The sequence below is a fragment of the Paraburkholderia sp. IW21 genome (assembly GCF_041321145.1).
Taxonomy (GTDB): domain Bacteria; phylum Pseudomonadota; class Gammaproteobacteria; order Burkholderiales; family Burkholderiaceae; genus Paraburkholderia.
On sequence record NZ_JBGGWA010000004.1, the window covers coordinates 286,311 to 401,653 of the forward strand.

At 62.5% G+C, this 115,343-nt stretch carries 100 protein-coding genes (2 of these 100 cut by a window edge); 44 read left to right on the forward strand and 56 right to left on the reverse strand.

From position 1 onward, the window contains the following. The 3 genes from yajC to secF form a co-directional block, all read left to right on the forward strand. Positions 1-311: the 3' portion of a preprotein translocase subunit YajC gene (gene yajC, locus ACAX43_RS11725; RefSeq protein WP_007179286.1), read on the forward strand. Its footprint begins 19 nt before the window's first position; only the last 311 of its 330 coding nucleotides appear in the window; its start codon lies off the left edge, out of view; its stop codon occupies positions 309-311. Positions 312-429: 118 nt separating this feature from the next. Further along, positions 430-2,472: a protein translocase subunit SecD gene (gene secD, locus ACAX43_RS11730; protein WP_370708559.1), complete on the forward strand. Its 2,043-nt coding sequence runs from the start codon at positions 430-432 to the stop codon at positions 2,470-2,472. Positions 2,473-2,490: 18 nt separating this feature from the next. Further along, complete coding sequence (secF, locus tag ACAX43_RS11735) at positions 2,491-3,441, forward strand: protein translocase subunit SecF (protein WP_370708560.1); 951 nt, start codon at positions 2,491-2,493, stop codon at positions 3,439-3,441. Between the two features lie 106 nt (positions 3,442-3,547). On the opposite strand, the gene ACAX43_RS11740 is transcribed toward secF, so the two are convergent. Further along, on the reverse strand, positions 3,548-4,825 hold the full coding sequence (locus tag ACAX43_RS11740; protein ID WP_370708561.1) for an MFS transporter: 1,278 nt from the start codon (positions 4,823-4,825) through the stop codon (positions 3,548-3,550). Between ACAX43_RS11740 and ACAX43_RS11745 the strand changes: the two genes are divergently transcribed. Continuing rightward, positions 4,824-5,141, forward strand: a complete 318-nt coding sequence (locus ACAX43_RS11745) for a hypothetical protein (protein ID WP_370708562.1) — start codon at positions 4,824-4,826, stop codon at positions 5,139-5,141. The two genes, ACAX43_RS11740 and ACAX43_RS11745, sit on opposite strands and share 2 nt — an antisense overlap. On the opposite strand, the gene ACAX43_RS11750 is transcribed toward ACAX43_RS11745, so the two are convergent. Genes ACAX43_RS11750 through ACAX43_RS11760 form a run of 3 tightly spaced genes read right to left on the reverse strand, consistent with a single transcriptional unit; the run spans position 5,117 to position 6,891 of the window. Continuing rightward, on the reverse strand, positions 5,117-5,698 hold the full coding sequence (locus ACAX43_RS11750) for a YceI family protein (RefSeq protein ID WP_370708563.1): 582 nt from the start codon (positions 5,696-5,698) through the stop codon (positions 5,117-5,119). The two genes, ACAX43_RS11745 and ACAX43_RS11750, sit on opposite strands and share 25 nt — an antisense overlap. 60 nt (positions 5,699-5,758) lie before the next feature. Then, on the reverse strand, positions 5,759-6,322 hold the full coding sequence (locus ACAX43_RS11755; protein ID WP_370708564.1) for a YceI family protein: 564 nt from the start codon (positions 6,320-6,322) through the stop codon (positions 5,759-5,761). An 8-nt stretch (positions 6,323-6,330) separates the two neighbouring features. Then, positions 6,331-6,891, reverse strand: coding sequence for a cytochrome b (locus tag ACAX43_RS11760; protein ID WP_370708565.1), 561 nt, complete (start codon positions 6,889-6,891; stop codon positions 6,331-6,333). Positions 6,892-7,299: 408 nt separating this feature from the next. Here ACAX43_RS11760 and ACAX43_RS11765 point away from each other — a divergent pair, with 408 nt between their 5' ends. The 7 genes from ACAX43_RS11765 (at position 7,300) to ACAX43_RS11795 (ending at position 13,946) form a co-directional block, all read left to right on the forward strand. Beyond that, positions 7,300-8,043, forward strand: coding sequence for a paraquat-inducible protein A (locus ACAX43_RS11765; RefSeq protein WP_370708566.1), 744 nt, complete (start codon positions 7,300-7,302; stop codon positions 8,041-8,043). A gap of 7 nt (positions 8,044-8,050) precedes the next feature. Continuing rightward, positions 8,051-8,701 (forward strand): paraquat-inducible protein A, encoded by a 651-nt coding sequence (locus tag ACAX43_RS11770; RefSeq protein WP_370708567.1) that lies wholly within the window; start codon positions 8,051-8,053, stop codon positions 8,699-8,701. After that, the gene (locus tag ACAX43_RS11775) at positions 8,694-10,352 is read left to right on the forward strand and encodes an intermembrane transport protein PqiB (RefSeq protein WP_370708568.1); all 1,659 of its coding nucleotides are present in this window, start codon (positions 8,694-8,696) and stop codon (positions 10,350-10,352) included. Before ACAX43_RS11770 ends, ACAX43_RS11775 begins: the two co-directional genes overlap by 8 nt. Next, the gene (locus tag ACAX43_RS11780) at positions 10,349-11,083 is read left to right on the forward strand and encodes a membrane integrity-associated transporter subunit PqiC (protein ID WP_370708569.1); all 735 of its coding nucleotides are present in this window, start codon (positions 10,349-10,351) and stop codon (positions 11,081-11,083) included. Before ACAX43_RS11775 ends, ACAX43_RS11780 begins: the two co-directional genes overlap by 4 nt. A 183-nt stretch (positions 11,084-11,266) precedes the next feature. Beyond that, entirely contained in the window at positions 11,267-12,562 is a 1,296-nt protein-coding gene (locus ACAX43_RS11785) for a class I SAM-dependent RNA methyltransferase (protein ID WP_370708570.1), read from the forward strand. A gap of 195 nt (positions 12,563-12,757) precedes the next feature. Then, positions 12,758-13,141: a VOC family protein gene (locus ACAX43_RS11790; RefSeq protein ID WP_370708571.1), complete on the forward strand. Its 384-nt coding sequence runs from the start codon at positions 12,758-12,760 to the stop codon at positions 13,139-13,141. Between the two features lie 64 nt (positions 13,142-13,205). Continuing rightward, entirely contained in the window at positions 13,206-13,946 is a 741-nt protein-coding gene (locus tag ACAX43_RS11795) for a helix-turn-helix transcriptional regulator (RefSeq protein WP_370708572.1), read from the forward strand. A 45-nt stretch (positions 13,947-13,991) separates the two neighbouring features. On the opposite strand, the gene ACAX43_RS11800 is transcribed toward ACAX43_RS11795, so the two are convergent. Genes ACAX43_RS11800 through ACAX43_RS11810 form a run of 3 tightly spaced genes read right to left on the reverse strand, consistent with a single transcriptional unit; the run spans position 13,992 to position 16,942 of the window. After that, on the reverse strand, positions 13,992-15,446 hold the full coding sequence (locus ACAX43_RS11800) for an NAD(P)(+) transhydrogenase (Re/Si-specific) subunit beta (protein WP_370708573.1): 1,455 nt from the start codon (positions 15,444-15,446) through the stop codon (positions 13,992-13,994). Further along, entirely contained in the window at positions 15,446-15,772 is a 327-nt protein-coding gene (locus tag ACAX43_RS11805; RefSeq protein ID WP_370708574.1) for an NAD(P) transhydrogenase subunit alpha, read from the reverse strand. The genes ACAX43_RS11800 and ACAX43_RS11805 overlap by 1 nt, the downstream gene beginning before the upstream one ends. A gap of 27 nt (positions 15,773-15,799) precedes the next feature. After that, entirely contained in the window at positions 15,800-16,942 is a 1,143-nt protein-coding gene (locus ACAX43_RS11810; RefSeq protein WP_370708575.1) for a Re/Si-specific NAD(P)(+) transhydrogenase subunit alpha, read from the reverse strand. Positions 16,943-17,128: 186 nt separating this feature from the next. Here ACAX43_RS11810 and ACAX43_RS11815 point away from each other — a divergent pair, with 186 nt between their 5' ends. From ACAX43_RS11815 to ACAX43_RS11830, 4 genes are all read left to right on the forward strand, one after another. After that, positions 17,129-17,611, forward strand: a complete 483-nt coding sequence (locus tag ACAX43_RS11815) for an NUDIX hydrolase (protein ID WP_370708576.1) — start codon at positions 17,129-17,131, stop codon at positions 17,609-17,611. Between the two features lie 113 nt (positions 17,612-17,724). Next, entirely contained in the window at positions 17,725-18,870 is a 1,146-nt protein-coding gene (mnmA, locus tag ACAX43_RS11820; protein WP_370708577.1) for a tRNA 2-thiouridine(34) synthase MnmA, read from the forward strand. 221 nt (positions 18,871-19,091) lie between these two features. Beyond that, entirely contained in the window at positions 19,092-20,702 is a 1,611-nt protein-coding gene (locus ACAX43_RS11825; RefSeq protein WP_370708578.1) for an FMN-binding glutamate synthase family protein, read from the forward strand. A gap of 159 nt (positions 20,703-20,861) precedes the next feature. Continuing rightward, positions 20,862-21,719 carry an FkbM family methyltransferase gene (locus tag ACAX43_RS11830; protein WP_370708579.1) on the forward strand — a complete coding sequence of 286 codons (858 nt, stop codon included), beginning with the start codon at positions 20,862-20,864 and terminating at the stop codon, positions 21,717-21,719. 112 nt (positions 21,720-21,831) lie between these two features. Here the strand turns inward: ACAX43_RS11830 and ACAX43_RS11835 are convergent, their stop codons facing one another. Beyond that, a complete protein-coding gene (locus ACAX43_RS11835) occupies positions 21,832-21,960 on the reverse strand; it encodes a hypothetical protein (RefSeq protein WP_370708580.1) in 129 nt (42 codons plus the stop codon). 232 nt (positions 21,961-22,192) lie between these two features. On the opposite strand from ACAX43_RS11835, the gene ACAX43_RS11840 reads away from it, so the two are divergent. From ACAX43_RS11840 to ACAX43_RS11880, 9 genes are all read left to right on the forward strand, one after another. Beyond that, on the forward strand, positions 22,193-22,510 hold the full coding sequence (locus ACAX43_RS11840; protein WP_370708581.1) for a hypothetical protein: 318 nt from the start codon (positions 22,193-22,195) through the stop codon (positions 22,508-22,510). Positions 22,511-22,532: 22 nt separating this feature from the next. After that, positions 22,533-22,895, forward strand: coding sequence for an Imm8 family immunity protein (locus ACAX43_RS11845; RefSeq protein WP_370708582.1), 363 nt, complete (start codon positions 22,533-22,535; stop codon positions 22,893-22,895). 270 nt (positions 22,896-23,165) lie between these two features. Further along, a complete protein-coding gene (locus ACAX43_RS11850) occupies positions 23,166-23,519 on the forward strand; it encodes an immunity 8 family protein (protein ID WP_370708583.1) in 354 nt (117 codons plus the stop codon). 91 nt (positions 23,520-23,610) lie between these two features. Beyond that, entirely contained in the window at positions 23,611-23,976 is a 366-nt protein-coding gene (locus tag ACAX43_RS11855; RefSeq protein ID WP_370708584.1) for an immunity 8 family protein, read from the forward strand. Positions 23,977-24,241: 265 nt separating this feature from the next. Continuing rightward, on the forward strand, positions 24,242-25,249 hold the full coding sequence (glyQ, locus tag ACAX43_RS11860) for a glycine--tRNA ligase subunit alpha (RefSeq protein ID WP_370708849.1): 1,008 nt from the start codon (positions 24,242-24,244) through the stop codon (positions 25,247-25,249). A 15-nt stretch (positions 25,250-25,264) separates the two neighbouring features. Continuing rightward, a complete protein-coding gene (gene glyS / locus ACAX43_RS11865; protein ID WP_370708585.1) occupies positions 25,265-27,364 on the forward strand; it encodes a glycine--tRNA ligase subunit beta in 2,100 nt (699 codons plus the stop codon). A 10-nt stretch (positions 27,365-27,374) separates the two neighbouring features. Then, entirely contained in the window at positions 27,375-27,929 is a 555-nt protein-coding gene (gmhB, locus tag ACAX43_RS11870) for a D-glycero-beta-D-manno-heptose 1,7-bisphosphate 7-phosphatase (RefSeq protein WP_370708586.1), read from the forward strand. Between the two features lie 40 nt (positions 27,930-27,969). Then, on the forward strand, positions 27,970-28,728 hold the full coding sequence (locus ACAX43_RS11875) for a lysophospholipid acyltransferase family protein (protein WP_370708587.1): 759 nt from the start codon (positions 27,970-27,972) through the stop codon (positions 28,726-28,728). A 44-nt stretch (positions 28,729-28,772) separates the two neighbouring features. After that, positions 28,773-29,660, forward strand: a complete 888-nt coding sequence (locus ACAX43_RS11880; RefSeq protein ID WP_370708588.1) for a M48 family metallopeptidase — start codon at positions 28,773-28,775, stop codon at positions 29,658-29,660. A gap of 103 nt (positions 29,661-29,763) precedes the next feature. Here the strand turns inward: ACAX43_RS11880 and ACAX43_RS11885 are convergent, their stop codons facing one another. The 6 genes from ACAX43_RS11885 to ACAX43_RS11910 all read right to left on the reverse strand — a co-directional run bounded on the left by ACAX43_RS11885 (position 29,764) and on the right by ACAX43_RS11910 (position 36,162). Next, complete coding sequence (locus tag ACAX43_RS11885; protein WP_370708589.1) at positions 29,764-30,162, reverse strand: hypothetical protein; 399 nt, start codon at positions 30,160-30,162, stop codon at positions 29,764-29,766. Positions 30,163-30,188: 26 nt separating this feature from the next. Then, positions 30,189-30,575, reverse strand: coding sequence for a lactoylglutathione lyase (gene gloA, locus ACAX43_RS11890; protein ID WP_370708590.1), 387 nt, complete (start codon positions 30,573-30,575; stop codon positions 30,189-30,191). Between the two features lie 103 nt (positions 30,576-30,678). Then, the gene (locus tag ACAX43_RS11895; RefSeq protein WP_370708591.1) at positions 30,679-32,331 is read right to left on the reverse strand and encodes a long-chain-fatty-acid--CoA ligase; all 1,653 of its coding nucleotides are present in this window, start codon (positions 32,329-32,331) and stop codon (positions 30,679-30,681) included. An 83-nt stretch (positions 32,332-32,414) separates the two neighbouring features. Next, a complete protein-coding gene (locus ACAX43_RS11900) occupies positions 32,415-34,235 on the reverse strand; it encodes an alkyl sulfatase dimerization domain-containing protein (protein ID WP_370708592.1) in 1,821 nt (606 codons plus the stop codon). 111 nt (positions 34,236-34,346) lie between these two features. Continuing rightward, positions 34,347-35,036 carry a TetR/AcrR family transcriptional regulator gene (locus tag ACAX43_RS11905; protein ID WP_370708593.1) on the reverse strand — a complete coding sequence of 230 codons (690 nt, stop codon included), beginning with the start codon at positions 35,034-35,036 and terminating at the stop codon, positions 34,347-34,349. Positions 35,037-35,205: 169 nt separating this feature from the next. Then, a complete protein-coding gene (locus tag ACAX43_RS11910) occupies positions 35,206-36,162 on the reverse strand; it encodes a LysR family transcriptional regulator (RefSeq protein WP_370708594.1) in 957 nt (318 codons plus the stop codon). Positions 36,163-36,265: 103 nt separating this feature from the next. Here ACAX43_RS11910 and ACAX43_RS11915 point away from each other — a divergent pair, with 103 nt between their 5' ends. Together ACAX43_RS11915 and ACAX43_RS11920 are read left to right on the forward strand one after the other, a co-directional pair. Then, positions 36,266-37,615 carry an MFS transporter gene (locus ACAX43_RS11915; protein WP_370708595.1) on the forward strand — a complete coding sequence of 450 codons (1,350 nt, stop codon included), beginning with the start codon at positions 36,266-36,268 and terminating at the stop codon, positions 37,613-37,615. A 279-nt stretch (positions 37,616-37,894) separates the two neighbouring features. Further along, entirely contained in the window at positions 37,895-40,909 is a 3,015-nt protein-coding gene (locus ACAX43_RS11920; protein WP_370708596.1) for an autotransporter outer membrane beta-barrel domain-containing protein, read from the forward strand. 4 nt (positions 40,910-40,913) lie between these two features. On the opposite strand, the gene ACAX43_RS11925 is transcribed toward ACAX43_RS11920, so the two are convergent. Beyond that, positions 40,914-42,026, reverse strand: coding sequence for a porin (locus ACAX43_RS11925; protein WP_370708597.1), 1,113 nt, complete (start codon positions 42,024-42,026; stop codon positions 40,914-40,916). 461 nt (positions 42,027-42,487) lie between these two features. Between ACAX43_RS11925 and ACAX43_RS11930 the strand changes: the two genes are divergently transcribed. Beyond that, positions 42,488-43,423, forward strand: a complete 936-nt coding sequence (locus tag ACAX43_RS11930) for a DMT family transporter (protein ID WP_370708598.1) — start codon at positions 42,488-42,490, stop codon at positions 43,421-43,423. On the opposite strand, the gene rsmA is transcribed toward ACAX43_RS11930, so the two are convergent. From rsmA to ACAX43_RS11950, 4 genes are all read right to left on the reverse strand, one after another. Beyond that, positions 43,420-44,256: a 16S rRNA (adenine(1518)-N(6)/adenine(1519)-N(6))-dimethyltransferase RsmA gene (gene rsmA, locus ACAX43_RS11935; RefSeq protein WP_370708599.1), complete on the reverse strand. Its 837-nt coding sequence runs from the start codon at positions 44,254-44,256 to the stop codon at positions 43,420-43,422. The genes ACAX43_RS11930 and rsmA overlap by 4 nt on opposite strands. 133 nt (positions 44,257-44,389) lie before the next feature. Continuing rightward, on the reverse strand, positions 44,390-45,400 hold the full coding sequence (gene pdxA / locus ACAX43_RS11940; protein ID WP_370708600.1) for a 4-hydroxythreonine-4-phosphate dehydrogenase PdxA: 1,011 nt from the start codon (positions 45,398-45,400) through the stop codon (positions 44,390-44,392). Positions 45,401-45,405: 5 nt separating this feature from the next. Beyond that, complete coding sequence (locus ACAX43_RS11945) at positions 45,406-46,767, reverse strand: peptidylprolyl isomerase (protein ID WP_370708601.1); 1,362 nt, start codon at positions 46,765-46,767, stop codon at positions 45,406-45,408. Positions 46,768-46,840: 73 nt separating this feature from the next. Next, the gene (locus ACAX43_RS11950) at positions 46,841-49,207 is read right to left on the reverse strand and encodes an LPS-assembly protein LptD (protein WP_370708603.1); all 2,367 of its coding nucleotides are present in this window, start codon (positions 49,205-49,207) and stop codon (positions 46,841-46,843) included. Positions 49,208-49,429: 222 nt separating this feature from the next. On the opposite strand from ACAX43_RS11950, the gene ACAX43_RS11955 reads away from it, so the two are divergent. Next, positions 49,430-50,521 (forward strand): aminoglycoside phosphotransferase family protein, encoded by a 1,092-nt coding sequence (locus tag ACAX43_RS11955; RefSeq protein WP_370708604.1) that lies wholly within the window; start codon positions 49,430-49,432, stop codon positions 50,519-50,521. A gap of 3 nt (positions 50,522-50,524) precedes the next feature. Continuing rightward, positions 50,525-51,238, forward strand: a complete 714-nt coding sequence (murU, locus tag ACAX43_RS11960) for an N-acetylmuramate alpha-1-phosphate uridylyltransferase MurU (RefSeq protein ID WP_370708605.1) — start codon at positions 50,525-50,527, stop codon at positions 51,236-51,238. 72 nt (positions 51,239-51,310) lie between these two features. Here the strand turns inward: murU and ACAX43_RS11965 are convergent, their stop codons facing one another. Continuing rightward, a complete protein-coding gene (locus ACAX43_RS11965; RefSeq protein ID WP_370708606.1) occupies positions 51,311-53,200 on the reverse strand; it encodes an ABC transporter ATP-binding protein/permease in 1,890 nt (629 codons plus the stop codon). 294 nt (positions 53,201-53,494) lie between these two features. Between ACAX43_RS11965 and ACAX43_RS11970 the strand changes: the two genes are divergently transcribed. Continuing rightward, positions 53,495-53,890, forward strand: coding sequence for an acyl-CoA thioesterase (locus ACAX43_RS11970; RefSeq protein ID WP_370708607.1), 396 nt, complete (start codon positions 53,495-53,497; stop codon positions 53,888-53,890). A gap of 41 nt (positions 53,891-53,931) precedes the next feature. On the opposite strand, the gene ACAX43_RS11975 is transcribed toward ACAX43_RS11970, so the two are convergent. From ACAX43_RS11975 to ACAX43_RS11985, 3 genes are all read right to left on the reverse strand, one after another. Then, entirely contained in the window at positions 53,932-54,264 is a 333-nt protein-coding gene (locus ACAX43_RS11975) for a DUF4148 domain-containing protein (protein WP_370708608.1), read from the reverse strand. Positions 54,265-54,444: 180 nt separating this feature from the next. Continuing rightward, positions 54,445-57,555 carry an EAL domain-containing protein gene (locus ACAX43_RS11980; RefSeq protein ID WP_370708609.1) on the reverse strand — a complete coding sequence of 1,037 codons (3,111 nt, stop codon included), beginning with the start codon at positions 57,553-57,555 and terminating at the stop codon, positions 54,445-54,447. 216 nt (positions 57,556-57,771) lie between these two features. After that, positions 57,772-58,248 (reverse strand): nitrate reductase associated protein, encoded by a 477-nt coding sequence (locus tag ACAX43_RS11985; RefSeq protein ID WP_370708610.1) that lies wholly within the window; start codon positions 58,246-58,248, stop codon positions 57,772-57,774. Positions 58,249-58,418: 170 nt separating this feature from the next. Between ACAX43_RS11985 and fdhD the strand changes: the two genes are divergently transcribed. Continuing rightward, complete coding sequence (fdhD, locus tag ACAX43_RS11990) at positions 58,419-59,258, forward strand: formate dehydrogenase accessory sulfurtransferase FdhD (RefSeq protein ID WP_370708611.1); 840 nt, start codon at positions 58,419-58,421, stop codon at positions 59,256-59,258. Positions 59,259-59,302: 44 nt separating this feature from the next. Here the strand turns inward: fdhD and ACAX43_RS11995 are convergent, their stop codons facing one another. From ACAX43_RS11995 to ACAX43_RS12080, 18 genes are all read right to left on the reverse strand, one after another. Continuing rightward, entirely contained in the window at positions 59,303-60,073 is a 771-nt protein-coding gene (locus ACAX43_RS11995) for an enoyl-CoA hydratase (protein ID WP_370708612.1), read from the reverse strand. 132 nt (positions 60,074-60,205) lie between these two features. After that, positions 60,206-61,405 (reverse strand): acetyl-CoA C-acyltransferase, encoded by a 1,200-nt coding sequence (locus ACAX43_RS12000; RefSeq protein WP_370708613.1) that lies wholly within the window; start codon positions 61,403-61,405, stop codon positions 60,206-60,208. 25 nt (positions 61,406-61,430) lie between these two features. After that, entirely contained in the window at positions 61,431-63,866 is a 2,436-nt protein-coding gene (locus ACAX43_RS12005) for a 3-hydroxyacyl-CoA dehydrogenase/enoyl-CoA hydratase family protein (protein WP_370708614.1), read from the reverse strand. A gap of 114 nt (positions 63,867-63,980) precedes the next feature. Continuing rightward, a complete protein-coding gene (locus ACAX43_RS12010) occupies positions 63,981-65,768 on the reverse strand; it encodes an acyl-CoA dehydrogenase C-terminal domain-containing protein (protein WP_370708616.1) in 1,788 nt (595 codons plus the stop codon). Between the two features lie 96 nt (positions 65,769-65,864). Beyond that, positions 65,865-66,464 carry a TetR/AcrR family transcriptional regulator gene (locus ACAX43_RS12015; RefSeq protein ID WP_370708618.1) on the reverse strand — a complete coding sequence of 200 codons (600 nt, stop codon included), beginning with the start codon at positions 66,462-66,464 and terminating at the stop codon, positions 65,865-65,867. A gap of 226 nt (positions 66,465-66,690) precedes the next feature. Continuing rightward, entirely contained in the window at positions 66,691-67,950 is a 1,260-nt protein-coding gene (clsB, locus tag ACAX43_RS12020; RefSeq protein WP_370708620.1) for a cardiolipin synthase ClsB, read from the reverse strand. Then, positions 67,947-68,450, reverse strand: coding sequence for a dihydroneopterin triphosphate diphosphatase (gene nudB / locus ACAX43_RS12025; protein ID WP_370708621.1), 504 nt, complete (start codon positions 68,448-68,450; stop codon positions 67,947-67,949). The genes clsB and nudB overlap by 4 nt, the downstream gene beginning before the upstream one ends. Before the next feature lie 176 nt (positions 68,451-68,626). Next, on the reverse strand, positions 68,627-70,426 hold the full coding sequence (gene aspS, locus ACAX43_RS12030) for an aspartate--tRNA ligase (protein ID WP_370708622.1): 1,800 nt from the start codon (positions 70,424-70,426) through the stop codon (positions 68,627-68,629). Positions 70,427-70,490: 64 nt separating this feature from the next. Further along, on the reverse strand, positions 70,491-71,144 hold the full coding sequence (locus tag ACAX43_RS12035; RefSeq protein WP_370708623.1) for a DUF502 domain-containing protein: 654 nt from the start codon (positions 71,142-71,144) through the stop codon (positions 70,491-70,493). 75 nt (positions 71,145-71,219) lie between these two features. Next, complete coding sequence (locus ACAX43_RS12040) at positions 71,220-71,624, reverse strand: FmdB family zinc ribbon protein (RefSeq protein ID WP_370708624.1); 405 nt, start codon at positions 71,622-71,624, stop codon at positions 71,220-71,222. Between the two features lie 178 nt (positions 71,625-71,802). Then, positions 71,803-72,426, reverse strand: a complete 624-nt coding sequence (locus ACAX43_RS12045) for a methyltransferase domain-containing protein (protein WP_370708625.1) — start codon at positions 72,424-72,426, stop codon at positions 71,803-71,805. Positions 72,427-72,455: 29 nt separating this feature from the next. Further along, entirely contained in the window at positions 72,456-74,033 is a 1,578-nt protein-coding gene (ubiB, locus tag ACAX43_RS12050) for a ubiquinone biosynthesis regulatory protein kinase UbiB (protein ID WP_370708626.1), read from the reverse strand. A gap of 15 nt (positions 74,034-74,048) precedes the next feature. Next, a complete protein-coding gene (locus ACAX43_RS12055; RefSeq protein ID WP_370708627.1) occupies positions 74,049-74,693 on the reverse strand; it encodes an SCP2 domain-containing protein in 645 nt (214 codons plus the stop codon). A gap of 134 nt (positions 74,694-74,827) precedes the next feature. Continuing rightward, complete coding sequence (locus ACAX43_RS12060; RefSeq protein ID WP_370708628.1) at positions 74,828-75,817, reverse strand: Tim44 domain-containing protein; 990 nt, start codon at positions 75,815-75,817, stop codon at positions 74,828-74,830. 38 nt (positions 75,818-75,855) lie between these two features. Then, positions 75,856-76,587: a bifunctional demethylmenaquinone methyltransferase/2-methoxy-6-polyprenyl-1,4-benzoquinol methylase UbiE gene (gene ubiE / locus ACAX43_RS12065; RefSeq protein WP_370708629.1), complete on the reverse strand. Its 732-nt coding sequence runs from the start codon at positions 76,585-76,587 to the stop codon at positions 75,856-75,858. A 67-nt stretch (positions 76,588-76,654) separates the two neighbouring features. Continuing rightward, on the reverse strand, positions 76,655-77,068 hold the full coding sequence (locus ACAX43_RS12070; RefSeq protein WP_370708630.1) for a gamma-butyrobetaine hydroxylase-like domain-containing protein: 414 nt from the start codon (positions 77,066-77,068) through the stop codon (positions 76,655-76,657). 239 nt (positions 77,069-77,307) lie between these two features. Beyond that, positions 77,308-77,736 carry an HIT family protein gene (locus tag ACAX43_RS12075; protein WP_370708631.1) on the reverse strand — a complete coding sequence of 143 codons (429 nt, stop codon included), beginning with the start codon at positions 77,734-77,736 and terminating at the stop codon, positions 77,308-77,310. Positions 77,737-77,770: 34 nt separating this feature from the next. After that, complete coding sequence (locus ACAX43_RS12080; protein WP_370708632.1) at positions 77,771-81,862, reverse strand: DUF3683 domain-containing protein; 4,092 nt, start codon at positions 81,860-81,862, stop codon at positions 77,771-77,773. A 501-nt stretch (positions 81,863-82,363) separates the two neighbouring features. Here ACAX43_RS12080 and ilvA point away from each other — a divergent pair. Genes ilvA through queF form a run of 3 tightly spaced genes read left to right on the forward strand, consistent with a single transcriptional unit; the run spans position 82,364 to position 85,634 of the window. Then, positions 82,364-83,887 (forward strand): threonine ammonia-lyase, biosynthetic, encoded by a 1,524-nt coding sequence (gene ilvA, locus ACAX43_RS12085; protein ID WP_370708633.1) that lies wholly within the window; start codon positions 82,364-82,366, stop codon positions 83,885-83,887. A gap of 23 nt (positions 83,888-83,910) precedes the next feature. Next, positions 83,911-84,813: a 5'-nucleotidase gene (locus ACAX43_RS12090; protein WP_370708634.1), complete on the forward strand. Its 903-nt coding sequence runs from the start codon at positions 83,911-83,913 to the stop codon at positions 84,811-84,813. Then, positions 84,810-85,634: an NADPH-dependent 7-cyano-7-deazaguanine reductase QueF gene (gene queF / locus ACAX43_RS12095; RefSeq protein ID WP_370708850.1), complete on the forward strand. Its 825-nt coding sequence runs from the start codon at positions 84,810-84,812 to the stop codon at positions 85,632-85,634. Before ACAX43_RS12090 ends, queF begins: the two co-directional genes overlap by 4 nt. A gap of 185 nt (positions 85,635-85,819) precedes the next feature. On the opposite strand, the gene ACAX43_RS12100 is transcribed toward queF, so the two are convergent. The 3 genes from ACAX43_RS12100 to ACAX43_RS12110 form a co-directional block, all read right to left on the reverse strand. Continuing rightward, positions 85,820-86,206, reverse strand: coding sequence for a RidA family protein (locus ACAX43_RS12100; RefSeq protein WP_370708851.1), 387 nt, complete (start codon positions 86,204-86,206; stop codon positions 85,820-85,822). 75 nt (positions 86,207-86,281) lie between these two features. Continuing rightward, a complete protein-coding gene (locus ACAX43_RS12105; protein WP_370708635.1) occupies positions 86,282-87,763 on the reverse strand; it encodes an amidohydrolase family protein in 1,482 nt (493 codons plus the stop codon). 3 nt (positions 87,764-87,766) lie between these two features. Beyond that, positions 87,767-88,657, reverse strand: a complete 891-nt coding sequence (locus tag ACAX43_RS12110; protein WP_370708636.1) for a MurR/RpiR family transcriptional regulator — start codon at positions 88,655-88,657, stop codon at positions 87,767-87,769. Positions 88,658-88,803: 146 nt separating this feature from the next. Between ACAX43_RS12110 and ACAX43_RS12115 the strand changes: the two genes are divergently transcribed. Beyond that, positions 88,804-90,081: an amino acid deaminase gene (locus ACAX43_RS12115; protein ID WP_370708637.1), complete on the forward strand. Its 1,278-nt coding sequence runs from the start codon at positions 88,804-88,806 to the stop codon at positions 90,079-90,081. 93 nt (positions 90,082-90,174) lie between these two features. On the opposite strand, the gene ACAX43_RS12120 is transcribed toward ACAX43_RS12115, so the two are convergent. Further along, complete coding sequence (locus ACAX43_RS12120; RefSeq protein ID WP_370708638.1) at positions 90,175-90,681, reverse strand: MarR family winged helix-turn-helix transcriptional regulator; 507 nt, start codon at positions 90,679-90,681, stop codon at positions 90,175-90,177. 33 nt (positions 90,682-90,714) lie between these two features. Continuing rightward, entirely contained in the window at positions 90,715-92,310 is a 1,596-nt protein-coding gene (locus ACAX43_RS12125; RefSeq protein WP_370708639.1) for an MDR family MFS transporter, read from the reverse strand. Between the two features lie 141 nt (positions 92,311-92,451). On the opposite strand from ACAX43_RS12125, the gene ACAX43_RS12130 reads away from it, so the two are divergent. Continuing rightward, positions 92,452-93,294: an EcsC family protein gene (locus ACAX43_RS12130; RefSeq protein WP_370708640.1), complete on the forward strand. Its 843-nt coding sequence runs from the start codon at positions 92,452-92,454 to the stop codon at positions 93,292-93,294. Here ACAX43_RS12130 and ACAX43_RS12135 read toward each other — a convergent pair. From ACAX43_RS12135 to ACAX43_RS12145, 3 genes are all read right to left on the reverse strand, one after another. Next, positions 93,264-94,229: an alpha/beta hydrolase gene (locus ACAX43_RS12135; protein WP_370708641.1), complete on the reverse strand. Its 966-nt coding sequence runs from the start codon at positions 94,227-94,229 to the stop codon at positions 93,264-93,266. The two genes, ACAX43_RS12130 and ACAX43_RS12135, sit on opposite strands and share 31 nt — an antisense overlap. A 115-nt stretch (positions 94,230-94,344) precedes the next feature. Continuing rightward, positions 94,345-94,779: a CHRD domain-containing protein gene (locus ACAX43_RS12140; protein WP_370708642.1), complete on the reverse strand. Its 435-nt coding sequence runs from the start codon at positions 94,777-94,779 to the stop codon at positions 94,345-94,347. A 186-nt stretch (positions 94,780-94,965) separates the two neighbouring features. Beyond that, positions 94,966-96,093, reverse strand: coding sequence for a porin (locus ACAX43_RS12145; RefSeq protein ID WP_370708643.1), 1,128 nt, complete (start codon positions 96,091-96,093; stop codon positions 94,966-94,968). Between the two features lie 496 nt (positions 96,094-96,589). On the opposite strand from ACAX43_RS12145, the gene ACAX43_RS12150 reads away from it, so the two are divergent. After that, positions 96,590-97,525 (forward strand): LysR family transcriptional regulator, encoded by a 936-nt coding sequence (locus ACAX43_RS12150; protein ID WP_370708644.1) that lies wholly within the window; start codon positions 96,590-96,592, stop codon positions 97,523-97,525. Positions 97,526-97,744: 219 nt separating this feature from the next. Here the strand turns inward: ACAX43_RS12150 and ACAX43_RS12155 are convergent, their stop codons facing one another. From ACAX43_RS12155 to ACAX43_RS12180, 6 genes are all read right to left on the reverse strand, one after another. After that, positions 97,745-102,199 (reverse strand): ATP-binding protein, encoded by a 4,455-nt coding sequence (locus tag ACAX43_RS12155; protein ID WP_370708645.1) that lies wholly within the window; start codon positions 102,197-102,199, stop codon positions 97,745-97,747. A gap of 32 nt (positions 102,200-102,231) precedes the next feature. Then, positions 102,232-102,978 (reverse strand): aquaporin Z, encoded by a 747-nt coding sequence (gene aqpZ / locus ACAX43_RS12160; RefSeq protein ID WP_370708646.1) that lies wholly within the window; start codon positions 102,976-102,978, stop codon positions 102,232-102,234. A 243-nt stretch (positions 102,979-103,221) separates the two neighbouring features. Continuing rightward, positions 103,222-103,866, reverse strand: a complete 645-nt coding sequence (locus ACAX43_RS12165; protein ID WP_370708852.1) for a response regulator — start codon at positions 103,864-103,866, stop codon at positions 103,222-103,224. 111 nt (positions 103,867-103,977) lie between these two features. Next, on the reverse strand, positions 103,978-104,670 hold the full coding sequence (locus ACAX43_RS12170; RefSeq protein WP_370708853.1) for a response regulator: 693 nt from the start codon (positions 104,668-104,670) through the stop codon (positions 103,978-103,980). A gap of 149 nt (positions 104,671-104,819) precedes the next feature. Beyond that, the gene (locus tag ACAX43_RS12175) at positions 104,820-105,503 is read right to left on the reverse strand and encodes a response regulator (protein WP_370708854.1); all 684 of its coding nucleotides are present in this window, start codon (positions 105,501-105,503) and stop codon (positions 104,820-104,822) included. Positions 105,504-105,837: 334 nt separating this feature from the next. Further along, the gene (locus ACAX43_RS12180) at positions 105,838-107,154 is read right to left on the reverse strand and encodes an MFS transporter (protein WP_370708647.1); all 1,317 of its coding nucleotides are present in this window, start codon (positions 107,152-107,154) and stop codon (positions 105,838-105,840) included. Positions 107,155-107,252: 98 nt separating this feature from the next. Between ACAX43_RS12180 and ACAX43_RS12185 the strand changes: the two genes are divergently transcribed. The 7 genes from ACAX43_RS12185 (at position 107,253) to ACAX43_RS12215 (ending at position 113,903) form a co-directional block, all read left to right on the forward strand. Further along, the gene (locus tag ACAX43_RS12185; RefSeq protein WP_370708648.1) at positions 107,253-108,140 is read left to right on the forward strand and encodes a LysR family transcriptional regulator; all 888 of its coding nucleotides are present in this window, start codon (positions 107,253-107,255) and stop codon (positions 108,138-108,140) included. Positions 108,141-108,604: 464 nt separating this feature from the next. After that, positions 108,605-109,321 carry a cytochrome c gene (locus tag ACAX43_RS12190; RefSeq protein ID WP_370708649.1) on the forward strand — a complete coding sequence of 239 codons (717 nt, stop codon included), beginning with the start codon at positions 108,605-108,607 and terminating at the stop codon, positions 109,319-109,321. Then, complete coding sequence (locus tag ACAX43_RS12195) at positions 109,318-110,709, forward strand: cytochrome c (RefSeq protein ID WP_370708650.1); 1,392 nt, start codon at positions 109,318-109,320, stop codon at positions 110,707-110,709. The genes ACAX43_RS12190 and ACAX43_RS12195 overlap by 4 nt, the downstream gene beginning before the upstream one ends. Before the next feature lie 24 nt (positions 110,710-110,733). Continuing rightward, positions 110,734-110,910, forward strand: coding sequence for a hypothetical protein (locus ACAX43_RS12200; RefSeq protein ID WP_370708651.1), 177 nt, complete (start codon positions 110,734-110,736; stop codon positions 110,908-110,910). 2 nt (positions 110,911-110,912) lie between these two features. Further along, positions 110,913-111,485, forward strand: a complete 573-nt coding sequence (locus ACAX43_RS12205) for a cytochrome C oxidase subunit II (protein WP_370708652.1) — start codon at positions 110,913-110,915, stop codon at positions 111,483-111,485. Further along, complete coding sequence (locus tag ACAX43_RS12210) at positions 111,472-113,097, forward strand: b(o/a)3-type cytochrome-c oxidase subunit 1 (RefSeq protein ID WP_370708653.1); 1,626 nt, start codon at positions 111,472-111,474, stop codon at positions 113,095-113,097. The genes ACAX43_RS12205 and ACAX43_RS12210 overlap by 14 nt, the downstream gene beginning before the upstream one ends. Continuing rightward, positions 113,094-113,903 carry a cytochrome c gene (locus ACAX43_RS12215; RefSeq protein WP_370708654.1) on the forward strand — a complete coding sequence of 270 codons (810 nt, stop codon included), beginning with the start codon at positions 113,094-113,096 and terminating at the stop codon, positions 113,901-113,903. Before ACAX43_RS12210 ends, ACAX43_RS12215 begins: the two co-directional genes overlap by 4 nt. Before the next feature lie 168 nt (positions 113,904-114,071). Here the strand turns inward: ACAX43_RS12215 and ACAX43_RS12220 are convergent, their stop codons facing one another. Continuing rightward, on the reverse strand, positions 114,072-115,343 hold the 3' portion of the coding sequence (locus tag ACAX43_RS12220; protein ID WP_370708655.1) for a methyl-accepting chemotaxis protein. It continues 369 nt past the right edge of the window; only the last 1,272 of its 1,641 coding nucleotides appear in the window; the start codon falls outside the window, past its right edge; it ends in the stop codon at positions 114,072-114,074.

Sequence of the window (115,343 nt, forward strand, 5' to 3'; positions counted from 1 at the left end):
CCTTCGCCCAAGGCACAGCAACAGGTGGCATTGAATCGAACCTGATGAGCTTCCTGCCGCTGATCCTGATGTTCGGCGTGCTGTACTTCATCATGATTCGCCCGCAAATGAAGCGCCAGAAGGAACATCGCAACATGCTCGCCGCGATGGCCAAGGGCGATGAAGTGGTGACGAACGGCGGCATCGTCGGCAAGGTGACCAAGGTGGGTGAAGCTTACGTCGGCGTCGAAATCTCGGAAGGCACGGAAATCACCGTGCAAAAAGCGTCGGTCACGACGATTCTCCCGAAGGGCACGATCAAGTCGCTGTAAGGCCTGCTCTCTCGCGTCCGGCGCGGCCTCGCCGGCGGTTCTCGCGGAACAACGCTGAATCGCCCGCGCTCATCGCCGGACGCATCGCTTCCAAGCCAACCTTCCCGTTGGACCACTCATGAATCGTTACCCCCTCTGGAAATACGCCGTGATGCTGGTGGCTCTGGTCATCGGCCTCGTGTACACGCTGCCCAATCTGTTCGGCGAAGCGCCGGCGGTGCAGGTGTCGAGCGGCAAGGCGACGGTCAAGCTCGACTCGACCACGCTGTCGGCAGTCGAAGCGGCCCTCGCTGCCAATCAGATCAAGCCTGACGAAGTCACGTTCGACAACTCGTCGACCAACGCGAACATCCGCGTGCGTCTGCTGGACACCGACACGCAGTTGCGCGTGAAGGACCTGTTGCAGAAGTCGCTGAACAGCGACCCGACCGATCCGCAATTCGTCGTTGCGCTGAACCTGCAAAGCGCGTCGCCGCGCTGGCTGACCGCCTTGCACGCGCTGCCCATGTACCTCGGTCTCGATCTGCGCGGCGGTGTGCACTTCCTGCTGCAAGTCGACATGGCCGGCGCGCTCAACAAGAAGCTCGACTCCGACGCTTCGGACGCACGCACGCTCCTGCGCGACAACAACATCCGCGATGGCGGCGTGAACCGCGTCAACCAGACGGTGGTGATCAATTTCGCCGACCAGGCCACGGCGGACGCAGCGGTCAAGCAACTGGGCCGCAGCATCAGCGAACTCCAGTGGGCCTCGCAAGCAGGGTCTGACGGCGGTGTGCAGCTGGTCGGCACGTTCACGCCGGTGGTGCAGAAAGCCGTTCAGGACGCCGCGCTCAAGCAGAACATCACCACGCTGCACAACCGCGTGAACGAACTCGGCGTGGCCGAACCGGTGATCCAGCAGCAAGGCTCGGACCGCATCGTCGTCGAACTGCCGGGTGTGCAGGACACGGCGAAGGCGAAGGACATCATCGGCCGCACGGCAACGCTCGAAGCGCGCCTCGCCGACCCCGTCAACACGCATCCGAATCCGTCCGATCCGGTGCCCCCGGGCGACGAGCTGTTCACCCAGGGCAACCAGACGCCGGTGCTGCTGCGCAAGCAGATCATCTTCACGGGTGACCGCATCATCGACGCATCGGCGGGCTTTGACGAACATCAGCGCCCGTCGGTCAACATCCGTCTGGATTCGGCGGGTGGCCGCGCGGTGCGCAGCGTCTCGCGCGACAACATCGGCAAGCCGATGGCGATGGTGCTGTTCGAAAAGGGCAAGGGCGAAGTGCTGACGGTAGCGACCATCCAGTCGGAACTGGGCGACCGCTTCCAGATCACCGGCCAGCCGAACCCGCAAGCCGCCGCCGACCTCGCGCTGCTGCTGCGCGCCGGTTCGCTCGCCGCGCCGATGGACATCATCGAAGAACGCACGATCGGCCCGAGCCTCGGCGCGGACAACATCAAGAAGGGCTTCCACTCGGTGGTGTGGGGCTTCGCGGCCATCGCCGTCTTCATGATCGCGTACTACATGCTGTTCGGCGTGATCTCGATGATCGGCCTGTCGGTCAACCTGCTGCTGCTGATCGCGGTGCTGTCGATGCTGCAGGCCACGCTCACCTTGCCGGGTATCGCGGCTATCGCGCTCGCGCTCGGTATGGCGATCGACGCGAACGTGCTGATCAACGAGCGCGTGCGTGAAGAGTTGCGCAACGGCGCGCCGCCGCAGTTGGCTATCCAGAACGGCTACGCACATGCATGGGCGACGATTCTCGACTCGAACGTCACCACGCTGATCGCCGGTCTCGCGCTGCTCGCCTTCGGCTCCGGCCCGGTGCGCGGCTTCGCGATGGTCCACTGTATCGGCATCTTGACGTCGATGTTCTCGGCGGTGTTCTTCTCGCGCGGCGTGGTCAACTTCTGGTACGGCGGCAAGAAGAAGCTCAAGTCGCTGGCGATCGGCCAGGTGTGGCGTCCGCAACCGCAAGGTATCGACGGCGCAGCCGCCTATCTCGGCAATGACGACGCCGCGACCGACACCGCAAAAGCCGTCGCCGCCGTGGCCGCCAAGCCGAAGGCAAAAGCGGCTGCCCAGGCGCGTGCCGGCAAACCGACCGTGCGCCGCCGCGACGCGTCCAATACGCCGCAGAAACCGGGTTCATCCCGCTGAACCCCGGAGAACTAGACCATGGAATTTTTCCGTTTTCGCAAAGACATTCCGTTCATGCAGCGTGCGTTGATCTTCAACGCAATCTCGCTGCTGACGTTCCTTGCCGCTGTGTTCTTTCTGCTGCATCGTGGGCTGCATCTGTCGGTGGAGTTCACCGGCGGTACCGTCATCGAAGTGCAGTATCCGGGTGCCGCGCCGCTCGAACCGGTGCGCGGCACGCTCAACAAGCTCGGCTATGCCGACGCGCAAGTGCAGAACTTCGGCACCTCGCGTGACGTGCTGATCCGCCTGCCGCTCAAGCAAGGCTACACGTCGGCGCAACAGAGCGACCAGGTGATGGGCGCGCTGAAGGGGCAAGAGCCGCAGGTGCAGTTGCAGCGTGTCGAGTTCGTCGGCCCGCAGGTCGGCAAGGAACTCGCTACCGACGGCCTGATGGCGCTGGCCTGTGTGGTGGTCGGCATCGTGATCTACCTGTCGTTCCGCTTCGAATGGAAGTACGCAGTGGCCGGCGTGATCGCGAACTTGCACGACGTGATCATCATTCTCGGCTTCTTCGCGTTCTTCCAGTGGGAGTTCTCCCTGTCGGTGCTGGCTGCGGTGCTCGCGGTGCTCGGCTACTCGGTGAACGAATCCGTCGTTATCTTCGACCGGATTCGTGAAACCTTCCGCCGCGAACGCAAGATGACCGTGATCGAAGTGATCAATCACGCGATTACCAGCACGATGTCGCGCACGATCATCACCCACGGCTGTACGCAGATGATGGTGCTGTCGATGTTCCTGTTCGGCGGCCCGACGTTGCACTACTTCGCCCTGGCGCTGACGGTCGGTATTCTGTTCGGTATCTACTCGTCGGTGTTCGTCGCGGCGGCGCTTGCCATGTGGTTCGGCGTGAAGCGCGAAGACCTGGTGAAGGACAAGAAGGAGCGCGTCGACCCCGACGATCCAAACGCCGGCGCGCAAGTCTGATCCCACTGTAGGCAGACGTCGCAATAGAAAAAGGCCGGTTCACTCGAACCGGCCTTTCACGTTTACTGCCGCCCTTTTTCCCGTCGTGTCGGTACCGCTCAGCGTGTTATCTGAACCCAAGCTTGCGGCGCGCCGCCATCAGCGCCACCAGACTCACGACCGCGGCAAAAATCATGTAATAGCTCGGCGCAGCCTTCGAACCCGTGGCGCGGATCAGCCACGCAATGATGAACGGCCCGAATCCACCGAAGATCGTCACGGCGATGTTATAGGCGAGTGACATGCCAGTGGTACGCGTCTGCACAGGGAACATCTCGGAAAGCAAACCCGGCAGCGCCCCGAAATACCCTGTCATCAGAAAGCCGAACACGATCTGCAGGGCGATCAGCGTGCCGAATGTCGGATGGGCGACCAGATAGACGAAGGCCGGATTGATCAATATGAGAAGCAGCAGCGCCGATATCAGCATGATCGTGGTGCGCCCATGCCGGTCCGACAGATGACCGACTAGCGGCGAGAACACCATCTGGATCACGCCGGTCAGCGCAATCGCCGCAAACGCGACCGAAGGCGCCAGTCCCAACTGCTTCACGCCGTAGGTCGGCATGAACAGCACCAGATAAGTCGACACCGTCCCGAGCACGACCACGCCGATCGCAATCACGAGGCGCAGCTTCTGGCTGGTGAAGGTATCGCGCAGCGGCGTCATCGTCGTTTCCGCCGCGAGGAACTCCGGCGTCTCGTCGAGCTTGGTGCGGATGTACCAGGCGACCGGCCCGATCAGCAGACCGAAGAAGAACGGCACGCGCCAGCCCCACGAGGCCATTTGCTCCGGCGACAGATTGCCGGTCAGCAGTACGCCGAAGACGGCGGCGAGCAGCGTCGTAAGCCCTTGGCTTGCGACCTGCCAGCTCGCGAAGAAGCCGCGCCGCCCCGGCACGTGTTCCGCGAGAAACGCCGTCGCGCTGCCGAACTCGCCACCTGCCGAAAAGCCCTGCATCAGACGCGCCAGGACGAGAATCACGGGCGCCGCAACCCCGATGCTCTGATAGGTCGGCAAAATCGCGATGATCAGCGTGCCGCTCATCATTAGAAGGATCGACAGCGTGAGCGCCGCCTTGCGTCCGGCGCGGTCCGCGTAGGCGCCGATCACCATCGCGCCGAGCGGCCGCATGAAGAACGACACGCCAAAGGTGCCGAGCGTCAGCAGCAACGAGACCGTGTCGTTACCTGCCGGGAAAAACAGTTTCGCGATGGTGACCGCGAAAAAGCCGTATACCACCAGATCGAACCATTCCAGCGCGTTGCCGATCGAGGCGGCGATCACCGCGCGCCACGAATTCTGCCGGCTCTCCGCCAGGCGTGCCGCTGTCGTTGCATTCATGCAGATCTCCAATGCGCGCGAAATATTGTCGATCCAGACTTTTACGCCGGATGTTGCCGGACTGGATGCGCGCACAACCAATACGGTGCCAGCGCTCTATGTACCTGAAAAAATAAAACGACGCGAGCGGCAAATAGCCAGTGGCCGCCGCACAAGGCTTTCGGCGTTTCAAACGGGCAACAAAAAAACCGCTTCGTCGCAAAAGCGAACGAAGCGGCTTTTTGTTGCGACGCAACGGCAACTCCCATCGCTCACATTAAATACGAATAGGCATAGGCTCAAAAGGGCTGCTTATTGCTTGATGCCTTCGGCTTGAATATGCAGCTTGGTATCCATGTTGAAGCCGTACTTGGCGCCGAAATCCATGCCGTAATCGGCACGGTTGAAATGAGCATTCGCGTCCACGCCGCACACTTCGCGCTTGAGCACCGGGTGCTGCATGCACTTGAACGACTCGATCTTCAAATTCAGCGGCCTGGTCACGCCACGGATCGTCAGGCTGCCGACCACTTCGACCGGCTTGTCGCCATCGAACTTGATATCGGTGCCTTTGTAAGTCACCGCCGGAAACTGGGTAACGTCAAAGAATGTGTCGGTCTTCAGGTGCTCGTCGAGCTTGGTGTCGCCGGTTTCGATCGAAGCGGGATCAACCGTGACGTCCACCGTGCCGGTTTTCGCGGCGCGGTCGAGCGTGACCGTGCCGGCGCTCTTCGCGAACTTGCCGCGCCACACCGAGAGACCCCCGAAGTGGTCCGCTTCGAAGCTCGGATACGTGTGAGTTGGGTCGAGCTGATAGGTGTTGGCAGCGGCAAACGTGCCGAGCGAGAAAGTAGAAGCCAGCGCGCCGACGGCGATCAGTAGGGATGTTTTCAATTCATGCTCCTTTGTTCTGGGAAGGAAAGCGGCTGCGCCCGAACGGCGGCACAGCGAACGTCACTTATGTGCTGCAACGATATGAAACTTGATCACCACGTCATCGGCAACCACCGAGGTGTCTTTCCATTCGCCGGTGCCGATGTCGAATTGCGAGCGCCTGATCGGCAACGAGCCGTCGAACGTCTGCGTCGCGCCCTGCTGGGTGACCGTGACCGGTACCACGACGGTCTGCGATTTACCCTTGATGGTCAGCTTGCCGGTGACCTTGAACTGATTGCCGCCGGCCGGCGCAATCGCGCTCGACACGAAGGTTGCAGTCGGATAGGTCTTCGCGTCGAACCAGTCTTTGCCGCGCACCTGGTCGTTGTAGCTTTCGTCCCCGAGGTCGTAACTGCCGACGTCGATGCTGAACTGCGCACTGCCCTCGGCCGGCTTTGCCGGATCGAACTTTACCTGCGCGGTGAATTTACCGAACTTGCCTTCCACCGGCACATTCATCTGCTTCGACGTTGCCGTCACCGAACTCTTTGCGACGTCGACTTGCGCGAGCGCGCTGCCGGCGGCGGTCAGTGAGGCCGCTGCGAACGCGGCGAGCATGTAGCGATAAAACGAAACTTTCATGGTTATCCTTATTTGATGAAAGGGAGCATGCGCGACAGCAGGCCGTCGCGGTCCAGCCATTGATGCTTGAGCGCCGCCACGACGTGCAGCGCGACCAGCACGAGCAACGTGTAATTCAACGCGATATGCACGTTCTTCAGCAGTTCCTTGAGATGCGGGTCGGGTGCGATCAGGCGCGGCAGCGGAATCAGGCCGAGATACACCACCGGCACGTTGGCCGCCGAGCTATACAGATAGCCGGATACAGGAATCACGATCATCAGCACGTACAGCAGCAGATGCGTGAGATGCGCGGCGCCGCGCTGCCAGGCCGGCATGCGGCGCGGCATCGGCGGGGCCGCGTGGGTGGCGCGCCACAGAATGCGCAGCACGGCAAGCGCGAACACCGTCACGCCGATCCATTTGTGCCAGGAGAAATAGCGCAGCTTGGTGGGCGTGAAGCCGGGGATGTCGGTCATCACCCAACCGAGCGCGAAGCCGCATACGATCAGCAACGCGATCAGCCAGTGAAAGGCGATGGCAGTCGGCGTGTACGACTCCCGGTCGCCGAAAGAAGGATTGAGTGCCATGACAGGCCTACGCGAGCTAAGAAAGGTTAACGGCCCAGCCGGCCCTGCTATTCCAATGTCGATGCATGCTGCATCGAGCGATTCAATAGCAAGCATGAGGGCCTCGGCAGACGCCAGGGTCGCCATGCTACCCCAAGCGTAAAAAGTTGGCTGCGGCCACCCCATGTGGCCGCCCGGAAAGTTTCCTTGCGTGTAAACCGGTTTGAAAAATTGGGGACGACACTGTCAGAACTAAGGAAATTTATGTAAGACTGGTCCTGATGCCGACGTCGGCTCGCTCGCCCACTGCACCGGGTGCAATGGCATGCCCAGCGACGAAGCGCGTTTGGTACTATTGCTCCACATTTTCGCCGGCCCTGCCCTGAACCCGGCATTGCACGCCTCTCACGTCGTTAGCCCTTCTGCCGTATGGAACATGACAACCTGATCGCGTGCCATGAGTGCGATACGCTGTTCCGCAAGCCACGGCTTGTCGGGCGGAGGGTCGCGCGCTGTCAGCGTTGCGGTGCGACGCTCTATCGCGGTGTCTCCCGCAAGCTCGACGGCATCTGCGCGATGACGCTGGCCGCCCTGATCACCTTCGTGATCGCCCAGGGCTTCCCGATCGTCGAACTCGAAACCAACGGCATCACCTCGCAGACCACGCTGTTCGGCGCGCTCGTCGCGCTGTGGAACGAGGACATGCAAATCGTCGCGGTCATGGTGTTCTGTTCGACCATTCTGTTCCCGTTGACCGAACTGGTCGCGCTGCTCTATGTCCTGGTCCCGCTGCGCGCCGGCTATGTGCCACCCGCCTTCAACCGCGTGCTGCGCGCCATTCAGTTCGTGCGGCCGTGGGGCATGATTGAAGTGTTCATGCTTGGCGTGCTGGTCACGATCGTGAAGATGGTGAGTCTCGCGCGCGTGATTCCGGAAGCGGCGCTGTTCGCGTTCGGCGTGCTGACGTTGATGTTCGCGGTAGTCGTCACGTTCGATCCGCGCATTCTGTGGGACCTCGCCGACGAAATAGGCGACCACGGCCAACGGCCGCTGCCGCACACTTCCGCGGACAGCGCAGCGGCTGCCGTCAGTTCGGTTGCCGGGCCGCCCGCGCCTCCCGCGGCGCAATCCGCATTGCCGTCAGGCGTGCCGCCGGCGCCGCATCAGGGATGAGCGCACGATGAAATACATCACCGCGAAGCGCGCAGGTCTGGTCTCCTGCCATGCGTGCGGACGCATCGAGCCGCGAATCCGCTCCGTCACGCCGCAGCACTGCGGCCGTTGCGGTTCCATCCTTCACGTGCGCACCCCCGATAGCCTGATGCGCACCTGGGCGCTGCTCATCGCGGCGGCCTTGCTGTATATTCCCGCGAACTTGCTGCCGGTCATGCACACGTCGTCGCTGCTCGGCTCGGAAGACGACACCATCATGAGCGGGGTCGTGTATTTCTGGACCTCGGGCGACTGGCCGCTGGCCGTGATCGTGTTCATTGCCAGCATCATGGTGCCGATGCTCAAACTGAGCGTACTGGTGCTGCTCACCGCCACCGCGCAGCGCCGCTCGCGCTGGCGGCCCGAGCAACGCACCACGCTCTACCGGATGGTCGAACGGATCGGGCGCTGGTCGATGCTCGACGTGTTCGTCGTCACGCTGACCGTCGCGCTCGTGCGCTTCAAATCGCTTGCCGTCATCACGGCCGGCCCAGGTGCCATTGCCTTCGGTTCGGTGGTGATTCTGACCATGATGGCATCCATGCAATTCGATCCACGGCTCATCTGGGACAACGTGGAAGGCAGCACCCCAAAACCTCAGGACCTCGACCATGACTAGTTCGCAAGGACCGACGCCCGCCTCCGATGCGCCGCGCAACGATTCGAACGGACCCAGGCTTCCCCCTGAACTACCCGATCCCGAGATCGAACCGCGCAGCCGCTGGCTGCCTTCGCTCGTCTGGGTGATTCCGCTGATCGCGGCGCTGATCGGCCTCGCGCTCGTGATCAAGTCGGTGACCGAAAAAGGCCCGACCATCACAATTACGTTCGTCAGCGCCGAGGGCCTCGAGCCCGGCAAGACCAAGGTCAAATACAAGGACGTCGACGTCGGCGCGGTGAAGAGCATCAAGCTGTCGAAAGATCTGTCGCACGTGCTGGTGCAGGTGCAGCTCACCAAGGAAGGTGACAACTTCGCAGTCAAGGATTCGCGCTTCTGGGTGGTGCGGCCGCGGATCGGCGCGAGCGGCGTGTCCGGACTGACCACGCTGCTGTCAGGCGCGTACATCGGCGCGGACGCCGGCCACTCGTCGGACTCCGAGAAAAACTTCGTCGGCCTCGAAACGCCGCCGCCGATTACCGGCGACCAGAAGGGCCATCAGTACATCCTGCACGGCGATTCGCTCGGCTCGATCGATATCGGCTCGCCGATTTTCTATCGTCGCGTGCAGGTCGGGCAGGTGGTCGGCTTCTCGCTCGACAAGGACGGCACCGGCGTGACGATGCAGGTCTTCGTGTCCGCACCGTTCGATCAGTACGTCGGCACCAATACGCGCTGGTGGCATGCGAGCGGTGTCGATTTGCGGCTCGACTCGAGCGGCTTCAAGCTGAATACGCAATCGCTCGCGACGGTGATCGTCGGCGGCTTGTCGTTCCAGTCGCCGCCGGCTCAGAGCATGGGCGCTCAGGCGCCGGACAACATGACGTTCCGCCTCGGCTCGGATGAACAGGACGCGATGCGCGAACCGGACGGCGTGCCATTGCGTGTGGTCATGAACTTCAATCAGTCGCTGCGTGGGCTGTCGATTGGCGCGACGGTCGATTTCCGCGGCATCGTGCTGGGCCAGGTGACCAACATCGGCATCGACTACGATCCGAAGAAACGCAGCTTCACGATGCCGGTGACGATGAACCTGTATCCGGACCGCCTCGGCAAGCGCTTCCGCGAGACGGCACCGATACCGGGCAGCCTCGCGGGTCAAACCATGCTGCAACAACTCGTGAAGCACGGTCTGCGCGGCCAGTTGCGCACCGGCAATCTGATTACGAGCCAGTTGTACGTGGCGCTCGATATCTTCCCGAAAGCGCCGCCGGCCACGGTTGACGTAACGGGCGATCCGCTGGAGCTGCCGACCATTCCGAACTCGCTCGACGAACTGCAGCTGCAGGTTGCCGACATTGCGAAGAAGCTCGACAAGGTGCCGTTCGACCAGATCGGCTCCAACCTGAACAGCGCGTTGAAGAATGCCGACCAGCTGTTCACGCGACTCGACAAGGAAGTCGTGCCGGAGGCACGCGACACGCTGGCTGCGGCGAAGCAGACCTTCGGTTCGGCCGAGGCGACATTGCAGCAGGACTCGCCGTTGCAGTCGGATGTTCACCAGGCGTTGCAGGAACTGACGCGCACGTTGCAGTCGCTGAATGCGTTGTCGGATTATCTGGAGCGTCATCCGGAATCGCTGTTGCGCGGTAAAACAGGAGATAAACCATGACGTTTGCCCGGCTCCCCCGCCCGCCGCGCGGGCTCGTGCGCGGCGCTGTGTATGTCGGCGCTCTGGCCGGACTGGTGGCGATGGCGGCGTGTTCGTCGCCGTCGAGCCGCTTTTATACGCTGGGTGCTGATGGCGTTCCCGCTGGCTCCGCGGCGCCGGTTAGCGCTCGGACCTCGGCCGCGCCGGCCTGGCTGATCGAAGTCGCGCCGATCGATGTGCCGCCGCAAGTGGCGAAGAATCAGCTTGTCGTGCAGACCGGACCGACGCAGGTTCAGGTGCTTGAGCAGGAGCGTTGGGCTTCGTTGCCGGGTGATGAGATTCGTCGGGCTTTGTCGACTAGTCTCACGCAGCAGCTCGGCACGATCGATGTGTATGGCACGGCTTATCCGGATGCGACACCTGTGTATCGGGTCAGCATGAATGTGCAGCGGTTCGAGTCATGGCCCGGGTCGCATGCCTTGATCGATGCGGTTTGGAGTGTGAGGGCTGTACGTAGTGCCGCTGTGATGACCTGTCGGAGTGTGGTCAGTGAGCCGGTTGGCGGCGGCTACGACGCTCTTGTTAGCGGGCACCGGCAGGCGTTGCAGCAGATTTCCCTGCAGGTTGCTGCTGCTGTGCGGGCTATGGCTTCTCTTGCTCCGCAGGGTAAGGGTCGGTCTGCTGGTAAGGGGACTGCGTTTGCCGTGCCGGGTTGTCCTTCTGGTGTTGGGTTGGCCGCTGCGGGGAGTTGAAGGCTCGCCTTCTACATGGCCGTAAAATCGCGCGACTTGCGGCGCAATGCCGTAAGTCCGCTGCGCGGCGCGATCTGGCGACGGGTGCTCAAGCATCCGCTCGAACCGGGGTGGCCGATGAAACCGGCCTCCCATTCCGACCGCGTACAATAGCGCCTTATCTAACGCCTTCCGGCAACCTCAATGTCCTTCGATTTCTTCCTCCCCTGTCCGCGCGGCCTTGAAGCCTCGCTCGCCACCGAACTCGCCGAAATTGCCGCGAAGCACCTGAACGGCGCACCGTTCACGGCCGGCGCGCAAGTGCCGGGCGGCGTGCATTTCCGCGGCGGCTGGGCCGCCGGCATGGCCGCCAACCTGCACTCGCGTCTCGCGAGCCGCGTGTTGCTGAAAATCGCGCATCGACCATATCGCAGCGAACAGGACATCTACGCGCTCGCGCTCGAACAGCGTTGGGAGCAGTGGTTCTCGGCGAACGAAACGCTGCGGGTGGACGTCACCGCGATCAAGTCGCCGCTGCGCAGCCTCGAATTCACGACGCTGCGTGTCAAGGACGCGATCTGCGACCGTCTGCGTGAAGTCAGCGGCGCGCGTCCGAACATCGACACCGCCATGCCCGACGTGCGAGTGTTCGCGTTCCTCACCGCCACCGATTGCACGCTCTATCTCGACACCTCCGGCGATCCGCTCTTCAAGCGCGGCTGGCGCCTGGACAAGGGCGCGGCGCCGCTGCGCGAGAATCTGGCGGCGGGCATCCTGCGTCTGACCGGCTGGACCGCCGGCACCCCGCTGTACGACCCGATGTGCGGCAGCGGCACCTTCCTCGCGGAAGCCGCGCAAGTGGCACTGGATATCGCCCCGGGCGCCGAACGCCGCTTCGGCTTCGAAAAGCTCAAGCAATACGAAGCCAAGACCTGGCAAACGCTGAAGGCCGCCGCGCTGGACGCGAAGCACGCCGCCCGCAACTCGCGCGCCGATCTGCAGATTTTCGGCAGCGACATTTCCGGCGACATGCTCGACAAGGCGCGCGCGAACTTCCAGCGCGCCGGCTTGCCGACCATTCCGCTCAAGCAGGTCGATGCGCGCGGCATGACAGCGCCATCAACGGAACCCGGCATCCTCGTCGCCAATCCGCCGTATGGCGAGCGGATCGAAGTGCGCGGCCGCAATGCGCGTGGCGAAATCCGCGAAGGCCGCGCCACTCGCGAAGGCCGCGAAGATGACGGCTTCCACCGCGCCCAGGAAGAAGCACCGGACAGCGAGTTTTTCCAGTCGCTCGGCGATGCGCTGAAGCAGCGCTTCACCGGCTGGCACGCATTCATCCTGACGTCGGATCGCAAGCTGCCTGGTCAACTGCGTCTGCGTGAATCGACCAAGACGCCGCTCTTCAATGGCGCGCTCGAATGCCGGCTGTTCCGCTTCGATCTGATCGCGGGCAGCGTTCGCCAGCGGCCACAGAACAACGATACGCCCGCCGCTTAAGCCGTCGCAGTGCAGCACCGAAAGCCGCGGACGTGTTCCGCGGTTTTTTTTCGCCGTACGCCGGTTGGCCTGCCTCCGCTTTCGCACCTCCTGCCACACCCTACTGACACTACGCTGTCAGTAGCACCCCCGCACACTTCTTCTCACGCCATCCGGCGCTTTGCACGGCTTACCCGCCATCCACAGGAGAGTGTCATGTCCGCATCATCCAAAGTTGTTGCATGGTTCGAGATTCCGTCCGTCGATTTCGATCGCGCCGTTCGTTTTTACGAAACCGCGCTCGACGTCAAACTGGATCGCCAGGAAATCGGCGGCCAGCCGATCGCGATCTTCGGCTACGAGGAACCGGCCACCGGCGGCGCGATCATCCACAGCCCGTCGATGACGCCCTCCGTGGACGGCGTGCTCGTCTACCTGAACGCGCAACCCAATGTCGACGCCGTACTCGCCCGTGTCGAAAAGGCCGGTGGCAGAACCGATGGTCCGGTGATCAAGCTGCCGCAGGACATCGGTTACATCGCATTCTTCACCGACACGGAAGGCAACCGCCTCGGTCTGCATTCGCGGACCAACGGTTAACGCCACGCGGCGCGCCGGCGCGGCGGCCAGCCAGCGCCGCGCAGAAGGCTGACCGGGGCGCGGCATGCGGCGCTATCATCGCGGGACTGTCCCCGTCCTTTTCTACAAGACGCCCACGATGACGCGCCGCGCCGACCGCCTGTTCCAGATCGCCGAACTGCTGCGCGGACGTCGCCTGACCACCGCGCAACAACTCGCCGACTGGCTCAATATCTCGTTGCGCACGGTCTACCGCGACGTGCGCGATCTGCAATTGTCAGGGGTGCCGATCGAAGGTGAAGCCGGCATCGGCTACCGGCTGAGCCGCGCGGCGAGTTTGCCGCCGCTCACCTTCACCGCCGATGAACTGGCCGCACTCGCCGCGGGCGCGCGCATGCTCGAATCGTGGGGGGGCGCCGGCTTTGCAAGCGGCGCACGCGGGGCATTGGCGAAGATCGCCTCGGCAATGCCTGCCGACAAGCGCGCGACGCTTGAACGTCTTCCGATCTTCGCGCCGTCGTTTCACATCAAAGCGGATTTCTCGGCGAAGGTGGACGCGTTGCATCGCGCGATCGACGCACGCCAGGTAGTGAGCTTTGCCTATACCGACGCGAACGGCGCAGCCACCGAACGGCGTGTGTGGCCGCTCGCGCTTGCTTATTGGGGCGCGCGCTGGACGCTCGGCGCATGGTGCGAACTGCGGAGCGATTTCCGCAATTTCGGGCTGGAGAAGATCCAGGATCTTCAGGTGCTCGAACCGTATCCGGATCAGGAAGGACGACGGCTGGCGGATTTGCTGCGGCACGTCAATGCGAAGCCTCGGTGAGGTTCGCGGCCCGCCGCGAGGCAGGCCGCGTAGCACAGTGACCCGCTATTCCACCGCCTTCACCATATCCTCGATCACCTTCTTGGCGTCACCGAACACCATCATCGTCTTGTCCATGTAGAACAGGTCGTTGTCGAGGCCCGCGTAACCTGCCGCCATCGAACGTTTATTCACGATGACCGTGCGCGCCTTATACGCCTCGATGATCGGCATCCCCGCGATCGGCGACTTCGGATCGTTCTTCGCGGCCGGATTCACCACGTCGTTCGCGCCGAGCACCAGCACGACATCGACCTGACCGAACTCGCCGTTGATCTCGTCCATTTCGTAGACCATGTCGTACGGCACTTCGGCTTCGGCGAGCAGCACGTTCATGTGTCCAGGCATCCGTCCGGCCACCGGGTGAATCGCGTACTTCACCTCGATGCCCTTCTCGACCAGCTTGTCGGTCAACTCCTTCAACGCATGCTGCGCGCGCGCCACGGCAAGACCGTAACCCGGCACGATCACCACGGTTTCAGCGTTGCCGAGCATGAACGACGCGTCGTCGGCCGAACCGGATTTCACCGGACGTTGCTCCGCCGACCCGCCCGCCACGGCCGCGCCCGGCTCGTTGCCGAAGCCGCCGAGAATCACATTGAAGAACGAGCGGTTCATCGCGCGGCACATGATGTACGACAGGATCGCACCCGACGAGCCCACCAGCGAACCGGCGATGATCAGCATGGGATTGTTCAGCGAGAAGCCGATACCCGCCGCCGCCCAGCCCGAATACGAGTTGAGCATCGACACCACCACCGGCATGTCCGCACCGCCGATCGGAATGATGATCAGCACGCCGAGCACGAACGCGATCAGCGTCATGATGATGAATGGCAACCACATTTGCGTGAGGAAGAAGATCACGCCGAAGCCGAGCATCGCGAGCGCGAGCAGCAGGTTGATCAGGTGCTGTCCCGCATAGACGACCGGTGCGCCCTGGAACAACCGGAACTTGTACTTGCCCGACAGCTTGCCGAATGCGATCACCGAACCGGAGAACGTAATCGCGCCGACGAACGTGCCGATGAACAGTTCGACGCGATTGCCGTAGGGCAGGAAGCCCGGAAACGTATTCTCGGGGTCGACCAGGCCGAAGGCGGACGGCTCCGACACCACCGCATACGCAATACACACGGCAGCGAGACCGATCAGCGAGTGCATCGCCGCGACCAGTTCCGGCATCTTGGTCATCTCGACGCGCGCCGCGACGAACGCGCCGATCGCGCCGCCGATCACCAGCGCGACCAGCAGCAGGCCAAGCCCGAGCGCGAGATTGGAGCCGAGCGAGGAAGCTTGCCTCGCGATCAGTGCGATGGTCGTGAGGATCGCAATCGCCATCCCGACCATGCCGAAAGTGTTGCCGATGCGCGCCGTCTTCGGATTCGACAGCCCCTTGAGCGCCTGAATGAAACAGACCGACGCGACCAGATAAAGCAGCGTGACGACGTTCAGACTCATTACGCTTTCTCCTTGGCAGCCGCGGGGAGCTTCTTCGGTTCCTTCTTGCGGAACATCTCCAGCATTCGCCTCGTGACGAGAAAGCCGCCGAACACGTTGACCGCCGCGAGCGCGACGGCAAGCGTGCCGAAGAACTTGCCGGGCGTGCCCAAGGTCAGTCCCGCCGCCAGCATCGCGCCGACGATCACGATCGCCGAGATCGCGTTGGTCACGGCCATCAGCGGCGTGTGCAGCGCAGGCGTGACGTTCCAGACGACGTGGTAGCCGACATAAATCGCCAGCACGAAAATGATCAGGTTGATGACGGTGTGGTTGATGACTTCCATCGCCGCTCTCCTAGGTAGTATTTAGCTTCAGACTTTGCGCGCGACTTCGCCGTCACGGGCCAGCAGCGTGGCCGCGACGATGTCGTCCGCGAGATCGATGTTCAGGGCGCCTTCCTTCGTGATGATCAGCTTGAGGAAGTCGAGCAGGTTGCGTGCGTACAGCGATGACGCATCGGCGGGCACCATCGAGGCCAGGTTCGTGTAGCCGACGATCTGCACGCCGTTCCGAGTGACGACCTGGTCTGCTTCGGTCAACGGACAGTTGCCGCCGCGCCGCCCTTCGTACTCGGCGCCGCGTCCTGCCGCCAGGTCCACCAGCACGGAGCCGGGTTTCATCGCTTGCACCGTTTCGACGGAGATCAAGGTCGGCGCGGCGCGGCCCGGGATCAAGGCGGTCGAGATCACCACGTCTGCCTGCTTCGCCCGTTCGTGGACCAATGCGGACTGGCGCGCAAGCCACCCCGGCGGCATCGGCCGCGCATAACCGCCGACGCCCTGCGCGGCTTCGCGCTCCTCATCGGTTTCGTACGGGACATCGAGAAACTTGGCGCCGAGCGATTCGATCTGCTCCTTGACCGCCGGACGCACGTCGGACGCTTCGATCACCGCGCCCAGACGCTTGGCGGTCGCGATCGCCTGCAAACCAGCCACGCCCGCGCCGAGAATCAGCACGCGCGCCGCTTTCACGGTGCCCGCGGCGGTCATCAGCATCGGCATGAAGCGCGGATAAAGCGTCGCCGCCAGCAGCACTGCCTTATACCCGGCGATGTTCGCCTGTGACGACAGCACGTCGAGGCTCTGCGCACGCGTGGTGCGCGGCGCGGCTTCGAGCGCGAACGCGGTGACGCCGGCCGCGGCGAGTTTCAGCGCGTTGTCGGCGTTAAAAGGATCGAGCATGCCGACCAGCGTCGCGCCGCGCTTGAGCAGCGGCAGTTCGGCATCGGTCGGAGACTGGACCTTCAGGACGAGATCGGCGCCGAACGCGGTAGCCGCGTCGACGATTTCAGCGCCGGCGGCCATAAAGGCATCGTCAGGAAAGCTCGCGCCGGTACCGGCGCCGCTCTGGATCGTGACCCGGTGGCCCTGGGTCACGTACTTCCTGACCGTCTCGGGCGTCGCGGCGACGCGGGTTTCGTGCGCGCGCGTCTCGGCTGGCACTCCGATGTGCATCGTGGTTTCTCCTCGACTTCCTGATTTATGACAGACCCGCCGACGAAGCACGCCGGCTTGCTAGCGCAACGGCTAACGCCTCACTTTAACCGAAAGAGGGGGGTGCGCCGAAATCGGGGACAATCCGGGGGGCTTGGCTGCCCGCTTCCCGGCAGCCCACGCCCATAAACGGTAAAATGCGCACCCATGAAACCGGAAACCTGGCTGCCGCACGTCACCGTTGCGGCTATCGTCGAGCGCGACGGGCGCTTTCTCGTGGTCGAGGAACATACCGTCGACGGCCTGCGCCTGAACCAGCCCGCCGGCCATCTGGAAGCAGGCGAAACGCTTCTGGAAGCGGTGATCCGCGAAACGCTCGAAGAAACCGCACATCCGTTCACGCCCGAGGCGCTGGTCGGCATGTACATGACACATTTCGAGCGTCCCGAAAGTGAAGGCGTGACGTATCTGCGCTTCACCTATTGCGGCAAGAGCGGCGAGCAGGACGCGGAGCGCACGCTCGATCCCGATATCGTCCACACGCTGTGGATGAGCGCCGACGAGTTGCGCGCCTGTCCCGAACGGCATCGCACGCCGCTCGTCATGCAATGCCTCGACGATTACCTCGCGGGGCGGCGTTTCCCGCTCGACTTCGTGCACACGCATTCGGTCGGGCATAAACAGGCATAACGGGCCTAGGCCCGTCATAAACGGCCTAAGCGGTTATGAGCGGCCAATCAGGCGACCGGGCAACGCGGTCGGCGCACGATCAATGAAGTCACGCAGTACCCAGTGAGCATCTTATGAGCAAGCAGAAAGTCGTAGTAGGCATGTCGGGCGGCGTCGATTCGTCGGTTACCGCGTGGTTGCTGAAGGAACAGGGCTATGACGTGGTCGGCCTGTTCATGAAAAACTGGGAAGACGATGACGACAGCGAGTACTGCTCGACGCGGCAGGACTGGATCGACGTCGTCTCGGTGGCGGACCTGATCGGCATCGACGTCGAAGCGGTCAACTTCGCCGCCGAATACAAAGACCGCGTGTTCGCCGAATTCCTGCGCGAATACTCGGCCGGCCGCACGCCGAATCCGGACGTGCTGTGCAACGCCGAAATCAAGTTCAAGGCCTTCCTCGATCACGCCATGTCGCTCGGCGCGGAAACCATCGCGACCGGCCACTACGCCCGCGTGCGCGAGAACAACGGCCGCTTCGAACTGCTGAAGGCATTCGATCATACGAAGGATCAGTCGTACTTCCTGCATCGGCTGAATCAGGCGCAATTGTCGAAGACGCTGTTTCCTTTAGGCGAGATGCCGAAAACCAAAGTGCGCGAGATCGCCGAACAGATCGCGCTGCCGAATGCGAAAAAGAAAGACTCGACCGGTATCTGCTTCATCGGCGAGCGGCCGTTCCGCGACTTCCTGAACCGCTATCTGCCGACCCAGCCCGGCCCGATGAAAACCACCGACGGCAAAGTGGTCGGCGAACACATCGGCCTCGCGTTCTACACGTTCGGCCAGCGCAAGGGCATCGGCCTCGGCGGCAGTAAGGACGGCAGCGGCGAGCCGTGGTTCGTCGCCGGCAAGGATATCGAGTCGAATACGCTGTATGTCGCGCAGGGGCACGATCATTCGTGGCTGCAAAGCCATACGCTGAGCGCGGGCAATACGAGCTGGGTGGCGGGCGAAGCGCCGTCGGAAGGTTTCGCGTGCGGCGCGAAAACCCGCTACCGGCAAGCGGATGCAGCCTGCACGTTCAGTGCGGCGGGCGCCGCAGAAGGTCTCTTCGAGCTGAATTTCGACACCGCCCAATGGGCTGTGACACCGGGGCAATCCGCGGTGCTCTACGATGGCGACGTTTGCCTGGGCGGCGGCATCATCGAACACGCGGTGACCGGGCAGCCTGTGGCGCGCCAACCGCAAAAGGCCGCGCTGCTGACCGCCCGCTGAGCCATGAGGTGGTTCACCGTGCGGCTGCGCTCGCTGTCACCGCAGCGCTTCACCTTCATGCCTCATTTTCGAGCGTCACACGTCACCCACGCGTTTCATCTTCAAGCCGTAGCTAGCTGCACCATAAAAAGCAGTTGTTCGTTTCCCTTTGCGGCGGATTCCGTCTACGCCGACAGCGTCGACGATCCCTCCGTGACGATCTTCACTGCACTGGAGTCCTCATGTTTTCTCGACGTTATCTGGCGATGTGGTGCGCAGTCGTTCTGCTCGCCATCTGCGCGGCACTCGCCGCGACGCATCACATTTCAGGGTTCTGGGTCATCGTGCCGGTGGCGCTCGGCGCACTCGGCCTGTTCGATTTGACGCAGGAACGCCACGCGATTCTGCGCAACTATCCGCTGTGGGGCCACTTCCGCTTCCTGTTCGAATTCATCCGGCCGGAAATCCGCCAGTATTTCGTGGAAGACGACACCGACGAGAAACCGTTCTCACGCGCGCAACGCAGCATCGTCTACCAGCGCGCGAAGAACGACGTCGATAGCCGCCCGTACGGCACCGAGCTCGACGTCAAAGCCGTCGCGCACGAATGGATCAGTCACTCGCTCGCGCCGACCACGCTCGATAACCACGATTTCCGTATCGTCGTCGGGCCGGACCGCAAGCAGCCTTACTCGATGTCGATCTTCAACGTCTCCGCGATGAGCTTCGGCTCGCTGTCGGCGAACGCGATCATGGCGCTGAACCTCGGCGCGAAGAAAGGCAACTTCGCGCACGACACCGGCGAAGGCTCGATGTCGAAATACCACCGTGAGCACGGCGGCGACATCATCTGGGAAATCGCCTCGGGCTATTTCGGGTGCCGTAACGACGACGGCACCTTCAGCGCGGAGAAGTTCGCGAGGCAAGCCGCCGAGCCGCAAGTAAAGATGATCGAGGTAAAGCTCTCGCAAGGCGCGAAGCCCGGTCACGGCGGCGTGCTGCCGGCCGCGAAGATCACGCCGGAGATCGCCGAGACGCGCGGCGTGCCGATGGGCCGCGATTGCATCTCGCCCGCTACTCACTCCGAATTCTCGACGCCGCGTGGCCTGCTCGAATTCGTCGAGCGTTTGCGTACGCTGTCTGGTGGCAAGCCGACCGGGTTCAAGCTGTGTATCGGGCATCCGTGGGAATTCTTCGGCATCGCGAAAGCGATGCTGGAGACGGGCATCTTGCCGGACTTCATCGTGGTCGACGGTGCGGAAGGCGGCACGGGCGCGGCTCCCTTGGAATTCACCGATCACGTCGGCGTGCCGTTGCAGGAAGGCCTGCTGCTGGTGCACAACACGCTCATCGGCATCGGCTTGCGTCAGCGCATCCGCATCGGCGCGAGCGGCAAGATGATTACCGCGTTCGACATCACCAGGACGCTGGCAATCGGCGCCGATTGGGTCAACGCGGCGCGCGGCTTCATGTTTGCGGTGGGCTGCATCCAGGCGCAGACCTGCCATACCGGCCGCTGCCCGACCGGCGTCGCGACGCAGGATCCCGTGCGTCAGCGCGCTTTGGTGGTACCGGATAAGGCCGACCGCGTATTCAATTTTCATCACAACACGTTGCACGCGTTGAAGGAAATCATTCAGGCCGCGGGGCTCAAGCATCCGGCGGAACTGCGCGCACATCATATTGTGCGGCGGGTGTCGTCGCATGAGGTGCAGTTGATGTCGGAGCTGTTGAAGTATCTTGAGCCGAACGATCTGCTGACGGGCAACTATCGCTACACGCTGTACGAGAAATATTGGCCCTTGGCGCAAAGCGATTCGTTTGCACCGAAGGTTGAACTGGCTGCGACTTGATTCAGTGGTGAAGGCGATCGGCTAGCGGGTCGATCGTCGCAGAGTCTTAGATTTTGACGGCGAGTTCTTGCTGAAAAATAAGAATTCTTAAGAACTCGTCTTATATACAAGTACTGCAGCGGGCCGTACATTCGCGTGGTCTTCTTTCGCTGCTCATTCATGGTCACACCCTCTTCCCCTGCTGCTCCGCTGCCGCTCGGCACGCACACACAACTCGTCCAGACCCGTCATGGCTGGATGCTCGCCAATCCGAACGACTTCTATCTCGGCCGGGCACTCATCGAATACGGCGAATGCAGCGAGCTGGAATCCGCCGTACTGCGGCAGTTGCTGGTGCAACCGGGCATCGTCGTGGAAGTCGGCGCGAATATCGGCGTACATACCATCGTATTGGCAAGGGAAGCGCAGGCGCGCCGTCAGGTGCTGGTCGCTTTCGAGCCGCAGCCTGTGATCTTTCAGAACCTGTGTGCGAATCTCGCGGCCAACGGCTTACGCAATGTGCTGGCCTGGCCGTATGCGTGTGGGGCGACTGCAGGGACGCTGCATTTTGCGCGACCCGACTATGACGCACCGGGCAATTTCGGCGGCGTGTCGATGCAGGCCGAGGCTGCGGCCGATACGATCCCGGTTCCGTGCGTGCGGCTGGACGATGTACTGCGTTCGCATACCGTGGGACTGCTGAAGCTCGATGTGGAAGGATACGAGTTGAGCGCGCTGCTGGGCGCCGAGGAAACCATCACCCGCTCGCGGCCGGTGATTTACGTGGAGAACGACCGGCTCGATCGTTCGCAGGCGTTGATCGAGTGGCTGTGGTCGAAGCAATACCGGATGTGGTGGCATTTGCCGCCTTTGTTCAATCCGGGGAATTTCTTCGGGCGCGCGGAGAATATTTACGGCAGGCTGCTGTCATGCAATATGCTCGCGCTGCCGCGGGAGTTGGAGATGGAGATTGATGGGTTTGTCGAGGTGACGGATTCGAGTTCGGCGACGCATGCGTTGATGAGTTTGAGCAGTTAGGGGACACCTACGTGCGAACAAAACTACTCCACACACCCGATAACGCGATGTTTTTCTACACAATTATCGCGCTCGGCAAGCTCTTCAAACATTTCGAGCCAGCGCCCGGTCGCTACACGCCGATGATGCCGCCAAGTGCACCCAATTCTACCGTTGCACCCGCATCGCTCTGCGAATCGTTGATCGTGTCCTTGTCCAAAATGACGCGAACCGGATGCTCGCCTTCGTTGTGGATGACCACATTTATGGCCCGCTCCTCATTTTGATATCCGTTCGCCGGGCGTTGTCCAAGCGCACGCGTGATCCCTGCGCTCTCAGATCGCTCGGATTGCGAGTCACACGGTAGTCATGCGTGTGACTCCGCGGAGTGGTAGCGCAATCAGATTTTTCGGAATTGTCGGATTTCAAAATATTTCATTTTCCTTAAAAGTGCTTACGCCTCTAACGGCATAAACAACAACTAAAGGAGCGAAATGAAAGATCGAAATTTACCTGGCGGCTCGGCGGGAATGCTGTACCGCCTGCTGACCGGATTCATGCTGTTACTGGTGGCATTCGGCGCAAACGCGGATGACAGCTGCTGGTCGCTTTACTCAAAGTCGGGAGCGACACCGGGCACGCCAATGTGTCGCCTTGACGTGGCGAGCAATACGCCGAGCGGCATGGGCAGCTACGGCTGTAGAAACGACATACCGGAAAGCCAAACAGTCCTCAGGCTACGACAGGCGTTCAAGCCAATTTCGAGTCGCGGACCGTTCCACGTGGAGAGTGGATTAATAACGGTCATTTAAACATTCTTCCATAGGGCAAAAAATGCGAGCAGAATTAAAATCCATTGAATCAGCAGACATTATTTTCGATAAGTACAGTCCAGAAGACGAATACTGCTTCTCCTTTCCGGTCCAAATGGTGATCGGGTCCGAAGAATGTCAAGGGGGAAATCTCTTCCAAATGACTGTCTGTACGCCCGCCTGGATCGCCACGGAAAATCAAGGGAAAGTAGCAGTCGTAGGGACCGGGTTGCTGGTCGTCTTCAGATATGACTGGCCGGCAATCCTATCGGCGATCCGGGAGATCGTTAGTTCATATACAGCCGATGATTGGGAAGCACTCGCTCAGAAACTGAGCCGAATCGCCCACTGGGAATTCGAGGACTACCGCCCGTACCAGGGTTAAGCGGAAAATAGCCAAGGCGCGAGCAATCGTGCCTTTTTCGTTGCTGCGGCGTGAAGGGCCAGTCGTCTTCCCAGGTCTGGACTACAGAGCGTCTAGTCGTGACGACTCGATACTGATCAGCGAAGACGGTTTGATGCGATATAGACCTCCCAGCTCAAAGGACAGTCCCTACGCTACGACAGAAGTGCAGACAAGATTTTAACCACGGCTTGTTCCTCACGGTGAGTGCAAAAGTAACGCTCATCTAAACATACGCCCATAGGACCAACGATGCGTGCTGAACTGAAGTCGGTCGACTCTCCGGATGTCGACTTTGAAACGTACTGGCCGGAAGACGAAGCCTGTTTTTCTTTCCCGATAGAGCTACGTATCGGGCCGGAAGGGAGTAACGCGTCTGACATTTTTCAGATGACGGTGTGTACTCCAGGCTGGCTGACTAAACAGAATGCCGGAAAGACCGCCGTGCCAGGTGAAAACTTGTTGATAGTTTTCGGCTACAACTGGCCGATGATTCACTCCTACCTCCAGAATCGTATCAATCGAATGATGGCGGACGATTGGCCTGCTCTCGCCCTGAAGTTGAGCCGTTTCGCAAGATGGGAATTTGAGAGTTATCGGGCGTAGGGTTTTTCATGGATTCAGTAGGGCAAAAAATGTGAAATGAAACCTCGCCAAACGGGCCGTCATACGTGAATGGTCATTTGAATATTGCGCCATGAAAGCAGAAGCCAAGACATTCCATTCCGTTGAAATCGAAAGTTTTCTTGACGACTATCGTCCTGCCGATATCAGTAACTTCGGCACATGGATACGTGTAACGATCGGGACATCCGGATCGCCGGCAGCAGACGACTTCCAGATACTGGTTTGCACGCCGACCTGGCTCGACTCATACATTGAAGGCGAGAAAGATGGCGTGGCTTGGGGGCGTCATATGCTCATCGTGTCCCATTACGATGTAGACCCGATAAAGCGCGCCGTTGAGCGTCTCGTGAGCCGGTGCAGTAGCGATGATTGGGTGACCACGGCAAAAAAGATTGCTCGTTTTGCTCAGTGGGAGTTCGAGGATTACGCGGCGTAAGGCCGTCGGTTTAACGAAAAGGCGCGAACGATTCACGCCTTTTTCATTGCCGCCGCGTTGAGGCTACTGGTGCTGATTTCTTCCGGCCGCACCAAATGACAACGGGCCACTCATGGCGACAAGTTGTCGTTTGACGAACCAGCCGCCCCGCCAAAACGGACGCCCCCCTCCCTTTCCGTTAAAATCTCCGGTTTAGCACTTCGCTCCACGGCCAGCTCGCGCGCTTTGGCGTTTGCGGCGCGGCCCTATGCCCGAAAGGCACTTCATGCTCACGTTTCAGCAAATCATCCTGACCCTGCAGTCCTACTGGGACAAGCAGGGTTGCGCATTGCTCCAGCCGATCGACATGGAAGTCGGCGCGGGTACGTCCCACGTCCATACGTTCCTGCGCGCAATCGGTCCGGAACCGTGGCGAGCCGCCTATGTGCAGCCGTCGCGCCGTCCGAAAGACGGCCGCTACGGCGAGAACCCGAACCGTCTGCAGCATTACTATCAGTACCAGGTCGTGCTGAAGCCGGCACCGGAAAACATCCTCGACCTCTACCTCGGCTCGCTTGAAGCACTCGGCTTCGACCTGAAGCAGAACGACGTGCGCTTCGTCGAAGACGACTGGGAAAACCCCACGCTCGGCGCTTGGGGTCTCGGCTGGGAAGTGTGGCTGAACGGCATGGAAGTGACCCAGTTCACCTACTTCCAGCAGGTCGGCGGTCTGGATTGCAAGCCGGTGCTCGGCGAAATCACCTACGGTCTCGAACGTCTCGCGATGTATCTGCAGAAGGTCGAGAACGTCTACGACCTGGTCTGGACCGAGTGGGAAGAGCAAGGCCCGAACGGCCCGGAACTGCGCCGCCTGACGTACGGCGACGTGTACCACCAGAACGAAGTCGAACAGTCGACCTACAACTTCGAGCACGCGAACGTCGATCTGCTGTTCACGTTCTTCAACAGCTACGAAGCGGAAGCGCGGCGCATGATCGAAGCGCAGATCGCGCTGCCCGCTTATGAACTGGTGCTGAAGGCCGGCCACACGTTCAATCTGCTCGACGCCCGCGGTGCGATCTCCGTCACGGAACGTGCAGCGTACATCGGCCGGATTCGCGCGCTGTCGCGTCTGGTTGCACAGGCTTACTACGACTCGCGCGAAAAGCTCGGTTTCCCGATGCTCGGCAATCCGGTGCACGGCGTGCCCGGCCTCACGACCGACGAACAGGATGCAGCCATGCCCGCGTGGGCACCGCCGCTGAAAGTCGAACGCAAGATCGATCCGGACTGACGAGAACACCTAGAAATGACTCAACCCCATCAAGCTACCCTGCTCGTCGAACTGCTGACCGAAGAACTGCCGCCGAAAGCGCTCGCGCGCCTCGGTGACGCTTTCGCCGAAGGCATTGCGCAGCGCCTCGCGGCGCGCGATCTGATCGAAGGTGAACTGTCGTTCGATCGGTATGCGACGCCGCGCCGCCTCGCCGTCACGATCAGGAACGTCCGCGCGGTCGCGCCGGAAAAACACGTACGCGAAAAAGTGCTGCCGGTTTCGGTCGCGCTGGACCAAGACGGTCAACCGAGCGCACCACTCGCCAAGAAACTGGCCGCGCTCGGCTTCCCCGATTTTTCGGTGAACGATCTGGAACGCGCGCAAGACGGTAAGGCCGAAGCCTTCTTCCTGCGCTACGCCGCGCCCGGCGCCACGCTCGCCGAAGGCCTGCAAACCGCGCTGGACGAAACGCTCGCCAAGCTGCCGATCCCGAAGGTGATGACATATCAGCGCCCGGACGGCACGAATGTGCAGTTCGTGCGTCCGGTGCATCGTCTGACCACGTTGCACGGCGAACAGGTCGTGCCGGTCAGCGCACTGGGTGTCGATGCCGACGACACCACGCTCGGCCACCGCTTCCTCTCCGAAGGCTTCGTGCAGATCCAGCACGCTGATTCGTACGCGGACACGCTGATGCACAAGGGCCGTGTGGTCGCGAGCTTTGCCGACCGCAAGGAAACCATCCGCACGCATCTGCTCGCGCAAGCCGAAGGCGATCAGGTCGTGATGCCGGAATCGTTGCTGGACGAAGTGACGTCGCTGGTCGAATGGCCGGTGGTCTACGCCTGCCGTTTCGAGGACGAGTTCCTGCAAGTACCGCAGGAATGCCTGATCCTGACCATGCAGACGAACCAGAAATACTTCGCGCTGACGGATGCGAGCGGCAAGCTGCGCTCGCGCTTTCTGATCGTGTCGAACATCGAAACGGCGACGCCGGGCGACATCGTCGAAGGCAACGAACGCGTGGTGCGTCCGCGTCTGGCCGATGCGAAGTTCTTCTTCGAGCAGGACAAGAAGAAGCCGCTCGCCGACCGCGTGCCGCTGCTCGCGAACGTCGTGTATCACAACAAGCTGGGTTCGGCGTTGCAACGCGTCGAGCGTGTTGAAGGGCTGGCCGGCGCGATCGCCGGACTGATCGGCGCGGACGTCGCGCTCGCCAAGCGCGCCGCACGTCTCGCCAAGGCCGATCTGATCACCGACATGGTCGGCGAATTCCCCGAACTGCAAGGCACGATGGGTACGTATTACGCGCGCCATGACGGCGAGCCGGAAGAAGTCGCGCTCGCGTGCTCGGAACACTATCAGCCGCGTTTCTCCGGTGACGCCTTGCCGGCCACGGCAACCGGCACCGTCGTCGCACTGGCGGACAAGCTCGAAACACTGGTCGGCATCTGGGGCATCGGCCTGCAGCCCACCGGCGAGAAAGATCCGTTCGCGCTGCGCCGTCACGCGCTCGGCGTGCTGCGGATTCTGGTCGAGAAGCAACTGCCGGTCGACTTTGTCGAACTGCTGCGCACCGCTTACGCGCAATTCTCCGCCGTGCCGAACATCGCTGATTCGACGCAAGCGATCTACGAATTCAGCATGGATCGCCTGCGCGGTCTGCTGCGTGAGCGCGGCTACGCACCGGGCGAAATCGACGCGGTGCTCGCACTCAACCCGACTCGCCTCGAGGACGTCGTCGCGCGTCTGGATGCGGTGCGCGAATTCGCTGCGCTGCCCGAAGCGGCATCGCTCGCGTCGGCCAACAAGCGCATTTCGAACATCCTGAAGAAGTCGGAAAGCGCAGCGACCGGCGGTGTGCAAGTCACGCTGCTGATCGAAGCGGCGGAAAAAGCGTTGCATGCGCAGCTCGAACAAGTCACGCCGCGCGTGCAATCGCAACTCGCCGCACGTGACTACACGGGCGCGTTGACCGCGCTCGCCGCCTTGCGCGAACCGGTCGACACGTTCTTCAACGACGTGATGGTCAACGCCGACGATCCGGCGTTGCGCGCCAACCGGCTGGCCTTGCTCGGCGCGCTGCATCAGCAGATGAATTGCGTCGCCGACATTTCCCGGCTCGCCGCCTGAGCCCCGCGCCATGCCGACCAAAAAAGTGGTGATCCTCGACCGCGACGGCGTGATCAACGTCGATTCCGAAGCGTTCATCAAGTCGCCGGACGAATGGGTCGCACTGCCCGGTTCGCTCGAAGCGATCGCGCGTCTGAACCAGGCCGGTTATCGCGTCGCGATCGCGACCAACCAGTCGGGCATCGGCCGCGGTCTCTTCGACATGAACGCGCTCAATGCGATGCATCTGAAAATGCATCGCATGGCGGCGACGGTCGGCGGCCGCATCGACGCGGTGTTTTTCTGCCCGCACACGGCGGAAGATCATTGCGAATGCCGCAAGCCGAAGCCGGGCATGCTGAAGATGATCACGGAACGCTTCGAAGTCGATCCGGAGAATACCCCGGTGGTCGGCGACGCGATGCGCGATCTTCAAGCGGGTGCGTCGCTCGGACATCCGACTCATCTGGTGCTGACCGGTAAGGGCCGTAAAACGCTCGCAGCCGGCGGCCTGCCCGAAGGCACCCTCGTCCACGACGACCTGCGCGCGTTCGCGCTCGACTTCCTCTCCGACGATCACGAGTGATGCGCGTCGAGCGCGTCCCCAACCCTCACTGACCACGCCGATGCGCTTCATTCGTTCTTCATTGCTGCTGATCTACTTCGTCGTCTTCACGGTGCCGTACGCGACCGCGTGCTTCATCGCGTTCCCGTTCATGCGCGCCGATCGCCGCTACTGGATGGCCGCCGGCTGGTGCGCCACCACGCTGCACGTGGTGCGCTGGCTGAACGGCATCCGCTACAAGATCGAAGGCTATGAGAATCTGCCCGACGGTCCGGCCGTGCTGCTGTCCAAGCATCAGTCGGCGTGGGAAACGCTGGCGTTTCCAGCGCTGATGCCGCGACCGCTGTGCTACGTGTTCAAGCGCGAGCTGTTGTATGTGCCGTTCTTCGGCTGGGCACTCGGCATGCTGAAGATGGTTCACATCGATCGCAAGGAAGGCAAGTACGCGTTCGATTCCGTCATCAGGCAAGGCAAAGCGCGCATGGCCGAAGGTGCCTGGGTCATCATGTTTCCGGAAGGCACGCGCACGCCGACCGGCAAGCAAGGCAAGTACAAAACCGGCGGCGCGCGTTTCGCGATTGCCTCCGGCGCGCCGGTCGTGCCGATCGCGCACAACGCCGGACGTGTGTGGCCGCGCAACTCGTTTCTCAAATATGCGGGTATAGTCACAGTGTCCATCGGCAAGCCGATTGAGACGACGGGGCTCACGCCCGACGAAGTGAACACGCGCGTCGAAAAGTGGATCGAAGCTGAAATGCGCCGCATCGATCCTACCGCGTACCGCGCGGCGGAAAACCCCTCCGCCGCCGCACCAATCTGACGCGCCCGCGCCCTCGAAGGCGCATTTGCGCGAAGCCGAATCCGATGCAGAAGTCTCCTACGTCGCAGCCCGCTGCGGCGCTCGATAACCGGCAACTCGATCTCCCGCTCTTCGCCGAGCCGGGGTCGACGTCGTCGTCCCCTTCACCGTCCGGACCTTCGGCGGGCTTGAGCGGGCAGCAGCCGGCCGTGCCGCTCGCACCGGACGGCAGTAAGCTGCGCAGCCTCACCATCGGTTCGCGCACGCTGCACTATGTGCTCAAGCGCTCTGCACGCCGCTCGATCGGTTTTGCGATCGACAGTACCGGCCTGATGATTACCGCACCACGCTGGGTCACGCTCGCCGATATCGAAACTGCGATCACCGAAAAGCAGCGCTGGATTTTCACGAAACTGATCGAATGGCAAACGCGTGTCGAACAGCGCGCGTTGCCGAAGGTCGACTGGAAAGACGGTGCGGAAGTGCCGTATCTCGGCCAGCCGGTGCGCGTGAAGCTCGGCTCGCCGCAAGGCATGCTTGCGTTCAGCGCGGAGCAGGCGGCGCTGCAAGTGCCGCTTCCCTTGCAAGCGGATCCGCAGCAGATCAAGGATCGCGTGCAAGGCTGGCTGCAAGGCGAAGCGAAGCGCCTGTTCGGCGAGCGCCTCGCGATCTATGCGGAGAAGCTTGGCGTCAACTATCGCGCGTATGCGCTCTCTTCGGCGGCCACGCGTTGGGGCAGTTGTTCGAGCGACGGCAAAATCCGCCTGAACTGGCGGCTGATCCACTTCCCACTGTCGATCATCGATTACGTCGTCGCGCACGAGCTCGCGCATCTGCGCGAGATGAATCACAGTCCGCGCTTCTGGCAGACGGTCGAATCGATTTTTCCGGAATTCCGCGAAGCGCGGCAGACGTTGAAATCACATCCGCCGGAATTGCTGCCGACGCTTTAACGCGCTACGTGCTGGCGGCGCGACGTGTCGAACCCGGCCGCAGTAACGAACAGTGAAAAATCGGCGCTTCAGCCTGAAGCGCCGACCTTCTGAAGCCTGCGGCTCACTCCGTGCAGAAAGTTTCCTGCAGATGAAGCCACGTCACCTTGCCGTCAGCGCCGCGATCCATCACCGCCGTCGAGCGCCGCACGTTGGCGTTGCCCGCGCTGTCGCGCTGATACTCGCGATACTTCACCACCGCGCCCGACGGATACTCGGACACGATCTCCATATCGCGAATATTGATCTGCGAGCCGGGACGCGCGCCGTTCAGCTTCGCGAAAATTTCGCGCAGACCCGCGTGATCCAGTGCGATACCGGACGGCATGACCAGGCTGAATTGCGGAGCGAAGCGCGCCATGATGCGATCCAGCGTGCCGCCATCCGCGGAGCCGTCGAACAAAGCCTGGATTTCGACGTGAATGTCGCCGAGTTCTTTGAAGTAGGGATTGCTGTTATTCATTGCTTGTCCTCATCCCGCCGCTTACGTTATTTTTTCTTCTGGATGAACTCGATCTTGTAGCCGTCCGGATCCTCGACGAAGGCGATCACGGTGGTGCCGTGTTTCATCGGGCCGGCTTCGCGCACGACCGTGCCGCCTTGTGCCTTGATCTTGTCGCACGCGGCATAGGCGTCTTCCACTTCGACGGCGAGGTGCCCGAAGCCGTTGCCAAGGTCATACGACGGCGTGTCCCAGTTGTGCGTCAGTTCGAGGACGGTGCCGCTGCGTTCGTCCGTGTAGCCGACGAAGGCGAGGGTAAACTTGCCGTCCGGATAGTCATCGCGGCGCAGCAATTTCATATCGAGCAGTTCGGTATAGAAGGCAATCGAGCGGTCCAGGTCGCCGACCCGGAGCATGGTGTGAAGCAGGCGCATTGTTGTACTCCCTGGTGCGTGATGTCGAGAACGTAAATGTACCCGGAATCACGCAGCGCTGCAGAGCGTGCCACGCAGCGCGAGACGCGCGGCACGCCCGCTTTCAACCCGCGCTCTTTAGCTCGTCGCGTAACGCGCGCCGCAAAATCTTGCCGACATTGGTTTTCGGCAGTTCGCTGCGGAATTCGATGATCTTGGGGCGCTTGTAGCCCGTCAGTTGCGCCTTGCAGAACGCGAGAAGGTCCGCATCGGTGAGTGCCGGGTCTTTCTTCACGACGTACAGCTTCACCACTTCGCCTGCCTCCGCGTCCGGCACGCCGACCGCCACCACTTCGAACACGCCGGGATGCTTCGCCACCACGTCCTCGATTTCGTTCGGATAGACGTTGAAGCCCGACACCAGAATCATGTCCTTCTTGCGATCGACGATCTTCACGAAGCCCTCTTCCGTCATCACCCCGATGTCGCCGGATTTGAAAAAGCCATCGGGCGTCATCACCTTTTCGGTTTCTTCGGGACGGTTCCAGTAGCCAGCCATCACCTGCGGCCCGCGAATGCAGATTTCACCGCGTTCGCCAAGCGGCACTTCGTGGCCGGCGTCGTCGCGAATCGAGATATCCGTGGACGGCAACGGCAAGCCGACCGTCCCGGTAAACGCGGTGGACGTCGGCAGATTGGTGGTGGCGCACGGCGACGTTTCCGACAGCCCATACCCTTCGACGATCGGTACGCCAGTCAGTGCTTGCCAACGTTGCGCGACGGCTTGCTGCACCGCCATGCCGCCACCGTTCGATTGCACCAGCTTCGAGAAGTCGAGCGTCCTGAAGTCGGGCTCGTTCAGCAGCGCGTTGTACATCGTGTTCACACCGGGGAACGAGTTGATCGCGTAGCCTCGCAAGGCTTTGATCAAGCCCGGCAGGTCGCGTGGATTCGGAATCAGAATGCCCATGCCACCGCAACGCATCGTCAGCAAGCCGCAGATCGTCAGGCCGAAGATGTGATACAGCGGCAGCGCGACCACGGTGATGTACTGCTTGATGTCGGTGCGCCCGCGATACACCGGCTCGCGCCACAGCTCCGATTGCAGGACGTTCGCGATCAGATTGCCGTGCAGCAAAGTCGCGCCCTTCGAGACGCCAGTGGTGCCGCCCGTGTATTGCAGCACGGCCACATCGGCGCGGGTGAGCGTGACCGGCGTAAAGCCCGCGTCCGCACCACGCGCGATCGCCTCGTTCAATGCAATGCGCGAGGTCGGCGGCACATCTTCTGCAATCTCAGGGCTGCCCGCGCCGAGCATCTCGCCAATCGACGTCAGCACGACATGCTTGATCGATGTTTGCCCCTGCACCGCCTCCAGCGTTTTAGAGAACGTATCGAGCAGCACGAGCGCTTGCGCGCCGCTGTCGTTCAACTGATGCTCCAGTTCTCGTGGCGTGTACAACGGATTGACATTCACGACCACGTAACCGGCACGCAGGATCGCCGCCATGACCACCGGGTATTGCAACACGTTCGGCAGCATCACGGCGATGCGCGCGCCGCGCGCGAGACCTAGCCATTGAAACCACGCCGCAAGATGGCGCGACTTCGAATCGAGTTCGCCGTAGGTCAACTCGCGCCCCATACAGACGAACGCGCACTCTGCCGCGTGCCTCTGGAAGCTCTGTTCCAGCAGGTCCGCAACGGAGCCGAACTGCGTAGTGTCGATCTCGGCCGGCACGCCTGGCGGATACGACTTCAGCCAGATTTTCTCCATGTCTCTTCCTTTTGTTTCGCATCGCGATTCACCTATGCACGATGTGCCGGTGCGCTGACGCTCCAATGCGAGCGATGCGCTTTCTATCGCGCAGTCAGCGCGGGCATGCGCCACGCGGGCCGGTCGAAGCATTCGAAAAATCTGCGCAACTGCTCCGCCGTGCCGCGTTCCAGCACGACGGTGCCGTCCTCGAGACACTTCGGCAAGTGCGTCGCCATATCGCGCAGCATGCCGTACAACGTGCCGGTTTCCAGCGCGAGTTGTACGTCGATCGTCGAAGGGGTGCGCTCGTGTATCTGCAATACGCCGCGCCGTAGTTCGAGGGCATGTGTTTCATCGCGGTCCGTCACACGGAATGCGAGTGTCATCTGCACGTCGGCGCAACGTTCCGGATCGACGTTCACGCTAAAGCGCTGGAACACGTTGCGCAACGGCTGCGCGCGCAACACATCCACCGACGCGAGACTGGCGCTGCCGGCGAACGGCAATTCGTCGTAGGCATGTTCGAGTTCGCGCGCCGCGCTGAGATACCAGTTGCGCCAGTTGGTGTTGACCGTCAGGTAGCCCAACTCGCGCAGCGCGGCCGCCTTGATATTGCGCGCGTCGGCGTCGGTTGTATCGAACCGCACCAGCAGCGTCGCCAGCTCCGCGGCCCAGCGCCAATCCGAGTCGCCCAACGCGATTCGCGCTGCGGCGCGCACCGCTTCCACGCCGCCCATCATCATGACCATGCGCTGCGACCGTTCCGCACGCGGCAGCGGATCGAGCGACGCCGGATCGCCATCGAACCAGCCGAGCTGACCGCTATACACCTGCCGCACCGAATGCTTGACCGTGCCGTAGTACTCGCCGAGCCACGCATGCTCCGCGAGATGCGGCGGCAGCGCGGGAATCGCTTCGGCAAGTTCGTCCGGGCTCAGGCCGAAGTTCATGTGCCGGATGGTCTGGTCGTGGATGAACTGAATGGCGTCGCGATACACGCACAGCACCTCGGCGACATACTGCGCGCCGGATACCGGCCGGCCATGCGCCGGCACCATATGCGCGGCGTTGAAGCCGCGCATCATGTCGATGGTCTGATACCAGCGCACCGGATCGCGATAGCGCGTGCCGCGCAACGTGTGGACGTTCGCGAGACACTCGCCCTGGATCACTTCCGCCGACAGCAACACGCCGAGGTCCGGCAGCCACATCACGATTTCGTCGTCGGCTTCGGAGGGCGCGTAGCGAAACTCGAAGCGCACGCCGGCCAGCACGATGTCGAGCTTGTCGTCGAACACGCGGGTCGGCGCGAAGAAGCTCGCCGGCTCCGCAATCAACACGGGGCCGATGCCCGCATTGACCTTGCCGGTCGCGCCAGGCGGCAGCAGCGTGCCAAAGCTGTAGGCCGAGCGGGTGGCGAGAATCGGTGCGACGAGGTTCGCGTTGTTGATCACGGTGTCCATCAACGTGCGGTGCGCAATGATCTCGACGCTGCCCGCTTCAAGCGCGGCCTCGTCGACGAAGGCGCGCACGCCGCCGGTGTGGTCCGTGTGATTGTGCGTATAGACCACGGCCTTGACCGGCAGCTCGGCATGACGCGGATCGATCGCGCAGAAGTCCTCATAGATGCGTTTGGCGGCGGAAACCGCCTCGGTCGCGTCGACCACCACGATGCCGTCGTCGCCGACCACGAAGATGATGTTCGCGATCGCATAGCCGACCGCGCAATACACGCGCTCGGCTATGCGATAGATGCGCTGCGCCATGCGCCGCGAGTGTTCGGTGAGACGCGGCGGCACGGTCGGCGCGGCAAGAGCGAAGGCGAGATTCACGCCGGCGTCGAATGCGACATCGAGCGGTTCGCCGATATGCGGCGCGTCGAAGGCGGGGTTACGGACCAGTTCGGGGCAACATGAGTTCACGCGGTGTCTCCTTGAATATTCGGCTGCGCGTAACGGGAGTCGCGCTGTCCGTCGATCAGTTCATCAATTTCGGAATCGGAATTCTTATTCCGTTTTCTGGGTAAAAAAAAATCAACCGTCCGGCAAGCCGAGGCAGCGCCGCAGTCGGATTTGCAGCCATGGCCGCAGTTGCCGGCTGGAGAGCGACAAAGGACCGGGATCGTTCAGCACGCTGTTGACCAGCATGCCCAGGATCATTTGCAGCGTGGCACGCACTTCGAATTCGAGCGAGCGGGGAGTGCTTTCATCGGCCTTGACCCCGCGCGCCTGTGCCAGCGCGCCGACGAGGCGCGGCACGATCAGTGCCAACACCTCATGATTGGTCGATTTCACGGCGTCCCAACTGGCCTTGCGCTGCGACGCGCGCAGCAACGACGCGTGATACAGCCCGCGATTGCGCCGGAACGTCATCACGTAGAACGAAATGATCGCGTCGGCGAGTGTGGCCGCGTCGTTCGAACGCCAGGCCGGATCGCGCTCGACCGTCTCGCGCACGTGCTCGAGTCCCTCTGCCATCGCCGCGTCCTGCAAGACGTCGAAGAAGCTATCCTTATTGTCGAAACGCCGGTAGAAAGCGCCGATCGACGTACCGGCCCGCTCGACGATGTCGTTGATCGACAGATCGTCGAGGTTGCCGCTTGCTTCGATCAGCTCGCGCCCCGCGTGCAGCATGCGCGCGAGCCCCTGCTGGCTGCGCGTTTGACGCGGCGGCGCAATGGTGCTCGGCGGCGCTTCGCGGCTGCGGAGTGACGTCGTCGTCATGCTGTGTTTAGCCTCGGTTCGGTTTGCCGCGCTGAGAAAATGAAGACTCACGGGAAACCGGAATCTGGATTCCGGATCGTCCGCGATCGGAAGCACCTTGTCAACCGCACCTAGGGTAATCACCGGGGCGCGATCATACGCGTACTCGGCCGTCCCATTACCGGCCCGTTCATGTCGCCAATGAGTCGGGATGCAGCAGGCCCTGCGCCGCGCGGTTGGCATTCTCCATCACCTGTTCGGCGAGCCCCAACGCGGAATAGGCGGCCGGCGAAGGCGTGCGCTCGGCCAGATACACCAGCGCGAATTCGAGGGCAAGACGCGGCGGGTTACTGAGCGGAATGCGCGCGAGCCGCCGCGTCCCCAGATCGCGCCGCACCGCGGACGCCGTGGCGAACAGCACCGCGTCGGTCTGCGCGACGACATCCTTCAGCACCGTCACGTCGTTGCATTCGATCTGCAACGGAATTTGCTCGTGCGCGCGGTACTTGAGCAGGCGATGCAGGGCGTCCTTCATGAACGCGGGCAACGTCACCGACACCAGCGGGAACTCGCGCAATGCCGCGAGCGGCACCGTGCCACGCGCAAACAAGGGATGGTCCGGCCGCGCGAACCAGCCGCCCTCGTGACGCGGCAGGCGCTGCAACGTGACATCGGGCGTCACGGGCGGCACACGGCGGTCGGTGACGAGAAAGTCGATCTGCTCGGCGCGCAGCTTGGCAAGCAGCGCATCGCCTTCGCCGAGTTCGATCGACACCTTGATCTTCGGAAAGCGCCGCGCGAATTCCACCAGCAGGTCCGGCAGCAGCACGACTGCCGGATAGGGCCCGAGGCCGATGCGTACCTCGCCGAGTTCGTGCGCCTTCAGCAGCTCGACGTCGCGGAACAGGCAGCGCGTTTCGAACAGCACGCGCCGGGCGCGTTCGACCAGCAGCCGCCCTGCCGCCGTCATCGCGACGCCGCGTGCCGCGCGGTCGAACAGTTTCATGCCGACCTCGTCTTCGAGCGCCTGAATGCTGCGGCTCAACGCCGGCTGGCTCAGATGAACCCGCTCCGCCGCCCGCGCAAAGCTGCCTTCCTCGGCGAGCGCGACCAAATGGGTAAGGCGGCGGGAATTGACTTCATGCATATTTTGCAAGCTCCCGATTACGAGAATGCACTTGAACAATTCAGTTATACCACCTCAAATGGGCGAAAACCCAGCGCCCCCGCGCCCGACATGGAGACATGCTTTGCCTACCTTCCTCAGCAGCACGAAACGCTGCACGGCGCTCGCCGCCGACACGGCATCGGCTCATCCCCCCCACGCACGCGAGACCGCGCAAGGGCGCCGCTGGGTGATCGTCGCCTCGCTGTTCCTGTTCATGCTGATCAATTTCGCGGACAAGGCCGTGCTCGGTCTCGTCGCGATCCCGCTGATGCATGACATGCAGTTGACGCACGGCCAGTTCGGTTTCGTCGGCAGCGCGTTCTTTATGTTGTTCTCGATCTCGGGTATCGCCGTCGGCCTGATCGCCGACCGCGTCAATATGAAGTGGCTGCTCGCCGCGCTTGCGCTGATCTGGGCCGTGGCGCAGTTGCCGCTCGCGTGGCCGACCAGCTTTGCCGTGCTGCTGCTGTGCCGCGTCCTGCTGGGTGCCGGTGAAGGGCCGGCCTCGCCGCTCGCGCTGCATGTGGTCTACACCTGGTTCGACGACCGTGAACGCAATCTGCCTACTGCCATCGTGCAACAAGGGGCGACCGCCGGCGTCATCATCGCGGGACCGTTGCTCACGTATATCTCGCAGCGGTGGCACTGGCACGCGACATTTCTCACGCTCGGCGCGGTCGGCATCGGCTGGACCGTCTTGTGGCTGTGTCTCGGCAAGACGGGCAATCGTCAGCACAACGCATCGCCCGCGTTTGCGCCGGGGGCGGCGGCCGGCCCGCGTGCCGCGTCAGCGCGCTTCCGTAGCATGCTGAGCGACCGCACTGTCATCGGCGTGATGCTGCAATGCTTTATCGGCTATGCGGTGATCTCGATCGGCTTCACCTGGGTGCCGGCCTATTTCCGGCTCGGCCTTGGCTTCGCCGCGACTGAGGCAGGTTGGCTGTTCGCGCTGCAAGTCGCCGCGCAGATCCCGCTGGGCATCGCGCTCGCGATGTTTTCGCATCGGCTGCTCAAGCGCGGCGTGCCGTCGAAGGTGGCGCGCGGCAAACTGATCAGCGCGGCATGCGTGGTGAGTGGGTTTGCTTACTGTGCGCTGTTGTGCGGCGCGCCGGCGCTCGTCAAGGTCGCGTTGATGGCGCTCGCCAGCGCGCTGGCGATCCAGACCTTCACCTTCGGTCCGATGCTGGTCGCCGAAGTCGCACCGGCAGCGCGGCGCGGAGCGCTGCTCGCGGTCACCAACTCCATCGTCACCACCGCCGGCCTGATCGGACCGGTCGCGATGGGCAAGCTGCTCGGCGCGGCAGGCGACGTGCGTGGCTATGAGATCGGCTTCGCCGTAACCGGCGTATTGCTGCTGATCGTCGGCGCGGCCGGCTTCGCACTGATCGATCCACAACGGTCGAAGCGGCGTCTGGAGGGCGCGCCGGGTTGAGCGTCGCGGCGATGCTTCGTTTGCTTGCACCCAGCTTTTTCGAGGCTCTTACGAGACGTGTGTGCTGCCCTCGGGCAGCCTCGTCAGCGCGCGGTGATGCGACTCGTCGCTTGCGTCGTACATCATTCGGGTCATTGACTAAGTTCGACTCATTGACTAATTTCGTCAGACGATACATTCTCTTTCACACCGTCAGGCGGGGCAAATGAAGAGGCGGCGCAGCACACATAGAGAACCCAGCAGGAACTGACCAGACCTGTTCTACTGGAGAGCCACTGTATGCGTCGTAAATGCTCGCGGCCTGTGCCTGTGCGTTTGCGTTTGCTCGAAACCTTCTCGTCCGCACTCGGACTGGCGATCCTTCTGCCATGCGAATCCGCATACGCCGTCTGCGACAACACCTCGCCGGTCAGCGGCCAGACCGTCACCTGCAACAGTAGTGCCCCCAACCCGTCCACCACGCCCGTGGCCGCGGCTGTCGGCAGCGCCAACGTCACAGTGAACGTAGAGGCCGGCGCCGAACTCGACGTCACGGGCAACAACGTCATCATCGTGCGTGACGGCAGCACCGTCACCAATCTCGGCACCTTGGTCGGCGCCGGCGACACCTTCGACGCCATCTCGGTGCACGGCGCAAGCGGCGGCATGGGCCAGAATGTGCTGATCAACCGCGGCACGATCGTGACCAGCGGCGTCGAATCGGAAGGCATGTTCAACGACGCTGCCGCAGTCACCATGCTGAACGACACCGCCGGCGTGATCCGCACCACCGGCAACGATTCGGTCGCGATGCACGACTTCGCGAGCCCGGGCGGCGGCACGCTCACCAACAACGGCACGCTGTCGACAAGCGGCGTCGGTTCACACGGGATGGCCGCGTTGACGGACAACGACACGCTCGTCAACAACGGCTCGATCACGACGACGGGCGCCAGTTCGGATGGCATGGTGGCCAACGGAAACGCCGTCGGCGGGGCCGGCAACAACGTGCTGACGAATCACGGCACGATCGACGTCTCGGGTGCCGGTTCACACGGCCTCGTGTCGTTTGATACGACGCCAGGCGTCGTGACGAATACCGGCTCGGTCATCGCGCGTGGCACGGGCGGCCTGGGGGCGCTCTTTTTGGGCAACGTCACGCTGAACAATGCGGTGGGCGCGAGCATCGTCAGTCAGCAGGCCAATGCGGTCGTCGCAAACGGCGGCGGCACGTTCAACAATGCGGGCACGATTACAGGTGCGATCAACGCAGTCGCCTTAGCCAATGCCCCGGCAACGATCACGAATAGCGGCTCCATCACCGCAGCCGGGAGTCAGGCGATCAGTTCGATCGGCACCTTCGATATCGTCATCAACAACACGGGCACCATTGCGGGCGGCAATGGCCGCGCGATCTGGACCGATAGCGGCAACGACACGTTCAACTGGAGCGGCGGTACCGTCACCGGCTTCGTGCGGCTCGACGCTGGCGACGACACGGCCAATCTCACCGGCCTCACTGACGCCAATCTCGCCGGCGTGCCGAGCTTCGACGCAGGCACCGGCAACGACGTCCTCAATTTCAGCCGCACGTCGGCGAGCGGTCTCGGCCGCTTCGTCAACTGGGAGACCGTCAACGTCACCAACGGCAGCCAGTTGACGCTCGACGCCAACGGCCTCGTACTCGGCGACGGCGGCACCTTGACCGGCACGCTCAACGTCGATTCGAGCAGCACCGTGTTTGCAGGCGGCTTTGGCGGCACGGCGACGATCGCACCGGCTGTTGCGGGTCAACGCGTGAACGTCAACAACGCGGGCACCATCGATCTGAGCAACGGCGCGACGGGTACGCGCAACACGCTGGTGATCAACGGCAACTACACCGGACTCAACGGCCGCCTGCTGCTGCAGACGGTGTTGGGCGGCGACGGCTCGGCAAGCGACAAGCTGGTGATCGCGCAGGGCGTCGGCTCGGGCAATACCTCGGTCGGCATCACCAATGTTGGCGGCTCCGGCGGCGCCACGCTCACGGACGGCATCCTCGTCGTGCAGGCGACGAACGGCGCGACAACTACGGCGAATGCTTTCACGCTGCCGCAGCCGCTGTCCGTGGGCGCCTACACGTACTACCTGTTCAAGGGCGGAGTGAGCGCGGGGACGGCGGACAACTGGTATCTGCGCTCGAGTCTGGCAGCGGCTCCGACGCCAACGCCAACTCCAACTCCAACTCCAACTCCTACACCCACACCCACACCCACACCCACACCCACACCGCCCCCGGGCGCCGCAAACACACCGATCCCGGCTCCCGGCACGCCGCCACTGCCCGCTGCCCCTCCCGCAGGCGCCGCAGCGACACCGCTCTACCGCATGGAGGTGCCCGTTTATGCCGAGGTCCCGGTACTCACGCGCGAACTCGGCATCGCGCAGATCGGCACCTTCCACGACCGCCAGGGCGAGCAGTTCCTGCTGAACGAAAGCGGCCCGCTAGCCGCCGCATGGGCGCGTGTCTGGGGCGAGCACACCTCGCAGAGCAACGGGGGCGCCGCCAACCCCGAATTCAGCGGCACGATGGCCGGCGTACAGGTGGGTCACGATATCTACGCCGATCGCAGCGCGAGCGGCCACCGCAATCACTATGGTTTCTTCATCGGCGTTGCCCGCGCCCAAGGCGACGTGAACGGCTTCGCACTCGGCGTCCCCGATCTGTCGGCCGGGAGGCTGGCAATCAATGCGTACAGCGCAGGTGCTTACTGGACGCACATCGGGCCGGGCGGCTGGTACACCGATGCCGTAGTGATGGGCAGTTCGCTGACCCTCGATCCGTCGTCGAATCAGGGCATCGGCGCGAGCACACGTGGCCGCGCGGTGACGACCTCGCTGGAGGCCGGCCTGCCGATTCGGCTGCGCGCCAACCTCAGTCTCGAACCACAAGCACAACTGATCTGGCAGCACGCATCGATCGACGATCTCAACGACGGCATTTCGAATGTGTCGTTCCATGCGGCAAATAGCCTCGTGGGCCGGCTCGGCTTGCGTCTGCAAGGCAGCTTCGAAAGCGGAGGCGCGCAGTGGCAACCGTATCTGCGCGCAAATCTATGGCGTTACTTCAGCGGCACCGATAGCGCGACCTTCGCCGGCACGACCGTGATTCCCACCGATGTGGCCGCGACAGCCGCTCAATTCGGCATCGGCATGGTCGCGCATTTGAGCGCGCGCGGCAGCGTGTTCGCCACCGCGAGTTACACGACGAATGTGAACGGCGCGCACCGCAGCACCGTGGAGGGCAATCTGGGCGCGCGCTGGCGTTGGTAAGTGCTCAGAACTGATGCCGCACCCCGGCCATCAGGCCGATCTGGCTACCCTTCTGCGCGAGCCCAACACCGTTGACGCCCTGCAACTGCGCGCCGATCAGGTCGCCCCGGTACAGGGAGTAGTCTCCTTCCAGGTAGACGTCGGTGCGTTTGGACAGGTTGTAGTCGGCGACCAGTTGGTACTGCCACGCCGAGCCATCCTGCGTGGAGGTCTTGCCGTCCTGCAGCGTGCGCCAGACATTCGCGGCGAAGTGCCACGCGTTGCCGACCTGCTGCGTGATGCCGCCCATGATCATGCGGCGCCGCGAAAAGTCGGTGTACTTGAGCGCGGCCAAGGCGGGCGCGGTGAATGGCCCGTTGGCGAAATTCGAAAACCCGGCGTCGTTCTGATTGACGATGTAACCGACCGAAAAGCGCGTCTTGTCCCACGTGTACGAACCGCCGAAGGTCCATGCCTTCGCGGCTGCGCCGTTGACCGAGTCCTTCGCCTCTTCATACGCGCCGCCGAAAGTGAAGGGGCCGCCCGGCGGGGCATATGCGGCCGCCGCGCCGATCTGGCTGCCATAGGAATTGCCCGCGTTGCCGCCGAGCGCGTAACCGGCGGCGAAACTGAAACCGTTGTATTTGGCCTGGTACTGCACCTGGTTGCTCGTCCAGATCCCGCCGGTCATCGTCACTTCGGGCTGGAAGCTAAAATCGTACGGAATCCAGAGATTACTGCCGTAGCCACCGGCGGTAATGCCTTCGATCATCACGTTGTATTGCCGGCCGAAGATCACCTGGCCATACGAAGCCGAGCGCACGCCCACTTGCGCTTCGTTGAAGAACGGCAAGGTGGGATCGCTTTGGCCGCCATTGATATAGAAACGGTTTTCGAGTTTGAAGAATGTAGACCAGCCGCCGCCCAGATCCTCGACGCCCTTCAGGCCCCAGCGGCTCTCCGTCATGCCGCCGTTGCCGAGCCCGATCGACGAATCGCCCGCTTTGTTTGCATGGGTCAGATACCGAACGCTCTCGTCGACCACGCCGTAGAGCGTCACGCCAGATTGCGCGTGCGCCATCTGACACACCAATACTGCGGGCACGATTGCCGCCGCCAACGGGGTAACTTTTTTCATCGCGTCTCCTCGTACAGGTTCCCGCTTTTCGCGGCTATTCGACGCCGCCACGCCTGATGCAAAGTATCGGCACGCTGCTCGTTTGAGGCCGTGTAAATCGACAAATACACGACACGGTCCGAATCGGCGCCTTGCACCGCGGCCGAGGCGAACGGTTTGAATGACCTGACGAAATGCGTGTGGGTGAACCTTAGCGCGAATTCAGAGCTGTAAGGAAATGGGTTGTTATAAGTGTTGTTATGTCAGCGAAGTGCTTGCAGCCCGTAAGAAGCACGCGTAGGCGGTGGGGTCATCGCTTTACGGCGGAGACGGTTTTGATATCGTATGACCCATTGCCGCGCCTGGCTTGCCGGTTGAACGTCAGGCTAGCCATTCGGCCGACTGCCGCGATCCGCGCCGACATCCGATACTGATCGCCGGCCCTTCCACCGCCCTTCGTCTTCGCCATCAAAAACCAATCCATGAGCACCACTGCCCTGCCTACGCGTCGCGCCCCAGATAGCTTCGCCATCCTGCTGATGATCGGCTTGTGTGCAATCTGGGGACTCCAGCAGGTCGCGATCAAGAGCACCAACGCAGCGCTGCCGCCGGTATTCCAGGCGGGCCTGCGCTCGGCGATCGCGGCCGTGCTGGTATGGGGCTGGGCGTGGTCGCGCGGCACGCCGCTCTTTCGTGACGACGGCACGTTGGGCGCGGGCTTACTCGCGGGCATGCTGTTCGCGGCTGAGTTCGTGTGCATTTTCCTCGGCCTGACGCTGACCAGCGCATCGCGCATGGCGGTCTTCCTGTACACCGCACCGTGCTTCACGGCGCTCGGCCTGCACTGGTTCGTCGAGGGCGAGCGGATGCGGCGCATTCAGTGGCTCGGCATCCTCGTGGCGTTTGCGGGAATGGCGCTGGCGTTCGCGGACGGCTTCCTGCACGGCCATGCGGCGCCAGGCGCAACGCTGACGGGCGTGGCCGGCGACGCGCTCGGCGTGCTGGCCGGCATCGCATGGGCTGCGACTACCGTTGTGGTGCGCGCCTCGCGCCTCGCCCAATCGAGCGCCAGCAAGACGCTGTTCTATCAATTGACGGTGTCGGCGGTAGTGCTGCTCGGGCTCGCGCTGGGGCTTGGCCAGATACGCCTGGAAGCCGTCACGCCGCTGGCGGTGATGAGTCTCGCGTATCAGGCGGTGGTCGTGGCGTTCGTCAGCTATCTGGTGTGGTTCTGGCTGCTGACGCGATACAGCGCGTCGCGCCTGTCGGTGTTCTCGTTCCTGACGCCCATGTTCGGCGTGACCTTCGGGGTGCTGTTGCTCGGCGAATCGTTCAGCCTGCGCTTTCTGATGGCGGCGGCGCTGGTGCTGACCGGCATCGCGCTGGTCAATGCGCCGGCGCAGCGCACTGCTGCCTAGTTCCCACGTCCTTGCGCCACCACCTGCGCCACACGCACATATTCGGCCACCGGCACATCTTCGGCGCGGCGTTGCAGATCGAAGCCGAGTGCGTCGAAGTCCACCGCGTCGCGAAACACGGCCAACGTGTTGCGCAGCATCTTGCGCCGCTGCGAGAAGGCCGCCGTCACCACTTCGCCGAGTACACGCTCATCCACTGCCGGCAGTTCATGCAGCTCGTACGGGATCATCCGCACGATTGCCGAATCGACCTTCGGCGGCGGCTGGAATGCTTCGGGCGGCACGTCGAGTTGCTTGTCGATCACGTAGCGATATTGCAGCATCACCGAGAGGCGGCTGAACGCCTTGGTGCCGGGCTCCGCCACCATCCGCTCGACCACTTCGTTTTGCAGCATGAAATGCTGATCGATCACGCGATGCGCGAACGCGGTCAGATGAAACAACAGCGGGCTTGAGATGTTGTACGGCAGATTGCCGACAATGCGCAGCGACGCCTTCTCACCGGGTGCGGCCAGCGTTCCGAAGTCGAACGCGAGCGCGTCGCCCGCATGCAGTTCGAGCAGGCCGCCGAATTTCGTCTTGAGACGGCCGATCAGATCGCGATCCAGCTCGACGGCGTGCAACGGCGCTTCGGGCGTTGCCAGTCGCTCGATCAGCGGTTCGGTGAGCGCGCCGAGCCCCGGCCCGATCTCGACCATGCGCTCGCCGCGCTGCGGCCGGATTACGTCGACGATCGAATCGATCACGCCCATATCGACCAGAAAATTCTGCCCGAAACGCTTGCGCGCGATATGACCTTGGTGCCGGCCCTGTTGCTGTCTGCTGGTGGACATCGAAGAAACGCTAAGAAAGAGAACTGCTTAAGAATAGGAACAAACCAGGAAGGAACACGCACAACGGACGCGAAACCTGCAAGAACCGAGAGAGCCCGGGAGGCGCGTACGAAGCCGCGCCGCAACCGCTGAATCAGCCCGCGCGGCGGTGCCGCGCCATCGAAACCGCCGTATCGATCGCGGCGATCAGGCTGCCCGAGTCGGCTCGGCCCGTGCCGGCCAGATCGAGCGCGGTGCCATGATCGACCGAGGTGCGGATGATCGGCAAGCCGAGCGTGACGTTGATGCCTTCGCCGAAGGTCGCGTACTTCAATACCGGCAAGCCCTGATCGTGAAACATTGCCAGCACGCAGTCGGCCTGTTCCAGATAACGCGGCTGGAACAACGTGTCGGCCGGATAGGGGCCCGGTGCGTCGATGCCTTGCTCATTCGCGAGCTTCAGCGCCGGAGAAATCACCTCGATTTCCTCGCGGCCCAGATAGCCGTTTTCGCCCGCGTGCGGGTTCAAACCCGTCACGAGGATGCGCGGCGCCGGCAAACCGAAATGGTGGCGCAGGTCGTGATCGACGATGCGTAGCGTCTCCACGATGCCTTCGACCGAAAGCGCGGCGGAGACGTCTTTCAGCGGCAAATGCGTAGTCGCAAGCGCGACGCGCAACGGACGCTTACCGGTGCCCGCCAGCATCATCACCACGCGCGGCGTGTGCGTACGCTCGGCCAGATATTCCGTGTGGCCGGTGAACGGCACACCGGCATCGTTGATGGTGCTTTTTTGCAGCGGGGCGGTGACGACCGCGTCGAACGTGCCGGCCATGGCACCGTCGATCGCGCTGTCGAGCAGATCGAGCACGTAACGGCCATTGGCGGCGTCCAGCTTGCCTGCTACCGACGGCGCGCCGAGCGGCCGATGCTGCACCCGCACGCGCTTGCCGTCAGCCACCAGCGCGGCCCAATCGACGCCCACCGCGCGTGCGCGCTCGGCCAGCAAATCCGCGTCGCCCAGCACGGTGAACTGCGCGCCGGGCCAATGTGCCGCCGCCCCTGCCAGCGCCTGCGCGGTCAGTTCGGGGCCAACGCCGGCTGGCTCGCCGGTCGTAATCGCGATCTGCAACGGAAGGCTGGCGGACTGCACGGCGGTTGTCATGATGTTTATTGCGCGCTCGTCAGAGCGGGCTTCACTTCCACGTAGGCGGTGTCGCGCAACTCGCGCAGCCAGTCGGCGTAGGCCTGTTCCGCCTTACGCTGGCCGATCGCCTGACGCGCCAGATCCATCTGCTGCGAGACCGAGCCTTCCGATTCGCGGCGGCCCAGCACCTGAATCAGGTGATAGCCGTATTCGCTGCGCACCGGGTCGCTGATCTGACCGTCCTGCAGGCTGTTCATCGCGCGCTCGAATTCCGGCACCGTCTCGCCCGGGCTGATCCAGCCGAGGTCGCCGCCTTGCGACGACGAACCGTCTTGCGAGTAGGTGTGAGCGAACTTCGCAAAGTCGCCGCCCGCGGCGATCTCTTTCTTGATTTCGAGCAGTTTCTGACGCGCTTGCGGCTCGGACATGCCGTCGCCGACGCGCAGCAGAATATGGCGCACATGCGTTTGCACGAGCTTCGGCGCATCGGAGCTGGTCCCCTGGCCGGCGCGGCGATCAACGAGGCGCACGATTTCGAAGCCGTCGTTGGTGCGGATCAGATCCGGATTGACCTCGCCCGGGCGCAGCGTGGAGGCAGCCTTGACAAACTCAGGCGGCAGCTTGGACGGCGGCACGAAACCCGTATCGCCCCCTTTCGATGCATCCGGCGCTTGCGAATTCGACTTCGCGAGCTTTTCGAAATTGGCACCGCCCTTGGCCTCGGTCAGCAGGGCCTGAGCCTTTTTCTGCGCGGCTTCGATGTCGGTTTCCGACGCGTTCAGCGGCGCCTTCAGGAAGATGTGCTGCAAATGCAGATCGCTCGTCAGGCCGGCATTCGGGCCACGCTGGCTGGCGATGTAGTTCGCGACCTCGGCGTCCGACACCGTGACCTTGCTGTCCACTTCCTTCTCGCGCAGACGCGAGAGCGTGAGTTCGGTGCGCGCGTCGCTCGTGAAGGTGGACCAGGGCACGCCTTGCGCCTCGATACGCGCACGGTACGTGTCGAGCGGCAGGTTGTTCGCCTGCGCGAGCCGCTCAAGCGTTTTTTGCACAGCGGCGTCGTCGATGTTGATGTTGTCTTCTTTCGCCTTCTGCAACTGGATGCGTTCCAGCACCATCTGGTTGAGCACCTGCTGGCGCAACTGGTCCGTCGGCGGGACCGGCGCGTTCTGCTGGTTCAACCGGTGGGTGATCAGGCCGATGCGCTCGTCGAGCTCGCGCCGTGTGATGACACCGTTATTGACCACCGCTGCGATGGTGTCGACCGTCTGACCGTTATTGCCGGGCAGCGACTGCGCCTGAACCGGCGCGACCGACAGGAAAGACGCCGCGGCGATAAGACCGGCCGCAAGCGTTGCCAAGCGAAGCTTTTTCATGATTGCCACAGATACTCCAATGATGTCGGGCGCGCCTCGCCCGTCTTTTCGCATTTTATAAATGATCGTTATAGGGCCAGCGTCATTCGTAATTAGTGAAACGCGCTTCCGGCGGCGGCGGCGGCGGCAACGGCGTATAGCCCGCCACGCTGGAGCGGAACGCGGCCATCAACCCGTTGTCGACGCTCGACAAGCCCTTGAACGTCAACTGCGCGAGAAACCGCGTGCTCGACTGCTGCTGCGACGACGTGTTCAGACCGTTCGCATAGCGCTGAATTCCGGCGCCGAGCGTCCAGCAGTCGGCGTCGTATTGCAGGCCGACCAGACCGTCGACGATCCGGTGCCCGCCCAGGTCGTAATTGAAACGGCCTACCCCGTACACCCGGTGCGTCAGCGGCCACTGTCCGGAGATCAGCACCTGGTTGATCGGCTGGTTGCCCAACGTGGTGTTCGAGCGAGTGTAGCGATACGCGACATTGATCACCTTGCCGGACGCCGGACTGAACCCGAAGCCGACGCTCGTCTTCACTAACTGGTTGTTGTCGGCATTATATTGGAACGCCGTTTCCGAAGCGAAACCGGCCCCGAGCTTGAGCGACGCACCCGCGATCAGGTCCGAGTGCGTGGCCTGCGTGCTGGTTTGGGTAGGGAGCAGCGTGACACGCTGATCCTGGAAGTAGTACTGCTGCGCGATCACGAAGCGCGCGCGCTCGTCACCCGTGGCCGGGTTGATGAAGCGCGTTGTGATGGCTGCGGTCAGGCGGTTCGCGTCAGCGATCCGGTCGTTACCGACGAAAGTGTTCGGCGTGAAGATTTCCGCCAGCCCGAAGTCGGACTCGGCCGTGTCGAACAGCGGCGCGGCTGCCTGGTTGCGGTACGGCGTGTAGACGTAATAAAGCCGTGGCTCAAGCGTCTGGATGTAATCCTGACCGAAGATCCGTACCGAACGATCGAAAATCAGCCCGGTGTCGAAAGTCAGGGTTGGGATCGATTCGGTGAAATTCTTCGGCGTGCCGATCGGCGTGCCGGTGCTGACATTGTTCAGGTTGTACGACGCAAAGTGCCACTGCACCTTAGGCGTCACGAAGTAACCCGGCCCGACCACCGAATACGAGAGGTACGGGTTGAACAGCACCCGCTGACCCTGGGTCATGTCCGCGGTGGTGATGCGGAAATTGGTGTAGTCGACTTCCGTGCCGAAGTCGAAGCCGCCGATGTTGTACTTAGCGTACTTCACGTTCAACTGCGGCTCGCGGCCGTACGGCGCCACTGACGGCGTCAGCGTCTGCCAGTGCTGCTCGCGGGCGAGCACCGACCACGGGCCGTTGTTGTAAGTCAACCCCGCTTCCTGTTGATACAGGAGCTGGGTGCCGTTCATGAACTGGTTGACCGACGACGCCAGGTCTTCCGGATACGTATTGTCCGAGACCTTGTTGTAGTAAAGGTAACCGCCGAACCCGTTGCCGAAGTTCTGGTTGTGCTGGATGTACAGCGCGTAGCGGTTGGTATGGGTCAGGTGGTCGTTCGGCAGGTACTCGCCGGTGATCGAGCCGGAATACGTGGGCGACAGATAGCGGAAGGCGGACTGCAACTGCACGCCGCGCTTCGAGATCAGGCGCGGCGTCAATGTCAGATCGCGATTCGGCGCGATGTTGAAGTAATACGGCACCGACAGTTCGAAGCCGTTGGACGAACTGAGCGAGAACGTGGGCGGCAACACCCCGCTGCGCCGGTCGCCCGACAGCGGGAACGACAGCCACGGCGACGCGAATACCGGCACGCCCTGGAAGAACAGCACGCTGTTGTACGCAACGCCTTCGTCCGCGCCGGTGTCGAAATCGAACTCGCTGCCTTTGATATACCAGGCCGGATTGTCCGCGCACGAGCAGCCCGTGTACGTGCCCTTCGTGAACACCGAACGCTCGTTGTCGAGCAAGTCGACGCGCTCCGCGCTGCCCGAGCCGCCCGTCACGTTGAAGCGGTACTTCGGCGCGGTCATGAAGCCTTCGCTCGAATCCACACGCATGTGTGCTTCCGGCCCGACGAACGAGTTGCCGCTATTGACGACGTGGACCTGGCCGTACGCGTCGGCCATGTCCGTGTCCTGGTCGTAATGCAAGGCGTCGGCCTTGATCACGACCGCATTGCGGCGCACCTCGGCCGAACCCTTGGCGGCCATGTCCTGGTCGGTGGTGCCGCTGGTGGTGTCGCCGAGCACGAAGGTGGCCGGCTTCTGGCCCGGCTGCAATGGGTGCTCTTCGAGTTGCGGGGCCAGCTGCATGCCCCATGGCGCGTCAATAGGCTGCGGCTGCGCGGCTTCCCCCACCAACTGGGCGTGCGCAAGCGCGGGCATCAGGCCCGGAACGGCGATCAACGCCGCGACGAGCCGCCTTTTGCGCGGTGCTGCGGCACAAGAGGGAGTCGTTTGGGAAAGCTGTCTAGGCGGCATGTATCGTTTGGCGAATCGGCCCGTCCGTCAGCTTCTGCAATCACGATCCACCGCCTGCACATCCCGACCGTGACAGTCGACTGCACATCCATATTTACAATCTGTCGAACGGTGAGGCGGGCGGTAAAGCGGAAACAGCAAAAGCTGGCGTGAGTCGCGTCAAAAAAGTCGTGGGGTATTATATGGCAAGACGTTGCCCCTCTGAATTTGCCACCGGTTTTCATGACGCTGCCCCCTTCCCAAGACGCCTCCAAAGATTCCACCGACAGCCGCCTCGAACTGATCAAGGCCTGGCTGAACGCCCATGCAGCACGCCATGCGCTCGAACTCGACACGCTTGCCCCGGCGTCGTCCGACGCCAGTTTTCGCCGCTATTTCCGGCTCGCCGGAAAGGCGTCGGAAGGCGAAAGCACCGGCACGTTGATCGCCGTCGATGCCCCGCCGCCCGAAAAGTGCCGCGAATTTGTGCAGATCGCGCAGTTGCTCGACACCGCCGGCGTGCACGTGCCGCGCGTGCTGGAGGCCGACTTCGACGCCGGGTTCATGCTCGTCACCGATCTGGGCACCGATTCGTACCTCGGCGCGCTGACCCGGGCGCAAAGCGGCAATGACCTAAGCAGGCCCCGCACGCTGATGCGCGACGCGCTCGATGCGCTGATCCGCTGGCAGCTCACGTCGCGCGAAGACGTGCTGCCGCCGTTCGACGAAGCCTTCCTGCGCCGCGAGATGGAATTGATGCCGGAGTGGTTCGTCGGCCGGCATCTCGGCCGCGAGATCGACGAAAAGACCCGCGGGCTGCTCGATCGCACCTTCGCGCTGCTGATCGCAAGCGCCCGGGCGCAGCCGCAAGTGTTCATGCTGCGCGACTTCATGCCGCGCAATCTGATGATCGCCGCCGCACCCAACCCCGCGAACCCCGGCGTGCTGGACTTCCAGGACGCGGTATACGGCCCGATCACTTACGACGCCGCCTCGCTGCTGCGCGACGCCTTCCTCAGCTGGGACGAGGAGTTCGAGCTGGATTGCTTCGTGTACTACTGGGAGCGCGCGAAGAAAGCCGGCCTGCCGGTCGATCCGGACTTCGGCGAGTTCTACCGCCAGCTCGAATGGATGGGGCTGCAACGGCACGTCAAGGTGCTGGGGCTGTTCTGCCGGATCAATTACCGCGACGGCAAATCGCATTACATGAAGGATCTGCCGCGTTTCATCGGCTATGCACGCAAGGTCGCCGAACGCTATGCGCCGCTGCGTCCGTTCGCCCGGCTGCTCGACGAACTCGAAGGCCGCGCGAATGAAGTCGGCTACACGTTCTGACCGATGACGATGTCTCTGAAGAAAGCGATGATTTTCGCCGCGGGCCGCGGCGAACGCATGCGTCCGTTGACCGACGTGTGCCCGAAGCCTCTGCTCGAGGCCGGCGGCAAGCCGTTGATCGTGTGGCAGATCGAACGGCTCGCGCAGGCCGGATTTCAAACGGTCGTGATCAACCATGCGTGGCTCGGCGCCGAGATCGAAGCCGCGCTAGGGGACGGTTCGCGCTGGAATGTCGAATTGCGTTACTCGGCCGAGCACGAAGCGCTGGAAACGGCGGGCGGGATCGTGCAGGCGTTGCCGCTGCTCGAAGACGAGGGCAAGAGCGAACTATTCGTCGCGGTAAGCGGTGACGTGTACGCGGATTTCGACTACGCGACGCTGAATGCTCGCGCCGAATCGCTGAAGAAGCGAACCGGCCCCGGCATGCATCTGGTGATGGTGCCGAACCCGCCGTTTCATCCGAACGGCGACTTCGGTTTGGTTGACGGAACACTGTCGCTCGACGCGCAACCCCGCTTCACGTTCGGCAACATCGGCCTCTACGACACGCGCATGTTTCACGATCTGCCGCGCGGCACGCGGCGCGCGCTCACGCCTTACTACCGCGACACAGTAACGCGCGGTCTCGCGAGTGGAGAGTTGTATCAGGGTTTGTGGGAGAACGTCGGCACGCCGGCGCAACTGCACGCACTGGATCGGCGCTTGCGCGCACGATAGGCGCCCGGCGGCGTTAGAGGTGTGCGTCCTCGTGCCGCGTTAGGGGCCGGGGCCCCACACCGCCGCAAAGACTCACCGCCCGCCGTCGCCCGCCCCCACCGTTTCAGTCGACTCCGGCGCTTGCGCGGCACGTTGCTGCTGCAGCGCCCACATCTGCGCGAACAAGCCGTTCGCGCGCAGCAATTCGGCGTGCGTCCCGCGCTCCACGATGCGCCCCTTGTCCATCACGATGATCTGCTGCGCGTGCACCACCGTCGAAAGCCGGTGCGCGATGATCAGCGTCGTGCGCTCGCGGGCGATCTGATCGAGTTCGTGCTGGATCGCGCGCTCCGAACGCGAATCGAGCGCGGAGGTGGCTTCGTCGAACAGCAGGATCGGCGGGTTCTTGAGGATGGTCCGCGCGATCGCCACGCGCTGTTTTTCGCCACCGGACAACTTCAAGCCGCGCTCGCCGACCGGCGTCTCGTACCCCTTCGGCAGCCCTTCGATGAAGTCGTGAATATGCGCCGCTCGTGCCGCCGCGATCACTTCATCACGCATGGCCGAGGGACGTCCGTACGCGATGTTGTAGTAGATCGAATCGTTGAACAGCACGGTGTCCTGCGGCACGATGCCGATCGACGCGCGCAGCGAATCCTGCGTGACGTCGCGAATGTCCTGACCGTCGATGGTGATCGCGCCGCCCGTCGCGCGATCCAGATCGTAGAAGCGGAACATCAGCCGCGCGAGCGTCGATTTACCCGAGCCGCTATGGCCGACCACCGCCGTCGTGGTGCCCGCCGGAATCGTGAAGCTCACGTCGTACAGGATCTGCCGCGCCGGTTCATACGAGAAGTTCACGTGCTCGAAGCGCACCTGTGCCCCGCTCACTTGCAACTCGGGCGCATCCGGCACATCGGGCACTTCCTGGGCGGCGCCGAGCAGCGTGAACATACGGTCCATATCGGTGAGGCTTTGCTTCAGTTCCCGATACACCACGCCGAGAAAATTCAGCGGGATATAGAGTTGCAGCATGAAGGTGTTGATCAGCACCAGATCGCCGAGCGTGAGGCGCCCGGCCATCACGCCTTCCGTGGCGCGCCATAGAATGAACACGAGACCCGTGCCGATGATCGTCTGCTGCCCGAAGTTCAGCGCCGACAGCGAACGCTGCGATTTGATCGCGGCCGTGCGATAGCGTTTGAGATTTTCGTCGTAACGGTGCGCTTCCCACTCTTCGTTGCCGAAGTACTTGACGGTCTCGTAGTTGAGCAGCGAATCGATCGCGCGCGAGTTCGCCTTCGAATCGAGATCGTTCATCGTGCGGCGAAAATGCGTGCGCCACTCGGTGACCTTTACGGTGAAGACGATGTACACCGCGAGCGCAATGAACGTGACGATCGCGTAATACGCCTCGTATTTGACGACGAAAAAGCCGAGCACGAGACCGACTTCGACCAGCGTCGGCAGGATGCTGTACAGCGAATACGAAATCAGTTGCGTGATGCCGCGCGTGCCTCGTTCGATATCGCGTGACATGCCGCCCGTCTGCCGGTCGAGATGAAACCGCAGCGACAGCGCATGCAAATGGCGGAACACTTTCAGCGCGAGCTGACGCACCGCGCTTTCGGTCACTTTCGAAAACAGAATTTCGCGCAGTTCGGTGAAAAGCGAGGTGGACAGCCGCACCACCGCGTAGGCGACCACCATCAAACCGACGCCGCCAAGCAGCACGATGCCGGGCGAATCGTGCGCGCGGCCGAGCGCGGTGAGATGCTGCACCGGCGCGAGGCCGTCGATGATCCGTTTCATCACGATCGGCACGCCGAGATTCGCAACCTTCGCGCCAATCAGGCAGCTCAGTGCAAAGCCGACGCGCCATTTATAGGTGGCGAGGTAAGGCAGCAGCGACAGGATCGTTTGCCAGTCGTTGCGCGGCTGGGTCGAGATCGGTGAAGGTTCGGAGGAAGGTGTGCGGCGCATGGGGTCGGCTGGGAATAATGGGGAGCGACGGAGTTCGCAGCGGCGCGCCGGCCGGCAGCGTGCCAAACCCGGCACCCTGCGTTATCGCGCGACCCGGCTGGGCGCTTTCCCGTACAATTCCTGATCTTTCTATTGTCGCAGAAGCTGGCTGGCGCCGCTTTTCATGGGCTGTCCGGCCGTCGGTTGCATGTGGGCCGTGCGGCTGTGCCGTATCGCTGTGTCATGCAGTTGTCGTGAAATCCCCCACCTGCTGGTCGAGCTGACCGAGCCATTACGAATCTCAAGGGTGCCCCGATGACCGATATTCTTCAACTCCCGCAAAAGCCTTGCGCGCTGCGCGTCATGCCGCAGCCTTCCGACGCGAATGTTCACGGCGACGTGTTCGGCGGCTGGATCATGGCGCAAGTGGATATCGCCGGTTCGATTCCGGCCAGCCGCCGTGCCAATGGGCGCGTGGCGACCATCGCGGTCAATTCGTTCGTCTTCAAGCAGCCGGTCTTCGTCGGCGATCTGCTGAGCTTTTACGCGGATATCGTCAAGACGGGCAATACGTCGGTGACGGTGTCGGTCGAGGTCTACGCGCAGCGCATGAGCCTGACCGAAGACCTCGTGAAGGTGACCGAGGCAATCTTGACCTATGTCGCAACGGATAGCGACCGGCGCCCGCGCGCGCTGCCGGTGCTCGATTGAACGGCTGGGAGCCGGGCCAACGCTGCCCGGCCCGCAACCGCTTACTGACTAGCCGCTGCGCCCATTCCCGCCTTCTTCTGCGCGTTCTGGAGATCCTGCGGATAGTTCGGATCCTTGCGCGCGGGGTTGTAACCATTGCTTTCCAGTTGCTTGAGCTCGGCGTTTTTCTTGGCCCGTGCCTGCTTGCGCGCGGCCTTGCGCTGGGCCTTGGTGGTGGTTGCCCCGGATGCGGCCATCGGCTTGGCGGCATCGGAATCATCCCCCGCCGGTCCACCGCCGCCGCCGCTTTGCGCGAACGCCGGTGCAACAGAAGCCACGCTCAGAACAACCGATGCCAGCAGTACAGCCCATTTTCTTGCAGGTGAAGACGTCATTTTTTCTCTCCAATCGGATCGGTGGATAGTCAACGGCGGAATGCCCCATGACAGGGTACGAGTAGGGAGAAGCAGGCGCCGTGCCACGTGAATCGGTGCTGCGTGATTCCCGGATCATCGGCTCTTCCCATCGCAACCGGAGCACTGCCTGCGCGGCGGACGTGAGCGTTGTGTAGGCGCTCAGACCGTCGCGACTTCCCGTCCTATGCCGCCCTGCAACAACTCGAAAATCGCGTCGGTCGACAGCGGCTTCGCGAAGTAGAAGCCCTGCATCTCGTCGCACGCGCGCTCCTTCAGGAAGTCGAGCTGCGCCGACGTCTCCACGCCTTCGGCGATCACCTGCAATTTCAGCGAGTGCGCGAGCGCAATGATCGCCGAGGTGATCGTCTCATCGTCGCCCGAAATGCCGATGTCCGACACGAATGAGCGGTCGATCTTCAAACGGTCCACCGGAAAGCGTTTCAAATAGCTGAGGCTCGAATAGCCTGTCCCGAAGTCGTCGATGGCCAGACCGATGCCGAGCGCGTGCAGTTCGTTGAGCATCGACACCGCTTCCTCGGCATTGCGCATGATGGTGCTCTCTGTCAGTTCGAGTTCGAGGTATTGCGGCTCAAGGCCCGTCTCGGCCAGCACCTGCATGACCAGCTTCGCGATATCGCGCTGCTGGAACACCCGCGCCGACAGATTCACCGACACCCGCGCCGGTGGCAAACCTTCGTCTTGCCAGGCCTTGTTCTGCCGGCACGCCTCACGGAGCACCCACTCGGACAGCGGCCCGATCAAGCCGCTTTCCTCCGCGACCGGAATGAACGACGACGGCGGCACCAGCCCGACTTCCGGATCGCGCCAGCGCACCAGCGCCTCAGTGCCGACAATCTGCCCGCTCCCGATATCCACCTGCGGCTGGTAGTGCAGCAGGAATTCGTTGTCGCGCAACGCGCGGCGCAAACGCCGCTCGAGATTGAGGCGCGCGCCCGCGCTCGCATTCATCTCCGGCTGGTAAAACTGGAACGTATTGCGGCCCATGTCCTTCGCGCGATACATCGCAAGGTCGGCCTTTTTCATCAGCGTTTCCGCATCTTCGCCATCCTGCGGGAAGAGGCTCGCGCCCATGCTGCAGCCGACATACAACTCCGTGCCGTCGAGCCACACCGGCTCGGAAATCGACGCCCGCACGCGCTCCATCCACGCGATCAGCGACTGCTCGTCGACCGTATCCGTCATCACGATCACGAACTCGTCGCCGCCGTGCCGCGCTACCGTGTCGCTTGTGCGGGTGCAGCGCGCGAGCCGCTCGGCGACCACGCCCAGCAAGCGGTCACCGACGCTATGGCCAAGGCTGTCGTTGACGTTCTTGAAGCCGTCCAGATCGATGAACACGACCGCGACGCCCTTGTGATGCCGCTGCGCGAGAATCAATGCATGCTGCAGGCGGTCGCGCAGCAGGTTGCGATTGGGCAGGCGCGTGAGGCTGTCATAGTTGGCCTGATATTCGAGCTGTTCCTGATAGCGGATCAGATCCGTCACATCGTTGATCACGCCGATATGATGCGTGATCACGCCCTCCGCGTTCGGCACGGGTGCGATGAACAGCTGATTCCAGAACAGCGCACCGTCCTTGCGATAGTTGCGCACCACCGCGCTGCCCTCGCGGTTCGCCACGAGCGCCTGGCGAATCAATGAGACGCCTTCCTGCTCACGGTCGTCGCGCTGCAGGAGGCGGCAATCCTGGCCGATCACTTCGGCCGGATCGTAACCGGTGATGCGCTTGAACGCGGGGTTCACGTATTCGATCAGATTGCCCGTCGACGACGGCGCGGTAATCAGAATCGCGTTGACGCTCGCGTCGAGCGCGCGGCTTTGCAGACGCAAGGCCAGGTCGGCGCGCTTGCGCTCGGTGATGTCCGTGTACGAACCGAGCACGCCGATCACGCGGCCGTCGTTATCGGTGAACGGCAGCTTGCTCGTGATCGTGGTGCGATGCACGCCGTCGAGCACCATATCGATCTCGAAATTCATCTTCGGCACGCCGGTGTTCACCACTTCTGTATCGTGTGCGTTCAACAGGTCGGCGAAGCTGCGCCACGGCATGTCGCTGTCGCTCTTGCCCACCACCTGCTCGGGGTAAGCGAGGCCCGCGTCACGCGCGAACGCCATGTTGCAGCCGAGATAGCGCGATTCCTTGTCCTTCCAGAAAATGCGCTGCGGAATGTTGTCGATCACCGTTTCGAGCATCTGGTTCGAGCGCTGCGCTTCGGCTTCGGCGTTGATCTGGTCGGTGACGTCGTCGGCCAGCACGAAGAAAGCGGCGCGTCCCGTGAAGTTCAGCGCGTGATACGAAATGTCGGCGCTGATCGTCGAACCGTCCTTGCGCCGGTGATGCCAGACGCCCGCCATGGTGCGGCCGTGCTGCAGGACGTCGCTGCGCTGCAGATGCGATTCGAGGCGCAAGATTTCGGCATTCGGCCGGATCTCGCGAATCGTCATGTCGAGAAATTCGCTTTCCGAGTAACCGTATTGCTGAATCGCGGCCGCGTTGACGGCGAGAAAGCGCAGCGTCTCGCGGTCGAAGATGTACATCGGCACCGGATGGTCGTCGAACAGACTGCGGAAACGCTCGTCATTGCGGCCGAGCGCGCGCACGGTGCGCAGTTTCTTGCGCGCGCTGTTTTCGCGGGCGCGGAATGTGAAGATCAGGAGCCCGCTGCCGGCCAGCATTGTCACGATAAGCAGGAACACGGCGCGCTGGGTTTCGCTTGCGGAAGCCGCGAGCGACGCTTGCAACGCCTGATCCTCCTGTTGGCGCAATGCCCCCAGGCCGGCTTCCACGCGGTCGAGGCCAAGTCCGAGATGGGTATAGGTCGAGGCCGCCCACGCGCGCGATTCGTTCGGCGCGGCGCCGGCGCTCTTCAGCAGCGCATCGTCGATGTCGTGCTGCAGCGCGTGACTGTCCACGCTCAGTCTGGCGAGCGTGTCGAGCATGGCCGGTTCGCCGGCGAGCGCTTTGCGCAGCTCGCGCTCGAGACCGGTCAACGAACTCGCCATGGCGGCGGCCTCGTTCACAGGCGCGGCTTCCCCCAACGCTTCGAAACGGCCGAGCGCGGCCAGGCCGCCGTCGAGCGCCGTCTGGTAGGCGTCGAGGTTCTGGCGCACGCTCGTCGAACGCAGCATGCGCACGTCGGCATCGCGCTGGCCGCAAATCTGCGTATAGGCGACGAACGCGTTCGCGCCGACTGCCGCGGCGACGACCGCCAAGTTGATCAGCAGCCGTTTCGATAAAAAAGGAGTCATGGATTCCGAACGTCAATCGTTCTGCGGGCGGGAGCGCGCGGTCGCTTTCGGTGCGTCGGGTCGCATCGAGTCGAGTCTTTTTCGCGCCAACCTATGGATAACGGCAGGTTTCGGCCCAGATTGAGGGTGCGGGGCGAAATATTTCGCTAGCCGGCTGCACCTAGCCGGTCGCGCCTAGCCGGCCGCACCTAGCCGGCCGCGCCTAGCCGGCCGCGCCTAGCCGGCCGCGCCAAATTCCTTCATCGCCGGGACGAAGTCGTGGCTGCCTTCCGGCTTGCGCGACAATTTGGCAAGTACGTAGCGCTTGAACGGATCGAGTTCGGCCCACTGAGCGACGCCGGGCGTGGCCAGCCCGGCCAGCCCCGCCTGGTGCGCAACGCCGTCCGGCACGGCATCCGTGCGGCGCCAGGCGGGCGCCTCTTCGGGCGTGAACCACTCCGGCTCGACGTTCGCGTGGGTGCGTAGCATTTCGAACAGCGCGTGGTCGAAATTCGGCTCGATTTCCGCGTCTTCTTCGACCGGAAAACGCGCCAGCAGCTTGCGGTCTTCGAGCGGCAACAATTGCCACTGCGCGAGTGTGATGCGCAGCCCGAAGCGGTCGAGATTGAAACGCACCGACATCGGGATGTAGGTGAAATTCTCCGAAGACTCGACTTCGAAGTTGAACAGAAGCGGCGCTTCGTTGAGTCCCATGACAGTATTCCTCTTTGGTGGCGGGCAACGCGCAAGCCCGGCTTGAGGTATTTTAGAACCTTATTTGCGCGTCGGCGGCCTGGTCGGGCCCCGCATTTCGGCAGCGGGCAACGCAGAACAAGGCCCGACGCCGCTCATACGCGCGCAGCACGGTAAAGGAGTGACGTAGCTTGAACGAACTGGAAACAGCCGGGCAGCCGGGCGCGGTGGAGCGCACGGTACGCCGGCATCGCGGCGCGGCAGTCGAAACCGTCACCGACCACGTCGGTCAGGAATGGCCGGTTGCACTCGTCTTCAACGGGATTTCGCATGCGGTGATGATGTGCACGCCGCGCGATCTGGAAGCGTTCGCGGTCGGTTTTGCGATTTCGGAAGGGATCGTGGAGCGCGGCAGCGACATCCAGGACATCGAGGTCGCGCTGCATGACGACGACGAATTGCCCCATGCCGAGGTGCAATTGAAGGTGGTGCAGCAGGCTTTCGTCGCACTGAAGGAAAAGCGCCGCGCGCTCGCCGGGCGCACCGGCTGCGGCGTATGCGGGATCGAAAGCATCGATCTGCTGGATCTGAACCCGGAACGCGTGCCGGACACCGGTTTTCTGCAACGCCTCGCGCCGGATGCGATTGCTCGCGCCGCGCGCGAGTTGCCGGAACACCAGGCGCTGACGCGTCTGACCGGCGGTCTGCACGCCGCCGCGTGGTGCGATGCGGCAGGCGCAATCCGCTACGCGTTCGAAGATGTCGGCCGCCACAACGCGCTCGACAAGCTGATCGGCCAACTGGTGCTCGATCGCGCGGATACCAAAGAGGGTTTTGTGTTTCTGTCGAGCCGCGCCAGCTACGAGCTGGTGCGCAAGGCGGCACGCGTCGACGTACCAATGCTCGCGACGATTTCGGCGCCGTCGTCGCTGGCGATTGCAATTGCCCGCAAGGCAGGCGTGCGGCTAGTCAGCTTCTGCCGGGAAACCAGCTACGTCGACTATGACACGTGGCAGCCGACGCAGCCTTAAGCATTTGAAGCGCCTGAGACGCCTCAAGCGCGTCCAGGTGAAGCTCAATCGAACTGCCGGAAGTCCGGCCTGCGCTTCTCGAAGAACGCCTTGAACGCCTCGCGCGCCTCCGGCGCAAGCAGCATCTTGCCGAAGTGCACCGCTTCCTCCGCCATCTGCGTTTGCAGTTCCTGATGGCTGGCACGCTTCATCAGACTCTTCGTCACCCGCAGCGAAGAGGCCGGCAGCGCCGCCAGCTTCGCCGCTTGCGCTGCCGCGAATGCATCGACCTCAGCCGCAGGCAGCACGCGATTCACGAAGCCCATGCGTTGCGCCTCGACCGCGTCGAACGCTTCGCCGAGCAGCAGCTTTTCCGCCGCCGCCTGATAACCGGCCACACGCTGCAACAGCAAACTCGACGCCGCTTCCGGACACAATCCGAGTTGCGCGAACGGCAGCGAAAAGCTCGCCGTATCCGCCGCATAGACCAGATCGCAATGCAGCAGCAGCGTCGTGCCGATGCCGACCGCCGGGCCCGCCACCGCGGCCACCACCGGTTTCTCCGCCGAGCTGATCGCACGCAGGAACTGGAAGACCGGCGAGTTTTCGCCCATCGGCGGCGTCTTCAGGAAGTCTTCGAGATCGTTGCCGGCGCTGAAAATGCCGATGCTGCCGCGAATCAGGACCGCGCGCACCGATGCGTCGCCGTGGGCTTCGACCAAGGCGTCGGCCATCGTCTGATACATCGCGGCCGTGATCGCGTTCTTCTTGTCGGGCCGGTTGAAGGCAATCGTCAGGACGCTTTCGGCGCGTTCGACCAGAATATCCATTGTCATCTCCTCGTACTCCTGCTTGCTGCTGAATGGAAAAAACGGTTCGCAAACCAGGCGGCCTGCGAACCGTTTCCGCGGTCCCACGGTCCTTAAGGGATCATTGCAGGGATCCCGCGGGGACCAGGGCGAACACGATTACAGACGTTCGATGATGCCCGCAGCGCCCATGCCGGTACCGACGCACATCGTCACCATGCCGTACTTGTAGTTGCGGCGGCGCAGGCCGTGCACCACCGTCGACGCACGAATCGCGCCCGTCGCACCCAGCGGGTGACCGAGGGCAATCGCGCCGCCAAGCGGGTTGATCTTGGACGGATCGAGACCGAGGTCCTGAATCACCGCCAGCGATTGCGCGGCGAACGCTTCGTTCAGTTCGATCCAGTCCATGTCTTCGATCTTCAGGCCGGCGGCCTTCAACGCGGCCGGAATCGCCTCCTTCGGACCGATGCCCATGATTTCCGGCGGCACGCCGCGCACGGCGAAGCTGACGAAACGGGCGAGCGGCGTCAGGTTGAATTCCTTCAGCATCTTTTCCGACACGACGATCAACGCGCCCGCGCCGTCCGACGTTTGCGAGCTGTTGCCCGCCGTCACCGAACCCTTATTGGCGAACACCGCGCGCAGCCTGGCCAGCCCTTCCATCGACGTTTCCGCGCGCGGGCCTTCGTCGAGCGCGACTTCACGCGTCTTCACCTTCACTTCGCCGGTGGCGAGATCGGGGAAACGCTCGGTGATCGTGTACGCGGCGATTTCGTCGTTGAACTCGCCGGCTTGCTGTGCGGCGATGGCACGGCGGTGCGATTCGACCGAAAACGCGTCTTGCGCTTCGCGGCTGATCTTCCAGCGTTCCGCGACCTTCTCCGCGGTCAAACCCATGCCGTAGGCGATGCCGATATCTTCATTGCGGTCGAAGATGTGCGGAGACATCGACGGCTTGTTGCCCATCATCGGCACCATGCTCATCGATTCACAGCCGCCCGCGATCATCGCGTCCGATTCGCCGACGCGGATACGGTCAGCCGCCATCGCCAACGCGGTGAGGCCCGAGGCGCAGAAGCGGTTCACCGTCACGCCGCCGACCGTGTTCGGCAGGCCCGCCAGCAGCGCGCCCATCCGCGCGACATTCAGCCCTTGTTCGGCTTCCGGAATCGCGCAACCGATGATGGCGTCTTCGATCACCTTCGTATCGAGGCCGGGCACCTGCGCCACGGCCGACTTGATCGCGTGCACCAGCAGTTCGTCGGGGCGCGTGTTCCTGAACATTCCGCGCGGCGCCTTGCCGATCGGCGTACGGCTCGCGGCGACGATGTATGCGTCTTGCAATTGCTTTGACATTTAAAGCTCCTAGTTGCGCCGTCGCTTAGTTGCGCACCGGCTTGCCGGTTTGCAGCATGCCCATGATCCGTTCCTGCGTCTTTTGCGTGCCGAGCAGATCGACGAACGCACGACGTTCGAGTTGCAGCAGCCATTCTTCGTCGACGAGGCTGCCCGCTTCCACGTCACCGCCGCACACCGCTTCCGCGATGCGGCTGGCGATCAGGAAATCGTGTTCGCTGATGAAACGGCCGTCGCGCATGTTGACGAGCGATGCCTTGATGGTCGCAATCGCCGAGCGACCCGCGACCGGTACTTGCGTGACACGCAGCGGCGGACGGTAGCCCGCGGCGGACAGTGCACGCGCTTCCTTCTTCGCAATGTCGAGCAGTTCGAACACGTTGAAGACGATCGTGTCGGACGGCTTCAGGTAGCCCATTGCGCGGGCGTCCAGCGCGGAGGCCGAAACCTTCGCCATCGCTGCGTTTTCGAACGACTTCTGCACGAACTTCAGCAGATCGTTGGTCGCGCCCGCTGCGGTTGCGGCATCCGCTGCGCGCAGTGCCGCTTCCTTCAGGCCGCCGCCCGCGGGCACGAGACCCACGCCGACTTCCACCAGACCGATATAGCTTTCAATGTGTGCCACACGCTTCGCGCTATGCAGCGCGAGTTCGCAGCCACCGCCGAGCGCGATGCCCGACACCGCCGAGATGACCGGGACGCTCGCGTACTTCACGCGCAGCATGCCTTGCTGGAACTTCTTCACGAACGGCTCGATGCCCTTGGCGCCGCCCATCATGAAAGCAGGCATGGCTTCTTCGAGGTTCGCGCCTGCCGAGAACGGGCCGCCTGGCGTGCCGAGTTTCAGCGACGCCGGCTGCCACACGACCAAGCCCTTGTAGTCCTTCTCGGCGAGTTCAATGGCTTGCGTCAGGCCATCGATCACCGACGGTCCGATCGTGTTCATCTTGCTCTTGAACGACACGATCAGGACGTCGTTCTCGCCCACACGATCATCGACCCAGGCGCGCACGGCGTCGGTTTCGAACAGCGTCTTGCCGTAGGTCTTCGGGTCAGCCGAGGTTTCGCCGACCAGCGGTGCGCGGAACACCTGCTTGTCGTAGACGCTAAGCGACGAACGCGGCACGAACGTCTTCGAAGCCGGCGACCAGGAGCCTTCGTTCGTATGCACGCCGCCCGTTTCGGCAACCGGACCTTCCAGCACCCACGAAGGCAGCGGCACGTTCGACAACGCCTTGCCCGCCGCGATATCTTCCTGCACCCATTCGGCGACCTGCTTCCAGCCGGCCGTTTGCCAACCTTCGAACGGACCTTCGTTCCAGCCGAAGCCCCAGCGAATGGCCAGATCGACGTCACGCGCGTTGTCAGCGATCGATTCCAGATGCACGCCGATGTAGTGATACACGTCGCGGAAAATCGACCACAGGAATTGCGCTTGTGGATGCTCCGATTCGCGCAGGAGCTTGAGACGCTCTGCCGCCGGGCGCTTCAGAATGCGGCCGACCAGTTCGTCCGCTTTCGCGCCGCCGTCGACGTACTCGCCCGTCTTCGGGTCGAGCACCTTGATGGCCTTGCCTTCCTTCTTGTAGAAACCGCCGCCGGTCTTCTGCCCCAGCGCGCCCTTCTTCACGAGTTCGGCCAGTACAGCCGGCGTCTCGTAGACCGGGAAGAACGGGTCGTCCTTCAAGGTGTCCTGCATCGTCTTGATGACGTGCGCCATCGTGTCGAGACCGACCACGTCCGCCGTGCGGAACGTTGCCGATTTTGCGCGGCCCAGACGCGAGCCAGTGAGGTCGTCCACTTCGTCGAATCGCAGGCCGAACTTCGCTGCTTCGGTAATCACGGCGAGGATCGAGAAAATACCGACGCGGTTGGCGATGAAGTTCGGCGTGTCTTTCGCCCGCACGACGCCCTTGCCGACCACGCTGGTCAGGAACGATTCGAGTTGGTCGAGAATTTCCGGGCGCGTGGTCGCGGTCGGAATCAGTTCGACCAGGTGCATGTAGCGCGGCGGATTGAAGAAGTGCACGCCGCAGAAGCGCGCCTTCAGTTCATCCGAGAAACCGTTCGACAGTTCGGTGATCGACAGGCCCGACGTATTGGTCGCGAAGATCGCATTCGGTGCGATATGCGGCGAGACCTTCTTGTACAGGTCGTGCTTCCAGTCCATCCGTTCGGCGATCGCCTCGATCACGAGGTCGCACTCGGCGAGCTTTTCGATGTCGTCGTCGTAATTCGCGGGCTGGATGTATTGCGCGTCGTCCTTCACGCCGAACGGCGCGGGCGACAGCTTCTTCAGATTCTCGATCGCCTTCAGGGCGATCGCGTTCTTCGGGCCTTCTTTTGCAGGAAGGTCAAACAGCAGCACGGGCACCTTGGCGTTGATCAGGTGCGCGGCGATCTGCGCGCCCATCACGCCGGCGCCGAGCACGGCTACCTTGCGAATGATCAGATTGCTCACGTCGTTCCTCCGGGGAGTTATGCGATGTCGCGAATGTCTCTCGTATGTTTCGCGATGTGTGGCGAGGCGGTGCGCCACGCTTTTGAAAAAGCGCGGCGCCTGCCTTGATGTGGCTTAGAACAGCGCTTCGTCGACTTCCATCATCGACTTCGAACCGGCGCGGGCCTGGCGGATCGTCATGGCCGTTTCCGGCAGCAGCTTCGCGAAGTAGAAGCGCGCGGTGGCGAGCTTCGCCTTGTAGAACGGGTCGCCCGAGGCTTCTTTGTCCAGCGCGATACGTGCCATGCGCGCCCAGAAGTACGAGAACACCAGGTGTCCCACGGTGCGCAGATACGGCACGGCGGCAGCGCCGACTTCGTCCGGGTTCTGCATCGCCTTCATGCCGATTTCCATCGTCAGCTTCTGCACCTTTTCGCCGATGTCGGCGAGCGGGTTGATGAACTCCTGCATTTCCGGCTTCACGCCTTCGGCTTCGACGAACTCCGACACCAGCTTGCCGAACTTCTTCATCTTCGCGCCCATGTCGCCAAGAATCTTGCGGCCCAGCAGATCGAGCGCCTGAATCGCGTTGGTGCCTTCGTAGATCATGTTGATGCGCGCGTCGCGCACGTATTGCTCCATGCCCCACTCGGCGATGAAGCCGTGGCCGCCGTAGATCTGCATGGCGTGGTTGGTGCTCTCGAACGCGTTGTCCGAAAGGAACGCCTTCAGGATCGGCGTGAGCAGCGCGACGAGGTCAGCCGCTTCTTTCCGCACCGATTCTTCGGCATGCGACAGTTCCTTGTCGATGTGCAGCGCGGACCAGTACGAGAATGCGCGCGCGCCTTCAGCGTAGGCCTTTTGCGTGAGCAGCATGCGGCGCACGTCCGGGTGGACGATGATCGGGTCGGCGGCTTTTTCCGGCGCTTTCGGGCCGGTCAGCGAACGCATTTGCAGACGCTCTTTCGCATACACCAGCGAGTTCTGGTAACCGATTTCGGTCAGACCGAGGCTCTGCATGCCGACGCCCAGACGCGCGGCGTTCATCATCACGAACATGGCGTTCAAGCCCTTGTTCGGCTCACCGACTAGCCAGCCCTTCGCGTTGTCGAGATTGATCACGCAGGTCGCGTTGCCGTGGATGCCCATCTTATGTTCAATGGAGCCGCACTTCACGCCGTTGCGCTCGCCCGGGTCGCCCGCTTCGTTCGGCACGAACTTCGGCACGATGAAGAGCGAAATGCCTTTGGTGCCATTCGGTGCGCCCGGCAGACGCGCGAGCACTAGGTGAACGATGTTCTCCGCGAGGTCGTGTTCGCCGCTGGAGATGAAAATCTTCGTGCCGCTGATCGCGTACGAGCCGTCGCTGTTCGGTTCTGCCTTGGTACGCAGAATGCCCAGGTCCGTGCCGCAGTGCGGTTCGGTCAAACACATCGTGCCGGTCCAAACGCCTGCGACCAGCTTGGGCAGATAGCGTTGTTGCAGTTCCGGCGTGCCGTGCGCATGCAGACATTCGTACGCGCCGTGCGATAGGCCCGGATACATCGTCCACGCCTGATTCGCCGAGTTCAGCATCTCGTACAGCGCGTTGTTGACGAATGCGGGCAGGCCCTGGCCGCCGTATTCCGGATCGCAGCCCAGTGCGGGCCAGCCGGCTTCCACATAGTGTTTGTAGGCTTCCTTGAAGCCCTTCGGCGTGGTCACGACGCCGTCGCCGGCGTACGTGCAGCCTTCCTGGTCGCCGCTATGATTGAGCGGGAACAGCACTTCGGAGCAGAACTTGCCGGCCTCTTCGAGCACGGCGTTGATCGTGTCCGCATCGAGATCCGCATGCTTCGGCATCTGCTTGATTTCGGCTTCGGCGTTAAGCAGCTCGTGCAAGACGAATTGCATGTCGCGCAGCGGCGCGGCGTACTGTCCCATGACTCTCTCCAAAGTTTGACAAGGAGCCAGGCCGTTAGCTCAGTCCGTGGATCGGACTTTCAGCGCCGCTGAATCTGCTTAAGTTCGGCGCCCCTGCTAGTGGCTTTCGCTCTGATACGAAACAATCAATTTTTCCAGCGCGGCCCACGTAAGACGCACTGCGTCCGGCAAGTGCAGGAAGCGTGCGTCGTGATGCAGGCCGAGCGTGAAGCTGTACAGTTCGAACAGCATCAGCTGCGGATCGGTATCGGCACGCAGATGCCCTTCTTCCATCGCCTGCGAAATCGCGCGAGTGAGCGCCGCACGCCAGATCGTCACGCTCGACACCAGTTGCTCGCGCACCGGGTTGTCCGCGCGGTCGTCGTACTCGACGGCGCCGCTGATGTAGATGCACCCAGTGGTGACTTCCTGAATGCGCTTCTCAATCCAGCGGGAAATCATCGCGCGCAAGCGCGGCAACCCACGAGACTCGCGCAAACTCGGAAAAAACACCTCGTCTTCAAAACGACGGTGATATTCGCGCACGACCTCGACCTGCAAATCCTCGCGCGATCCGAAATGCGCAAACACGCCACTTTTGCTCATCTGCATGCGCTCGGCCAGCAGGCCAATCGTCAGACCTTCCAGTCCGTCGCGGCTTGCCAGATCAAGTGCGGCTTCGAGAATCGCGACTCGCGTTTGTTCGCCTTTTCGCATAGCTTTTTACCGTTCTAATGTGACCGAAAGAAAATCGAACGGCCGTACTATTATTGAGTACCGCCGTCCGCGAAACAAGGACTTTATTAGAAACCGGTTTCTAACCTGGCTTCAATTCTGCGGCATCCGTCAATCAGAGGAAGGAGATTTTTTAGAGGCGTTCGCCTTCTTTTGTTTCCTTTCATTGACACCGCGCCCTTGCGCTCATGTGAGAGAGGAGGAGGCACTAGTCATAGCCGCCCACCGTCAACAGTTTCATCACGGCCCGGTAGCTGGTATAGGCGAGCCAGTTGAGGAGGCGCTCGCCGGTGGGACGGGCTTCGTAGCGCGCCTCGTCGATCCGGCGCGCATCCTTGAACGCTACCAGGATCGATTCGCGTAGCGCGTCGATCGACGGGTCGTTCACCAGCACCACGTTCGCCTCGTTGTTGAGCATCAGGCTCAATGCATCGAGGTTCGACGAGCCGACCGTCCCCCAGTTCGAATCCACCACCGCGACCTTGCCGTGCAGCAGGGTTTTCTCGTACTCGGCGATCTGCACGCCGGCTTTAAGCAGCGCACGATACAGGAACGGCACCGCGTAATCGAGCGCCTTGAACTCCTTGCGCCCGATGATGAGCTTCACGTCGACGCCGCGCCGCGCCGCGAACACCAGCGCGCGCCGCAGCTTGCGGCCCGGCATGAAGTACGGATTGGCCAGCAGCACTTCGCTGCGCGCCTGCCCGATGGCGGCCAGATACGCCTTTTCGATGGCGCGCCGGTTGATCAGATTGTCGCGTGCGACGAAGGCCACGCACGGTTGGCCGCCGGCCCATAGCGCCTCGTTGCGGCTGCGGCGGCGCCTGCGCAGCGTGCCGAGCGACATGGCGGTCTTCGGGCCGAAATCGGGCTCCAGCGATTCCAACGGCCGATGCCCGAAACGAATCCGTCGCCACTGGGCATCGAACGCCTGGCGGATGTCGGCGACCACCGGCCCGTGCAACTCGACTGCGAAATCCCAGCGCCGGTAAGGCAGCTTCTCGCCGTTGTTCTCGTAGTCGTCGACAATGTTGATGCCGCCGCAATATGCGAACTGATCGTCCACCACCGCCAGTTTGCGGTGCGTGCGCGAGAAGCCGAAGCGGCCGAACAGATGCGGGTTGTAGATGCGATGTTCGATGCCTGCAGGCGGCCATTCGTTGAGCATCGGCAAGCGCGCGGTACCAATGCCGTCGGTGATCACGCGCACCTTCACGCCGCGCGACGCGGCGCGCAGCAGTGCCGCGCTGACAGCCTTCCCCGCGTTGTCGTGGCAGAAGATGTAGGTTTCGAGAACGACGTCGTTCTGCGCGGCGTCGATACGTTCGATCAGCGCCGCGAAAAACTCGTCGCCGGAACGCAATAGCTTGACGTCGTTACCGCTGGTGAAGCGGTAACGCTGCCAGTAGCGGCGGCCGAGCAGCGTTTGACGGAGCCGCGCGAAACGGCGCGCGCCGCCGACGCTCACCGGGCACGCTCCTTGGGCTGTCCACCATCCAGGCGCCCAGCGAGCCGCTTTGGCAATTGCAGGATCGCATCGGCATTCGACGATGAAAAGCAGCGCGACGCCGCCTCTTCATACGGCAGCCACAGGAAGGCCGTGTGCTCACGCGGCGCGAGCGTCACCTCGAGCTGCTCAGGCACCTGCAGGCTGAACCAATGCTCGGTGTTATGGATCACGCCCTCGGCATAGCGATGCCGGAACTGCGGGTAAATCTCATACTCGATCGAGTACTGCCAGTCGAACAGCGCGCTTTGCGGCACCAGCATACTGCCGACCACGATGCCGGTTTCTTCGGCGACTTCGCGCGCGGCCGTCTCGATGAAGGGTTCGTCGAGCTGGTCTTTGGAACCCGTCACGGACTGCCAGAAACCTGCGTGATCGGCGCGCTCGATCAACAGTACGTCGAGCGCGGGCGTATGGATAACGACGAGTACGGATTGCGGGATCTTCGGCGGTTTCGGCATGGCTTGAAAACTGGGCGCAACGCTTGCGCGGTACATGTCGGCGAGTGGTCCGATGAACGGTCGAGACCGGTTGCTTCGACTGTAACGCAAAAAGCGAAAAAGGCGCATCGCGCCTTTTTCGTTTGCTTCTTTCGACTACGACTGCCGGATTTCAGGCAGCTTGAGTGTGGTTCAGCTTAGACCTTGGGTTCCGGCTGACGCAGACGGATGTGCAACTCGCGCAACTGGCGCTCGTCCACTTCGCTCGGCGCCTGCGTGAGCAGGCACTGCGCGCGTTGCGTCTTCGGGAACGCGATCACGTCGCGGATCGAGTCGGCACCGGCCATCATCGTGACAATGCGGTCCAGACCGAATGCGATACCGCCGTGCGGCGGCGCGCCGTATTGCAGCGCGTCGAGCAGGAAGCCGAACTTGGCTTGCGCTTCATCCGGGCCGATCTTCAGCGCGCGGAACACCTGGCTCTGTACTTCTTCACGGTGGATACGCACCGAACCGCCGCCGATTTCCCAGCCGTTCAGCACCATGTCGTAGGCCTTGGCGAGGCAGCGCGCCGGATCCGTTTCCAGATACTCGAGGTGCTCGTCCTTCGGGCTCGTGAACGGGTGATGCGCAGCGACGTAGCGATTGTCTTCCTCGTCGTATTCGAACATCGGGAAGTCGACCACCCACAGCGGCTTCCAGCCGCTTTCGACGAGACCGTTGGCCTTGCCGAATTCCGAATGACCGATCTTCAGACGCAGCGCGCCCAGGCTGTCGTTCACCACCTTCGCGCGATCCGCCGCGAAGAAAATGATGTCGCCATCTTGCGCGCCGGTGCGCTCGATGATCGCCTTGACCGCTTCGTCGTGCAGGTTCTTGACGATCGGGCTTTGCAGACCGTCACGGCCCTTCGCCACTTCGTTGACCTTGATCCACGCCAAGCCCTTCGCGCCGTAAATACGCACGAATTCCGTGTAGCTGTCGATGTCGCCGCGCGAGAGCTCGCCGCCCTTCGGTACGCGGATCGCCGCGACGCGGCCGTCTTTCGTGTTGGCCGGCGTGCTGAACACCTTGAAGTCGACGTCTTTGACGGCGTCGGTCAGGTCCGTGAATTCGAGCTTCACGCGCAAGTCCGGCTTATCAGAACCGAAACGGCGCATGGCTTCCGAATACAGCATGACCGGGAATTTCTCGGCCAGCGAAACGCCGATCGTTTCCTTGAACACGTGACGGATCATCGCTTCGAACAGATCGCGGATTTCCTGTTCCGACAGGAACGAGGTTTCGCAGTCGATCTGCGTGAATTCAGGCTGACGGTCCGCGCGCAGGTCTTCGTCGCGGAAGCACTTGACGATCTGGTAGTAGCGATCGAAGTTCGCGACCATCAACAGTTGCTTGAACAGTTGCGGCGATTGCGGCAGCGCGAAGAACTGACCCGGGTTGGTACGCGACGGCACGAGGTAATCGCGCGCGCCTTCCGGCGTGCTCTTGGTGAGCATCGGCGTTTCAATGTCGATGAAGCCGAGCGAGTCCAGATACTTGCGCACTTCGATCGCGACGCGGTAGCGCAGACGCAGGTTGTGCTGCATCTGCGGACGGCGCAGGTCGAGCACACGATGCGTGAGACGCGTGGTTTCCGACAGGTTGTCGTCGTCGAGCTGGAACGGCGGCGTGATCGACGCGTTCAGCACAGTCAGTTCGTGGCACAGCACTTCGATCTTGCCGCTTTTCAGCGCGGCGTTCGTCGTGCCTTCCGGGCGGTTGCGCACCACACCCTTGATCTGGACGCAAAACTCGTTGCGCACGCCTTCGGCTGTCTTGAACATCTCCGCGCGATCCGGATCGCAGACGACCTGAACGAGGCCTTCGCGGTCGCGCAGGTCGATGAAGATGACGCCGCCATGGTCGCGGCGGCGGCTTACCCAGCCGCACAGCGAGACGGTTTGGCCCAGCAGTTCTTCGGTCACCAGACCGCAGTATTCAGATCTCATCGACATGATGTTTGTCTTTCGTTATGCATTAGTTGAACGGCGCGCAGCAATCGAACACTGCGCACCGGCATTACAGCGGAGGCTCGACTGTCGTGCGGCGCACCGGCGCCGGCGGCGCGGACGGCGCCACGACGCCCATCGAGACGATGTACTTGAGCGCAGCGTCGACCGTCATGTCGAGCTCGATCACTTCGCTCCTCGGCACCATCAGGAAGAAGCCGGACGTTGGGTTCGGCGTAGTCGGCACATACACGCTGACGTGATCTTCTTTCAGGTGGTTGACCACGTCGCCGCCCGGAATGCCGGTCAGAAACGCAATCGTATAGGAACCACGGCGCGGGTACTCGATCAGGAGCGCCTTGCGAAACGCATTGCCGCTGCTCGACAACAAGGTGTCCGAGACCTGCTTCACGCTGGTGTAGATCGGGCCGACCACGGGAATGTGCGCGACCACGACTTCCCACCACTTCACGAGCTTTTGCCCGATGAAATTTTGCGTCAACAGCCCGACGACAAAGATGAACGCCAGCGTCAGCACCGCGCCGAGGCCCGGCAAACGGAAGCCGAGCGCGCGCTCCGGCTGCCATGAGGCCGGCAGCAGCAACAGCGTCTGGTCCATCGTGCCGATGATCAGGCCGAGCACCCACAGTGTGATAGCCAAAGGCACCAGCACCAGCAGGCCGGTCAGGAACACCGATTTGAGCGTCGTTTTTTTCGTCGTCATGTGTACCGCCAGAAAGCCGCGCGAGCCGCTACGCGGCGCGCGGCGTGTGCGCCGCCTGCGAGGGCGGCAGTCCCACTAGGCGCTGCCGGAACCGCTCGAACTCGCCGAAGCGGCCGGTGCGGCAGCAGGCGCGGCCGGCGTAGCGGCTGCGCTCGTTGATCCGGCTGTGGCCGTGCCGTTGGCCGAGGCCGTGTCGGATTTCGCCGCGCCGTCATTTCCGGCGGCAGCGTTTTCGGCCGAATTCGCATTCGAGCCGCCATTCGCGTCGGGCTTGGCCGGCGCGCCCGCGCCCCCATTACCACTGCGAAAATCGGTCACATACCAGCCGGAGCCCTTCAACTGGAAACCGGCTGCAGTCACCTGCTTGCGAAAGGTGTCTTTTCCGCACTCGGGACATTGCGTCAACTGGGGGTCGCTCATCTTCTGAAGCGCGTCCTTCCCGAAGCCGCATGACTCGCAACGATAAGCGTAGATCGGCATGAACTTTTCCCTACTGAAATCTTGTAAACGCTTGCAAAGCCTTGAATTATAGCCGCAAACGACACCCCTCCCCCGGATTTTGGGAACAGGCACCGGGGGCAGCCGACCTTCCTTTAAATGGGGGCGCCCGGTATCGAATCAAGGCCGGCTCGTGCCACCGCCAGGTGCGGCGGCGTTCTCACTCACGACGGCGCCAGCTCAGCCAGCGCTCACGTCCCGCAAAGACGGCGATCGAATCGTTCACGGCTTCGTCTTCGATCAGATCGAAGTTCGGCGTGAGCAACGCGTCGAGTTCGGTCCGTTCGATGCCGAAGGGAGGCCCTTTCGGCGTCGCGCCGAGAAAAAAGAAGCCCGCCAGCAATGCGCCCTTAGGCAACAGCTCGGCCATCCGCCGCACGTAGTCTTCGCGGCGCGCCACCGGCAACGCGCAAAGGAACGCACGCTCGTAGATCCACGCAGGCGTGAACGGCGGCTCGTATGTAAAGAAATCCGCCTGTTCGACCAGTTGCGCATGCTGCGCGCCCAGTTGCGCGCGCGCTGCCGCTACGGCGGCCGGCGAGAAATCAATCGCCCGGACCGTATTGCCCCGCTCGGCCAGCCAGAGCGCCTCGTAGGCACTGCCGCAACCGGGAATCAGCACCGCCGCGCCGGCGTGCCGGCTGGCGAACGACTGGAACGCCGACGGCACGCCAGCTTGATCCCATGGCGTGAAATGGCGTTCGAAGCGCTCGTCCCAGAACGCCGGGGAGTTGGGGTCGCGGGTCGCGAAGTCGGGCGCGGAGGGTTGAGTCGGGTCGCTCATGGAATGCCTCGTGTGGATCAGGAGCGGGCTCACCCGCCGTAAGCGAACGCCAGAAACGCCCGCGCCAGCACCGCGCCGACGCCCACCGCCACGCCGAACAACAGCAAACCTTGCAGCAACCGGTTGGTGCGCTTCTGCTCGAGCAGAATCTGGCGAATCATGTCGTCGTTCGCGCCGCGAGTGTTGTCGTGACGCTGAGCCAGCACGTGATGGATCAGGCGTGGCAACTGCGGCAGCGTCTTGCTCCACTGCGGCGCCTCGATCTTCAGCCGCTCGTACCAGCCGCGCAGGCCGATCTGCTCGTTCATCCAGCGTTCGAGATAAGGCTTGGCCGTCTTCCACAAGTCCAGTTCAGGATCGAGCGAGCGGCCAAGCCCCTCCACGTTCAACATGGTTTTTTGCAGCAGCACCAGCTGCGGCTGGATCTCGACGTTGAAGCGGCGCGAGGTCGAGAACAGGCGCATCAGCACCTGACCAAGTGAAATATCCTTCAGCGCGCGGTCGAAATACGGCTCGCAGACCGCGCGGATCGCGCTTTCCAGCTCTTCGACGCGGGTCGTGGGCGGCACCCAGCCGGACTCCAGATGCAGCGTGGCGACACGATGGTAGTCGCGCTTGAAGAACGCGAGGAAATTCTGCGCGAGGTAGTTCTTATCGAAGTCCGACAGCGCGCCGATGATGCCGAAGTCGAGCGCGATATAGCGGCCGAAGTGCGCCGGATCGAGGCTCACCTGAATGTTGCCCGGGTGCATGTCGGCGTGGAAAAAGCCGTCACGGAACACCTGCGTAAAGAAAATCTCGACGCCTTCGCGCGCCAGCTTCGGAATATCGACACCCGCCGCGCGCAGCGTCTCTACCTGGCTGATCGGCACGCCGACCATGCGCTCCATCACCAGCACCGTGGGCGTGCAGAACTCCCAGTACATCTCCGGCACCAGCAGCAGATCGAGTCCGGCGAAGTTGCGGCGTAACTGGCTGCCGTTGGCCGCCTCGCGCATCAGATCGAGTTCGTCGTGCAGGTATTTGTCGAATTCGGCGACCACCTCGCGTGGCTTCAGGCGCTTGCCGTCGGCCCACAGACGCTCCGCCCACACGGCGATGTCGCGCAGCAAGGCAAGGTCGGAGTCGATCACCGGCAGCATGTTCGGGCGCAGCACCTTCACGGCGACCGCCTTGCCCGCGTGCTGGCCTGCTTTCACCTTCGCAAAGTGAACCTGCGCGATCGACGCACTCGCCACCGGGACCCGCTCGAAATCGTCGAACAGTACGTCCACCGGCGCACCCAGCGACTTCTCGACCAAACCGATGGCCACCGCCGAATCGAACGGTGGCACCTGATCCTGCAACTTGGCCAATTCGTTCGCGATATCGACCGGCAGCAAATCGCGCCGCGTGGACAAAACCTGCCCGAACTTGACGAAGATCGGCCCGAGGCTTTCGAGCGCGAGCCGCAAACGCACGCCTGGCGGCGCGTCGAACTTGCGGCCGATCGTGGTGACACGCAGCAGCAGACGCACGCGCCGGTCGTTGACGCGGCTGAGCATCATCTCATCGAGACCGAAGCGGATGACCGTAAAGAAAATTTTGAAGAAACGCAGAAAACGCATAGTTGTGCCCGGTGACTAGCGCGTGCCGCGCAACGTGGCGGCGCCGCCCGGCGCATTGGCGCCGCGGGCTTCGACCTTCTGTTCGAGACGCTCGATGCGCTTTTCCACGCGTGCCAAAGCATCGCGGGCGTGGGCCAGTTCGACGTTGAAGTTCTCCAGCGCGGCGCGCCGCACCAGTTGCGGATTTTCGTCGAGCAGGTATTCGGCGGCTGTGTCGAGCAGATTGCGCCCGGTGCGCCGCGCATGCTCACCGACCGTGCGCACCACCGACGCGACCCGCCACGCCGGAGCGTCGCCGATCAGCTTGGCCAGATCCTCCTCCGGCTCCCAACGCAGATGCTCGGCAAGCTTGGCGATCACCGTGGCGAACTCGGCATCGCCTTCGATCTTCACATGCTTCATGACGGCGGCCTGGCCACCCTGAACAAAGGCCGGCAACGCGTCGGACGGCACCGAGATGGCCACATCGAACTGTTGCGCCTCGGTTTCGCCGACCGCGCTCAGATAGCCGTCCGGTTGCACCAGCAGCATCAGCACGACCGGCGGACAGGACAGTCTCGCGGTTTTGCCCGCGTACGGGGCGAGGCGCTCGCGAGCCCACGATTCGCGGGCGAGCAGATGATTGACAGCAGCAGCGAAGGGCTTGGCGGCGAGGGTCATTGAAGGTGGCAAGAAAAAACCCGCGCGGGCGAGGTGCCCGCGCGGGTTCCTATTGTAACGTCCGTTCGCTTCGCGGCCTGCTATGCCGAACGGCCAATGCTTTGTGCGACGTCAGGACGGCGGCCGGCGCTGTCTCAGTGCTGCGCGACCTGCTGAATGCCGGCGAGCAGCCAGCCTTCGCCGGCGCGGTTCGACTTCGTCAGGTTCCAGACTTCGACGAACGGCTCGGCTGCCGCGCCCGCCGATTCGCGGATCAAGCCAGAGAAGCGCACGCTGGCGAAGTTTTCGGTCGCGCGTTCTTCAACGCCCAGCAACTCCGCGTTCAACTGCACCACGTCCGTCTGATTGGACTCGGCACCGCGCGAGCCCAGATCGACCTTCACTTCGGCGAACATTTCCGGCGTGGTGAATTCGCGGATGTCTTCCGTGTTGCCAACGTCCCATGCGGCTTGCAGTCGCACGAAGTAGACCTTGGCGTTACGCAGGAACGCCTCGGAGTCGAAGCCGGCGGGCAAGGTCGGCGCGGCGCCCACGGACGGCGTGGTCAGCGGGTTGCCTTGCGGTTCGAGGTACGAGCCGGTGGGCGGAGCGCTGTAGCGCGGTTCCTGAGTGTAGCCGGTGCCGCCCGAATTCAGCGACGGCGAGCCGCCGGCGTACGCCGGTTGCGCCGTATCGCGCTTGCGGCCCAAGAAGCGGCGGATCAGCCAGATGCCGATCATCGCGATGACCGCGATCACGATGATGTTGGCCATGGCGCCGGCAAACGCGCCGCCCAGACCGAAATGCGACAGCAATGCGGCGATACCAAGACCGGCAGCCAGACCGGCGATCGGCCCGAGCCAGCGCGAGCGGTTAGGCGCGGCCGGGGCTGGCGTAGGCGCAGGGGCCGGCTGGGCGCGCTGCTGCATGGCTTGATTGCTTTGAGAAGGCTGCGACGGGGCCGACTGTTGCTGAACCGTGTTCGACTGACGGCCAATGCTACGGCCGCCGCCCATGCGGCGGGCTTCCGCATCGAGCGAGGCGAGAGAACCGGCCATGATCAGACCGACCATCGCGATCAGTCCGATTCTTCTCACCAACGACCTCGAAACCTTACGGGGAGATAACACACCTGAATCGGACATTTTCGTACTTTCCTTTAAAAATCGATGGGTTAGGAACCTTAGTATTTGGTCCCCACATGTAAAGCTACCACGCCAGCTGACAAATTGTAATATTTGACGCCGTCCAGGCCGGCTTGTTCCATCATTGTTTTTAAAGTTTCCTGGTCCGGATGCATCCGGATCGATTCCGCCAGATAGCGGTAGCTCTCCGCGTCTTTTGCGAAACGGTCGCCAAGCCACGGCAACACCTTGAACGAATAGACGTCGTAGACCTTTTTAAGCGGATCCCACACCTTCGAAAACTCCAGCACCAGCAGACGGCCTGCCGGTTTCAGCACGCGGCGCATCTCGGCCAACGCCACATCCTTGTGCGTCATATTGCGCAAGCCGAATGCCACGGTCACCACGTCGAAGTAATTGTCCGGGAAGGGAATCTTTTCGGCGTCACAGAGCAACGCCGGCGTGATCACACCCTTGTCCAGCAAGCGATCGCGGCCCACACGCAGCATCGATTCGTTGATATCGGTGTGCCACACTTCGCCGGTCTCACCCGCCTGTTTGGCGAACGCCTTCGACAAATCGCCCGTGCCCCCCGCGATATCGAGCACTTTGAATCCCGGCCGCACGTTGGCCTGGGCGATCGTGAACATCTTCCACGCCCGGTGCAAGCCGCCCGACATCAGGTCGTTCATCAAGTCGTAGTTGGAGGCGACCGAGTGGAACACCCCCGCCACCTTCCGCGCTTTTTCCTGTTCGTCGACCGATTGAAAGCCGAAGTGGGTTTTGCTCATCGCGCTGGTCCTTTCGCGTATTCTGAAATGTTGCGCCGCATCGGTGCGGCGATCAGGGCGAATCGTATCAGTGACAGTGCCCGTGCGCAGCACCGGCTGGCGCCATTGGCGTATCGCGGTCGATGCCGGCCGCTTCCAGCTTAGCGAGATAGTCGCGCCAGAGTTCATCCTGACGGACTGCAAGGTCGTGCAGCAGGTCCCAGGAATAGATGCCGGTCGCGTGCCCGTCGGAGAAAGTCGGCTGCACTGCGTAGTTGCCGACGCCTTCGATCATCGTGATCGTCACGTCGCGCTTGCCGGTTTGCAGCGTTTCCTGGCCGGGCCCATGGCCCATCACTTCCGCCGACGGAGAATACACGCGCAGGAGTTCGAACGGCAGGCGATACGTTTCGCCGTTTGCGTACTGCAATTCGAGCACGCGCGATTTGGAATGCACGACCACGCCGGTCGGCACCGGAGTATCGGGAGTCAATCCACTCATGATGACCTCATAAGAAAACGCCGGGCCGCCCCAAGTTTTCGTACCCCCTCGGGGGGCCTGACGCGAAGCGACAGGTTTGGGGGCATTCATCGTAACGCCGGGCCGCCCCAAGTTTTCATACCCCCTCGGGGGGCCTGACGCGAAGCGGCAGGTTTGGGGGCATTCATCGTAACGCCGGGCCGCCCCAAGTTTTCGTACCCCCTCGGGGGGCCTGACGCGAAGCGGCAGGTTTGGAGCACTCAGCCCAGCGCTTGTTCGATTTCCTGTCGCACCGCTTCGCGCAGCAAGGTAGCCTGCGCGCGGCGCGACGACAGCATGGCCTCGGACACCGTGCGTTGGCGCGGCGCCCAGATGGGCAGGGGAAAATGTGCGTCGTTCGAAAAACGCGGAATCACGTGCCAATGCACATGCGGCACCTGATTGCCGAGGCTCGCCAAGTTGACCTTGACCGGTTGCATGATGCGCCGCATCGCACGTTCGACCGCGTACACGGCTTTCATCACGCGATCGCGGTCGCTTCCGGCCAGATCGGAAAACTCGGCCACATGCTTGTTCCAGATCACGCGGCACAAGCCCGGGTAATCGTGTTCGTCGGTGAGGACAACACGCAAGGTGTCGTCCTGCCACAGCACATCGCCGCCATCTTCACGGCAAAAAACGCATTCCATCGTCGTCCTCAGGCAAATATCGTCAGTCGTGCCATTAAACCAGCACGCGCTCGATTCCGCCATTGTTCGCCCGTTGGACGTAGTCCGCCATCCAGTCTTCGCCCAACACGTGGCGCGCCATCTCGACGACGATGTAGTCCGCCTCGGTGCCCGCGTCTTCGTTGTAACGCGACAGGCCTTGCAGGCAGGACGGGCAGCTCGTCAGGATCTTCACCTCGGTGGTGCCCTTAGGCTGCGGCCCGTCGCCGGCCTTGAGCACGGAGCCGTTCGCACCCGCCGAGCCGGCCGAGGCATTGGCCGGATTGATCCCATTCGCGCCCGCTTCACCCACCAACGGAATACCGCGCAGTTTCGCCGCGCCTTTACGCATTTCCTCTTCCTTGCGGAAGCGGACTTGTGTCGAAATGTCAGGGCGCGTCACCGCGAGCGTGCCCGATTCGCCGCAGCAACGATCATTCTTCTCGATCTTGTAGCCGTCGTTCTCCGAACCCATCAGCTGGTTGACGAGCTTGACCGGATCCATCGTCTTGATCGGGGAGTGGCACGGGTCGTGATACATGTAGCGCACGCCGTTCACGCCTTCAAGCTTGATGCCTTTCTCCAGCAGAAACTCGTGGATGTCGATGATCCGGCAGCCCGGGAAAATCTTCTCGAATTCGTAACCGGCGAGCTGGTCGTAGCACGTACCGCACGACACCACCACCGTCTTGATGTCGAGGTAGTTCAGCGTATTCGCGACGCGGTGGAACAGCACGCGGTTATCCGTGACGATCTGCTCGGCCTTGTCGAACTGGCCCGAGCCGCGCTGCGGGTAACCGCAACACAGGTAGCCCGGCGGCAGCACGGTTTGGACGCCCGCTTCCCACAGCATGGCCTGGGTCGCGAGACCGACTTGCGAGAACAGCCGCTCGGAGCCGCAGCCCGGGAAGTAGAACACCGCTTCCGTATCGGCGGTGGTCGTCTTCGGATTGCGGATGATCGGGACGATCTTGTTGTCCTCGATATCCAGCAAGGCGCGTGCCGTTTTCTTCGGCAGATTGCCCGGCATCTTCTTGTTCATGAAGTGGATCACCTGCTGCGTGACCGGCGGCTTGCCGACCGTTGCCGGCGGGTGCGCCGTCTGCTTCTTCGCGAACTTCTTCAGCATGTCGTTGCCGAAGCGCTGCGCCTTGTAGCCGATGCCCATCATCGCGGTGCGCGCGAGGTTGATGGTTTGCGGGTTGGTGGCGTTCAGGAAGAACATGCCGGCCGCGTTGCCCGGATTGAACTTCTTCTTGCCCATCTTGCGCAGCAGGTTGCGCATGTTCATCGTCACGTCGCCGAAGTCGATCTTCACCGGGCACGGCGTCACGCATTTGTGACAGACGGTGCAGTGATCGGCGACGTCGTTGAACTCGTCCCAGTGCTTGATCGACACGCCGCGGCGGGTCTGCTCTTCGTACAGGAACGCCTCGACCAGCAAGGACGTAGCGAGAATCTTGTTACGCGGGCTGTACAGCAGGTTCGCGCGCGGCACGTGGGTTGCACACACCGGCTTGCACTTGCCGCAACGCAAACAGTCCTTGATCGACTCGGAGATGGCTCCGATATCGGACTGCTGCATGATCAGCGATTCGTAGCCCATCAGGCCGAAGCTCGGGGTGTAGGCGTTGCGCAGATCGGCGCCTGCGAGCAGCTTGCCCGCGTTGAAGCGGCCATGCGGGTCGACACGCTGCTTGTACGCGCGGAATTCGCCGATTTCGTCCTCGGTCAGGAATTCGAGCTTGGTGATGCCGATGCCATGCTCGCCGGAAATCACGCCGTCGAGCGAACGCGCCAGCTTCATGATGCGCGCGACCGCCGTGTGGGCGTCCTGCAGCATCTCGTAGTTGTCGGAGTTGACCGGCAGGTTCGTGTGGACGTTGCCGTCGCCCGCATGCATGTGCAGCGCGACGAACACGCGGCCACGCAGCACCTTCTTGTGAATCGCCTGGGCTTCTTCGAGAATCGGCTTGAACTCGCCGCCATTGAAGATTTGGCGCAACTCAGCCCGAATCTCCGCCTTCCACGACACGCGCACCGTACGGTCTTGCGTGATATGGAACACGGTGGCATCCGGCTGCGCGTCGACGCGATCGGCGAACTTCTCCGCCAGCCCTTCGTAGCCCAAGCCGACCAGATAATGCTGCGCCTCGCGCAGCGACAAATCGAGCTTGTCGCGCAGGAATTCCCAACGCCTGCGCACTTTCTTCAACAGATCGAGCGCCTGTTGCACGCGATCTTCGAGCAGTTCGGCGCTCGGGATTTCATTGGCGTCGTCGCTCTTGCCGAGCGGCAGCTTGCCGCCCATGAAGAACGCTTCGAGCGCGTCGACCAGTTGCAGCTTGTTCTTGATCGACAACTCGATGTTGATACGCTCGATGCCGTCGGTGTACTCGCCCATGCGGTCGAGCGGAATCACCACGTCTTCGTTGATCTTGAACGCGTTGGTGTGCTTCGCGATCGCGGCAGTGCGGCTACGGTCGAGCCAGAAACGCTTGCGCGCTTCAGCGTTGACCGCGACGAAGCCTTCGCCGCTCTTGCCGTTGGCCATGCGCACGACTTCCGAGGTGGCCTGCGCCACCGCGTCCGCATCGTCGCCGACGATGTCGCCGATCAGCACCATCTTGGGGAACGCGTTGCGCTTGGACTTGGTGGCGTAGCCGACCGCGCGCAGATAGCGCTCGTCCAGATGCTCGAGGCCGGCGAGAATCGCGCCGCCCTGCTTCGACGTTTCGAACAGGTAATCCTTGATCTCGACGATGCTCGGAATCGCCTCGCGCGCCTGGCCGAAGAATTCGAGGCAGACCGTGCGCGTATGCGCCGGCATCTTGTGCAGCACCCAGCGCGCCGACGTGATCAGCCCGTCGCAGCCTTCCTTCTGCACGCCCGGCAGACCGGCGAGGAATTTGTCGGTGACGTCCTTGCCCAGCCCTTCCTTACGGAACACACGGCCCTTGATATCGAGTGCTTCCGTGCGCAGCAGCTTTTCGCCCGGCGCGGAGTTGCCGTCGAACCACTTCAGTTCGAAACGCGCGACTTCGATGTCGTGAATCTTGCCGAGGTTGTGGTCCAGACGCGTGACTTCGAGCCAGTTCCCTTCCGGGTCGACCATGCGCCACCAGGCGAGGTTGTCGAGCGCCGTGCCCCACAACACCGCCTTCTTGCCGCCCGCATTCATCGCGACGTTGCCGCCCACGCAGGACGCATCCAGCGAGGTCGGGTCCACCGCGAACACATAACCGGCCTGCTCGGCCGCTTCGGTCACGCGGCGCGTGACGACGCCGGCGCCGGAGAAAATGGTCGCCACCTTGCGATCGACGCCTGGCAGTTCGGTCAACTCGACCGCGCCGAGTTGTTCGAGCTTTTCCGTATTGATGACGGCCGAGAACGGCGTGAGCGGCACCGCGCCGCCCGTGTAGCCCGTGCCGCCGCCGCGCGGAATCACCGTCAGACCGAGCTCGAAACACGCCTTGATCATGCCGGCGATCTCGGCTTCGGTGTCCGGCGTCAGCACGACGAACGGGTACTCGACGCGCCAGTCGGTCGCGTCGGTCACGTGCGAGACGCGGGACAGGCCGTCGAACTTGATGTTGTCTTTTTCCGTGACGCGGCCCAATACCTTGGTCGCGCGACGGCGCAGATCGAAGGTCTTCTGGAATTCGCTTTCGAAATCGTCGACCGCGCGGCGTGCGGCCGCGACCAGCGTTTCGACGCGAGCGGCCCGATCGACACCGGCTTCATCACCGTGCTCGACCAGATCGGCGCGACGGCGCTTTTCGATCTCTGTGAGACGGTGATGCAGGGCCTCGATCAGCATCGCGCGGCGCTTCGGATTGTCGAGCAGATCGTCTTGCAGATACGGATTACGGCGCACGACCCAGATGTCGCCGAGCACTTCGTACAGCATCCGCGCCGAGCGGCCGGTGCGGCGTTCAGCGCGCAGTTCGGCCAGGGCCGCCCAGGCTTCGTCGCCTAGCAGACGGATGACGATTTCGCGGTCGGAAAACGACGTGTAGTTATAGGGAATTTCGCGCAGACGCGCTTCAGGATCGGCGGCCACCGCAGTGGCGGCCCCGTGCGGATCGAAAACTTGAGGTGCGTTCATGTTCGGACGACTCGGTGGGTCAACCGGGCGCGCTCATGGGTGAGGCGTCGGCTGACGGTGCGCGTGGAGCGCAATGCTGGAAATTTTCTTGGGGAGCGAAGCGCAACCGACGGCCTACCCACATCGGTCGCTTCGCGGCGCTCAAAGACAGCTACACGATCGTGCGTGCCGGACGAGACGCTCCGCCGCGGGACAAGACTCACGCGGGACGGGCATCAAATGAGCGATCCGAGGCTGCCAGTGCATCTTCCGATCCTTATTCCAAAATGGAATTCTACCCCATGATCCAGCAGCGCGTTGATGCCCGAAATCGGAGCTGTGGCGGGGCTTTGGGCGCTTTTGTGCTGGATGGCGCCGCCAGCGCATGCGAAGAATTCTCCGACCGAACGGTCGGGATGGCCTTTACCGACGGCCCTCGCGGGCACGCGGAAGGCCAGAGCGCCCACCGTTGGCGCTATCATTGACCCTTTCCCGTCTCACAAAGCGCACCGCGCCACCCGCATGGCTTCCCACGACTATCTAAAGAAAACCCTGACCGCGCGCGTCTACGACGTGGCCCGCGAGACCGAACTCGAACGTGCGCCGAATCTGTCGGCACGGTTGCGCAATCCTGTCTATCTGAAGCGCGAGGACAATCAGCCGGTGTTCTCGTTCAAGGTGCGCGGCGCGTACAACAAGATGGCGCATATTCCGGCCGAAGCGCTGGAACGTGGGGTGATTACCGCGTCGGCGGGTAATCATGCGCAGGGTGTGGCGCTGTCCGCGGCACGGATGGGCGTGAAGGCGATCATCGTGGTGCCGGTGACGACCCCGCAGGTGAAGGTCGACGCGGTGCGCGCGCATGGCGGGGCGACGGTCGAAGTCGTGCAGTTCGGCGAGTCATACAGCGATGCGTACGGGCACGCGGTAAAGCTGCAGGAAGAACGCGGCCTGGCCTTCGTGCACCCGTTCGACGATCCGTACGTGATCGCCGGCCAGGGCACGGTCGCGATGGAAATTCTCAGCCAGCACCAGGGGCCGATCCATGCGATCTTCGTGCCGATCGGCGGTGGTGGACTGGCGGCAGGCGTTGCCGCATATGTGAAATCCGTGCGCCCGGAGATCAGGGTGATCGGCGTGCAGACCGACGATTCATGCGCGATGGCGGCTTCCTTAAAAGCCGGCGAACGGGTCACGTTAAATGAAGTGGGCCTGTTCTCGGACGGCACCGCGGTGAAGCTGGTCGGCGAAGAAACCTTCCGCCTGTGCAGCGAATATCTCGACGACGTCCTGCTCGTGAACACCGATGCCTTGTGCGCGGCGATCAAGGACGTGTTTCAGGACACCCGCAGCGTGCTGGAGCCGGCCGGCGCGCTGGCTGTGGCGGGGGCCAAGCAGTATGTCGAACGCGAAGGTCTCGAAGACCAGACGCTGATCGCGATCACGTCCGGCGCGAACATGAATTTCGACCGCATGCGTTTCGTGGCCGAGCGCGCCGAAGTCGGCGAAGCACGCGAAGCCGTGTTCGCCGTGACGATCCCCGAAGAGCGCGGCAGCTTCCGCCGCTTCTGCGAACTGGTGGGCACGCGTAGCGTCACCGAGTTCAACTACCGGATTGCGGACGCGAATTCAGCGCATATCTTCGTCGGCGTGCAGATCCGCAACCGCAGCGAATCGGCGCAGATTGCCGGCGCATTCGAAGCGCACGGATTCGCCACTGTCGACCTCACGTTTGATGAACTCTCGAAGCAGCATATCCGCTACATGGTCGGTGGCCGCTCGCCGCTGGCGCATGACGAACGTCTGTTCCGTTTCGAGTTTCCTGAGCGGCCGGGCGCGCTGATGAAGTTCTTGTCGTCGATGGCGCCGAACTGGAATATCAGCCTGTTCCACTACCGCAACCAGGGCGCGGACTACAGTTCGATTCTGGTGGGCATTCAGGTGCCGGAGAGCGAGAACCGCGAATTCGAGCGCTTTCTCACGACGCTCGGTTATCCGTACTGGGAAGAGACGCAGAACCCTGTTTATCGCTTGTTCCTCGCTTGATCTTTTTGGACTGAAACGCGCAGATGGCTCTTTCGCTCGCTGACAAACTGGTAGTGGCAATCTCGTCGCGCGCGCTGTTCGACTTTGAAGAAGAGAACTGCGTGTACGAGGAAGGCAATCTGCGGGCCTATGAAGCGTTGCAGCGCGAGCGGCTGGCCGTGCCCGCCAAACCGGGCGTGGCGTTTCCGCTGATCCGCAAGCTGCTGGCACTGAACGCCGGCGGCCATCGCGTTGAAGTGGTGATCCTGTCGCGCAGCGATCCGATCAGCGGACTGCGCGCATTTCATTCGTGCAGGGAATACGGACTGGCGATCGAGCGCGGTGTGTTTACGCGTGGACGCGCGCCATTCGGCTATCTGAAGCCGTTGAACGCCTCGCTGTTTTTGTCCGCGAATCAGGACGACGTGCGCGACGCTTTGGCCGCCGGATTTCCGGCCGCGCGCGTCTTGCCCGAATCGGCGAAAATGGCAAGCAAGTATCCAGACGAGATCCGGATTGCGTTCGACGGCGACGCCGTGCTGTTTTCCGATGAAGCCGAGCGTGTGTTTCAGAAAGACGGCTTGCGGGCATTCGTTGGCCATGAGATTCACAATAAGGATTTGCCGCTCGCGGATGGGCCGTTGAAGCCGCTGCTCGAAGCGCTGCACCGGCTGCAGAAACTCGCGGACGAAGCCGCACCGATGCATATTCGTACGGCATTGGTGACGGCGCGCTCAGCCCCGGCGCATGAGCGTGCGATCCGCACATTGATGGCGTGGAACATCGAAATCGACGAAGCGATGTTCCTCGGCGGCCTCGACAAGAGCGCATTTTTGCGCGAGTTCGAGCCGGACTTTTTCTTCGACGACCAAATTGGCCATTGCGAATCGGCCCGCGTCGTGACGGCGACGGGGCACGTGCTGAGTGGCATCGTGAACGCATCATGACACCCGAACAATCACCGCTGGGTAAGCCCTCTGCTTACACCGAACACTATGACGCTTCGCTGCTCTTTCCGATTGCGCGCAAGAACGCGCGCGACGCGATCGGGATTGGCGCGCAGTTGCCGTTTTTCGGCACGGACATCTGGAATGCTTACGAGCTTTCCTGGTTGAATGCGCGCGGCAAGCCGCAGATCGCGGTGGCGACTTTTTTCGTGCCGGCCGATTCGCCGAATATTGTCGAGTCGAAGTCGTTCAAGCTTTATCTGGGGTCTTTTGCGCAGACGGCTTTTGAGTCGATGGAGGTTGTGCGGGACACGATCAAGCGCGATGTTTCCGCTTCTTGCGGCGCGGCCGTTTCTGTTCATCTGACGGCGCCATATGAATTCGGCAAGCTGCGGATGGAAGAGTTCGAAGGCTTGTCGCTGGATCGACTCGATCTCGATACCGATGTTTATCAGCCTGATGCCTCATTGCTCAAGGCTGCGCTCGACGAAGCGCCCGTTGAAGAGACGTTGTTTTCCAACTTGCTGAAGTCGAATTGTCCGGTGACTGGCCAGCCTGACTGGGGCACCGTGCAGATTCATTACGTCGGGCCGCAGATCGATCATGCGGGTTTGCTGAGGTACATCATTTCCTATCGGAATCACACTGGGTTTCATGAGCAGTGTGTCGAGCGGATTTTTATCGATGTGATGAAGGTGTGCAAGCCGGTTAAGCTTGCTGTTTATGCGCGGTATACGCGGCGCGGGGGGCTGGACATCAATCCGTTCCGCACCAACTACAATTTGCCGATGCCGGATAATATGCGGTTGGCTCGGCAATAGGGTTGAGCGGTTTTGCCTGCGGCGCTTGGTGTATGTGTTTTTATGGCTGTGTCCTTGCTTGTTTTGTTAGTGGTCTATTAGTGTTGCCCCTGTGCGGGGCGGCACTAATAGACCACTAACAAATCAAGAAAAGGCCAACCCACAAGCGCCCAGACAACCAGCATAACGAAGCAAATCAACAACCTTTACGCCGAAGGCTTCTTATAAGCGACGCAGTCAACCTCAACCCTGCAATCAATCACCATCGAAGAAACCACACAAGCGCGCGCCGGCGGATTGTCGCCAAAATACTCGCGAAACACTTTGTTGAAAGACGCGAAGTCACGCGGATCATCGAGCCACACGCCGCAGCGGACAACATGCTCCGCCCCATAGCCGGCTTCCTTCAGAATCGCGAACACATTCTGAATCGCCTTGTGCGATTGCTCAACGATGCCACCGTTGATCACCTCACCGTTTTCCATCGGCGTCTGCCCCGAAACGAACAGCCAGCCATCCGCTTCGACAGCCCGTGCAAAGGGCATATGTTGACCACCGGTACCCTTGCCGCCTTCAACGCCATATCGCTTCATCATCCAACTCCTTAAAAAGTCCGGCACGCGGCGCAAGCAACGCCACACCGCCTGCCACATCAATCAGAAAAAAAATCAAAACGCGCCGTGCGCATCACCTTTCGACGCCGCGCCGCGCGCCACAAAATGCCCTGCCCGCTCGCCCGTCACGGCTCCATCTCGGTAGGACAGCACGCCATTCACCCACACCGCATCAATGCCGTCCGCCGCCTGTTGCGGCTTCTCAAAGGTCGCCGCATCGCGCACCTTGGCCGGGTCGAACAAAACCAGGTCCGCGTGATAACCGATATGCACCTCGCCCCGCTGCGCCAAACCAAACCGGCGCGCGGACAAGCTGGTCATCTTGCGCACCGCCTCTTCAAGCGGCAACAACTTCGCATCGCGCACGTAGTGACCAAGCACGCGCGGAAACGCGCCCCATAAGCGCGGATGCGGCAGCGGATCGTTCGGCAAACCATCTGAGCCCACCATCGTCGCGGGATGCGACAGGATCCGCCGCACGTCGTCCTCGGACATGTTGTGATACACCGCGCCCGCCGGCTGCAAGCGCTTACCGGCCTCCTGCTGCGTGACGCCCCACTCGGCGGCAATTTCCTTGATCAGTTTGCCTGCCATCTCCGGATGCGGCTCGGACCACGTGATCGTGATGTCGATGTCGCCCGTCACCTGGTTCACGTCGAGGGTGGACGAACTGCGGTTGTACGGATAGCAATCGCAACCGAGCGGCTGCAAACGGCGCGCACCTTCCAGCGACTTCAGCACCTCTTCGCTGCGCCCCCAGTTCGACGGCCCCGCACACTTCAGATGCGAAATCACCACCGGCACATGCGCGTGACGGCCCACCCGGTACGCTTCGTCCATCGCGTCGAGAATCGCGTCGAACTCGGTGCGCATGTGCGTCGTGTAGAGGGCGCCAGCGGCGGCGAGCGGCTCGGCCAGTGCCATCACTTCTTCGGTCGGCGCGGAGAAGGCGGATCCGTACGCGAGTCCCGAGCTCAGACCCAGCGCGCCGTTCGACAACGCCTCTTCGAGTTGCGCGCGCATCCGGTCGATTTCATCCGCCGTCGCCGCGCGATCGAGCCGGTCCATCTGGTTGCTGCGCAACGCCGTATGTCCGATCAGCGCGCCGACATTCACCGCCGGGCGCGCGGCGTTCACCGCTTCGACGTATGCCGCGAAAGTCGGATACCTGAACGCGTCGCGCTCGCCGAGCAGGTTCATCGGATCGGGCGGATCGCCCTTCAGCGAAACCGGCGACGCGCTAATTCCGCAGTTGCCGACGATCACCGTCGTCACGCCCTGGGTGACCTTCGGCAGCATCTGCGGCGAAAGGATCACGTGCGTGTCGTCATGCGTGTGAACGTCGATGAAGCCCGGCGCCAGCGCGCGGCCCTCGGCCTCGATCACCTCTTCGGCGAGCCAGTTCGACAGATTGCCGATCGCGACGATGCGGCCGTCGCGGACCGCGACGTCGCGTTCGACCGGCGGCGCGCCCGTGCCGTCGTACAGTTGTGCGCCGACGATCAGCGTATCGGCGGCTTCGGGATGCGAATGCATGGATCAGTCTCCTAACGGTTGTCGATCGCCGCCGCCACGGTGCGCGTCGAGCGCGTGCTTCATGCGGCGCAGCAATTCCCGGCTCTCGTCACCCTGACTGACGGCAAGTTCGGTGACGAGCACATCGAGCGCCATCATCATCGCGTAGCGCGACGACGACGGCTTGTAAATGAAATCGGTCTCAAACGCGACGATCGGGATCACCCAGTCGGCCAGCTTGGCAAGCGGCGAGGCGGGCGCGGTCAGCGCGATCACGGTCGCGCCGTAGCTGCGCGCGATCTTGCAGTTCTCGACCATCTCGGGCACACGCCCGGTGGTGGACAGCGCGATCACCACACACTCGCGCGACACGGTGCTTGCCACCATGCGCTGCAACAAGCCGTCCTGATAGGTCGCGACAGGCCGGCCGAGGCGCACGAGCCTGAAGCGCATCTCGTCCGCGAGCGCGGTCGAGCCGCCGCCCATGCCGAACACATAGATCATCCGCGCTGCGCGCAACGCGGCCGCAGCGTCGTCTAAAGGCGCCTGGCGCAGCAGTTGGTGGTTATGGGCAAGCGCGGTCTGGAGTTCGTCGAACACGCGAGTGGCGATGGGCTCGGGCGCGTCGGTGGGTCCGCCCGCTTGCAGGAAGCGCTGGCCGACAGCGGCCGCCTGCGCGAGCCGCAGCTTCAACTCCCGCACGTCGCGGCAACCCACCGCCTTGGCAAAGCGCGTCACAGTCGCGACGCTCACCGCCGCCTGCTGCGCGAGCGCGCCGATGCTGGCGCGCGACGCACCGGTCAGATCGTCGAGAATCAGTGCCGCGACCTTGCGCTCAGCCGAGCGCAGTTCCGGCGCGCACTCGGCAATACGCGCGACGATGTCGAAAGCCAGCGGTTCGGCAGTGGAGTTCATCTGAATTATGGGGACGCAGCGCAGCCCCTCGTGGGCGGGGCCATGCAAACTTTGGTACTAAATAACATTTTTTCAACCATCGTACTTTCGGTAACATAGTAAAGTCAACTTTGATTCAATTTAACTGGACGATGGAGCAGGGAGACATGAAAGTTACAAACTATCAGGGCGCAACGATTGATCCTTATAGCAAGGGCTTGGGCATGGTTCCGGGCACCAGCATTCAACTCATGGATGCCACGCGCCTCGAGTGGAACCTGTTGAATGAAGACGTGAGCCTGCCCGCTGCCGTGCTGTACGCGGATCGTGTGGAACACAACTTGAAGTGGATGCAGGCGTTCGTCGCGGAATACGGCGTCAAGCTCGCGCCGCACGGCAAGACCACCATGGCGCCGCAGCTATTTCGCCGCCAGCTTGAAACCGGCGCATGGGGCATCACGCTCGCCACCGCGCATCAGGTGCGCGCGGCGTATCACGGCGGCGTCTCGCGGATTCTGATGGCCAATCAGCTGGTCGGCCGCCGCAACATGATGATGGTCGCCGAGTTGCTGAGCGACCCTGATTTCGAATTTTTCTGCCTCGTGGATTCGGTTGAAGGCGTGGAGCAGTTGGGCGAGTTTTTCACGTCGGTACGCAAGACGCTGCAAGTATTGCTCGAGCTCGGCGTGCCGGGCGGCCGCACCGGCGTGCGCGACGAAGCGCAGCGCAACGCGGTGCTCGAGGCGATTGCGCGCTATCCGGATGTGTTGAAGCTGGCGGGCGTCGAACTGTATGAAGGCGTGCTGAAAGAAGAGCACGAAGTACGCGAGTTCCTGCAAAGCGCCGTCGCGGTGACGCGCGAACTCGTCGAGCAGGGGCGTTTTGCCCGCATGCCGGCCGTGCTGTCGGGCGCGGGTTCGGCCTGGTATGACGTGGTCGCGGAAGAATTCGTCAAGGCATCGGAGACCGGCAAGGTCGAAGTCGTGCTGCGCCCTGGCTGCTACCTGACGCACGACGTCGGCATCTACCGCAAAGCGCAGACGGACATCTTCGCGCGCAATCCGGTCGCGAAGAAAATGGGCGAAGGCTTGCTGCCCGCGCTGCAACTGTGGGCGTATGTGCAATCGATTCCCGAACCGGATCGCGCGATCATCGGTCTCGGCAAACGCGATTCCGCTTTCGATGCAGGGATGCCGGAACCGGCACGCCACTATCGTCCGGGCACTGAAGCACCGCGCGATATCGCGGCGAGCGAGGGTTGGGAGATTTTCGGCTTGATGGACCAGCACGCGTATCTGCGGATTCCCGCGGGTGCCGATCTGAAGGTGGGCGACATGATCGCGTTCGACATCTCGCATCCATGCCTGACGTTCGACAAGTGGCGTCAGGTGCTGGTGGTCGATCCGTCGTATCGCGTCACTGAGGTGATCGAAACGTTCTTCTGAGCTGACAACTGGGCCCGCGTACGGCGCGCGTCACGGCAACGTGGCGCGCCGCGCGTGGCCGCCTTGTTGCTGAATCGGCTGCTTGATCGTTCGTTAAGCCTGATGCGATGCCGGTTCAATGTCCGCCGCGCGAGGCGCTTGCGACGCAACCGTGTCCGCGGCTGCGGCCGTCGCCGCCACTTCGCCGATCCGCACTTCCAGTATCTTCAAGGCCCCGGACAGCGCGCCCAGCGCGTCGTCCGGCAACGCGGCCATTGTGTCGTGCAGAAATGCGTTGCGGCGCGGCAAGCTCGCTTCGGTCGCCGACTGCCCCGCTTCGGTCAAGCGCACGTTGGTCACGCGGTTATCGCGCGTATCCATGCTGCGAGCAATCCAGCCCAGTCCCTCAAGCGCTTTCAACTGCCGCGTGAGCGCGCCCGGATCGACGCGCAAGCGCTCCACCAACCGCTTCTGCGACGACTCGCCGGCCTGCTCGTGCAGCGCGAGCAGAATGCGCCAGCGCGGCAGAGGATGCCCAACCTGTGCCTCGAACGCCGACATGAATGCCCGATAAGTGCGGCCGAATTGTTGCATGACGGCGACGCGGTCCTGTTTTTCCATGATCTGTCAGTAAAACGGTAAGTCTAAAAAAAATCAGTCCGCGTGAATCACCGGCTCGAGCTTGCGCAGGAGCTTGATCGGCGGCACACGGCGGCTTTGCCACACCGACACCACAGCGATGATCGCTGCCAGTGCGAGGCCCAGGTGAATCGCTGCAACGAGCGCCTCGCGCGCGCTTTCGAGCAGCACCGCGCCGTTGTGGCCCGCATGCGTCAACTGATTGAGCAAGGTGGTTTGCGCATCGCGATTGATCAGGATTTGCGGGTCGCCTAGATCGGAGAACCATTGCAACGCATGATCGTTTTGCAACGCGCTGCGTACGCCGCTCGCGTACATATGGCTGATCAGCGCGCCGGTCAGCGCCGTACCGATCATGCCGCCGATCATCCGCAGCGACTGCAGCAGCGCAGTCGCAATCCCGAGGTGTTCACGGCCCGCCGTCTGCTGCGCGAAGATTGTCAGGTTCGGCATCACGAAGCCGAGACCGAGACCGCCGATCACCATGAACGACATCAACAGCCATTGCGGCATGGAACGCGTCGCGACCACCACGCCGAGGCATGCCAGCGCTACCAGTGCGAAACCGATGTACAGCATCAGATTCGGATTCCGCACGCGCGAGACGATGCGGCCATTGGTGATACTGCCGATCGTGATGAACACGACGAGCGGCGTAATGACGAGCCCCGCTTCTTTCGGCGACATCCCGAAGCCGCCCTGAAACAGCAACGGCGCGTAAAACAGCAGCGAGAACATCGTGAAGCCGCCCAGCACGGCGAGCGTGAAGAGCGCGGCAAGACTGCGGTTGCGGAACATGTCGACCGGCAGGATCGCCGTCGGGCAGCGTTTTTCCCACTGCCATAACCCGTATGCCGAGGCGGCGCTCAGCACGAGCAGCGCAAAGACGCTCAAGGTCACGCCGTGCTTCGGCAACAGCTCGACGAACAACTGCAGCGAGCCGAGCGCCACGGCGATCAGCAGCGCGCCGGGCCAATCGAGCCGCATCTTGCCCTCGTGCTCGATGTGCCGCAAATGCGGCAGGAAACGCCACACGAAAAACAGCGACAGCAAGCCGACCGGCAGATTCACATAGAACACCGAGCGCCAGCCGTAATACTGCGTGAGAAAACCACCCAGTGACGGCCCGACCGCATTCGCAATACCGAACGCCGAACTCATCAGCACCTGCCAGCGCAGCCGCACGACCGAGTCGGGGAAAAGATCAGGAATGCACGCGAATGCCGTGCCGACCAGCATGCCGCCGCCGATGCCCTGCAAGCCACGCGCGAGCACGAGGAACAGCATGTTGTTAGCGGCGCCGCACAGTACGGAAGCCCCCGTGAACACGACGATCGATGCGATCACGAAGGGCTTGCGCCCGTAGTAATCGCCGAGTCGGCCGAAAATCGGCACGGTAATCACCGAGGTCAGCAAATACGACGTGGCGACCCACGCGTAAAGCTCGAAACCCTTCAGTTCCGAGACGATAGTGGGCAACGCGGTGCCGACCACCGTCTGGTCGAGGGCAACCAGCATGGTGACGAAGGAAATGCCGAGCATCGCCAAAAGCGATTCACGGAAAGGCAAAACTTGCCCACTCGAATGGTGGGCCGCGGTATGGACAGCCATTTTTGATAGAGCAACAGTTGACTCGTCAAATAATCGGGAATCATACCACGAGAGCAATGCTCTAAGCTGGAACCCGCCGGCGTGGTTCAGAGCGCCGGCAATCGACTGAAGAATGGACAACACGTGACGCCCGGGAGGCACATGGAGCCGAGTTCGCTCGCAACACACTCGTTATCGGACGAAGACCTGAGCGCGCTGCGACGCGCGAAACACGAACTGGAGAGCCCCGCGCTGGCGATGAAGCTAGCCAGCATCGTCGGTTCGCCACTCGAGAAGCTGCTCTCGCGCATGCCGGCTTTCGCCAACGAAAAGGTCACGGATGCGACGGAGCTGGCGTTACGCAAGTGCCTGTCGATTGCGTTGCGCACGCTTGGGCGGCAGGCCGGCGCCTCGCCTTTGATCGTGCCCGACAAGCCGAGCAACCTGCTGCACAAGTTCGCCGTGGCGACCACCGGCGCGGCCGGCGGCGCATTCGGACTGTTCGCGCTGCCCGTCGAGTTGCCGGTCACGACCACGCTGATGTTTCGCTCGATCTGCGACATCGCGCGCAGCGAGGGCGAGGATCTGACGTCGATCGACACGCAGTTGCAATGCCTGACGGTGCTCGGCATGGGCGGCGCCTCGAAAGCCGACGACGACGCCGACTTCGGCTACTTCATCATGCGCGGCGCGCTGGCGCAGGCGGTGTCGAAGGCCTCATCCGAAATCGCGACGAAGGGCGTCACCGCGCATGGCTCAGCGGCCTTGCTGCGCCTGCTCAACACGATCGCCGCGCGCTTTTCGGTGCAGGTGAGCGAACAGATCGCCGCCAAATCGATTCCAGCGATCGGCGCGGTGCTCGGCGCGATGGTCAATACGGTGTTCATCGACCACTTCCAGCAGGTCGCGCACGGCCACTTCACCGTGCGTCGGCTGGAGCGGCAATACAGCCAGGAGACGGTCGAAGCCGCCTATCAGGCGATTGATGTCACGCTGGCTGGTTGAGCGGCCTTCGTTGCACCGCTCGTCACACGCCGCACAAAAGCCGCTGCCCGGTCGAGCGCGCGGTTCGCTTCGGGAATGAACGGCGAGAAAATCGGCCAGACGTGCGGCATCTTCTTCCACACTTCGAATTCGCAGTCGACGCCCGCCGCGCGCGCCTTGTCGGCGACACGTTGTGAGTCGTCCAGCAAGACCTCGGTGCTGCCCGCCATGATGAAGAGCGGCGGCAAGCCGTGCAGGTCGGCATAAACCGGTGAAGCGTAGGGATGCGTGGCGGGCGTGTCGCCGAGGTAGATCTTCGCTGCAAGTGCAATGGCGGGACCGCTGAACATGGGATCGCGGCCGTCGTTGGTGCGGAGGGTCGCGCCGGCAGCGGCAAGATCGGTCCATGGAGAGAACAGCAGGCAGCCCGCCGGCAAGGGATCGCCGGCATCGCGCAAAGCAACCAGCGCGGCCAGCGCAAGGCCGCCGCCCGCTGAATCGCCCGAAATTACGATCGACTCGGGCGGCGTGCCGTCGGCGACCAACCGGCGGTAAGCCGCGGTCGCATCGTCGAGCGCGGCGGGAAAGCGATGCTCGGGCGCGAGGCGGTAGTCGAGCGAAAAGACCGGCGCATTGGCGCGAGTCGCCAGGCCGTAGACGATCGAGCGATGCGTGCGCGGCGAACAGAAGTAATAACCGCCGCCGTGGCAATACAGTACGGTCGGGCCATTCCGGGAAGTTGAAGCGCTGTCGGTGCGCTCGACCCACTCGCCCTGCAGCGGCCGATCATGCGGCCCGTACAATTCGCGCAGACGCCAGCCGCCAGGCACGCGCGGCGACCAAGCGCGCTTGGCCGTGAGCGCGCGTGCTTTCTCGACATTGATGCGTGGGACGAGTGTTTCCGGTCGAAACTGTCTACGCAGATACCAGCACGCGAGTGCACTTTGCCAGCTCATTGGGACACGCTCCTTCGATAGTGTCCCCATGGTACGTGCGTTCGCCGCTGCGCCGGTGGACCACGGCTTCTAATCCTGAAAAGCGCCCTCTCCACCGGCAAGGCTTTCCTTGAGCCTAGTTAGCCGGCAAAACCTGCCCGCGAATCTCGCCCATCGGATTCTGTGCAGTATGGACGTTGAAGTACCACTGCCCCGCCATCAGATCCGTCACCTGCTGTTCGGTGAGCGCGGCAGATCCTTTGATCGGGCTCGCAAGCTCGCCTTTCTCGATGGGCACCTGGACCTTGGCGTTCTGCCCGACTGGTGCGGGACCGTGGAAATGCGCGGCGGTTGCCGGGCCGCTCAGCCCTTCATAGGTGATCGTCCATTGAAGGGATTTGGTCGACGTATCGAACGTGGCGTTCAACATACCGTGCCCGTGGCTCACTCGCGGCGGCACTTCGCTCGACGGCTCGAGATCGGCCTTCAACGCCACCGTATCCGCGAAGGCGACGCCCGACGCCAACGCCCACATCACCACGGCAAGATTCATTTTTCGAAGCGCAATCATGGTCTTCTCCGGACTTTGTTGCACCGCCGCACCGAGATTTCGACCGCGCGCGGAGCACCACATACTAGTGCAAATCCGTCGAACCTGTTGGCGCCAGCAGTCACATGACGCGGCCGCCTTGGCCGTTCGCACGCGCCCAAGAAAAAAGCACCGCGAACGGTGCTTTCCTCTTCCCACAGCAACGCTTTAGAAGCGGTGACGGATACCCGTCGTCACGACCACCTGATTCTTGCTCGACGACGGTGCGTCGGTGCCGAACACTTGCGCGCCGACCGTGTTGCCGTCGGCACCGATATGGGCGACGCCTTCTGCGTACAGGTCGGTACGCCGGGACAGCGCGTAGTCAGCCTGCAAACCGAACTGGTTCCAGTGGCTCGACCCGTTGGTCGTGCCAGGCGTGTGCTGCAACGCTTGCGTGTACGTGTAAGCCGCGCCGAACGCCAGCGCCGGCGTCACGTTGTAGCGCGCGTTGACTTCGTAGTTGTTGAACCGTACCGAAGCGTCGTTGTACGCGAAGTCGAAGCGGCTTTGCGTGTAGACGAGGCCGACCGTTGCCGGGCCGAATGCATAGCTGCCGCCCGCGCCCCACGTGCGCTGCCGCTGACGTTCACCCGCCACGCCGATGTTCGGTGCACCGTCCTGGATCGCACCGTTGGCATTGCCGCCCATACCCTGAGCCTGCAAGTAGCCGGCCGCCAGTTTCAGGCCACCGTTCGAGTAGCCCATGCCTGCGCTGTAGGCGCGATCGTTTGCGAAGGCGCCTGCCTGGTTCGAGAATCCATACAGGCCGCTGAACGAGAAGCCGCCGTAGTTCACGCTTTGGTACTTCACCGAGTTGTTGATGCGCATGGACGCATTGGCGTTGTCGTTATCGCCGCGATGGGCGAAGTACGTGCCGCCCCAGCTGCCGGTCGCCGTCAGCGGACCGAGATAGTCGACCACCGAGTCGTACTGACGGCCCAGCGTCAGCGTGCCGTAGTCGCTCGAGATACCCGCGAACGCCTGACGGCCGAAGCTGCGGCCGCCTTGCGCGGTCGTGCCGTTGGCCACGCTAAAGCCGTTTTCCAACGTGAAGACTGCCGCGTAACCGCCGCCGAGATCTTCACGACCGCGCAGGCCCCAACGGCTACCCGACAGATTGCCGCTCGTCAGGCCATACGACGCGCCGTGCTTCGACGCATCGCTAGCCGAGACTTCGTTGTTGACATAGGTGAAGCCGGCGTCGACGATGCCGTAGAGCGTCACGCTGCTCTGTGCATTGGCCGCGCTAGCGAACGTCGCGGAAACCGCCGCGAAAATCAGGATCTTTTTCATATTGTTCCAAATGACGTGTGGTTATTGAGTCTTCGACTCGATTTATATGCACAGCACGATTGCAGGCTGGGGACGGACTCCATCCAGTAGCGTTCACCTCACCCCGCTTGATCTGCCGACCGGAGTTTAGGTGTCCAGCTTTCACGGACACTACGAGCATTCACACAAAAGATTTTTTGAATTATTCAAAAACTCGGCGTGGCGATCTCGGCGATCCTTGAGCCGCAAGGCGGCACATTTATCTCGTTTTATATTTAGTGATACTTATCTAAATAAAGCGTTGCGACCTCACCACATCATGCATTCTGAATTCTCTTAACTCCCATTCGGCCAGTTCTTGTGCCGGCCATTCCTTGTGGCAATTACCATACTCCCCTCATGCGTGCGCCACTTCCTCGCACTGGGCAACTGCCGCCATCAGCGGGTCGCCACGCGTCCCACCGAACACGGGCATTTCCACCCACCCAGGCGCTTCCCGTTCAAGCCAACTTTTACGATGAATCAGCTGCAGGCCATGCGCGTCTTTCTGAAAGTCGCCGAAATCGGTTCTTTCGGCCGCGCAGCGGCGAGTCTGGATCTCTCCAATGCGGTGGTGACACGCTACGTCGCGCTGCTCGAAACGCACCTCGATACGCGACTTGTCAATCGAACCACACGCAGCCTGTCGCTGACCGAAGCCGGCCTCGCCTATGCCGAGGGCTGCCGGCAACTTCTCGAACGACTGGAAGCGATAGAGTCGAGCGTCTCCCAAAGTGCAAACGATCCGTCCGGCACGCTAAAACTCGTGGCCGTGGCGTCGTTCTCGCTGTTTGCGTTGACCCCGCTTCTTGAGCGCTATCGCTTGCAGTGTCCGCGAGTCAAACTGTCGGTGACGCTGCTGCATCGGCCGGTGGATCTGATTGAAGAGGGGTTCGACGTCGGTATCGTGGTGCCGGGGCAGGTCAGCGGCGGCACGTTGATCAAGCGAGCATTGTTCAAGGTCCACTCGGTCGCAGTTGCCTCGCCGACCTACCTCGCCGTGCATGGGACGCCGGCCACCCCCGCTCAATTTGCCACGCACCCGTTTCTGGCGCCATCAGCCAATGTTCACAGCGCGGAGTGGTGCTTCGTCGATGCGAACGGAATAGAGGAAGCCGTCAATATGGAGGCCGCCTACGTCGTCAACAACGCGGTGATGTTGCGCCAGGCGGCGCTCGCCGACATGGGCATTACCATCCTGCCGGAGAATCATGTTTCCGCGGATCTGACGAACGGTGCGCTCGTGCAGGTGCTGCCGGACTACCAAATCAAAGGTGCGGACAAGGAGGTCTCGCTGGTGTACCCCGGGCGCCGCCATGTGTCCGCCAAAACGCGCTCGTTCGTCGAATTCACCGTCGACTATTTTCGAAACAAATACGCGTCGACGCCTTCATCGATATTTACAAACAGTTAATTGCGGAATTCGTAATGAATCTTCTACGCAGTCCCGGTTATGCTTCCGACTGCGAGAAGTGACTCCTTCATCGAGGGATGTCTCCAAATCTTTAACGCGGCTTCGGCCGCGTTTTTTTTGCCCTTTCAATTCGTCCGCCAGATTCGCTCTCAAGCACGCGCCAAGTGCGATTGTCCAGGTGGGGCGCGATCGCCCCGCATGGCTGCTGCCGGAGAAACGTCACGCGAGCAATGCAGCCTGTTCCTCGATTCCATCCAGCATCGCATTGCACTTGCGCGCCAACACCAACCCGTCGCTGCGCAAGCGGTCCGGCGTCTTGACGGCGATGTCCCGGCGATAGTCTTCCAGCGCGTTGAGCAGCGGCGGATACTGCAACACGCTCGCCGCCCCTGCCACGCGGTGGTGCCACTCGCGCAAGCGCTCGACTTCGGCGCGCTCGAGCAGCGGCGACAACGCCTGTACGTCTTCACGCACCGAAGACACGAACGAGTCGAGCAATGCCTTTACGGTCGACTCACTCCCCCACAATTGGGTCATGTGACTCAGGTCGACCGGGACGAACGGCTCGGAGCCGCCGCATGAATCCGGCACGGAAACCGGCGGTGCACCGACAGGCTCGGCGGGTGCGGCTTGCCATGCGCTGTCCGTGCCAAACCAGCGGCTCAGGTAGTCGCGCAGCGTCGCGAGCCGTGTCGGCTTGACGAGGCAGTCGTCCATACCCGCGTCACGACAAAGCTTCAGGTCTTCGGGCGCGGTGTTCGCCGTTATGCCCAGGATCGGCAGGTGATGCGTGCCGCCTTGCTCCTGCTCACGGATACGCCGCGCGAGTTCGTAGCCTGACAGGTTCGGCATGTGGCAGTCCGTGATCAGACATCCATAGCTCGTTTGTTCGAGCGCGGCCAGTGCCTCGACGCCGTCGTTCGTCACGTCGCAGGCAAAACCGAGCAAGGCCAGTTGATGACGGATCAACTCCTGATTCACCGGATGGTCCTCCGCAACCAGGATCAGCCGTCCACTGGCAATCGCCCGTTCGCGGTCCGGTGGCACGGTGCCGCCTTCAGCCATGCGCGGCATGCCAGCCGAACGCGGGGCCACCGATGGCAGCCCGGTCAGCGCCGCGGCACACGCTGCACCGAGGCCGCGCCACGAAATCGGATTGATGCTGACGCGCACGTTATTGTCGAGGATGCGGTAGCCGGTCGGCTTCGGCTTCTCGGTCAGGCAAATAATCCGGGAACTTGGCCTTACGCCTGCAGGCAGCACTCCATCTTCACTCACGAAAATCATATCCACGTCTGCCAGTGCGGCTGCGTCGCCGAGTTCGGCCGCACCAGGCGACACACGGCGCAACTCCAGTCCGAGTGCCTCGCCGAAATGCATCAGCGCCTGGGCGACCCGTGCGTCACCCGTCACCACCACGCCACGCTTGCCGCGTAAGCCGCTCATGGAGTAACGCGACGTTTCGACAGGCATGGTGAGGCGCACCGTCATGCGCGTACCGACACCAGGTTCGCTGCGCAATTCGAGCGTGCCGTTCATCAGGTCGATCAGCTTGCGGCAGATCGTCAGGCCTAGACCGGTGCCGCCGAAGCGGCGGGTGGTAGACGATTCAGCCTGCACGAAAGGCTCGAACAGCCGCGCCTGCACCTCCGGCGCAATGCCGATGCCGGTGTCCGCGACGGTCATTTCCAGCGCCTGAGCATCGCCCGTCTGTTCGACGACCGAAATCTGTACGTCGACCTCGCCGTCCGGCGTGAACTTGATGGCGTTGCCGAGCAGGTTGAACAGAATCTGTCTCAACCGCACGCTGTCGCCGCGCAGCGTGGCAGCGACTTCGGGTGCGATATCGACACGTACTTTCAGCCCCTTTTCGTGGGCGCGGCCCGCGAGCAACCCGACCGCGTTGTCGACCAGTTCGCGCAAGTCGATGGGTTCAGCTTCGATAGTGAGCCGCCCCGCTTCGATCTTCGAATAGTCGAGCAGGTCGTCCAGAATCTGCAGCAGCGCACCTGCCGACTCGTGGATCATGCTCAGCATTTCGCCCTGGTCGGCGTTGAGCGGTGTGCGCTCCAGCACTTCGACGAGGCCGAGTACACCGTTCATCGGCGTACGGATTTCGTGACTCATCATCGCGACAAAATCGTCTTTCGCGCGGGAGGCGGCTTCGGCCACGTCGCGCGCTCGCGCGATCTCATCGGAGCGCGCGTGCTCTACGCTTGCGTCCACCCAATAGCCACTCCACACCACGCTGCCATCGTTCTCGCGGCGCGGCACCAACTCCGCGCGCGCCCACTTGAGTTCATGCTCGACATCGAAACGAAACTCCATATTCACCGGTGTTTCGCAACGCGCCGATTGTTCCAGCTCGGCCAGCACGAGAGGCCGGTCTGCCTCGCACACACGTCTGAAATCGATCTGATCGCGGCTCATCGACGAGGCGCCGCCGACGCCCAGCAGATGTCGCGTATCACCGCCGATATAGGGAAACGAATACGCACCGTCCGAGGTGCGGCGCAGTTGAAACACGACGGCCGGCAATGAGCGCGTAACGTCGAAGAGGCGCCGTTCGGTTTCGCGTGCGAGCATTTCAGCGCGCCGGATATCGGTAATGTCGACCATCGTTCCAAGCACGCAACTCGGCTTGCCGTCACTGGTGTGACAGATGCGAGTCCAGAACAGGCCATGCCGCAGGTCGCCCACGCCGCGCTCGAACTGGAGTTCCGCCTGCGCAGGCTCATCGCCTATCAGCATCTTGCGCGTGAGGTCCTCCAGAACATGGCTGTTGGCTTCTCCCCATGTCTGCACGTCCAGCGTCGTGCGTCCGATCACCGCTTCGCGGCGCAAACCACACGCCTCTTCATAAGCGCGGTTAATCGCGATGTAGCGTCCATCCAGATCTTTGGCGACAAGTGGATAGGGGACCATCTCCATCATGGTTTCCTGAAAGTTCAGCTGTAGAGCCAATTCGCGTTCGGTCTGTTTGCGCAGCCTGACTTCGCGTTGCAGCAGCAAATACGCGCGCAGCGTGACCAGCAACGCAAGGCCGATGCCGATCAGCAGCGGCAGCAGGCGCACTGCGGTAACGCTCCATGTTCCTGGCTCGTCCGTACTGCCCGTCACCCACTTCTGCCGGATGCGCTGCTTCTCGGCGGCCGGCATAGCCAGCAAGGCGCGGTCGATCAAACCCGCGAGCGGGCTCAGATCAGGGCGCACCGCAAAGTCAAGCGCGTCGGCTTCACCGACCGTGCCGAGTATCTTGAGGACACCGGTGTAACGCTGCTTGAGCAGGACATCGACGGCGGCGACGTTGCCCACCAGTACGTCTGCCTCGCCCTTCTCGACCATCTTGAGGGCGTCGTCCAGACTGGGCACCACGGCGATGTTAGTCGCAGGAATGTTGTCCACCACGAGCGGAATCGATCCGGCGATATGCGACGAGACCACAATGCGGCGCGAGGCGAAATCGTTGAGCGAGCGCGCGGCTGGTTCGTTTTCGCGTCCGACGATCACGAGCGGATAGCTTTCATATGCACGGGTGTGCCGCGCGCTCTTCAGACGTGGATCTTTGCTGGAGGAGGTGGCGAGAATCGCCAGATCGCCGCGCTGGAAGGCTTCGATGGTCGCTGGCCAGTCGGCCGTGTGGGCGCGGATGAACACAACGCCCAGCGCGCGGCTCAAATAGTCCAGATAGTCGGCGGCAATGCCGGCAGGATGGCCGGATTCGTCGACATAACTGAAAGGCGCCCAGCCGCTATCGAAGCCCACCTGCAACGGCGGCAGCGAACGAAGCCACGCCTGCTCTTCGGGTGTCAGCACGAGGCGGCGTGCAGCGGACGCAGCTTGCGCATCGAAGCTGCCGGATAGCCAGCGCACGCGAATCGCCGTATCGTCAACGGGGTTCATCGACGCAAGCGCGCGGTCGAGTTGGTCGCGCAGCACGACGCGGTTGCGCGGCACGGCAAAGCGCAGGTCGGCGATTCTGCCGCTTTCCTCGAAAGCGACGCGAAGTCCGCGGAATTCCTCGGTGGCCAGTGCGTACTGAACGGCGGGCGTAAAGCCGAGATAGGCATCGGCATCGCCTTGCGCGACCGCCTCGAGCGCCGCGTGCGTACTCGCGAAAGTTTCGAGCTGGGCGCGCGGAAAGCGCTCGCGCAACGAGCGCTCCAGCGCAAAACCCTTCTCTATCGCGAGGCGTGCCCCGGCAAGCTGCACGGCACTCGCATACGCGTCGCCGTCGCGGCGCACCGCCACCGATGCGGAGGCACGAAAATACGGCGTGGTGAAGCTGAAGCAGCGCTCCCGCTCAGGGGTGCGTGCGAGGCTCATGACCAGATCGACGTTGCCGGCGCAGGCTGCGGCCAGCAATTGCGGCATGTCTGGAAATGCCTTGGACTCGATCACGACGTTCGGCCCAACGAGTGCACGCAGATAGTCGGCACTCAAGCCGGTAAGCTGACCGTCCTGAAGGCCGTCGAAAGGCAACCAGCCACTAGCCAGCACGCCGACGGTCAATTTGCCAGGAAATGCGCCGGCGACTTGCGGATGCGAAGGTCCGGCGAACGGTTGCGCCACCGCCGGCTGCATCTGCGCGACGACACACGCGAACACTACAAGCAGGCACTGCGATCCGCGTCGAAGCACCCGCTTCACCGCGACACCAAGTTGGAGCTTCATAGAGGCCACCATGAAATAACACTACGCGGCGCTCACGCGACTTCGCCGTGCTTGCGGGCGAGCGGCGCAGCATAACGGCCGGACTTGCCCCACAGAAATGAAAAAACCGCACCGGCGGCGACACCACCCAACAACGGCGCTGCCCAGAACAGCCAGAGCTGGTCAAGTGCCCAGTCGCCGACGAACAACGCCTGGCCAGTGGAGCGAGCGGGGTTGATCGAACCGTTCGTGACCGGAATCGACACCATGTAGACAATCATCAGACACGCGCCTGCGACTAACGGAGCGATCGGCTTGAGGCTTCGCCGGCAGGCCACCATCAGACTTGCCATGACGAAAGCAAACGACAGGACAAGCTCAACGACCAGTGCTGAATGAAGTTGATAGTCGGCGGGAGAATGGTCACCAAAGCCGTTCGCCGCGAATTCGCTCGCCGCCAGCTCGAACCCGGGGCGGCCGCTCGCCACGTAGGCGAGCAACGCCGCGGCTGTGACGGCCCCGAGAATCTGGGCGGCGATGTAGGGCAACAGATCCCGGACCGGAAACCGTTGCGCGACTGTGAAGCCGATCGTTACCGCGGGGTTGAAGTGCGCGCCGGAGATGCCGCCGAATGCGTAGCTTGCCGTAACGAGCGCGAGACCGAACGCAAGCGACACCTCGAGTACACCGTAGCCCTGCTGGACCGCGCCGATGTTCAATACAATGCTGCCGCAACCGATGAACACCACCCAGGCCGTTCCGCCCCCCTCCACCAACAATCGCTTACCTAGCGCTACCATTCCGCCTCCCAGTATTTGTGCAAATGGCAGACGGCACCGCACTCTGTCCGCAAGACATCTGCCTGAATTTTCCCGGCTCGAGACTGCTCAGCATGGCGAAATGACTGCTTTCGTCAGGTGAGCATGCGAAGTCGAGCCGCAGTTAATTCAGAACTATGGAATGGCAACGTCATCCGACCAATCAGAAGATTCCTAAAGTCCTAAGAACTTCGACTGATGGGGGTTGGGGCTCCCACAAGCCTGTCAGGCCAAGCCTATCTGCCTGGCATATTCAATGAGGTCGTTTTCAGTCTCGAGGCCGAGCTTGCGCATCGCGCTGCGCTTCTGCGTGCTGATCGTCTTGCCGCTGCGCTGCAGGCGCACCGCAATCTCGTGGACCGCGAGACCTTGCACATAAAGCTGGAAGACCTCCCATTCGCGTGCGCTCAGCACGCCCGCGCGCGGCTGCGGTGGGGCATCGGATGCGTCAATCGCAACACGCGCCTGATCCGATAGATAAACATGGCCGACAACTGCTGCCTCGATCGCATCGATCAACGCCGCGGCGGTGTCGCGTTTGTCGACGATTCCGGCCACGCCGAGGTGCAACAGTCCAGACAGCATGTGCGCATGACTGATCATCGTCAGCACGACGACGCAGGGATGTGGCCGAGCCCGCAACAAGCGGCGCAGGAACGACACGACGTTGTTGGCACCATGAATACCCGGCATGCCTATATCCGACACGACAACGTCGCAGCCATGGGTATCGAGCAACTCGGCCAGGGTTTGGGTATCGGGCGCTTCACCGACTATCTCGATGTGCGGTACCGCTTGCAGCAGGCGAGTCACGCCAACACGAACGCAATCATGATCGTCGGCTACGATGACGCGGATCTTTTGTGTCATTTCTTGTTGTCTTATCGACTGACACGCCCTGCACGCGATGTGCATCCCCGGGCTATGCCAAGTGCATCCTCTGTTCGCCATGCCATGAGACCGGCATGACATCTCGTCGGCTCAGCGCCGGTTTTGCATGCAATCCTCTGAGATCACGCCATGCTCGACCGCGAAGCGGAACAACTCCGCGTCGCTGTTTAGGGCGAGCTTGCGCATCGCGGTACATTTCTGGGCGCTGATTGTCTTGACACTACGCCCGAGACGCGCGGCGATCTCCGTTACACCAAGCCCGGAGGCGTATTGCGTGAACACCTCCAGTTCGCGGCGCGACAACATTTGCCGCACAAAATCGAGCCGCTGCGCGACCGTTGCGTCGGCAATCAGCGAGCGCACCGCCGGCCCGAGATAGCACTCGCGAGCCAGTGCCGTGACGATTGCCACGTGAATCAGATCGATCCGATCGCGTTTGCTAACCAGTCCATCTACGCCGAGCGCGATGACCTTTCTCAACTCGGCGGCTTCGGTTTCCATGGTGAGTACGACGAGTGCCACATTGGGGTAGCGCACCTTGAACTGCCTGACGGCTTCCAGTCCGTCGGCGTAGTAGCCTCCTGGCATGTAAAGGTCCATGAGAACAAGGTCACACGGAATCCGTTCAACTTCCGTGAAAAGTTCCGCGGAGTCGGCCGCACGGCCGACGATTTGTATATTCGGATAGCCCGCCATCAGATTTTCGATCGCCAACAGAACGAGTGGATGATCGTCCGCGATGATGGTTCGAACAGGTGTGCTTAAGTCAGCGTTGTCGTTCATCGTCTTTTCTCCCCCGTACTCAAATTCCCTGCCACTCTCTCCGGAGCAACTGGCCGTGCCGCGATCATTAAACATATTTCGGGAGATAAACATAAGATCGCTCTGAAATAGCGCCATGAGCCCGTCTGGATATTGTTTAGATATGCGATTTAACTTTCATAAACTCCATGTGCGCGGATATAAGCAAAAAGTCCGGGATCGTTAGCAACGCCGAGTTTCGCCATTGCCTCGCGTTTTTGACGGCTAACGGTTCGACGATGACATCCGAACGCTGCCGCGATCTCGGAGATCGAATGGCCTCGTACAGACATTCGGATAACTTCCGCCTGCCTGCGGGACAAGCGCGGAACTGACGGCACATCGCACGCTTCGTCTCGGGGTCGGGCAAGCGCTTCGATGATAGAGCGACCGACGTAGACCTCGCCCTTACCGGCCGCCTCAATTGCTTGCCAAAGCTCGTCCATTGTTTCCAGTTTGCTGAGCACACTGACTACTTCATCTGACACGATGGCACGCAGAATTGCGGTGTTCGTCAGAGTTGTCATCACAACGATGCGCAACAATGGCCAATCACACCGGATTCGCCTGACAAGCTCCAGGCCATCTTCTACCGTACCGGATGCCTCCGGCATCGTGAGGTCGGTGACCAGTACATCGCAGGGCGTGCTTTGCAACAGTTTGATCAGCGAAGTAGGCGTATCCGCCTCACCGACGATCGTGGCACCGGCATGCGTCTCCAGCACGGCCCGTACACCAAGCAGAACAAAAGGATGATCGTCCGCCAGAATAACTCTAAGGTTCACTATGATTTCTCTCGTTTGTTGTAGGCGCATTCGGTGAACGCGCAGGAGAAAATCAACTCGCTCCGCGCGCACCTTTAACGGCCCCTCGGCTGTGTATGACGTACCAAGGTCGGCCATAAAACCACCACTACAAACCGGCGAAAATCGGAGCTTTCCGAAACCGTCAGACAATCTGATAACCCATCGCGTTGCTATCAGAGTAGGAATACATAATTGTGCGAATCGAATGCGCACGAACTTTTATTTCACCGCTAATTTCCAGTTGAAACGGAACGCAGCGATGGGAGTGCAACCCGTCACTCCCATCGCATGGAAAACGACAAGCGGAACCGGCGGCATCACGCCGCTGCCCGCCGCTGCCCCGTCATATGGCGTCACAGGCTCGCGTCGCCGCCGCGTAGCCCGCACGAGCCGCGCGCGGAAATACTGGTAGCGCGATCAAGGCGCACACGCTGGCTACAGCCCATACCATCGGCCACGAGCCCACCGATAACAACCGCGGAATCGCAAGCGGCGTCAGGAAGAGCGTTAGAAAGACGCAGGTATTGCCGATCGCCAGTGCGGTACCTGCGCGACTCGTCCCGGCGAGCGTCGCGAGTTCCGTGAAGGCGACGCCGTGCCATGCCGATGCACTTACACCGCCCAGCACGATCATCAGCGCGAATATCACCGTCGCCGCCGCGTGGTGCACGCCGGCCAGGCCCGTCACCAACGCGAGCGATGCGAACAACACAGCCGTCAGCAAACTGCAGGCTCGCATGTAGGCGCGTCGATTGCCGCGCCGGTCGGTCCACGCGCCACTCCAGACTCGCGCAATCGCGGCGCCCGTTTGCACCGCGGCCATCGTCACGCTGATCGCCAGCACGCCGGCGCGGCTGAAATCGTGGAGGAAGACGGTCCCGAACGTCAGGACGGCAATCTGCGGCATGCACAACGCCCCTGCACCGAGCGCCACGCGCCAGATGCCGATGTCCCGAAGCGGAGAAACCCTCGCCGGCACCGCACCCGTGGCAGCCACGCTGTGAGCCGGGGCCGCGCCGTTTACTTCGATATGCGAAGGTTCATGCAGCCAGCGCCATGCAAACACCGCGGTAATCGCGCACGCAAAGGCCAGTAGGGTGTACGCGCTGGCAAAGCCGAATCGCGAAGCGAGTACCGGCAAGATCAGCGCCCCGAGCCCGCCGCCAGCCGGCACCGCGGTCTGGCGAATGCTCATCGCGAGACCGCGCTGACCCTCGCGAAACCAGGCCATCACCGCGCGACCGCTTGAACCGTTGACGCTGCCGCCGAGCAGACCGACCAGCAGCAAGCCCAGCGCGAGCATCGTCACGCTCGGCACATGCGTGCCGGTTGGCACCACGAACACTGCCAGCGCCGCAAGCGCCGCAGCGGTCGAAAGAAGACCGAGCAGCAGAACGCGACGATCGCCCCAGCGGTCGGTCAGAAGTCCCCATGGCAATTCGCTGACCGCAATGCCCAAACCGAGCATGCCGAACACCAGCCCGAGTCCCTCGTTGCCCAGGTGATAGCTCGAGCGCAAAAATACCGCAGTGGTCGGAATGCCGGAGAACGCGGCCGAAAAGCTCGCGTTCGCCGCGAAACCGACCCCCAGCACTTTCCACCGATGGCTTGCTGCGCGCTCGCCCGATACCCGCCCGGCAGCAACCGGTTCGTTTCCCATGACAGCCTCTGCAAAGAATGAACTGGAGGTATCCTACGGCTGGGCAATCCATCGGAAAAGCCGGAAATTTAGATGACCTCCATCGGATATACCGAATCATGAGCCAACGTGGATTTGATCTGACACAGCTGCGCACCTTCGTCGCCGTCGCCGAATCGGGAAGCGTCTCGGCGGGCGCGGAGCGCGTGTTCCTGTCCCAGTCGTCGGTGAGCGAACAGTTGAAGAAGCTCGAGGAGCGCGCCGGCCAGCCGCTCTTCGTGCGCAGCAAGCAGGGGGTGACCGCCACGCCGGCCGGCAGCCGCCTGCTCGATCACGCGCGGCGCATCCTCGCGATGAGCGAAGCGGCGTTCGAAGACCTGCAAGGCCGCTCACTCGACGGCGAACTGCGCATCGCCATCACGGACTACTATCGTCCGCTCGACATCGCGCGCATTCTCAAGACGTTTTCGGAGCAGCACCCGCGCCTGAAACTGCACGTCAACGTATTGCCGAGCGCCGTAATCGACAGCAGCGCCGACGACGATGCATCGTTCGACATCGGCCTTTCGCTACGTCTCGTCACCGCGCCCACGAGGTCCGCCGGTCGGCGCGCCGGCGCGCAAAGCACGGTGGTGCGGCGCGAGAAACTGCTGTGGGTCAGCGCCGCCGATGCCAGTCCGCGGCCGGCCACGCCTTATCCATTGGTATTGCTGCCGTCGAGTTGCCAGTTGCAGCGCTTCGTTGTGAAGCTCCTCGACGAGCACAAGGTGCCGTATCTGGTGTCGCATTCGGCATCCGGGGTGGCGGGTTTGCAACTCGCGTTGAAGGCCGGCCTGGGTATTTCCTGCCTGAACGAATCGTCAATCGGCGCGGGCGTGGTCGCCTGCCCCCCGAGCGTCGGATTGCCCGCATTGCCTGCCGTCGAGTTTCATTTATTGCCGGGGCGAATCGGCGAAAGCGAACGCGTCAGCAATGCGCGCGCGGCGTTAATGCGACTCTTCAGTTAGCGTGCGCCGCGCGGCGATACGCGCACAGCGACTCATGAATCTCGACAGAAACGGAGGGCCGCGCATCAATCGCATTAGACGATGAACCACACCCAGTAGAAAAATTGAAGTCGGTCTAATCAACGCCTATGCTAATCAAGTAAGCAGCCGATTAATCCATCAATTTTTATTGACGCACCGGATAAATTCCTGCAACCTGCTATACGTCTGACAGACGTATCAAACATTAATACCGAAGCCCGAAAACCGCCAGCCACTCGCGCATTCAGGCAGATCATTGTTTTATAAAGCAATCGCTGTATCGATTCAACACTGCGCCTCCTTAATAAGCTCGTTTCGATTTGCTGTTCATGCAGTCGTTATAAAAAAGAATTAGCAGACTTGTCATGCATCGCTCATCAAATCCATGTGCGAATGCGTGAGAAATAAATAGCGAAAAAACCGTTCCCCCGGCGAGGCTTGGCGTGCACCGTAGAACTATTGGATATTTGATCCTGCTGGCGTTTTATGTCGTGTGGAGCGGCGGGGCGTTCGCAGCCGCTGACGCGTCAGGCGCGATGCCCTCGGCCATGGACGAGCGCGTGCGCGCCTGTACCTCGTGCCATGGCGTGCAAGGCCAAGGGCTGAACAACGATTACTTCCCGCGTATCGCCGGCAAACCAGCCGATTATCTGTTCAATCAGTTGACCGCGTTCCGTGACGGCGGCCGCACCTATCCGCCGATGGGCTATCTGCTCGCGTTTCTGCCCGACGACTATCTGCGCAAGATCAGCAAGTATTTCGCCGACCTGCAGCCGCCCTACCCCAATGCCGATCACGCCGAAGTCGCACCGGCGGTGCTCGCAGACGGACAACGGCTCGTCACCCACGGCGATCCGGCACGCAAAATACCGGCGTGCATCGCATGTCACGGGGCACGCATGACGGGGACGCAACCGGGCATTCCAGGCCTGCTTGGTCTGCATGCGAGCTACATCGCCGGGCAGATGGGCACGTGGCGCTCGGGCACACGTCACGCGCTTGCGCCGGACTGCATGCATTCGATTGCCGTCAAACTGACCGATAAGGACATCACCGCGGTCTCGAGCTGGCTCGCGCGCCAGCCGCGCCCCGCCGATCCGCGGCCCGCGCCGGCTTCCGCTGAACGGCTGCCTCTCGCATGTGGGAGCCAACCGCAATGAAGCCGACCCTCCGCTCGATCCGCTCTGTTTCATACGCCATGACGAAGCGCCGTCGCCCCGCTGTGTCGCTCGTATCCGGCTTGCTGGTTGCCGGCTTGATCGTCGCCGGCAGCGCCGCGTTTTCGAGCGCGCCGCCTACGTTGCTGATCGCGCAAGCGCGCGCTGCCGAAGCCGTGGCCGCCACGACCCCAGCAACAACCGCAACGACAGCTGGCGACAAAGCCGACACCCGCCCCGACATCGTCAAGCGTGGCGAGTATCTGGCGCGCGCCGGCGACTGCGTCGCCTGCCACACGGCGCCGCGCGGCAAGCTGTTCGCCGGCGGCCTCGCCATGGATACGCCGTTCGGCACGCTCTATTCGCCGAACATCACGCCGGACGCGCAGTACGGGATTGGCACATGGAGCGAAGAAGCGTTCTTCAAGATGATGCGCACCGGCCGCACGCCGGACGGCACCATGCTCTACCCCGCCATGCCGATCGCCCAATACACCAAAGTCACGCGTGAAGACTCGAACGCGATCTTCGCCTATCTGAAATCCGTGACACCGGTACGCGAGCCGAATCACAAGCACACGCTGCGCTTCCCGTTCAACCAGCGCAAGCTGCTGTACGGCTGGCGCACCCTGTATTTCCGCGAAGGCGAGTTCCAGCCTGACCCGACCAAGTCGGTCGAATGGAATCGCGGCGCGTATCTGGTCGAAGGACTCGGGCACTGCACGATGTGCCACACCAAGATCAACATGCTCGGTGGTTCATCGGAGCGGGAGCAGTTCGCCGGCGGTCTGATTCCGGTGCAGAACTGGTATGCGCCTTCGCTTACCTCCGACAAGGACGGCGGCCTCGGCGACTGGCGCATCAAGGACATCGTCGACCTGCTGCAGGCGGGCATTTCCGATCGCGGCGCCGTGTACGGTCCGATGGCCGAAGTCACGTATCACAGCCTTCAGTACATGACGGAAGAAGACGCCAAGGCAATGGCCCTCTACCTGAAGACGCTGCCGGACAATCGCGGCCGCAAGTCGGGGCCGTCCACGCAGCCCAACACCAACGTGTTCGCACTCGGCGAAAAGATCTACGCCGACAAGTGCGCGTTGTGCCACGGCGCCAAGGGTGAAGGCCAGTTGCAGCACTACCCGCCGCTCGCCGGCAACCAGTCGATCGAAATGGACTCGGCGGTCAACCCGATCCGCATCGTGCTCAATGGCGGCTTCCCGCCTGGCACCATGCGCAATCCCGAGCCGTACGGCATGCCGCCGTTCGGCCAGGAACTGAACGATACCGATGCCGCCGCCGTCGTCACTTATATCCGCACTGCGTGGGGCAATCACGGCAAACCGGTGACGTCACGCGAAGTCAACGAGTTGCGCAAGGCACCACTGCATTGAACCGCTGTACTGGAGAATCTTTAGATGGAAGCGAACGATACCCGCAGCGCGGCCCCCACTACGGATGACGAAGTGGAACGCGTCGTCGCGGCCGGCCCGCATGGCGCGATCGCCGTGGCCGGCGTCGCCACGCTGATCGTCATGGCGATCTGGTTCGGCTTCTATTTCCTTGTCTTTCTGCCGCGCGGCGTCATTCACTGATCATGTCGACTGATTCCAACCACCAATCGAGCAGCGGCCACGCGGTCGCCTTACGCGCCGAGCGCCGCTGGGCGATTTTCGCTTCGGCGCTGATCGTCCTGATGCTGGCCGTCATCGTTTTCTCGGGGCTGCATTGGGCGATGATGCCGCCCTCGCGTGTCGAGACCATCGATCCTTCGCGCTTGCAGTTGTCCGGCGAATTCGTCGAAGACAACCTCGGCAGCGCCGTCGAGCCGGATGGCTCGGTGGTCGTGCGTTTCATCGCGCAGCAGTATTCGTTCACACCGCAATGTCTGCTGGTGCCCGCCGACACGCCGATCACGATTCGCACGACCAGCGCCGATGTCGTGCACGGCCTGCTCGTCACCGACACCAACATCAACACAATGGTCGTGCCGGGCTACGTCGCGACGTTGAACACACGCTTCGACAAACCCGCCGATCACACCATGCCGTGCCACGAGTTCTGCGGCTTCGGCCACCAGACCATGTGGGCGCATGTGAAAGTCATCGACAAAGCCACGTTCTTCGAGCAAGCCCGACAATCACGGAGACTCAGCTGTGTTTCACGCTAAGCGACTCGTTCTCGCGCATTTCTGGCTCGCCTTCATCGCGTTTCTGATCGCACTGCTTCTCGGTGCCTGGCAGATGCTGGTGCGCAGCCCACTGGTGCCATGGGTCGGCGACCCGGAGCTCTACTATCGATCGGTGACCGCGCATGGCTCGGTGATGGCTTACGTGCTGCCTACCCTGGTGTCGATGGGCTTCGGCTACGCGATCGTCGAACTCGCGCTCGCCCAGCGGCTCGTCGGCCTCAAATGGGCGTGGGCCGCGTTCATCATGCTGGCGGTCGGCGCGGTGATGGCGATGGTTCCGGTCGCGCTCGGCAAGGCCTCGGTGCTCTACACCTTCTATCCGCCGATGATCGGCAGTCCGTTCTATTACCTCGGCGTAGTGCTGGTGGTGGTCGGCTCGTGGATCTGGGTTGCACTGATGCACATCAATCTGCGCATCTGGAAGCGCGCGAATCCCGGCAAGCCCATTCCGCTCGCGATGTTCGCCAACGTGGCGGGCGCGTATCTATGGGCGTGGACGGCGATCGGCGCGGCGCTCGAAATCCTGTTCCAGATTTTGCCGGTCGCTTTCGGCCTGACCAACACGATCGATGCCGGCCTCTCGCGCATCCTGTTCTCGTGGACGCTGCACGCGATCGTTTACTTCTGGTTAATCCCGGCTTACATCGCGTACTACACGCTCGTGCCGCGTGCGATCGGTGGACGGCTCTATAGCGATTCGATGGCGCGCGTGTCGTTCATTCTGTTCCTCGTGTTCGCGATGCCGATCGGCATTCACCATCTGTTCGCTGATCCGCAAGTCGGCTCGGGCTTCAAGTTTCTTCATGCGGTGTTCACCGGCATGGTGTCGGTGCCGACGCTGCTGACAGTGTTCACCATCTGCGCGTCGGTGGAAATCGCCGGGAGATTGCGCGGCGGCAAGGGCGCGTTCGGCTGGCTGACCGCGTTGCCGTGGCAGAACCCGATGATGCTGGTGATCGCATTCTCGTTCGTCATGCTGGGGCTCGGCGGTGCGGGCGGCCTGATCAACATGAGCTACCAGTTGAACTCGACGATCCACAACACGCAGTGGGTGACCGGGCACTTCCATCTGATTTTCGGTGGCGCAATTGTCATCATGTACTTCGCGATCGCGTATGAACTGTGGCCGCAACTGACCGGCCGCGCGATTGCGTCGGTGAAGCTGGTGCGTACGCAACTGTGGCTGTGGTTCATCGGCATGATGGTGGTGACGCTGCCGTGGCACTACGTCGGCTTGCTCGGTGCGCCGCGCCGCATGGCGTATTACGACTACAACATGCCGGGGATGGAATCACAGGCGTTCTGGGTTGGCATGTCGGCGGTGGGCGGACTGATCCTGGCGGTGTCCGGCGTGCTGTTCATTTACATTCTCGCGAAGTCGCAGTTCGGGCCGCAAGTGCAGCAACAAAGCTTCCGCTTCGCGAGCGCGGTGCAACCGGTGGAGCGCGTGCCTGCCGCGCTCAATAGTTTCGGCTTGTGGGTGGCGTTGATGATCGGACTGACGGTCGTCAACTACAGTGTGCCGATCGTTCAGTTGCTCAGATTGCCGCAGACGTCCGTGCCGGCAGTCGTCGTCGGAGCGCAGCGATGAGTCAGGAACGCGTCTTCAGCTTGCGCAACCCATGGTTCACGGTGAGCCTCGGCGGCACGATTGCGATTGCCGTTGTGTCGATATTGATCGGCTTCATCTGGTTGCCTTCGGCCAATAAGGGATTCAGCGAGCGTGGCTTATGGGCGACGATTTGCAGCGCCGCGGGCGTGCCGTCGAACTGGTACGGCGGCGCCAATATTGCCGGCCCGGCGCCGAGCGAGGTGGTGGTCTTGCCGCCTTTGCGGCGAGTGCGCGGCGATGCGAATTCGATCGGCCGCGGCGCGACGATCGCGACACAGAATTGCTCGATGTGTCATGGCGTGCTCGGCACGGTGCAGGTGACGGCGCCTGCGCTGGCCGGACAGTACGCCGACGTGGTTTATAAAGAGTTGCGCGACTATCAGAACGGCGTGCGGCAGAACGCGATCATGCAGCCGATCATTGCGGCTCGCAGCGATCAGGATCTGCATGATCTGGCGGCTTATTATGCTTCGCTACCTCGCGCGCCGGCGGCCGAGGTTTTGCCTACAGGCGTTGGACCGGATGCGGATGCCGTGAAGCTTGCCATGCAGGGTGATCCGCAGCGCAATATCGCGCCGTGTGCGGCCTGTCACGGGCAGCTCGATCGTAAAGGGGCCGCGCCCTGGCTCGGCGGGCAGTCGTCGATTTATCTCGCGGCACAGATGCGGGCGTTCGCTTCCGGCGCCCGGCATAACGATATCAATGAGCAGATGCGGAATGTGGCCCGGCAGATGACTTCGGCGGAGATTGATAGCTTGGCTAAGTATTACGCTGCTATGCAGTGAGGGTTTGAGTCTGGTTAGCTGTGGAATGGCGAGAAGACCGGCAATGCATGCCACGCATGCACGATCAAACACCGCAACTGCGCGGGCGTTGAAGTCGATTCACGATGCGCGTAGCCCATGGTCCGCTGTGAAAACACAGGCAATTAGCGCCGCGAAGGCAACTCAACATCAAACCGCTACGAACTCACCCGCACCTACCATCCCCGGCGCAGCTGCAGAACCGCCTTGCCGAGCGGCAAAAGCAGAAACTCCACTCCCCGTCTGAAACACAGCCACCGCCGAAGTCAACCGGCGAGCCTGCTCCTCAAGCGAACTAGCCGCCGCAGCAGCCTGTTCAACCAGCGCCGCGTTCTGTTGAGTCACCTCATCCATCTGCGCCACAGCCAGGTTCACCTGATCGATGCCGGTACTCTGCTCGATCGCAGCCGCCGCGATCTCACTCATAATCGAACTCACGCGAGAAATCGCCTCGACAATTTCGGTCATCGTCGAGCCCGAGCGCTCGACCAGTTGCGACCCCGCCTGCACCCGCGCCGTCGAAGCATCGATCAAACCCTTGATCTCTTTGGCCGCCGCCGCGCTTCGCTGTGCCAACGACCGCACTTCACCCGCCACCACCGCAAAGCCACGCCCCTGCTCGCCCGCGCGCGCCGCCTCGACCGCCGCGTTCAGCGCCAGAATATTGGTCTGGAAAGCGATCCCTTCGATCACGCCGACAATGTCGGCAATCCGTCGCGAGTCGTCGACGATGCCATGCATCGTGCCCACCACCTGCTCGGTCAGATCGCCACCCTGCGCAGCCAGGCTCGATGCGCCTTGTGCCAGCGAACTCGCCTGCTTCGCGTTATCCGCAGTCTGCTTGACCGTCGAGGTCAACTGTTCGATGCTCGCCGCGGTTTCCTCGAGCGACGCGGCCTGCTCTTCGGTACGCTGCGACAGATCGGTATTGCCCGCAGCAATCTCGCTCACGCCCGTATCGATAGATTCCGTGCCTTGACGCACGGCATTCACCGTCTCGATCAGCGAGTCCTGCATCTTGCGCAACGCCGTGGCGAGACGGCCCATTTCGTTGTTGCCGGTCACGTCGATTTGACTGGTTAGATCGCCGTTGGCAATCCGCTGAAACTGCGCAATGGTGGCGTCGACCGGAGCGACAATCGCGCGCACCATCACCGCCCGGCCGATCAACGCGCCCAGCAGCGACACCGCCATGCCCACCGCCACCGCAATGCAGATCGCGTAGAACAAATCCTGTGCATCCTGATAGCGCTGGGCGGCGTGATCGAGTTGCAATTGTTCAAGCGCGAGCATCGCCTTTTCGAATGCGCTGTAGAGCGACGGCAGCTTGTGCGCCTGCAATTGCTGGAAAGTAGTCTTGTCGCCGGACTTGAGCGCGGCCAGCGCCGGATCGACGCCCTCGTGCAGGAAGGTGTCGCGCTT

Coding starts and splice junctions, on each gene's coding strand:
- secD (WP_370708559.1), top strand. CDS start 430: ATGAATCGTTACCCCCTCTGGAAATACGCCGTGATGCTGGTGGCTCTG.
- secF (WP_370708560.1), top strand. CDS start 2,491: ATGGAATTTTTCCGTTTTCGCAAAGACATTCCGTTCATGCAGCGTGCG.
- ACAX43_RS11745 (WP_370708562.1), top strand. CDS start 4,824: ATGCAGATCTCCAATGCGCGCGAAATATTGTCGATCCAGACTTTTACG.
- ACAX43_RS11740 (WP_370708561.1), bottom strand. CDS start 4,825: ATGAATGCAACGACAGCGGCACGCCTGGCGGAGAGCCGGCAGAATTCG.
- ACAX43_RS11755 (WP_370708564.1), bottom strand. CDS start 6,322: ATGAAAGTTTCGTTTTATCGCTACATGCTCGCCGCGTTCGCAGCGGCC.
- ACAX43_RS11760 (WP_370708565.1), bottom strand. CDS start 6,891: ATGGCACTCAATCCTTCTTTCGGCGACCGGGAGTCGTACACGCCGACT.
- ACAX43_RS11765 (WP_370708566.1), top strand. CDS start 7,300: ATGGAACATGACAACCTGATCGCGTGCCATGAGTGCGATACGCTGTTC.
- ACAX43_RS11770 (WP_370708567.1), top strand. CDS start 8,051: ATGAAATACATCACCGCGAAGCGCGCAGGTCTGGTCTCCTGCCATGCG.
- ACAX43_RS11775 (WP_370708568.1), top strand. CDS start 8,694: ATGACTAGTTCGCAAGGACCGACGCCCGCCTCCGATGCGCCGCGCAAC.
- ACAX43_RS11780 (WP_370708569.1), top strand. CDS start 10,349: ATGACGTTTGCCCGGCTCCCCCGCCCGCCGCGCGGGCTCGTGCGCGGC.
- ACAX43_RS11785 (WP_370708570.1), top strand. CDS start 11,267: ATGTCCTTCGATTTCTTCCTCCCCTGTCCGCGCGGCCTTGAAGCCTCG.
- ACAX43_RS11790 (WP_370708571.1), top strand. CDS start 12,758: ATGTCCGCATCATCCAAAGTTGTTGCATGGTTCGAGATTCCGTCCGTC.
- ACAX43_RS11795 (WP_370708572.1), top strand. CDS start 13,206: ATGCGGCGCTATCATCGCGGGACTGTCCCCGTCCTTTTCTACAAGACG.
- ACAX43_RS11800 (WP_370708573.1), bottom strand. CDS start 15,446: ATGAGTCTGAACGTCGTCACGCTGCTTTATCTGGTCGCGTCGGTCTGT.
- ACAX43_RS11805 (WP_370708574.1), bottom strand. CDS start 15,772: ATGGAAGTCATCAACCACACCGTCATCAACCTGATCATTTTCGTGCTG.
- ACAX43_RS11810 (WP_370708575.1), bottom strand. CDS start 16,942: ATGCACATCGGAGTGCCAGCCGAGACGCGCGCGCACGAAACCCGCGTC.
- ACAX43_RS11815 (WP_370708576.1), top strand. CDS start 17,129: ATGAAACCGGAAACCTGGCTGCCGCACGTCACCGTTGCGGCTATCGTC.
- mnmA (WP_370708577.1), top strand. CDS start 17,725: ATGAGCAAGCAGAAAGTCGTAGTAGGCATGTCGGGCGGCGTCGATTCG.
- ACAX43_RS11825 (WP_370708578.1), top strand. CDS start 19,092: ATGTTTTCTCGACGTTATCTGGCGATGTGGTGCGCAGTCGTTCTGCTC.
- ACAX43_RS11830 (WP_370708579.1), top strand. CDS start 20,862: ATGGTCACACCCTCTTCCCCTGCTGCTCCGCTGCCGCTCGGCACGCAC.
- ACAX43_RS11840 (WP_370708581.1), top strand. CDS start 22,193: ATGAAAGATCGAAATTTACCTGGCGGCTCGGCGGGAATGCTGTACCGC.
- ACAX43_RS11845 (WP_370708582.1), top strand. CDS start 22,533: ATGCGAGCAGAATTAAAATCCATTGAATCAGCAGACATTATTTTCGAT.
- ACAX43_RS11850 (WP_370708583.1), top strand. CDS start 23,166: ATGCGTGCTGAACTGAAGTCGGTCGACTCTCCGGATGTCGACTTTGAA.
- ACAX43_RS11855 (WP_370708584.1), top strand. CDS start 23,611: ATGAAAGCAGAAGCCAAGACATTCCATTCCGTTGAAATCGAAAGTTTT.
- glyQ (WP_370708849.1), top strand. CDS start 24,242: ATGCTCACGTTTCAGCAAATCATCCTGACCCTGCAGTCCTACTGGGAC.
- glyS (WP_370708585.1), top strand. CDS start 25,265: ATGACTCAACCCCATCAAGCTACCCTGCTCGTCGAACTGCTGACCGAA.
- gmhB (WP_370708586.1), top strand. CDS start 27,375: ATGCCGACCAAAAAAGTGGTGATCCTCGACCGCGACGGCGTGATCAAC.
- ACAX43_RS11875 (WP_370708587.1), top strand. CDS start 27,970: ATGCGCTTCATTCGTTCTTCATTGCTGCTGATCTACTTCGTCGTCTTC.
- ACAX43_RS11880 (WP_370708588.1), top strand. CDS start 28,773: ATGCAGAAGTCTCCTACGTCGCAGCCCGCTGCGGCGCTCGATAACCGG.
- ACAX43_RS11885 (WP_370708589.1), bottom strand. CDS start 30,162: ATGAATAACAGCAATCCCTACTTCAAAGAACTCGGCGACATTCACGTC.
- gloA (WP_370708590.1), bottom strand. CDS start 30,575: ATGCGCCTGCTTCACACCATGCTCCGGGTCGGCGACCTGGACCGCTCG.
- ACAX43_RS11895 (WP_370708591.1), bottom strand. CDS start 32,331: ATGGAGAAAATCTGGCTGAAGTCGTATCCGCCAGGCGTGCCGGCCGAG.
- ACAX43_RS11905 (WP_370708593.1), bottom strand. CDS start 35,036: ATGACGACGACGTCACTCCGCAGCCGCGAAGCGCCGCCGAGCACCATT.
- ACAX43_RS11910 (WP_370708594.1), bottom strand. CDS start 36,162: ATGCATGAAGTCAATTCCCGCCGCCTTACCCATTTGGTCGCGCTCGCC.
- ACAX43_RS11920 (WP_370708596.1), top strand. CDS start 37,895: ATGCGTCGTAAATGCTCGCGGCCTGTGCCTGTGCGTTTGCGTTTGCTC.
- ACAX43_RS11925 (WP_370708597.1), bottom strand. CDS start 42,026: ATGAAAAAAGTTACCCCGTTGGCGGCGGCAATCGTGCCCGCAGTATTG.
- ACAX43_RS11930 (WP_370708598.1), top strand. CDS start 42,488: ATGAGCACCACTGCCCTGCCTACGCGTCGCGCCCCAGATAGCTTCGCC.
- rsmA (WP_370708599.1), bottom strand. CDS start 44,256: ATGTCCACCAGCAGACAGCAACAGGGCCGGCACCAAGGTCATATCGCG.
- pdxA (WP_370708600.1), bottom strand. CDS start 45,400: ATGACAACCGCCGTGCAGTCCGCCAGCCTTCCGTTGCAGATCGCGATT.
- ACAX43_RS11950 (WP_370708603.1), bottom strand. CDS start 49,207: ATGCCGCCTAGACAGCTTTCCCAAACGACTCCCTCTTGTGCCGCAGCA.
- ACAX43_RS11955 (WP_370708604.1), top strand. CDS start 49,430: ATGACGCTGCCCCCTTCCCAAGACGCCTCCAAAGATTCCACCGACAGC.
- murU (WP_370708605.1), top strand. CDS start 50,525: ATGACGATGTCTCTGAAGAAAGCGATGATTTTCGCCGCGGGCCGCGGC.
- ACAX43_RS11965 (WP_370708606.1), bottom strand. CDS start 53,200: ATGCGCCGCACACCTTCCTCCGAACCTTCACCGATCTCGACCCAGCCG.
- ACAX43_RS11970 (WP_370708607.1), top strand. CDS start 53,495: ATGACCGATATTCTTCAACTCCCGCAAAAGCCTTGCGCGCTGCGCGTC.
- ACAX43_RS11975 (WP_370708608.1), bottom strand. CDS start 54,264: ATGACGTCTTCACCTGCAAGAAAATGGGCTGTACTGCTGGCATCGGTT.
- ACAX43_RS11980 (WP_370708609.1), bottom strand. CDS start 57,555: ATGACTCCTTTTTTATCGAAACGGCTGCTGATCAACTTGGCGGTCGTC.
- ACAX43_RS11985 (WP_370708610.1), bottom strand. CDS start 58,248: ATGGGACTCAACGAAGCGCCGCTTCTGTTCAACTTCGAAGTCGAGTCT.
- ACAX43_RS11995 (WP_370708612.1), bottom strand. CDS start 60,073: ATGACAATGGATATTCTGGTCGAACGCGCCGAAAGCGTCCTGACGATT.
- ACAX43_RS12000 (WP_370708613.1), bottom strand. CDS start 61,405: ATGTCAAAGCAATTGCAAGACGCATACATCGTCGCCGCGAGCCGTACG.
- ACAX43_RS12010 (WP_370708616.1), bottom strand. CDS start 65,768: ATGGGACAGTACGCCGCGCCGCTGCGCGACATGCAATTCGTCTTGCAC.
- ACAX43_RS12015 (WP_370708618.1), bottom strand. CDS start 66,464: ATGCGAAAAGGCGAACAAACGCGAGTCGCGATTCTCGAAGCCGCACTT.
- nudB (WP_370708621.1), bottom strand. CDS start 68,450: ATGCCGAAACCGCCGAAGATCCCGCAATCCGTACTCGTCGTTATCCAT.
- aspS (WP_370708622.1), bottom strand. CDS start 70,426: ATGTCGATGAGATCTGAATACTGCGGTCTGGTGACCGAAGAACTGCTG.
- ACAX43_RS12035 (WP_370708623.1), bottom strand. CDS start 71,144: ATGACGACGAAAAAAACGACGCTCAAATCGGTGTTCCTGACCGGCCTG.
- ACAX43_RS12040 (WP_370708624.1), bottom strand. CDS start 71,624: ATGCCGATCTACGCTTATCGTTGCGAGTCATGCGGCTTCGGGAAGGAC.
- ACAX43_RS12045 (WP_370708625.1), bottom strand. CDS start 72,426: ATGAGCGACCCGACTCAACCCTCCGCGCCCGACTTCGCGACCCGCGAC.
- ubiB (WP_370708626.1), bottom strand. CDS start 74,033: ATGCGTTTTCTGCGTTTCTTCAAAATTTTCTTTACGGTCATCCGCTTC.
- ACAX43_RS12055 (WP_370708627.1), bottom strand. CDS start 74,693: ATGACCCTCGCCGCCAAGCCCTTCGCTGCTGCTGTCAATCATCTGCTC.
- ACAX43_RS12060 (WP_370708628.1), bottom strand. CDS start 75,817: ATGTCCGATTCAGGTGTGTTATCTCCCCGTAAGGTTTCGAGGTCGTTG.
- ubiE (WP_370708629.1), bottom strand. CDS start 76,587: ATGAGCAAAACCCACTTCGGCTTTCAATCGGTCGACGAACAGGAAAAA.
- ACAX43_RS12070 (WP_370708630.1), bottom strand. CDS start 77,068: ATGAGTGGATTGACTCCCGATACTCCGGTGCCGACCGGCGTGGTCGTG.
- ACAX43_RS12075 (WP_370708631.1), bottom strand. CDS start 77,736: ATGGAATGCGTTTTTTGCCGTGAAGATGGCGGCGATGTGCTGTGGCAG.
- ACAX43_RS12080 (WP_370708632.1), bottom strand. CDS start 81,862: ATGAACGCACCTCAAGTTTTCGATCCGCACGGGGCCGCCACTGCGGTG.
- ilvA (WP_370708633.1), top strand. CDS start 82,364: ATGGCTTCCCACGACTATCTAAAGAAAACCCTGACCGCGCGCGTCTAC.
- ACAX43_RS12090 (WP_370708634.1), top strand. CDS start 83,911: ATGGCTCTTTCGCTCGCTGACAAACTGGTAGTGGCAATCTCGTCGCGC.
- queF (WP_370708850.1), top strand. CDS start 84,810: ATGACACCCGAACAATCACCGCTGGGTAAGCCCTCTGCTTACACCGAA.
- ACAX43_RS12100 (WP_370708851.1), bottom strand. CDS start 86,206: ATGAAGCGATATGGCGTTGAAGGCGGCAAGGGTACCGGTGGTCAACAT.
- ACAX43_RS12105 (WP_370708635.1), bottom strand. CDS start 87,763: ATGCATTCGCATCCCGAAGCCGCCGATACGCTGATCGTCGGCGCACAA.
- ACAX43_RS12110 (WP_370708636.1), bottom strand. CDS start 88,657: ATGAACTCCACTGCCGAACCGCTGGCTTTCGACATCGTCGCGCGTATT.
- ACAX43_RS12115 (WP_370708637.1), top strand. CDS start 88,804: ATGAAAGTTACAAACTATCAGGGCGCAACGATTGATCCTTATAGCAAG.
- ACAX43_RS12120 (WP_370708638.1), bottom strand. CDS start 90,681: ATGGAAAAACAGGACCGCGTCGCCGTCATGCAACAATTCGGCCGCACT.
- ACAX43_RS12125 (WP_370708639.1), bottom strand. CDS start 92,310: ATGGCTGTCCATACCGCGGCCCACCATTCGAGTGGGCAAGTTTTGCCT.
- ACAX43_RS12130 (WP_370708640.1), top strand. CDS start 92,452: ATGGAGCCGAGTTCGCTCGCAACACACTCGTTATCGGACGAAGACCTG.
- ACAX43_RS12135 (WP_370708641.1), bottom strand. CDS start 94,229: ATGAGCTGGCAAAGTGCACTCGCGTGCTGGTATCTGCGTAGACAGTTT.
- ACAX43_RS12140 (WP_370708642.1), bottom strand. CDS start 94,779: ATGATTGCGCTTCGAAAAATGAATCTTGCCGTGGTGATGTGGGCGTTG.
- ACAX43_RS12145 (WP_370708643.1), bottom strand. CDS start 96,093: ATGAAAAAGATCCTGATTTTCGCGGCGGTTTCCGCGACGTTCGCTAGC.
- ACAX43_RS12150 (WP_370708644.1), top strand. CDS start 96,590: ATGAATCAGCTGCAGGCCATGCGCGTCTTTCTGAAAGTCGCCGAAATC.
- ACAX43_RS12155 (WP_370708645.1), bottom strand. CDS start 102,199: ATGAAGCTCCAACTTGGTGTCGCGGTGAAGCGGGTGCTTCGACGCGGA.
- aqpZ (WP_370708646.1), bottom strand. CDS start 102,978: ATGGTAGCGCTAGGTAAGCGATTGTTGGTGGAGGGGGGCGGAACGGCC.
- ACAX43_RS12165 (WP_370708852.1), bottom strand. CDS start 103,866: ATGACACAAAAGATCCGCGTCATCGTAGCCGACGATCATGATTGCGTT.
- ACAX43_RS12170 (WP_370708853.1), bottom strand. CDS start 104,670: ATGAACGACAACGCTGACTTAAGCACACCTGTTCGAACCATCATCGCG.
- ACAX43_RS12175 (WP_370708854.1), bottom strand. CDS start 105,503: ATGCGCCTACAACAAACGAGAGAAATCATAGTGAACCTTAGAGTTATT.
- ACAX43_RS12180 (WP_370708647.1), bottom strand. CDS start 107,154: ATGGGAAACGAACCGGTTGCTGCCGGGCGGGTATCGGGCGAGCGCGCA.
- ACAX43_RS12185 (WP_370708648.1), top strand. CDS start 107,253: ATGAGCCAACGTGGATTTGATCTGACACAGCTGCGCACCTTCGTCGCC.
- ACAX43_RS12195 (WP_370708650.1), top strand. CDS start 109,318: ATGAAGCCGACCCTCCGCTCGATCCGCTCTGTTTCATACGCCATGACG.
- ACAX43_RS12200 (WP_370708651.1), top strand. CDS start 110,734: ATGGAAGCGAACGATACCCGCAGCGCGGCCCCCACTACGGATGACGAA.
- ACAX43_RS12205 (WP_370708652.1), top strand. CDS start 110,913: ATGTCGACTGATTCCAACCACCAATCGAGCAGCGGCCACGCGGTCGCC.
- ACAX43_RS12215 (WP_370708654.1), top strand. CDS start 113,094: ATGAGTCAGGAACGCGTCTTCAGCTTGCGCAACCCATGGTTCACGGTG.